The 113,024-nt window shown below is 65.3% G+C and carries 101 protein-coding genes (2 of these 101 only partly in view); 47 read left to right on the forward strand and 54 right to left on the reverse strand.

Annotated elements, in window-relative coordinates; all coding sequences use genetic code 11:
• Window positions 1-3, reverse strand: partial view of an MFS transporter gene (locus tag CCOS191_RS23640; RefSeq protein ID WP_046857230.1) — the 5' end (the start) only. Its footprint begins 1,554 nt before the window's first position; the window shows 3 of its 1,557 coding nt (coding positions 1-3); it begins with the start codon at window positions 1-3; the stop codon falls past the left edge of the window.
• A gap of 151 nt (window positions 4-154) precedes the next feature.
• On the opposite strand from CCOS191_RS23640, the gene CCOS191_RS23645 reads away from it, so the two are divergent.
• The 3 genes from CCOS191_RS23645 to cysC are packed head-to-tail and all read left to right on the forward strand — an operon-like array spanning window position 155 to window position 2,664.
• Window positions 155-1,027 carry a LysR family transcriptional regulator gene (locus CCOS191_RS23645; RefSeq protein ID WP_046857231.1) on the forward strand — a complete coding sequence of 291 codons (873 nt, stop codon included), beginning with the start codon at window positions 155-157 and terminating at the stop codon, window positions 1,025-1,027.
• Window positions 1,017-2,033 carry a hypothetical protein gene (locus tag CCOS191_RS23650; RefSeq protein WP_231867456.1) on the forward strand — a complete coding sequence of 339 codons (1,017 nt, stop codon included), beginning with the start codon at window positions 1,017-1,019 and terminating at the stop codon, window positions 2,031-2,033. Before CCOS191_RS23645 ends, CCOS191_RS23650 begins: the two co-directional genes overlap by 11 nt.
• 55 nt (window positions 2,034-2,088) lie before the next feature.
• Complete coding sequence (gene cysC / locus CCOS191_RS23655) at window positions 2,089-2,664, forward strand: adenylyl-sulfate kinase (RefSeq protein WP_046857232.1); 576 nt, start codon at window positions 2,089-2,091, stop codon at window positions 2,662-2,664.
• 32 nt (window positions 2,665-2,696) lie between these two features.
• Here cysC and CCOS191_RS23660 read toward each other — a convergent pair whose 3' ends face one another.
• The 12 genes from CCOS191_RS23660 to CCOS191_RS23715 all read right to left on the reverse strand — a co-directional run bounded on the left by CCOS191_RS23660 (window position 2,697) and on the right by CCOS191_RS23715 (window position 24,763).
• A complete protein-coding gene (locus tag CCOS191_RS23660) occupies window positions 2,697-4,193 on the reverse strand; it encodes a TolC family protein (protein ID WP_046857233.1) in 1,497 nt (498 codons plus the stop codon).
• Window positions 4,194-4,256: 63 nt separating this feature from the next.
• On the reverse strand, window positions 4,257-12,572 hold the full coding sequence (locus tag CCOS191_RS23665) for an Ig-like domain-containing protein (RefSeq protein ID WP_052752658.1): 8,316 nt from the start codon (window positions 12,570-12,572) through the stop codon (window positions 4,257-4,259).
• Between the two features lie 138 nt (window positions 12,573-12,710).
• On the reverse strand, window positions 12,711-13,301 hold the full coding sequence (locus CCOS191_RS23670) for a phage tail protein (RefSeq protein ID WP_046857235.1): 591 nt from the start codon (window positions 13,299-13,301) through the stop codon (window positions 12,711-12,713).
• A gap of 75 nt (window positions 13,302-13,376) precedes the next feature.
• Window positions 13,377-13,934 carry a GNAT family N-acetyltransferase gene (locus tag CCOS191_RS23675; RefSeq protein WP_082120484.1) on the reverse strand — a complete coding sequence of 186 codons (558 nt, stop codon included), beginning with the start codon at window positions 13,932-13,934 and terminating at the stop codon, window positions 13,377-13,379.
• 175 nt (window positions 13,935-14,109) lie between these two features.
• Window positions 14,110-15,093, reverse strand: a complete 984-nt coding sequence (locus CCOS191_RS23680; RefSeq protein ID WP_046857236.1) for an aspartyl beta-hydroxylase — start codon at window positions 15,091-15,093, stop codon at window positions 14,110-14,112.
• On the reverse strand, window positions 15,081-15,881 hold the full coding sequence (locus CCOS191_RS23685) for an aspartyl/asparaginyl beta-hydroxylase domain-containing protein (protein WP_046857237.1): 801 nt from the start codon (window positions 15,879-15,881) through the stop codon (window positions 15,081-15,083). Before CCOS191_RS23685 ends, CCOS191_RS23680 begins: the two co-directional genes overlap by 13 nt.
• An 87-nt stretch (window positions 15,882-15,968) precedes the next feature.
• Window positions 15,969-18,065 carry an HlyD family efflux transporter periplasmic adaptor subunit gene (locus tag CCOS191_RS23690; RefSeq protein WP_046857238.1) on the reverse strand — a complete coding sequence of 699 codons (2,097 nt, stop codon included), beginning with the start codon at window positions 18,063-18,065 and terminating at the stop codon, window positions 15,969-15,971.
• Window positions 18,062-19,381 (reverse strand): efflux RND transporter periplasmic adaptor subunit, encoded by a 1,320-nt coding sequence (locus tag CCOS191_RS23695; RefSeq protein ID WP_046857239.1) that lies wholly within the window; start codon window positions 19,379-19,381, stop codon window positions 18,062-18,064. Before CCOS191_RS23695 ends, CCOS191_RS23690 begins: the two co-directional genes overlap by 4 nt.
• Window positions 19,378-20,154 carry an efflux RND transporter periplasmic adaptor subunit gene (locus tag CCOS191_RS23700; protein ID WP_046857240.1) on the reverse strand — a complete coding sequence of 259 codons (777 nt, stop codon included), beginning with the start codon at window positions 20,152-20,154 and terminating at the stop codon, window positions 19,378-19,380. The genes CCOS191_RS23695 and CCOS191_RS23700 overlap by 4 nt, the downstream gene beginning before the upstream one ends.
• A 245-nt stretch (window positions 20,155-20,399) precedes the next feature.
• On the reverse strand, window positions 20,400-21,794 hold the full coding sequence (gene gabP, locus CCOS191_RS23705) for a GABA permease (protein WP_046857241.1): 1,395 nt from the start codon (window positions 21,792-21,794) through the stop codon (window positions 20,400-20,402).
• Between the two features lie 353 nt (window positions 21,795-22,147).
• A complete protein-coding gene (locus tag CCOS191_RS23710) occupies window positions 22,148-23,164 on the reverse strand; it encodes a magnesium transporter CorA family protein (RefSeq protein WP_046857242.1) in 1,017 nt (338 codons plus the stop codon).
• Between the two features lie 12 nt (window positions 23,165-23,176).
• The gene (locus CCOS191_RS23715; RefSeq protein WP_046857243.1) at window positions 23,177-24,763 is read right to left on the reverse strand and encodes a RimK family protein; all 1,587 of its coding nucleotides are present in this window, start codon (window positions 24,761-24,763) and stop codon (window positions 23,177-23,179) included.
• Between the two features lie 92 nt (window positions 24,764-24,855).
• Here CCOS191_RS23715 and CCOS191_RS23720 point away from each other — a divergent pair, with 92 nt between their 5' ends.
• From CCOS191_RS23720 to CCOS191_RS23725, 3 genes are all read left to right on the forward strand, one after another.
• Window positions 24,856-25,962: a peptidase C39 family protein gene (locus CCOS191_RS23720; RefSeq protein ID WP_046857244.1), complete on the forward strand. Its 1,107-nt coding sequence runs from the start codon at window positions 24,856-24,858 to the stop codon at window positions 25,960-25,962.
• A 175-nt stretch (window positions 25,963-26,137) separates the two neighbouring features.
• Window positions 26,138-27,025, forward strand: a complete 888-nt coding sequence (locus CCOS191_RS27700; RefSeq protein WP_082120485.1) for an RHS repeat-associated core domain-containing protein — start codon at window positions 26,138-26,140, stop codon at window positions 27,023-27,025.
• Between the two features lie 129 nt (window positions 27,026-27,154).
• Complete coding sequence (locus CCOS191_RS23725; RefSeq protein ID WP_046857245.1) at window positions 27,155-28,048, forward strand: GNAT family N-acetyltransferase; 894 nt, start codon at window positions 27,155-27,157, stop codon at window positions 28,046-28,048.
• 51 nt (window positions 28,049-28,099) lie between these two features.
• Here CCOS191_RS23725 and CCOS191_RS23730 read toward each other — a convergent pair whose 3' ends face one another.
• The 4 genes from CCOS191_RS23730 to CCOS191_RS23745 all read right to left on the reverse strand — a co-directional run bounded on the left by CCOS191_RS23730 (window position 28,100) and on the right by CCOS191_RS23745 (window position 31,294).
• Window positions 28,100-29,110 (reverse strand): zinc-dependent alcohol dehydrogenase family protein, encoded by a 1,011-nt coding sequence (locus CCOS191_RS23730; RefSeq protein ID WP_046857246.1) that lies wholly within the window; start codon window positions 29,108-29,110, stop codon window positions 28,100-28,102.
• 67 nt (window positions 29,111-29,177) lie between these two features.
• Window positions 29,178-29,768 carry an HAD family hydrolase gene (locus CCOS191_RS23735; protein ID WP_046857247.1) on the reverse strand — a complete coding sequence of 197 codons (591 nt, stop codon included), beginning with the start codon at window positions 29,766-29,768 and terminating at the stop codon, window positions 29,178-29,180.
• Window positions 29,765-30,634: an acyl-CoA thioesterase II gene (gene tesB, locus CCOS191_RS23740; protein ID WP_046857248.1), complete on the reverse strand. Its 870-nt coding sequence runs from the start codon at window positions 30,632-30,634 to the stop codon at window positions 29,765-29,767. The genes CCOS191_RS23735 and tesB overlap by 4 nt, the downstream gene beginning before the upstream one ends.
• A 90-nt stretch (window positions 30,635-30,724) precedes the next feature.
• A complete protein-coding gene (locus CCOS191_RS23745) occupies window positions 30,725-31,294 on the reverse strand; it encodes a GNAT family N-acetyltransferase (RefSeq protein WP_046857249.1) in 570 nt (189 codons plus the stop codon).
• A 150-nt stretch (window positions 31,295-31,444) separates the two neighbouring features.
• On the opposite strand from CCOS191_RS23745, the gene CCOS191_RS23750 reads away from it, so the two are divergent.
• The 3 genes from CCOS191_RS23750 (at window position 31,445) to CCOS191_RS23760 (ending at window position 34,563) form a co-directional block, all read left to right on the forward strand.
• Entirely contained in the window at window positions 31,445-32,131 is a 687-nt protein-coding gene (locus CCOS191_RS23750; RefSeq protein ID WP_046857250.1) for a histidine phosphatase family protein, read from the forward strand.
• A gap of 126 nt (window positions 32,132-32,257) precedes the next feature.
• Window positions 32,258-33,172, forward strand: a complete 915-nt coding sequence (locus CCOS191_RS23755; RefSeq protein WP_023632912.1) for a histone deacetylase family protein — start codon at window positions 32,258-32,260, stop codon at window positions 33,170-33,172.
• 149 nt (window positions 33,173-33,321) lie between these two features.
• Window positions 33,322-34,563, forward strand: a complete 1,242-nt coding sequence (locus CCOS191_RS23760) for a TIGR03862 family flavoprotein (protein WP_046857251.1) — start codon at window positions 33,322-33,324, stop codon at window positions 34,561-34,563.
• Between the two features lie 34 nt (window positions 34,564-34,597).
• Here CCOS191_RS23760 and CCOS191_RS23765 read toward each other — a convergent pair whose 3' ends face one another.
• The gene (locus CCOS191_RS23765) at window positions 34,598-35,929 is read right to left on the reverse strand and encodes a DEAD/DEAH box helicase (RefSeq protein WP_046857252.1); all 1,332 of its coding nucleotides are present in this window, start codon (window positions 35,927-35,929) and stop codon (window positions 34,598-34,600) included.
• Window positions 35,930-35,984: 55 nt separating this feature from the next.
• On the reverse strand, window positions 35,985-36,905 hold the full coding sequence (gene yedA, locus CCOS191_RS23770; protein ID WP_038707293.1) for a drug/metabolite exporter YedA: 921 nt from the start codon (window positions 36,903-36,905) through the stop codon (window positions 35,985-35,987).
• Between the two features lie 152 nt (window positions 36,906-37,057).
• Here yedA and CCOS191_RS23775 point away from each other — a divergent pair, with 152 nt between their 5' ends.
• Entirely contained in the window at window positions 37,058-37,516 is a 459-nt protein-coding gene (locus tag CCOS191_RS23775; protein ID WP_046857253.1) for an Lrp/AsnC family transcriptional regulator, read from the forward strand.
• An 8-nt stretch (window positions 37,517-37,524) separates the two neighbouring features.
• Here the strand turns inward: CCOS191_RS23775 and CCOS191_RS23780 are convergent, their stop codons facing one another.
• Entirely contained in the window at window positions 37,525-38,004 is a 480-nt protein-coding gene (locus CCOS191_RS23780; RefSeq protein ID WP_023631362.1) for an NYN domain-containing protein, read from the reverse strand.
• Between the two features lie 108 nt (window positions 38,005-38,112).
• On the reverse strand, window positions 38,113-38,847 hold the full coding sequence (locus tag CCOS191_RS23785) for a DUF2076 domain-containing protein (protein ID WP_046857254.1): 735 nt from the start codon (window positions 38,845-38,847) through the stop codon (window positions 38,113-38,115).
• A 157-nt stretch (window positions 38,848-39,004) separates the two neighbouring features.
• Between CCOS191_RS23785 and CCOS191_RS23790 the strand changes: the two genes are divergently transcribed.
• Together CCOS191_RS23790 and CCOS191_RS23795 are read left to right on the forward strand one after the other, a co-directional pair.
• Window positions 39,005-39,661 (forward strand): YciC family protein, encoded by a 657-nt coding sequence (locus tag CCOS191_RS23790; protein WP_046857255.1) that lies wholly within the window; start codon window positions 39,005-39,007, stop codon window positions 39,659-39,661.
• 107 nt (window positions 39,662-39,768) lie between these two features.
• Window positions 39,769-40,260: a hypothetical protein gene (locus CCOS191_RS23795; protein ID WP_046857256.1), complete on the forward strand. Its 492-nt coding sequence runs from the start codon at window positions 39,769-39,771 to the stop codon at window positions 40,258-40,260.
• Here the strand turns inward: CCOS191_RS23795 and hrpB are convergent.
• Window positions 40,257-42,785, reverse strand: coding sequence for an ATP-dependent helicase HrpB (gene hrpB, locus CCOS191_RS23800; protein WP_046857257.1), 2,529 nt, complete (start codon window positions 42,783-42,785; stop codon window positions 40,257-40,259). The two genes, CCOS191_RS23795 and hrpB, sit on opposite strands and share 4 nt — an antisense overlap.
• 120 nt (window positions 42,786-42,905) lie before the next feature.
• Here hrpB and CCOS191_RS23805 point away from each other — a divergent pair, with 120 nt between their 5' ends.
• A complete protein-coding gene (locus tag CCOS191_RS23805) occupies window positions 42,906-43,325 on the forward strand; it encodes a hypothetical protein (protein WP_046857258.1) in 420 nt (139 codons plus the stop codon).
• Window positions 43,326-43,350: 25 nt separating this feature from the next.
• On the forward strand, window positions 43,351-44,220 hold the full coding sequence (locus tag CCOS191_RS23810; RefSeq protein ID WP_046857259.1) for a cation diffusion facilitator family transporter: 870 nt from the start codon (window positions 43,351-43,353) through the stop codon (window positions 44,218-44,220).
• A 21-nt stretch (window positions 44,221-44,241) separates the two neighbouring features.
• Here the strand turns inward: CCOS191_RS23810 and CCOS191_RS23815 are convergent, their stop codons facing one another.
• The gene (locus CCOS191_RS23815; RefSeq protein WP_046857260.1) at window positions 44,242-45,075 is read right to left on the reverse strand and encodes a DUF6515 family protein; all 834 of its coding nucleotides are present in this window, start codon (window positions 45,073-45,075) and stop codon (window positions 44,242-44,244) included.
• A gap of 245 nt (window positions 45,076-45,320) precedes the next feature.
• Window positions 45,321-45,905, reverse strand: a complete 585-nt coding sequence (locus CCOS191_RS23820) for a TetR/AcrR family transcriptional regulator (protein ID WP_046857261.1) — start codon at window positions 45,903-45,905, stop codon at window positions 45,321-45,323.
• 133 nt (window positions 45,906-46,038) lie between these two features.
• Here CCOS191_RS23820 and CCOS191_RS23825 point away from each other — a divergent pair, with 133 nt between their 5' ends.
• From CCOS191_RS23825 to CCOS191_RS23835, 3 genes are all read left to right on the forward strand, one after another.
• Entirely contained in the window at window positions 46,039-47,244 is a 1,206-nt protein-coding gene (locus CCOS191_RS23825; RefSeq protein WP_046857262.1) for an MFS transporter, read from the forward strand.
• A 312-nt stretch (window positions 47,245-47,556) separates the two neighbouring features.
• Window positions 47,557-48,033 carry an Lrp/AsnC family transcriptional regulator gene (locus CCOS191_RS23830; protein ID WP_011535815.1) on the forward strand — a complete coding sequence of 159 codons (477 nt, stop codon included), beginning with the start codon at window positions 47,557-47,559 and terminating at the stop codon, window positions 48,031-48,033.
• 53 nt (window positions 48,034-48,086) lie between these two features.
• Window positions 48,087-48,290: a DUF2788 domain-containing protein gene (locus tag CCOS191_RS23835; protein WP_023631482.1), complete on the forward strand. Its 204-nt coding sequence runs from the start codon at window positions 48,087-48,089 to the stop codon at window positions 48,288-48,290.
• Window positions 48,291-48,311: 21 nt separating this feature from the next.
• Here CCOS191_RS23835 and CCOS191_RS23840 read toward each other — a convergent pair whose 3' ends face one another.
• From CCOS191_RS23840 to CCOS191_RS23855, 4 genes are all read right to left on the reverse strand, one after another.
• Window positions 48,312-48,941, reverse strand: coding sequence for a pseudouridine synthase (locus CCOS191_RS23840; RefSeq protein WP_046857263.1), 630 nt, complete (start codon window positions 48,939-48,941; stop codon window positions 48,312-48,314).
• Between the two features lie 6 nt (window positions 48,942-48,947).
• Window positions 48,948-50,411: an AMP nucleosidase gene (amn, locus tag CCOS191_RS23845; RefSeq protein ID WP_023632409.1), complete on the reverse strand. Its 1,464-nt coding sequence runs from the start codon at window positions 50,409-50,411 to the stop codon at window positions 48,948-48,950.
• A 77-nt stretch (window positions 50,412-50,488) separates the two neighbouring features.
• A complete protein-coding gene (locus CCOS191_RS23850) occupies window positions 50,489-52,141 on the reverse strand; it encodes an acyl-CoA dehydrogenase family protein (protein WP_046857264.1) in 1,653 nt (550 codons plus the stop codon).
• 99 nt (window positions 52,142-52,240) lie between these two features.
• On the reverse strand, window positions 52,241-54,232 hold the full coding sequence (locus CCOS191_RS23855) for a sensor histidine kinase (RefSeq protein ID WP_046857265.1): 1,992 nt from the start codon (window positions 54,230-54,232) through the stop codon (window positions 52,241-52,243).
• Between the two features lie 265 nt (window positions 54,233-54,497).
• Here CCOS191_RS23855 and CCOS191_RS23860 point away from each other — a divergent pair, with 265 nt between their 5' ends.
• The 8 genes from CCOS191_RS23860 (at window position 54,498) to lnt (ending at window position 62,015) form a co-directional block, all read left to right on the forward strand.
• Window positions 54,498-55,295 (forward strand): hydroxymethylpyrimidine/phosphomethylpyrimidine kinase, encoded by a 798-nt coding sequence (locus tag CCOS191_RS23860; protein WP_046857266.1) that lies wholly within the window; start codon window positions 54,498-54,500, stop codon window positions 55,293-55,295.
• Window positions 55,296-55,309: 14 nt separating this feature from the next.
• Window positions 55,310-55,933 carry a thiamine phosphate synthase gene (gene thiE, locus CCOS191_RS23865; protein WP_046857267.1) on the forward strand — a complete coding sequence of 208 codons (624 nt, stop codon included), beginning with the start codon at window positions 55,310-55,312 and terminating at the stop codon, window positions 55,931-55,933.
• A gap of 17 nt (window positions 55,934-55,950) precedes the next feature.
• A complete protein-coding gene (gene hemL / locus CCOS191_RS23870) occupies window positions 55,951-57,234 on the forward strand; it encodes a glutamate-1-semialdehyde 2,1-aminomutase (protein WP_038707284.1) in 1,284 nt (427 codons plus the stop codon).
• 199 nt (window positions 57,235-57,433) lie between these two features.
• Window positions 57,434-57,979: a tetratricopeptide repeat protein gene (locus tag CCOS191_RS23875; RefSeq protein ID WP_046857268.1), complete on the forward strand. Its 546-nt coding sequence runs from the start codon at window positions 57,434-57,436 to the stop codon at window positions 57,977-57,979.
• Between the two features lie 179 nt (window positions 57,980-58,158).
• Entirely contained in the window at window positions 58,159-59,157 is a 999-nt protein-coding gene (locus CCOS191_RS23880) for a PhoH family protein (protein WP_023630354.1), read from the forward strand.
• Window positions 59,150-59,623: an rRNA maturation RNase YbeY gene (ybeY, locus tag CCOS191_RS23885; RefSeq protein ID WP_023630353.1), complete on the forward strand. Its 474-nt coding sequence runs from the start codon at window positions 59,150-59,152 to the stop codon at window positions 59,621-59,623. Before CCOS191_RS23880 ends, ybeY begins: the two co-directional genes overlap by 8 nt.
• Before the next feature lie 26 nt (window positions 59,624-59,649).
• Window positions 59,650-60,489, forward strand: a complete 840-nt coding sequence (locus CCOS191_RS23890; RefSeq protein WP_023630352.1) for an HlyC/CorC family transporter — start codon at window positions 59,650-59,652, stop codon at window positions 60,487-60,489.
• Window positions 60,490-60,497: 8 nt separating this feature from the next.
• Window positions 60,498-62,015, forward strand: coding sequence for an apolipoprotein N-acyltransferase (lnt, locus tag CCOS191_RS23895; RefSeq protein ID WP_046857269.1), 1,518 nt, complete (start codon window positions 60,498-60,500; stop codon window positions 62,013-62,015).
• A 32-nt stretch (window positions 62,016-62,047) separates the two neighbouring features.
• On the opposite strand, the gene CCOS191_RS23900 is transcribed toward lnt, so the two are convergent.
• Together CCOS191_RS23900 and CCOS191_RS23905 are read right to left on the reverse strand one after the other, a co-directional pair.
• Entirely contained in the window at window positions 62,048-62,809 is a 762-nt protein-coding gene (locus CCOS191_RS23900; RefSeq protein WP_046857270.1) for a YdcF family protein, read from the reverse strand.
• A 124-nt stretch (window positions 62,810-62,933) separates the two neighbouring features.
• On the reverse strand, window positions 62,934-63,248 hold the full coding sequence (locus CCOS191_RS23905) for a hypothetical protein (RefSeq protein ID WP_046857271.1): 315 nt from the start codon (window positions 63,246-63,248) through the stop codon (window positions 62,934-62,936).
• Window positions 63,249-63,485: 237 nt separating this feature from the next.
• Here CCOS191_RS23905 and leuS point away from each other — a divergent pair, with 237 nt between their 5' ends.
• From leuS to CCOS191_RS23930, 5 genes are all read left to right on the forward strand, one after another.
• Window positions 63,486-66,092, forward strand: coding sequence for a leucine--tRNA ligase (gene leuS, locus CCOS191_RS23910; RefSeq protein WP_046857272.1), 2,607 nt, complete (start codon window positions 63,486-63,488; stop codon window positions 66,090-66,092).
• A 62-nt stretch (window positions 66,093-66,154) separates the two neighbouring features.
• The gene (locus CCOS191_RS23915; protein WP_046857273.1) at window positions 66,155-66,760 is read left to right on the forward strand and encodes an LPS-assembly lipoprotein LptE; all 606 of its coding nucleotides are present in this window, start codon (window positions 66,155-66,157) and stop codon (window positions 66,758-66,760) included.
• A gap of 37 nt (window positions 66,761-66,797) precedes the next feature.
• The gene (holA, locus tag CCOS191_RS23920) at window positions 66,798-67,835 is read left to right on the forward strand and encodes a DNA polymerase III subunit delta (protein ID WP_046857274.1); all 1,038 of its coding nucleotides are present in this window, start codon (window positions 66,798-66,800) and stop codon (window positions 67,833-67,835) included.
• A gap of 91 nt (window positions 67,836-67,926) precedes the next feature.
• Window positions 67,927-68,091, forward strand: coding sequence for an alternative ribosome rescue factor ArfA (gene arfA, locus CCOS191_RS23925; RefSeq protein ID WP_023630277.1), 165 nt, complete (start codon window positions 67,927-67,929; stop codon window positions 68,089-68,091).
• Between the two features lie 62 nt (window positions 68,092-68,153).
• Window positions 68,154-69,467, forward strand: a complete 1,314-nt coding sequence (locus CCOS191_RS23930; protein WP_046857275.1) for a lytic murein transglycosylase — start codon at window positions 68,154-68,156, stop codon at window positions 69,465-69,467.
• 34 nt (window positions 69,468-69,501) lie between these two features.
• On the opposite strand, the gene CCOS191_RS23935 is transcribed toward CCOS191_RS23930, so the two are convergent.
• The 13 genes from CCOS191_RS23935 to CCOS191_RS23995 form a co-directional block, all read right to left on the reverse strand.
• The gene (locus CCOS191_RS23935) at window positions 69,502-70,440 is read right to left on the reverse strand and encodes a S66 peptidase family protein (RefSeq protein WP_046857276.1); all 939 of its coding nucleotides are present in this window, start codon (window positions 70,438-70,440) and stop codon (window positions 69,502-69,504) included.
• A 99-nt stretch (window positions 70,441-70,539) separates the two neighbouring features.
• The gene (gene lipA, locus CCOS191_RS23940) at window positions 70,540-71,556 is read right to left on the reverse strand and encodes a lipoyl synthase (RefSeq protein WP_046857277.1); all 1,017 of its coding nucleotides are present in this window, start codon (window positions 71,554-71,556) and stop codon (window positions 70,540-70,542) included.
• Between the two features lie 2 nt (window positions 71,557-71,558).
• Window positions 71,559-72,206 carry a lipoyl(octanoyl) transferase LipB gene (gene lipB / locus CCOS191_RS23945; RefSeq protein WP_046857278.1) on the reverse strand — a complete coding sequence of 216 codons (648 nt, stop codon included), beginning with the start codon at window positions 72,204-72,206 and terminating at the stop codon, window positions 71,559-71,561.
• On the reverse strand, window positions 72,206-72,481 hold the full coding sequence (locus CCOS191_RS23950) for a DUF493 domain-containing protein (protein ID WP_023630272.1): 276 nt from the start codon (window positions 72,479-72,481) through the stop codon (window positions 72,206-72,208). The genes lipB and CCOS191_RS23950 overlap by 1 nt, the downstream gene beginning before the upstream one ends.
• Before the next feature lie 70 nt (window positions 72,482-72,551).
• Entirely contained in the window at window positions 72,552-73,712 is a 1,161-nt protein-coding gene (locus CCOS191_RS23955; RefSeq protein WP_046857279.1) for a D-alanyl-D-alanine carboxypeptidase family protein, read from the reverse strand.
• A 265-nt stretch (window positions 73,713-73,977) separates the two neighbouring features.
• Complete coding sequence (locus CCOS191_RS23960; protein ID WP_046857280.1) at window positions 73,978-74,976, reverse strand: septal ring lytic transglycosylase RlpA family protein; 999 nt, start codon at window positions 74,974-74,976, stop codon at window positions 73,978-73,980.
• The gene (mltB, locus tag CCOS191_RS23965; protein ID WP_031315361.1) at window positions 74,977-75,987 is read right to left on the reverse strand and encodes a lytic murein transglycosylase B; all 1,011 of its coding nucleotides are present in this window, start codon (window positions 75,985-75,987) and stop codon (window positions 74,977-74,979) included. It lies immediately after the preceding gene.
• A 17-nt stretch (window positions 75,988-76,004) separates the two neighbouring features.
• Window positions 76,005-77,108 carry a rod shape-determining protein RodA gene (gene rodA, locus CCOS191_RS23970; protein ID WP_046857913.1) on the reverse strand — a complete coding sequence of 368 codons (1,104 nt, stop codon included), beginning with the start codon at window positions 77,106-77,108 and terminating at the stop codon, window positions 76,005-76,007.
• A gap of 38 nt (window positions 77,109-77,146) precedes the next feature.
• The gene (gene mrdA / locus CCOS191_RS23975) at window positions 77,147-79,045 is read right to left on the reverse strand and encodes a penicillin-binding protein 2 (RefSeq protein ID WP_046857281.1); all 1,899 of its coding nucleotides are present in this window, start codon (window positions 79,043-79,045) and stop codon (window positions 77,147-77,149) included.
• Window positions 79,046-79,062: 17 nt separating this feature from the next.
• On the reverse strand, window positions 79,063-79,530 hold the full coding sequence (rlmH, locus tag CCOS191_RS23980; protein WP_023631106.1) for a 23S rRNA (pseudouridine(1915)-N(3))-methyltransferase RlmH: 468 nt from the start codon (window positions 79,528-79,530) through the stop codon (window positions 79,063-79,065).
• A 9-nt stretch (window positions 79,531-79,539) separates the two neighbouring features.
• Window positions 79,540-79,968: a ribosome silencing factor gene (gene rsfS / locus CCOS191_RS23985; protein WP_031315360.1), complete on the reverse strand. Its 429-nt coding sequence runs from the start codon at window positions 79,966-79,968 to the stop codon at window positions 79,540-79,542.
• 44 nt (window positions 79,969-80,012) lie between these two features.
• Complete coding sequence (gene nadD, locus CCOS191_RS23990) at window positions 80,013-80,705, reverse strand: nicotinate-nucleotide adenylyltransferase (protein ID WP_046857282.1); 693 nt, start codon at window positions 80,703-80,705, stop codon at window positions 80,013-80,015.
• Window positions 80,674-81,945: a glutamate-5-semialdehyde dehydrogenase gene (locus CCOS191_RS23995; protein WP_046857283.1), complete on the reverse strand. Its 1,272-nt coding sequence runs from the start codon at window positions 81,943-81,945 to the stop codon at window positions 80,674-80,676. Before CCOS191_RS23995 ends, nadD begins: the two co-directional genes overlap by 32 nt.
• A 296-nt stretch (window positions 81,946-82,241) precedes the next feature.
• On the opposite strand from CCOS191_RS23995, the gene CCOS191_RS24000 reads away from it, so the two are divergent.
• Complete coding sequence (locus CCOS191_RS24000; protein ID WP_046857284.1) at window positions 82,242-82,934, forward strand: DNA-3-methyladenine glycosylase; 693 nt, start codon at window positions 82,242-82,244, stop codon at window positions 82,932-82,934.
• 3 nt (window positions 82,935-82,937) lie between these two features.
• Window positions 82,938-84,254: a bifunctional DedA family/phosphatase PAP2 family protein gene (locus CCOS191_RS24005; RefSeq protein WP_046857285.1), complete on the forward strand. Its 1,317-nt coding sequence runs from the start codon at window positions 82,938-82,940 to the stop codon at window positions 84,252-84,254.
• 54 nt (window positions 84,255-84,308) lie between these two features.
• Here the strand turns inward: CCOS191_RS24005 and CCOS191_RS24010 are convergent, their stop codons facing one another.
• The 3 genes from CCOS191_RS24010 to CCOS191_RS24020 are packed head-to-tail and all read right to left on the reverse strand — an operon-like array spanning window position 84,309 to window position 85,984.
• A complete protein-coding gene (locus CCOS191_RS24010; protein WP_046857286.1) occupies window positions 84,309-84,899 on the reverse strand; it encodes an LON peptidase substrate-binding domain-containing protein in 591 nt (196 codons plus the stop codon).
• Window positions 84,900-84,908: 9 nt separating this feature from the next.
• Entirely contained in the window at window positions 84,909-85,625 is a 717-nt protein-coding gene (locus tag CCOS191_RS24015) for an LrgB family protein (protein ID WP_046857287.1), read from the reverse strand.
• The gene (locus CCOS191_RS24020) at window positions 85,622-85,984 is read right to left on the reverse strand and encodes a CidA/LrgA family protein (RefSeq protein WP_046857288.1); all 363 of its coding nucleotides are present in this window, start codon (window positions 85,982-85,984) and stop codon (window positions 85,622-85,624) included. Before CCOS191_RS24020 ends, CCOS191_RS24015 begins: the two co-directional genes overlap by 4 nt.
• Window positions 85,985-86,135: 151 nt before the next feature.
• On the opposite strand from CCOS191_RS24020, the gene CCOS191_RS24025 reads away from it, so the two are divergent.
• From CCOS191_RS24025 to CCOS191_RS24035, 3 genes are all read left to right on the forward strand, one after another.
• Window positions 86,136-86,591: a MaoC family dehydratase gene (locus CCOS191_RS24025; protein WP_046857289.1), complete on the forward strand. Its 456-nt coding sequence runs from the start codon at window positions 86,136-86,138 to the stop codon at window positions 86,589-86,591.
• Between the two features lie 106 nt (window positions 86,592-86,697).
• Window positions 86,698-88,431 carry a C13 family peptidase gene (locus CCOS191_RS24030; RefSeq protein ID WP_046857290.1) on the forward strand — a complete coding sequence of 578 codons (1,734 nt, stop codon included), beginning with the start codon at window positions 86,698-86,700 and terminating at the stop codon, window positions 88,429-88,431.
• Between the two features lie 27 nt (window positions 88,432-88,458).
• On the forward strand, window positions 88,459-89,103 hold the full coding sequence (locus CCOS191_RS24035; RefSeq protein WP_046857291.1) for an oxidoreductase: 645 nt from the start codon (window positions 88,459-88,461) through the stop codon (window positions 89,101-89,103).
• 108 nt (window positions 89,104-89,211) lie between these two features.
• Here the strand turns inward: CCOS191_RS24035 and CCOS191_RS24040 are convergent, their stop codons facing one another.
• The 4 genes from CCOS191_RS24040 to CCOS191_RS24055 all read right to left on the reverse strand — a co-directional run bounded on the left by CCOS191_RS24040 (window position 89,212) and on the right by CCOS191_RS24055 (window position 93,499).
• Window positions 89,212-89,499 carry a YceK/YidQ family lipoprotein gene (locus CCOS191_RS24040; RefSeq protein ID WP_046857292.1) on the reverse strand — a complete coding sequence of 96 codons (288 nt, stop codon included), beginning with the start codon at window positions 89,497-89,499 and terminating at the stop codon, window positions 89,212-89,214.
• The gene (gene ubiX, locus CCOS191_RS24045) at window positions 89,496-90,125 is read right to left on the reverse strand and encodes a flavin prenyltransferase UbiX (RefSeq protein WP_046857293.1); all 630 of its coding nucleotides are present in this window, start codon (window positions 90,123-90,125) and stop codon (window positions 89,496-89,498) included. The genes CCOS191_RS24040 and ubiX overlap by 4 nt, the downstream gene beginning before the upstream one ends.
• Complete coding sequence (gene mpl, locus CCOS191_RS24050; RefSeq protein WP_046857294.1) at window positions 90,122-91,471, reverse strand: UDP-N-acetylmuramate:L-alanyl-gamma-D-glutamyl-meso-diaminopimelate ligase; 1,350 nt, start codon at window positions 91,469-91,471, stop codon at window positions 90,122-90,124. The genes ubiX and mpl overlap by 4 nt, the downstream gene beginning before the upstream one ends.
• Window positions 91,472-91,537: 66 nt before the next feature.
• Window positions 91,538-93,499 (reverse strand): sigma-54-dependent Fis family transcriptional regulator, encoded by a 1,962-nt coding sequence (locus CCOS191_RS24055; RefSeq protein WP_046857295.1) that lies wholly within the window; start codon window positions 93,497-93,499, stop codon window positions 91,538-91,540.
• Window positions 93,500-93,766: 267 nt separating this feature from the next.
• Between CCOS191_RS24055 and exaC the strand changes: the two genes are divergently transcribed.
• The 9 genes from exaC (at window position 93,767) to CCOS191_RS24100 (ending at window position 103,072) form a co-directional block, all read left to right on the forward strand.
• Window positions 93,767-95,287: an acetaldehyde dehydrogenase ExaC gene (gene exaC, locus CCOS191_RS24060; protein ID WP_046857296.1), complete on the forward strand. Its 1,521-nt coding sequence runs from the start codon at window positions 93,767-93,769 to the stop codon at window positions 95,285-95,287.
• A 237-nt stretch (window positions 95,288-95,524) separates the two neighbouring features.
• Window positions 95,525-96,973 (forward strand): ethanolamine permease, encoded by a 1,449-nt coding sequence (gene eat / locus CCOS191_RS24065; RefSeq protein WP_046857297.1) that lies wholly within the window; start codon window positions 95,525-95,527, stop codon window positions 96,971-96,973.
• A 49-nt stretch (window positions 96,974-97,022) separates the two neighbouring features.
• Complete coding sequence (locus tag CCOS191_RS24070) at window positions 97,023-98,417, forward strand: ethanolamine ammonia-lyase subunit EutB (protein ID WP_038707272.1); 1,395 nt, start codon at window positions 97,023-97,025, stop codon at window positions 98,415-98,417.
• A gap of 8 nt (window positions 98,418-98,425) precedes the next feature.
• Window positions 98,426-99,244 (forward strand): ethanolamine ammonia-lyase subunit EutC, encoded by an 819-nt coding sequence (gene eutC, locus CCOS191_RS24075; RefSeq protein WP_046857298.1) that lies wholly within the window; start codon window positions 98,426-98,428, stop codon window positions 99,242-99,244.
• A 107-nt stretch (window positions 99,245-99,351) separates the two neighbouring features.
• Complete coding sequence (locus tag CCOS191_RS24080) at window positions 99,352-99,810, forward strand: GNAT family N-acetyltransferase (RefSeq protein ID WP_023629652.1); 459 nt, start codon at window positions 99,352-99,354, stop codon at window positions 99,808-99,810.
• Window positions 99,811-100,062: 252 nt separating this feature from the next.
• Complete coding sequence (locus tag CCOS191_RS24085) at window positions 100,063-100,710, forward strand: DedA family protein (protein ID WP_046857914.1); 648 nt, start codon at window positions 100,063-100,065, stop codon at window positions 100,708-100,710.
• A gap of 7 nt (window positions 100,711-100,717) precedes the next feature.
• Window positions 100,718-101,533 (forward strand): zinc-dependent peptidase, encoded by an 816-nt coding sequence (locus CCOS191_RS24090; RefSeq protein WP_046857299.1) that lies wholly within the window; start codon window positions 100,718-100,720, stop codon window positions 101,531-101,533.
• Window positions 101,534-101,624: 91 nt separating this feature from the next.
• Window positions 101,625-102,152 (forward strand): inorganic diphosphatase, encoded by a 528-nt coding sequence (ppa, locus tag CCOS191_RS24095; protein ID WP_003255365.1) that lies wholly within the window; start codon window positions 101,625-101,627, stop codon window positions 102,150-102,152.
• Window positions 102,153-102,373: 221 nt separating this feature from the next.
• Complete coding sequence (locus CCOS191_RS24100; protein ID WP_046857300.1) at window positions 102,374-103,072, forward strand: LexA family transcriptional regulator; 699 nt, start codon at window positions 102,374-102,376, stop codon at window positions 103,070-103,072.
• Between the two features lie 253 nt (window positions 103,073-103,325).
• Here the strand turns inward: CCOS191_RS24100 and CCOS191_RS24105 are convergent, their stop codons facing one another.
• Window positions 103,326-106,253, reverse strand: coding sequence for a TonB-dependent receptor (locus tag CCOS191_RS24105; protein WP_156177700.1), 2,928 nt, complete (start codon window positions 106,251-106,253; stop codon window positions 103,326-103,328).
• 170 nt (window positions 106,254-106,423) lie between these two features.
• Between CCOS191_RS24105 and CCOS191_RS24110 the strand changes: the two genes are divergently transcribed.
• Window positions 106,424-106,963 (forward strand): sigma-70 family RNA polymerase sigma factor, encoded by a 540-nt coding sequence (locus tag CCOS191_RS24110; RefSeq protein ID WP_046857302.1) that lies wholly within the window; start codon window positions 106,424-106,426, stop codon window positions 106,961-106,963.
• Window positions 106,956-107,885: a FecR domain-containing protein gene (locus CCOS191_RS24115; protein WP_046857303.1), complete on the forward strand. Its 930-nt coding sequence runs from the start codon at window positions 106,956-106,958 to the stop codon at window positions 107,883-107,885. The genes CCOS191_RS24110 and CCOS191_RS24115 overlap by 8 nt, the downstream gene beginning before the upstream one ends.
• A gap of 71 nt (window positions 107,886-107,956) precedes the next feature.
• On the opposite strand, the gene CCOS191_RS24120 is transcribed toward CCOS191_RS24115, so the two are convergent.
• Genes CCOS191_RS24120 through CCOS191_RS24130 form a run of 3 tightly spaced genes read right to left on the reverse strand, consistent with a single transcriptional unit; the run spans window position 107,957 to window position 111,181 of the window.
• Entirely contained in the window at window positions 107,957-108,766 is an 810-nt protein-coding gene (locus CCOS191_RS24120; protein WP_046857304.1) for a nucleotidyltransferase domain-containing protein, read from the reverse strand.
• A 39-nt stretch (window positions 108,767-108,805) separates the two neighbouring features.
• Entirely contained in the window at window positions 108,806-110,011 is a 1,206-nt protein-coding gene (locus CCOS191_RS24125) for an RtcB family protein (protein WP_046857305.1), read from the reverse strand.
• 39 nt (window positions 110,012-110,050) lie between these two features.
• Window positions 110,051-111,181, reverse strand: coding sequence for a slipin family protein (locus tag CCOS191_RS24130; protein WP_046857915.1), 1,131 nt, complete (start codon window positions 111,179-111,181; stop codon window positions 110,051-110,053).
• A 599-nt stretch (window positions 111,182-111,780) separates the two neighbouring features.
• On the opposite strand from CCOS191_RS24130, the gene rtcR reads away from it, so the two are divergent.
• Window positions 111,781-113,024 carry the 5' portion of an RNA repair transcriptional activator RtcR gene (rtcR, locus tag CCOS191_RS24135; protein WP_046857306.1) on the forward strand. Its footprint extends 340 nt past the window's final position, so the window shows 1,244 of its 1,584 coding nt (coding positions 1-1,244); it begins with the start codon at window positions 111,781-111,783; its stop codon lies beyond the right edge, outside the window.

Raw genomic sequence — 113,024 nt, forward strand, 5'->3', positions numbered from 1 at the left:
CATGGCAAGGCTCCATTATAGAGAGCAGGCAGGTCGTCGCCGCTTTACCGCCACGACGCCAGCCTTGTAGTGTTGCCTCAACCATAACGCCGCAGGGCGCCCGGCTTGTTAGCCAGCACGTCCCGCGTCATTAGCGCCTGGCTAACGAGGCCCCATGGAGATACGTCACTTCCGCTACTTCCTTGCCGTCGCCCGCCACGGCCACTTCACCCGCGCCGCCGAACAACTGGGTATCGCCCCGCCGACCCTGAGCCGGCAGATCCAGGACATGGAGCGTGAGCTGGGCGTGCGGCTGTTCGAGCGCAGCCAGCGCGAGGTAAGCCTCACCGCTGCTGGCCAGGCCTTGCTCACCGAGGCAGAACAGGCGGTGCAGCAGTTCGACGCCGCACAGTTGGGTGCGCAGCGTGCAGGTCGCGGCGACAGTGGGCGGATCGAGCTCGGCTACGTTGCCTCGGCGGCTTACTCCGGCACCCTGCAGCAACAGGTCAGTCGGTTTGCCCAGGCTTATCCCGGCATACAGATGAACATTCGCGAAGTGCCCATGCTCGAGCTCCCCTCTCTTGTCGACGAGGGCCAACTCGACCTCGCCTACTTGCGCTCGCCGATGGAGCTGCCGCAGACCCTGAATGCCATCGCCCTGCATCAGGAAGGTTTCGTCCTGGCGCTGCCGGCCAACTCGCGCCTCAACGAACTGAAGACCATCCCGGCCTCACGCCTGGCCGACGAAACCTTCATCTTGCCCGAGCAGATCTCCGGCACCCTGGCAATTGCCAGCCAGGGCAGTTTCACCCCCCGCCTGGGGCCGCAACCGGGCAGCCTGGTGGCGGTGCTCACCCTGGTGTCACTGGGCCAGGGCGTGGCCGTGGTACCGGCGTCGGTGGTCCAGCGCATCAGTTTGCCCCAGGTCAACTACCGGCCCATCGCCGACGCCCAGGCAAGTTCATGGCTGAGCCTGGTGCACCGCCGCTTCGAAAAGTCGCCCGCAGTGCTGCGCTATATAGAAGGAGTGCGCCAAGGTGCCGAATGATCACCTACGTGCCGGCTATCGGGCGCTGCTGGTGGTGCTCGCCTGCCTGGCCTGGCCCGCGTGGGCCGGCGACACCATGCAGACGATGACGCTGGGCAAGCCTGCGCCCTACCCTTTCTTCACCTATGCCAATGCCAGGCTCGACACCCGCCTGCCGGTCCAGCACGCAGTGATCGTGCTCCATGGCGTGCACCGTGATGCCGACCACTACTATCGCAGCGGCCTGACCCTGCTCGGCAATGCGGGACTCACCCAGGACGACACGCTGCTGCTGGCCCCCCGTTTCTTCAGCGAAGACGATCCCCAGGCAACGCCCACTCCGCCCTTGTGGGTGAAAAGCCAATGGCTGCAGGGCCACGAGTCCGTGGCCGGACGCTCCGGCATCTCGGCATTCGCCGTGCTCGACGACCTTCTCGCCTACCTTGCCGATCGTCATCGATTTCCACACCTTGAAGACATCACCTTAATTGGCCATTCCGCCGGCGGCCAACTGTTGCAGCGCTACACGCTGCTCGGCACGGGCGACCAGACGTTGCGCGCCCTTGGCATCCATGTGCGCTACATTGTCGCCAGCCCCTCCACCTACCTGTACCTGGATGCCAACCGCCCCCTTGGCGAAGGCTTCGCCCCTTTACCTGCCGCGCAGTGCGCCGACTACGACCGTTACCGCTATGGCCTGCCAGGCGCACCGGACTACTTCGTCACGCAGCATCTCGATGCCCGCCAGGTGCTAAGCCGCTACGCCGCGCGCGACGTGACCTACCTGGTCGGCGAGCGCGACCGCCACCCGCACAGCCGGATCATGGACCGCAGCTGTGCAGCCCAGGCCCAGGGCAGTGACCGGGTCGAGCGGCAACTCAACTACCTGCGCTACGAGGCTTTTCTGGCCCAGCGCTGGTCGATAGCGTTCTCACATCGTCAGTACGTACTGCCGGGTATCGGCCATGACCCCGCCCGCCTGCTGACCGATCCAGGCGTTGCCCAGCTGCTGTACCCCGGCCACTGACATACCACCACGCCGCGCATACACTCGAGCCCTCCCCCTTTCGGAGACGTCCAAGGTGCATCACGCAGGAAGCGATGAACATCCACCGTCACGTGCCCGAGCTGGCGCGGTCATCTGGCTTACCGGACTCTCAGGCGCGGGAAAGTCGACACTGGCCCAGGCCCTGGCCCGAGAGCTCCATGAGCTTGGACATGGCTGCTACGTGCTCGACGGTGATGTACTGCGCACAGGGCTGAATGCCGACTTGGGTTTCTCGCCCGAGGATCGCCACGAAAACATCCGCCGCACAGCCGAGGTGGCGGCGCTGTTCGCCGATGCCGGGCTGATCTGCATTGCCGCGTTGATCTCGCCCTATCGCGCCGGACGCGCCACCGCGCGCCAGGCCTGTAAGGCGGGCTTCCACGAAGTGCACGTCAAGGCTGATCTGGCCACTTGCGAGGCCCGCGACCCCAAGGGTTTGTATCGCCGCGCCCGGGCGGGAGAGTTGCCGGCCTTCACCGGTATCGATGCGCCCTACGAAGTGCCGGAGCGACCGGAGCTGGTGGTGAAGACGGCACAAGTGCCGCTGCCGATAGCAACGGCGCAACTGTTGGCGTACGTACAGCAGCGGGTACTGCACCAACCGCAGTAGGCGCGGGCTGACCCCGCGCCTGCTGGTGGCACTCAACTGCCCGGGGCGATATCGCCACGCTGCCAACGTGCCTCGTTGTTGCCCAGGGCCTGGGCAATGTCGGCGAGTTCGCCGGACGGCAGGGTCTGCGGCAACGGGTCGAGCCCGGCGCTGGCGAACACCTGGCCATAGCTGTTGCGCAGCTCGGCATAGGCCAGGTCGCGGCGCAGGTCGGCCTGCAGCGCATTCAGTTCCCCCTGGATCAGCTCCAGCTCGCCAATGCCCTGCGCCTGGTGGCGATTGCGCAGTTGCTCGACGATCTGCTGGTCGAGGGCGACCAGTTGCTGGCTGGTGGCGAACTGGCGACGAGCTTCGTTGTAATTGGCATTGGCCACGTAGAGCTGGGCCAGGATGGCCATCGACATCGCCTGGCGACGCGCCTCGACCACCTGCTCTCCAGCCTTGGCCACATCGATGGACGCCGGCCCCGACAGCACGTTGAACAGGTTCCAGGTGACCTTGACGCCGTAATCGGCCCAGTGCTGATTGGTCAGGAAGCTGTTGCTGTCGTAGTGCCCGCCCGCCGAGAACTCCAGCCCCGGCAGCATGCGCAGCATCGACTTGCGTACCTCGGCGGCGCTGATGCGGGCCTGGTAGTCCTGTTCGCGCAACTCGGGGCGCGTGGCCAGGGCCTGCTGCTCCAGCGCTTCGAGGCCTACCTTGAGCTCCGGCACGCTGTAGTCGTCGGTGGCGGCGAGGGTCAGCTCGCTACCCGGCGGCAGGTTGATCAGCGCCCCCAGTTCAGTCTTGGCCAGCGACAGCGCGCGACGCTGTTCCTCCAACTGGCGGGTGGCCTCGATCAACGAGCGCTGGTAGTTGAGCGCCTGGATCGGGTCGCCGATGCGCTGGTCACCCATGCGCTGGCTGTTGTCCCGGGCCTGCTCGACCCGCACCATCAGCGCGTCGATCTGCTTGAGCAGGCGCTCGGCGGCGACCGCCCGCCAGTAGGCCGAGCGCACGTCCTGGATGATGGTCTGCACCACCTTGCGCCGGCGTTCCTGGACGATCAGGCGCTGATCGCCCTGTTGCTTGGCGCTGACATAGCTGACACCGAAGTCGAGCACGTTCCACACCATGGTCAGGTCGGCCACGTCGCGGTCGCGGTCCTGGGAGGTCGACGGCTCCAGGGACTGGGTATTGGTCAGCACGCTCTGGCTGCTCGAAGCACTGACATTGCTGCGCCCGGCGTAACCGGCCGACAGGGCCATGCGCGGCAGCATGTCGAAGGTGGCCAGGTCGACCTGGCGCTGGGCCAGGGCTTCTTCCATGATCTTGAGGCGTGCCTCCAGGTTGTACTTGACCGCACGGGCCATGGCCTGGTGCAGGGTCAGCGGCCCTTGCAAGGCCTCCTGGCCCTTGAACATGCTGGCAAGGTCCGCCCGCGCCCGCTGCTCGCTGACGCTGCGGTCGATGGGTTGGGTCTTGACCGCGCACCCTGTTACCGCCAGTGCCAGTACGCTTACCGCAAAAATCCTCGATGCTCTGCTCATCCCTGTCCGCCCCCTTGGTACGGCACTGCTTTTCTTCTAATTGGATTGCTCGCGTGCGCCGGCTCAGGCCTGCGGCACGGGTACCTCGACCTGCCCCAACGCCTGCGCCAGTTGCCTGGCCTGGTGTTGCTCCCCCTCCCGGAAGGCCTGCAACTGCTGCCCGAGGGTCGGCGCCCCGGTCAGGCCCTTGCCCGCCCCCGCCTCTGCCCCCTGGCGGAATGGCTTGCCACCGCTCAGTTCATACTGGCCACCGTCATCCAGCAGCGTCTTGTCGAAGATGTTGGCCAGGCTGCTGGCCCCGAATACATTGGCGTCACCACCACCAAAGCCGAGGAAACCGGCTCCCGAACCATTGCCGATACCGCTGTCGGCGTGCTGGCCGGCGAATACCTGGGCCAGGTAGCTGGGCGCCAGCGCACCGTTCTGGATGAACAGATTGCCCAAGGTCGGCAGCCCGCCGCCCGTTGTCGGCACCTCGAACAGCGGCTGTGGCAGCAGCGGCGACTGGAACGGCGCCGTTACCGGCAACGGTGCGATCACCACCGGCGTGCCTGGGCTGGCCTGGCCCGGGCGCGCCGGTGGGTAGGCGCGGAATTCCGGATCACCGTCGGTCGACTGCAATGTCACGCTTTGCCCGGCGAAGCCGCCGACCAGGGCGTTGCCTGCGCCATCGCGAATGCCCGTGCCACTGGCCTTGAGCCCAAGGGCCAGGCCACCACTGCCTGCCACCCCTGCAACATTGACCTGCCAGGTATGGCCGTCGAGGCGTACCAGCGACTGCAGCGTGCCGCTGGCGTTGCCACTGGCCAGCAGTTCGAAGTCGCCCAGGCCCACACCGCTGACGTCCTCGCTGAAGGTCACGGTGAAGGACTGGCTGCCCGGCGTCGGCGACGGATTCGCCACGATCGAGACCACACTGGGTGGTGTGCCGTCGACAATGACCCCGTGGCTGTCGCCAATATTGTTCAGCCCCGGTGTCAGTTGATTGCCGGCCGCATCGTGCAGGCTCGCGCCATTGGCCGACAGGCCGAGCACCTGGATGCCATCGGCATCGTTGTCGCCGGCCTGGATCTGGTACTGGAACACCAGCGTCGGCGTGCCTGAACCGGCCACGAAATCGGCGTAAACCGTGCGCCCGCCGACATCCAGGGCAAGCCGTGGCACGCCGTCGACCAGCACCGCTTCGCTGGTGTTGACCACGAAGGTGAGCACATCGCCCGTGTTATAGGGGACGCCGACCGGCACGCCGACACTGCTCACCGTGGGGGCGTCGCGGTCGATGTTGTATGTGGCGCCGGTCAGGCCACCGACCAGTGCGTTACCGGCCACATCAGTGATACCCGTGGCACTGCCATTGAGGTTCAGGCCCAGGGTGCCGGTGCCGTGCACGCCACTGACGGTGATCACATAGACTCCACCGCCCAGCGCTTGCAGGCCGCTGAGCGTGCCGCTGGCCGAGCCGGTGCCGACCAGGCTGAAATCGCCGAGGTCGACGCCATTGACCTGCTCGTTGAAGGTCACGGTGAAGCGCACGCTCTGGGCGTTGCTCGGCGACGGGTCGAGGGTGACGATGCCGACCGCGCTCGGCGCCTGGGTATCGACCAGCACCTGGTGGGTATCGGCCACGCCATTCAGGGTCAGGTCCATGGCGTTGCCCGCGGCGTCGACAAGGGTCGCGCCATTGGCGGCAAGACCGGTCACGGTGATGCCATCAGCGTCGTTGTCACCGGCCTGGACGAGGTACTGGAACACAAGGGTCGAGGTGCCGGCGCCCGCCACCAGCTCGGCAAACACCGTGTGTCCACCGATGTCCAGGGCCAGGCGCGGCGCCCCGGTGACCTGGACCGCTTCGCTGGCGTTGACCACGAACACCAGCGCGTCACCGGCGTTGTAGGAAACCCCCGCTGGGCCACCGACGCTGGTCACGCTGGGAACGCGGGTATCGATGGCATAGTTGTTGGAATCGGTACTGCCCACGCCGGCGTTGCCGGAAGACGCCGCGACCACGCCGCTGTTGTCCAGGGTGATCAGGTTGCTGGTGTCCTCGACCCCGTTGCCGGGTGTCAGGGTCGCGGTCCAGGTGATGCCACCATCGCTGCTGCTCAACCCGCTCAAGGTGCCGTTGGCCACCATCAGGTCGGCCAGGGTGAAGCCGCTCACCGCCTCGCTGAAAGTGATGGTCACCAGGCTCGACTCGCCCGCGCGCAGGGCCGTATCGGCAACCACGACGGTGGCGGTTGGGACGACGGTGCTGACCGTATAGTTGGCCGATGAAGTGGTGCCGGTTCCGCTGTTGCCGGCCAGGTCGGTGTAGCCCGTGTTGTTCAGTACGATCAGGTTGGTGCCGTCCTGCACACCGTTGCTCGGCGTGAAGATGGCGGTCCAGGTGATACCGCCGTCGGCGCTGGAGAGCGCGCTCAAGGTGCCGTTGGCCACGCTCAGGTCGGCGTTGCTGAAGCCGGTTACCGCCTCGCTGAACGTGATGGTCACCAACGAGGTTTCACCGACACGCAGATCGCTGTCGGCCATGACGATGGTGGCGGTTGGCCGCTGGCTGTCGACAGCGTAGTTGTTCGAGTCGGTGGTGCCGGAGCCGGCATTGCCAGCCGCGTCCGTAACCCCGCTGTTGTCCAGGGTGATCAGGTTGGAGGTGTCGGTGATGCCCGCAGTCGGCGTCAGGGTCGCGGTCCAGGTGATACCGCCATCGCTGCTGCTCAGCCCGCTCAGGGTGCCGTTGGCCACGGTCAGGTCGGCGGTGGTGAAGCCGCTCACCGCCTCGCTGAAGGTGATGGTCACCAGCGACGTCTCGCCAATCGCGAGGCTGCTGTCGGCCACCACGATGGTTGCGGTCGGGCGTTGGGTGTCGATGGCGTAGTTGTTCGAGTCAGTGGTGCCGACCCCGGCATTGCCACTGCTCGCGCCGACCACGCCGCTGTTGTCGAGGGTGATCAGGTTGCTGCTGTCGGTGATGTTGCTGGTGGGGGTGAAGGTCGCGGTCCAGGTGATGCCGCCATCGCTGCTGGAGACAGCGCTCAAGGTGCCATTGCCCAAGGTCAGGTCGGCATTGCTGAAGCCAGTCACCGCCTCGCTGAAGGTGATGGTCACCAGCGACGTTTCGCCGACCCGCAAGGCGCTGTCGGCGACCACGATGGTGGCAGTGGGGACCACGGTGTCGACTGTGTAGTTGGCCGACGAGGTGGTGCCGACGCCAGCGTTGCCGGCCAGATCGCTGATACCGGTGTTGTTCAAGGTGATCAGGTTGCTGAGGTCGCGCACCCCGGCGTTCGGGGTGAAGGTCGCGGTCCAGGTGATGCCGCCGTCGCTGCTGCTCACAGCGCTCAGGGTGCCGTTGGCAATGGTCAGGTCGGCGTTGCTGAAACCGGTCACCGCCTCGCTGAAGGTGAAGGTCACCGTGGTGGTTTCACCCGCGGTCAGGGTGGGGTCGGCAATCACGATGGTGGCGGTCGGGCGCTGGCTGTCGATGGCGTAGTTGTTCGAGTCGGTGCTGCCGGAACCGGCGTTGCCGGCGGTGTCCGTCACCCCGCTGTTGTCCAGGGTGATCAGGTTGGAGGTGTCGGTGATGCCGGCGGTCGGCGTCAGGGTCGCGGTCCAGGTGATACCGCCATCGGCGCTGGACACTGCGCTCAAGGTGCCGTTGGCCACCGTCAGGTCGGCACTGCTGAAGCCAGTCACCGCCTCGCTGAAGGTAATGGTCACCAGCGACGTCTCGCCGATCGCGAGGCTGCTATCGGCCACCACGATGGTTGCGGTCGGGCGTTGGGTGTCGATGGCGTAGTTGTTCGAATCGGTGGTGCCGGAGCCGGCGTTGCCGCTGCTGGCCCCGACCACGCCACTGTTGTCCAGGGTGATCAGGTTGGTCGCATCCTGGATATTGCTGGTTGGCGTGAAGGTGGCGGTCCAGGTGATACCGCCGTCGGCGCTGGATACCGCGCTCAGGGTGCCGTTGGCCACCGTCAGGTCGGCATTGGTGAAACCGGTCACCGCCTCGCTGAAGGTGATGGTCACCAGCGAGGTTTCACCGATACGCAGCGCCGCATCGCTTACCACCACGGTGGCCGTGGGTTGCAAGGTGCTGACGCCGTAGTTGTTGGAGTTTGTGGTACCGCTGCCGGCGTTGCCGGCCAGGTCGGCCACCCCGCTGTTGCTCAGGGCGATCACGTTGGTGGCGTCCTGCACGTTCACCGAAGGGGTGAAGGTCGCCGTCCAGGTGATGCCGCCGTCACTGCTGGAAAGCCCGCTCAAGTTGCCGTTCGGCGCCGTCAGATCGGCCAGGGTGAAGCCGGTGACCGCCTCGCTGAAGGTAATGGTCACCGTGGTGGTCTCACCGACAGTGAGATTGTTGTCGGCGACCACGATGGTGGCCGTCGGCCGCTGGGTGTCGATGGTGTAGTTGTTAGAGTCGGTGGTGCCGCTACCGGCGTTGCCGGCCAGGTCGGCCACCCCGCTGTTGTCCAGGGTGATGAGGTTGCTGGTGTCGGTGATGTTGCTCGACGGGGTGAAGGTGGCCGTCCAGGTGATCCCGCCGTCGCTGCTGGACACCGCGCTCAAGTTGCCGTTGGCCACGGTCACGTCGGCATTGCTGAAGCCAATGACCGCCTCGCTGAAGGTGAACGTAACCAGCGACGTCTGCCCGATGGCCAGGGTGGGGTTGGCCACCACGATGGTCGCGGTCGGGCGCACGGTGTCGATAGCGTAGTTGTTCGAGTTGGTGGTGCCGCTGCCTGCGTTGCCAGCGGCATCGCTCACCCCGGTGTTGTCCAGGGTGATGACATTGGTCGCATCGGTGATGGAGCTGTTCGGGGTGAACGTCGCGGTCCAGGTGATCCCGCCGTCGCTGCTGGAGACAGCGCCCAGGGTGCCGTTGGCCACCGTCAGATCGGCATTGGTGAAGCCGGTCACGGCCTCGCTGAAGGTGATGGTCACCTGCGACGTTTCACCGATGCTCAGGTTGCTGTCGGCCACCACGATGGTCGCCGTCGGGCGCTGGGTGTCGATGGCATAGTTGTTCGAGTTGGTGGTGCCGCTGCCGGCGTTGCCGGCGGCATCGCTCACCCCGGTGTTGTCCAGGGTGATGAGGTTGGTCGCGTCGGTGATAGCGCTGGTCGGGGTGAACGTCGCGGTCCAGGTCATCCCGCCATCGCTGCTGGTCACGGCGCTCAAGGTGCCATTGGCCACCGTCAAGTCGGCACTGGTGAAGCCGGTCACGGCCTCGCTGAACGTGATGGTTACCTGGGACGTCTCACCGATGCTCAGGTTGCTGTCGGCCACCACGATGGTCGCCGTCGGGCGCTGTGTGTCGATACTGTAGTTGGCCGAACTGGTGGTGCCTGCGCCAGCGTTACCGGCCAGGTCGGTGACGCCGGCGTTGTTCAGGGTGATGACGTTGCTGGCGCTGGTGATGTTGCTGGTCGGAGTGAAGGTGGCGGTCCAGGTCTTGCCACCATCGCTGCTGGACACCGCGCTCAGGGTGCCGTTGGTCACCGTCAGGTCGGTATTGGTGAAGCCGCTCACCACCTCGCTGAAGGTGATGGTTACCGTCGCCGTCTCGCCCACTTTCAGGGCCGTGTCGCTGAGGCTGATGGTGGCTGTTGGCGGTACGGTCTCGTGGATGGCCACCGTGACCGACGCCGCGCTGGAAGTGGCGCCGTCGCCATCGTTGATGGTGACCGACAGGGTACGGGTGGCCTGACCGATGCTGTTGGCGGCATTGCTGTTGTCGTAGGTAAGGTTGCGCACCACCGCCTGGACCGCTGCGGCCGTGGCATTGCCGTTGAACGTCAGCACCAGGTTGGCGCCGCCCGTGCCGCCGGTGTAAGTGCCGATGGCCACTCCGCCATAGCTGACCGTATTGCCGCTGACGCCGATCTGCCCGGCGCCGGTGCCTTGGTTGCGGATACCCAGCAGATCTTCGCCGGCCACGCCGTTGCCGCTGACCGCCACGGTCAGGTTACCGCCGGCAAAGTCGGCCGAGTCGCTGTCGGTGACCGTGGCGTTGCTGCCGCTGTCGAGCAGCACGGCGCCACTGCCTTGGGTGAAGGTCTGGCTGTCGCCGTTGAGGTTGGCGATCACCGGCGCGGCATTGGGCGGCTGGACCACCACCGAGGCGGTGCGGGTGGTGCTGCCCATGTCGTCATTGATGCTGACGGTCACGCTGCGCGTGCCACTGGTGTAGGCCCCCGCAGCATTGCCATAGGTTACTGCGGCGAGCACCGCACGATACTGGGCCAGGGTGGCCACGCCGCTGAGCGATAGCACCGCAGTGCCTGAACCGCCGATGGTGATGCCGAAGCTGGCCGCCGTGGCGATCTGCCCGGCGGTGAGCGACAGCGTCTCGCTGCCGCCATCGAGCACACCGCCCAGGGTCAGGGTGGCCCCGCTGACCTGGGTGTCGCCGTCGGATTGGCTGATGCTGATGTTCGGCACGATCACCACTGGGGAGCCGGCGAAGTTGACTGTGCTGTCGTTACCCCCGGTGCCGGTGTCCAGGTCGACCAGCGGTGGCGCGGAATACAGCACCTCGTAGGCACCGATGTCGACACCGCCGCCACGGGGTCGGTCGAAGCCGCGCAGGTCGGTGGCCGGCGCACCCGCCTGGGTGCCCTGGTCGATGGCGTTGCTGGCAGTGCTGGCCAGGCGGTAATCGCCGCCGGCGGCATTGACGAAGTTGACCGTCGTGCCGATCAGGTTGGTGGTGCTGGTGTAGCCACCACCACTGCCGCTGTTGGTGGCGGCATCGAGGGCAGCGCCATTGACGGTGTTGCCACTGATGATGCTGTTCAACACCGTCACCGTGCCGGCGCCGCCGGTGGCCCAGCCCAGGCCGGCGGAGTTGATGGTGCCACTGCTGGTGTTGAGGTAGGTGTTGTTGGCGATGGTGCTGTTGACGATGGTCACCGACCCACCGCTATTGCTCAGCACGATGACCGAAGCACCAGCGACCGTGGCGGTGGCGGCGTAGGTCCCACTGTTGTTGTATATCGCCACGTTCTCCAGGACGTGGTTGTTGTTGCCGCCCAGGCGCACCAGCGACGACATGCCGGTGGCGCCGACAATGCTGGCGTTGTTGTCATGAATCGTGGTGTTGCGGATCACCACCGTGGAGCCAGTGGTGGTCGCCGAGTTGATCACGGTGCCGGCGTTGTCCTGGAAGTTGGAGTCCTCCACGGTGATCGAGCCGCCGTTGGCGCGGATGGCGCCACCGGTGATGTTGCTGGAAAAATGCCGCATGTCCAGGTTGCGCACCGTCAGCACACCGCTGCCGTTGCTTTGCAGGCCCGAGGCCTCGCCGGCATCGCGGATGTTGTTGCTGTTGACGTCGCCACTGAGGATGATGTCGCTCTTGCCGTCGCCGTCGACATCACCGTTGATGGTGATGTTGCTGGTCACCACCAGCGCCGTGGCCGACGACCAGCGGATGATCTCGCCTTTCAGGTTCTGGTGGAACACGATGATGTCGTTGCCGCTGCCCGCGGCGGAGCCATCCACCGAAGTGTCGGTGTTCGCGGCCTGGATGGCTTCGGCCAGGGATACCTGGCCATCGTTGGTGATGAGCGAAGCATTTTTGCTGGTGACGGTAATGGTCGCCAGCGAGGTGTTGAACGCCGACAGGTCACCGCGCTGCACGCCCACGCCAGTGGCCACGGCGCCAGAGATGGTCTCCAGCTCCCAGTCCTCGCCTGCGCGGTTGCCGGTCGAATCGGACGAGGCGCCCACATCGGCGCCACTGAGCCGCGCCACCTCATTGACGAACAACTGGCCATCGCTGCCGGCGCCGGTGTTGCAGGCAAAGAAGCGGATATCGCCGCCCGGGGCCAGGCTCGCGCCGATGCGCGCCAGATCGGCGCCATGGCTGGCCAGTTGGTTGGCCCAGATGGCATTGCCGGCCAGATACACATAGCCGCTGTCGCCGTGGCTGATGATATCGACCGAAGTGACGTCGCTACGGCCATTGAGGTAGTCGGCGATCTGCTTGAAGCCATCCTTGCCGTTATCCAGCACCACCACCTCGACCCCGGCAGGCAGGCCGGCGATGAGTTTCTGGTAATCACTTACCGCAGAGTCGACGAATACCACTTCATGATTGCCCGGAGCCTGGGAAATCGGCGCGGTGGCCGGTGTGGCCTGATGGGCCGGTTCGTGGGCGGTGTTGTCGCGGGTACTGGCCGCATCACTGGCGGCGCTGGTGTCCTTGCCCCCGGTGGCGGCTGCGGCGGCTTCGACCGCCTGAGCCCCCTGATCGGCGACCACGCCTACCGAGGCGTCGAACATCATGCGCGGTTCCAAGGCCTGGATGAGGCTGGGCCGGCTCGCGGAAACGTTGGGTGTGTGGGTGTCTTTACCGCGTTTCCAGAATGCCATGATGCCCTCGCTCAGCCCTGCGGCTGCTTATGCCTGCCGTCCCTGCAGATGAGGGCGGCCTGTCCTTGTCTGGTAATCCTGAACGGACGACGGGGCGCCGATGCGCGCCCCGCTGCCCTGCCTGCCGAAATCCTGGCCTCAGTTACGGGATGGGAAGATCCCTTCGGTCGCAATGATGAAGTTGATGCCCAGGTAAGGGCTCTGGTTCGAGAACGGCTGGTTGCCTGGTGCGGTCGCGCCCGTCGTGGCAGGGATGGTGAGGTTGAAGGGCTTGAGCGTGGTATTGCTGGCGGTGGAGGCGTAGATGTCGATCGACACACCCGATCCGGACGAGTCCTTCGGTTTGGCCAGTACGCCGGTGGTCGAAGGGGCCGGCAGGTCGGCGTCACCTTCTGCGGCAGGGATGGCGACCGATACGGTCTGGGCGGGAATGTTCACGGCCTGCGACGCCATGTTCAGCGATGTCAGCGTGGTAGTCGGCGTGCCGGCTGCCTCGCCCAGCACGACACTCGGCAAGCCTGGCCCCTGCCCCTGCTGGACAGGTGCGCGACCACGCAGGTCGGGCAGGGCGAATGTAGTCTGGCCATTACCACCGTAGGTCGTACCCAGAATCGAGAACAACGCGGTGTTCGTGGCGATGCTCAACAGCTGCCCTTGGCAAAACATCCAGCCCCGTGGCGCGAAGTTTCCCGCGAACAATGTGATCTGACCGATGAATGGCTCACTCATTTACTGCACTCCTTTGACAACGCGGCAAGGACGGGCCTCAAGGCCCGCAGGTAATCACGTTCGTGACAGGCACGCTCAGAGCTGCCGATCGGCGTGGAAAATGGTCTGGAGCTCCGGCCCCCTTGGGTATCGGGGCTCACCGGTTGCAATCGCGGCAATGGACGCTGGCCGACTCATCTTCAGCGACAAGCCGTTTTCGCCGACCACCTGGAACCCACAGCGCTGATAGAGCCGCAAGGCCGGGTTGTGGGAGGTCACATGCAGGCCGGCGCTGAGCCCCCGTTCATCGGCACGTGCCAGCCACTGGCCGAGCAGCCGGCTGCCGATGCCTCGGCCGCACCAGGCGGGTAGCAGGGCCATGTCGATGAATTGCACGTGGCTGTCGGCCCACAGCAGGTAGGCACGGCCAATGGGCTCGCCCGCCATTTCGATGACAAGGAAGTCGGCGTCGGCGAACTGGGCCTGATAGTGGTCGTGCTGGGCCTGGAACTGCTGGTCGAGGAAAGCATCGATGGCGGCCTGCGGCCACGGCAGCAGGGCCATTTCGGCGGCACGCGTGGTGCCATAGAGCTCGCGCAGGAACGCCCGGTCGGCGTCCACCGTGGGACGGAGGTTCACCTCGAGGATGGACATCGGGTCTGGCTTCCCTGCGTAAGGTTACCCCATGGTGAGGGGCGCACATCCAAGTGAATTGTCCTACACGATCATTCGCAGCGTAGCCGAAGAACAAGGCATATAGCCACTACCCGAGCGTGGTCTTTATGTTTATTTTCTCAAACACCCGTTCGAGGTACTTTGACGCCACTTTCTAGGCATTTCGCAACCGTATGGATTCCAAAGCGTTGTACGGCTGCAGGGCCCATCGGGCGACTGCCGCGCGCACCTCGTCGCTGGCCTCGTCACGCTTGCGCTGGCCATCGGCGCTGAAGCTCATGGCCGGCTGCTTGGCGTCGAAGGCCGCGACCGCCTGCAAATCCGCTACTGCGCCTGGCAGGATGCCGAACAGTGGCGCCAGGCGCCCCCAGACAGCATCGGGCAACTCACTGTAGTTCACCGCGATGGCGCCTTCGCGTTCGCACAACGCTAGGCCAGCCGCAAGGATTTCGCCAATCATCCGGCAGGTGTATTGCACCGCGCCCATGCCCTGGGCATCGGTCAGCACACTGTCGAGCCCAGAGCCGCCGAGCAGGCCCGGCACCCGGTGCATGCCCGGCTGGCGCAGTTGGGAAACGACGATCTCCAGCGGGTCACGGTAGAGGAACACTCGTGGCACCTGGGGATACAGCGCCGTCAGCAATGGTGCGTCGAAGATGTTCCAGGCATCGAGCTTGATCAGCAGCTGGCGCTCGTCGCCCCGACGACGCTGACCGTAGGCCGAACACAGCGCCCGCAATGCATCGGCCTGCCAGGCGGCGGCGGACGGGTCCTGGCGCGCGGCACGCAACAGGTTGTCCAACGGCGGCGGCTCGGACAGCACGATATTTCGCACTTGGCTGACCAGCAATTGGGCGATCAGCGTCGAACCACAGCGTGAAGCATGGAACACCAAGGCCGAGGGCGTCAGCCCCGGGCTACGGGCGTGCCAATCGAGCAAAGCCGAGACATCGGTGTCGCGGCGCATAGCCTGGTTGAACGGCAGGCGTAACGCCTGGTCGACGTCGTCGCGGAAAAACGGCCGGGCCAGGCGCCTCTCGCCGAACCAGCACCAGTCCACCCGCCACCCGGCGTCGCCTTGCCAGAGGCGGATGGGCAGCCAGCCGTGAAAATCCATCGGGGTATTCACACTCGCCATTGATCGCTCCATGCCTGCTTGCCCCGACGCATGGCGCCCAGGACCTCTGCCTCGGAAAACGCCAGCCCTAGCTCGGCACCAAGGCGCACCGCCTCGGCCACGAAGGCCCGGGGCTCCTCCAACGCCTGTAGTTGCGCGGCCAATGCCGGCGCCTCACTCACCTGCTGGCGAAACCGTTCGAATGCCTGCCCGGCCCTGCCGGGCTGCAATGCCGGCGTCTGTGCCAGGCCTTCGCCGATCAGCGCCAGCAGCCAAGGGTCGGCCGCGCAGTCGAGTACCAGGTGGATGCGCTCACCGGGTCCGGGGTTGTTGACCCGGTGGGGGCGCGACAGGTCGATGAACCAGCACTCGCCCGGGCGCATCGGCACTTGCAGGCCATCCACAAGGAACTCCACGCCCGGGGGGCTCAGCAGCGGTATGTGCAAGCGCAGGCAGCCGCCTGGGCGCCCGAGGTCAGGGTCTCGATGCTCGTGAATCCTCGCCCCCGCCCCCAGGCGTAACAGGCGGGCGGCGCGCAGCGATGCCTGGAAGGGAGCGAGTGCTTGCTGCCAGGCCGGCTCGCCTTGCCACCAGGCCAGGTTTGTCGGCGCGCCTGTGCCTGGGGCCAGCGGCAACGGCGCGTCCTCGGCGGCGACCAGCGCCACACCGCTCCAGTCACCCTCGTGGTAGCCCCGGTTGAAGTGCGCCTGCCAGACGTGAGTGTCCAGCCGGGTCAGGGCCTGCAGCAACGCGGGCAGGTTCGTGGGCAAGGTAAGGCGGGAACACAGTGGCAGAGCGGTCTCGGTCATGCGGGCTCCTTGCGTTGGCATTGTCTTGAACGGTGTTCCTGGCATGGACAGCCTAAAGACGACGGGTCCCTGGAGGGGAAAGGCCGCCTAAAAACCACTCTCACGAACCCCCAACGCCGCCAACCGTCGCCAGGCGGCCCCCAGCAACGACTCGCGCGCGCCCTCCAGTACCGCCACCCCACGCAGCGGCTGGGCCACATCGGGCACTTCGCCCAACGGGCTCAAACGCACGCCGTACTGGGCCTGCACCGGCTCCGCACGCTGCTGGCCATCACGCCGCACGGCTACCGGGCCATGGCGGTCGGAGGCCAGCGCTTCGAGCTCCAGCACGGCAACGCCAGTGGCATCCACCTGCTCCACGCGCACCGGCAATGCCGGGCGCGCCGGGTCATCGGCGATGAAGCGCCCTTCGCTGCCGGCCGCCACCCGCCACAGGTCGGCCTCGGCCAGGTAGCCGCGCAAACGCAGCCCCGGCTCGACCACCCGGCCCAAGGTCTGTGCCGGGCTGACCCATTGCCCCGCTGCCAGGCCGGCCGGCAGGTCACGCAGCACACCGTCGCGGGGCGCGCGCAGCTGCAGGCGCTCGCGCTGGGCGGCCAGGCCGCGGTACTCGGCCACGGCTTCGGCCAGTTGCTGCTCGAGCACGCCGGCGTCCGCCGCCGTCTCGCTGCGCCCGGCCTGGCGGCGCAACAGCAGCTGCAGGATGTCGATCTCGCGGCGCACGATGGACTGGCGCGACGTCAGGTCGGGCGATTCCAGCTCCACCAGCAGCTCGCCCTGGTGAACCGCCTGCCCTTCGCCCACTGGCAAGCTTTTCACCCGTGCCGCCACTGGCGCATGCAGTGCGCTGACGCGGGACGCCTCGAGCATCGCCGGCACGTCCACCGCGCCACGCCAGGGCAGCACCAGCACGGCCAACAGCAAACCCAGCCCGGCCGCCACCCGCAAGGTCTTGCCCGGCGCCGCCTGACCACGGTGCAGCCACCATTGCCGCAACTCCTTGTACACCGGCAAACCGATGAACCAAGCCAGCTCCACCAGCATCAGGAAGATGCCCAGCACCTTGAAGAACAGGTGATACACCGCGAGGGCAATACCGAAGAACAGCACCGCGCGCCACAGCCAGGCGCCATAGCCCCACACCAGCAAACGACGGCGCATGGTCGGCGACCAGGCTTCCGGGGCCGGCTCGCCATAGCCGAACAGCGCCTCGCGCAGTCGCCAGCGACACAGGGCAAAGGCGCGGTTCTGCAGGTTCTCGACCCGCCACAGGTCGCTGATCAGGAAGTAGCCGTCAAAACGCATGAAGGGGTTGAGGTTGACCAGCAAGGTGGTGATCCAGGTGGCGCTGGCCAGCATGAACGCCGCCGTGCGCGCCGGGCCGTCAGGCAGCAGCGACCAGGCCAGCAGCGCCAGCACCGCCAGCAGCAGCTCGGCGAACACCCCACCGGCATCGATCAGCAACCGCGCACGGCGGTCGCTGACGCGCCAGGCATCGCTGACATCGGTATAGAACATCGGCAACAGCACCATGAACGCCAGGCCCATGCTCTGCACCCGGCACCCGGCCCGCTTGGCCATGAAGGCGTGGCCGAATTCATGGCAGAGCTTGGCGAACCCCAACGCCACGCCAAAGGCGAGGATGCCGCCGAGGCTGAACAAGTGCGGGAACGTGGCGATGAAGCGCGACCAGTCGCGGATCACCAGGAACACACCCAACGCCAGCACCAACGGCAGGGCGTAGCGCAAGATCCAGCCGCCATGGCGTTCAAGCACCGGCCATGCGCGGTTGAGGAAGGCATCCGGGCGCCACAGCGGAATCCGGAAGAACAGGTACTGGTGCAGCACACGGGTCCACAGGCTCTGCCGGGTGGCGGCGGCCTTGGTCGCATAGCTTTCGCGCTGGCGAGCATCTTCGGCGCCGATCAGGTCGTGCTGGCCGAGAAACAGCAAGAGCTCTTCCAATGCCTGCTCGTCGACTGCCAGGCCAGGCTCGGCATTGGCGGCAGCCAGCACACGCTGCGGGTCACCCAGGCGCCAGTGCTGCAACAGCCGCACGGCGCCACCGCCCAGCTTGAAGTAACGCCCGCGCAGCGGGTCGGCCAGGGTCCACTGTGGCGCGCCGTCATGCCCGGCCGCCGCCGGCGACAGTTGCAGGTCGGCGCGCAGCGCCGGCAGGGTCACAGCCCCAGCCCCTGACGCAACGCAGCCAGCGGGCGACGCAGCAGGTAGTAGACCAGCGGAGCGCGCTCGCCATATACCTTGGCGGTACCACGCAAACCGATGCGCGGCGGTGCCTCGTCGAAACCGGCATCCAACCGATAGGCCAGTTGCCCGGCTGCGGTGGCCTGGGCCTCGTAGGCCGCGCGTTCCAGGCGAGCGCCATGACGGTGCAGTGGGTCGCTGTCGAGGAACAACGCTACTTCGGCGCCAGGCTGCAAGGCGATGGCATCGCCCACCGGCAGCTCCAGGCGCAGTTCGGCCTGCTGCGGATCGGCCAGTTGCATCAGGCGTTCGCCGGTCTGCACGGGCTTGCCGGTCCAGCGCTCGGCGTCGGCGAACACCGCGATTCCCGCACGCTCAGCGCGAATTTCGCTGCGGCCGAGGAGCTGGCGGGCGTAGTCGAGTTCGGCGCGTTTCTGTTCCACACGGGCGGCCAGCAGGTCGAGGCGGGCATTGGATTCGGCATCGCTGAAGGCGCGCTGGGTGCTGGCCTTGAGCTCGGCCTCGGCGACCCCGAGGGCGCGCTCGGCGACATCGACCTGGGCCTTGAGGGTGGTGGCGTCGAAGCGCACCAGCAGGTCACCGACAGCGACCGTCTGGTTGGGCTTGACCAGAAACTCGGCGATCACCCCGTCCAGCGGCGCGGCAACCACCCGCCCTGCCCGCGGCACGACTTCGGCCGGGGCCAGCACCGACTGGCGCACCGGCACCAGCAGCACCAATAGCGACAGTCCCAAGGCCACCAGCAGGCGCCGCCGTGGCCAACGCAATCGCCAGGGTTTGGCCGGGCCCAAAGCCAGCCAGGCATGGGCGTAAGTCTCCCCCAACTGAGTGAGCAGGGCTTGCTCGGCGGGGTTGAACGCCTGGTCGCGGGCCAGCCACAGCCCGCCGAACACTTTGCCCTGGCGATCAAGCAAGGGCAGCCAGAATGCGTGGGCGGCGGATAGCGAGCGCCAGTCTGCCTGGGCCTGGATGTCCAGCGTCGTCGGATCCACGGCCCCGGCCTGGGCCGCGACGCCGGCTGCCTGGAGTGTGTGAGCGGCGCGTTCGACAAACGCCACGAACGGCGCATGGGCCTCGACCACACTGATGCCGGTCAGTGCCCGAACCTTGCCGGCGATCAGCAGGGCGGCATGGCGAAAACCGAACAGGGTTTGGCCATCGTTGACCATGTTGTAGGCCAGTTGCTCGGGACCAGTCGCCTGGCGGGCCTGGCGCTGCAGGCCGAGAAACAGCGCGAAGGCGTGCTCGGCCACACCCGTGGCGGCGGCCGTCATGGTTGCGCGGCGAAGTGGGCGGTGCCGCTCATGCCGGCCAGCAGCCCCTGGCTGTCACGGGGCAGTTCGCCGATCAGCAGCAACGTCTGGCTGCCCTCGTCGATCCGGGCGCCGACGCGCTTGACCTGTGCCTGCAGCGGCTTGCCGGTCTCATCGGGAACGAACTCGAACGGCTGGCCTTGCTTGAGCTGCCCCAGCCACCGCGAGGGCACCAGCAAGTGGATTTCCAGCGAGCGGTTGTCCACCACCTCGAGCAGCGGCGAGCCACTGGCGACGCTTTCATGGGGCTGGGCCCGGCGCTGCACCACCCGGCCATCGAACGGCGCGCTGACCACGCAGCGCCGGACCTGCACCTGGTACACCTGGGCCTCGGCCTGGGCCTGGGCCTGCTTGGCCTCGGCCAGCGACACCTCGAACTGACCGACCGACTTCAGCGCGGCCAGTTGGCGGTTGTGGTTGAGTTCTTCGCGAGCAGCGCGAACGGCGGCCTGGGCGGCGTTGAGCTGGGCCTGGTAGGCGCTGCAATCGAAGCGCGCCAGGGTGCTGCCCTGCTTGAAGTCCTGGCCATCGGCATAGGGCATCTCGACGATGCGCCCGGCCAGCTCACTGGACAGCACGGCCTGGTCGCGGGCACGCAGTACGCCTCGGGGATTCTGTCCGGCGCTGGACGCTGCGGGGGTATCGAGCAAGGGGTCGGCGGGCGGATCGCCGGCCTGCGCCAGTGGCAGGTGCAACAGACCCAGGGTCAAAGCCAGACGGAAACCGCGAAGCATGTTGCGCACTCCCTTGCGAGCTGATGGCCGGAGTGTAAGACAAAAAATGATGGCACGGATATATCACGCCGATGAAGATCCGGGATGCTCACAGTGCGCAAGGAGCAGGCCTTGGAACGGCGTGGGAGCGGGCTTGCCCCGCGATGAGGCCAGCCAATGCGACCACGCCACCAGGCACGGGCGTCGCCAGTGTTCGCGGGGCAAGCCCGCTCCCACAGAAACCGCGCAGGCTTACAGAGTCCGGGTCAGCCCGGCGACCGCGCGGCCACCGCCCGACGCACATGCCCTCGGGTGGTGATGATGCCGAGGAACGAGATCACGATCGCCAGGCTCAAGGTGGCGGTGACCTCGGCGCGGTGTTCCTCGGTGAACATCATCACGGTCAATGCGCCACTGATGAACAGGATCACCGCCCAGGTCAGCCAGGGGAACAACCACATGCGGAACTTGAGGTTGGCGTTCTCGCGCTCCAACCGCCCACGCATGCGCAGTTGCGAAATGGCAATCACCAGGTACACCAGCAAGGCAATGGCACCGGAGCTGGCCAGCAGGAACTCGAACACGCCCTTGGGCGCGAAGTAGTTCAGGATGGCGATGGCCGCGCCGATCAAAGTACTGCCGAACACCGCAGCACGCGGCACGCCAACCCGTGAAGTGTTCTTCAGCAGCGCCGGCGCATCGCCGCGCTTGGCCAGCGAGTACATCATCCGCGAGGCGATGTAGATCGACGAGTTCATGCAACTGGTCACCGCGATCAGCACCACGAAGTCGACCATCAGCGCGGCATTGGGGATGTTCATGATTTCCAGCGCGCGCTGGTAGGAGCCCACCACCGCCAACTGCGGGTCGTTCCAGGGCACCACCGAGATGATCACGAAGATCGACAGGATATAGAACGTACTGATGCGCCAGATCACCGAACGGGTGGCCTTGGCGATGTTGCGCGCCGGATCGCTGGACTCGGAGGCAGCGATGGTCACCGCCTCGGTGCCGATGAAACTGAACATCACGGTGATGAAGGCTCCGACCACCGCCGACCAGCCCTTGGGAGCGAAGCCGCCATGCTCGTCGACCAGCGTGCTCAACCCGCTGACCTCGCGCTCCGGCAACCAGCCTGCCAGTGCGGCAAAACCCAGGCCGATGAAGCCGAGAATCGCGGTGACCTTGAGAATGGCGAACCAGAATTCGAACTCGCCGTACTTGGCCACGCTGAACAGGTTGGTGCAGGCCAGCAACAGCACCGAGGCCAGGGCGAAGATCCAGCTGTCTACCTGGGGGAACCAGGCGTTGAGCACATGCCCCGCGGCCAGCGCCTCGATGGGGATCACCAGCACCCAGAACCACCAGTACAGCCAGCCGATGGTGTAGCCGGCCCAACGGCCGATGGCCTGGTCGGCATAGGTGGAGAACGAGCCAGTGTCGGGGTGAGCCACGGCCATTTCGCCGAGCATGCGCATGACCAGCACCACCAGGGTGCCGGCCACGAAATAGGAAAGAATGGTGGCGGGCCCGGCAGCCGCGATGGCATGCCCGGAGCCGACGAAAAGTCCCGCGCCGATGATGCCAGCGATGGACAGCATCGTTACGTGACGTGGCTTGAAACCTTGAGCAAGGTTGCCATCAGTTCCCACGGTGTTCATTGGTCTTGTTCTCTTTTTACTGACACAAGGAAGGGACGGGCAGGCGTAGGCGAAACGGTCTCCTCGGCTAAGGGCGGAGTACGTTGCGCACGCTCTGTTACGGCCTTCTCATGCGCCCGGGGCAACGCACCATGGGGATGCGGGCTCCACTTTAAGCTGGGCGCGGCGCGAGCAAAATGCTCGAAAACGTCAGACAACTGTTCGATCACGACACCGCGTGCCCATGCACGTCAGTCAAGCCCCCGGACATGCCTGATTGCGTCAGTCGCGGTCACGCAGGTAATCCAAGTAGAAGTTCACCAACGCGAACACCACGATCACCGTGACGATCATCAGGCCGATCTGCAGGTTGCTCATGGCGTTCTCCAATTGGCGATACCAGGGAAAGAAGGGGTCGGCCGCACATCGGGACGTTTGGATTGCGCAGGCACCACCATGGGACGACGCCCCCGGGCCAGGCGCTTGAGCGCCAGCACCATGAGCACGCCCAGCAACAGCATCGCCAGCACCAGCACGGCATAGGCCAGCCACCAGGGAACACCCGCGGTCATCATGCTGAACTCGGACATGCCACCAATGCTGGCGATCAGGTTCAGTGGCAGGAACACCACGTTGATCAGGGTCAGCTTGCGCAGGGTTTCGTTCATCGCGTTGTTGGCCAGGTTGCCGCGAGCGTCCATCAAGCCGGCGAACACCGTCGAGTAGATCTCGGCCTGCTTGTGGCACTGGTTGTTCTCGATGACCAGGTCGTCGATCAGCGCCAGCACCTCAGGGTTGAAATGGCGCTTCTCGCCATGGGCGCGCAAGCGCGAGAGCACCGCGCCATTGCTGTGGATGGCGTTGATGTAGTGGATCAGGCTCTCGCTGAGGTTGAACATCTGCATCAGGTGATGGTTCTCCAGCGATTGCTCGAAGCGCTGCTGCAGTTCGCGGGCGACCATCTTGATCACCTTCAGGTGCCCCAGGTAGTGGTGCAGGTTGTCCAGCAGGATGGCCAACAGCACATCCATCGGATCGTGCAGCGCATGGCGCTGCCCAAGGCCATCGAGCAGGGAGGCGTCCGGGGCGATCAGCACCAGGTGGCCGTCGACCATCAACATGCCGAACGAGGACACCTGGAAGGCGAAACTGTCGCCCCCGGTGTAGCTCTCCGGGCGTTTCCAGATCAGGAACAGGCCATCGCGGTGCAGTTCGAGGCGCGACACCTCGTCCGGGTCGAGTGCCGAAGCCAGGGCATGGGCGTCCAGGTGGAACCACGCCTGCAACAGTTCACGCTCGGCGCTGTCCGGTTCAACGAACAGCAGCACCTCGCAATCGAGCCCCTTGCGCTTGCGCAACTGGCCATGGGTCAGGCTGTAGCTTTCGATCATGCCAGCACCTCGTTACCAGGCTTGCCCCCGACGCTTCTGCTCCAGGCGGCGGATGAATTCCTCGAGCACCAGGGTGTAGAGGTCGTCGTGCAGGTAGGCATCCTCTATGCCAGCGTCGAGGTTGGGGTTGTCGTTGACCTCGATCACCACCACCCGGTCACCGACCTGCTTGAGGTCGACGCCGTACAGGCCATCGCCGATCAGGTTGGCCGCCTTCACTGCCAGCTCCACCACCGCCCGCGGCGCCTCGTGCACGGCCAGGGTGCGGCACTCGCCGTTGACCTCGTCGCGCTGGGCCTGATGGTTGAAGATCTGCCAGTGGCCCTTGGACATGAAGTACTGGCAAGCGAAGATCGGCTTGCGGTTGAGCACTCCGATACGCCAGTCGTACTCGGTGTAGAGGTATTCCTGGGCGAGCAGCAGTACCGAATGCTCGAACAGTTCGGCGGTGGCGGCCTGGAGTTCGCCGGGGTCCTTGACCTTGATCACCCCCCGGGAGAAACAGCCGTCGGGAATCTTCAGCACCAGCGGAAAGCCCAACCGCTCGCCGATGCCTTCCAGGGCCTGAGGGTTGTCGCGGTAGAGGATCTCGCTGGCCGGCATGGCCAGGCGATGGCTGCGCAGCAGGTCGGTCAGGTAGACCTTGTTGGTGCAGCGCAGGATCGATGCCGGGTCGTCCATTACCACCAGCCCTTCGCTCTCGGCCTTCTTGGCGAAGCGGTAGGTGTGGTTATCGACGCTGGTGGTCTCGCGGATCAGCAACGCGTCGTATTCGGCCAGTCGGGCGTAGTCCTTCTTGCCGATCAGCTCGACGTCGACCCCCAGCTGCCGCCCGGCGCGGATGAAGTGTTCCAGTGCCTTGGGGTTGGAAGGCGGCAACGCTTCGTCAGGGTCGTGGAGGATCGCCAGGTCGTAGCGCGCCACCCGGCGCGAGCGTGGCTGGCGCCAGATCCTGCGGCTGAAGCCATCGAGGGCGTTGGCGAACGGGTCCTGCTGGTCTTCACGCAACTTGTGCAGCGCACCGGCCTTGACCCCGGCGATATGCCAGGTACTGGTCTTGCGGAACTCCACCAACAGAATCGGACACGGGAAACTTTCGAACAGCTGGCGGGCGATGTCCTGCAGCGGTTCCAGATCGGTACGGCCGAAATACAGGGTCAGGGTGAACCCTTCGGTTTCTCCGTAGGGGTGATTGGCCAAGGCACTCTCGAGGCTGCGCGCCATGTCGTCGAGGGCCAATCCGTATAACGACTTTCGGGTTAACTCACTGATACTTCTGACCGAGGGAATAACTTTATGCCCGCGCGCCTCGGCCAACAACGAACAATAATAACCGTGACCTAGATACTTGTAATTACGGCATAGGTTAATCACTTGTACACGCTTTCCGCTGTCAGCCTCGCGCGGTTCTTCCAGGTACTCCTGGGCCGTCACGACGTCCTCGCTGGGCAGGTAGGAAGCCCAGTCTTCACGCCGCTCAACGATGATTACCAGCTGACTTGACTTGTTATCCAAGGTCAGAGGATAAATAACACCAGTCGTACTTGAGTGTGAACTTTCCCCGGGCCAGCCAGGCAAGGGTTCCTGAAACGATGACATTGTTGAAGCCCTGTGTTGGGTAGACACGGTTTCTATTAAGCACGAAGTTTTTCGAATGTCCCGTTTCATTACGCAACTTTTACGGCGGCCCTATGCACATCGAATTTCGCCTGGCAACTGTTGACGACCTGCCGGCCCTGCTGGCGCTGGAGAACCAGTGCTTCGCCCTCGACCGGCTGACCCCGCGCAGCTTCCGCTGGATGTTGTCCCACGCCAACGCCAGCCTGCTGGTGGCGCAACGCGATGGCCAGCTGATGGGCTATGCGTTGCTGCTGTTCCACCGCGGCACCTCGCTGGCCCGGCTGTACTCCATCGCCATTGCCGAACAGGCGCGTGGCCATGGCCTTGGCGCGCGCCTGCTGGAACAGGCCGAACGCTGCGCCCTGGAACACGAGCGCGCCTACCTGCGTCTTGAGGTGCGCACCGACAACCCCAAGGCCATCGCCCTGTACGAACGCCATGGCTACCGGCGCTTCGCCCAGGTCGACGACTATTACCAAGACCACACCAGCGCCCTGCGCTACGAAAAGCGCATCCTTCAGCACCCGACGGACGAAACGCGACCGGTCCCCTACTACGCCCAGACCACCGACTTCACCTGCGGCCCGGCCTGCCTGCTGATGGCCATGGCCGCGCTGCGATCGCAGCGCCCGCCAAGCCGCCGCGAGGAACTGCGCCTGTGGCGCGAAGCAACCACCGTGTTCATGACCTCCGGCCACGGCGGCTGCAGCCCTCACGGGCTGGCACTGGCCGCATGGCGTCGGGGCTTTCGCGTGCGCCTGCTGCTCAACACCGAAGGGCCGCTGTTTCTCGATGGCGTGCGCCAGCCCGGCAAGAAGGAGGTCATGCGCCTGGTTCATGAGGACTTCTGCGCCGAGCTGCAGGACAGCGACGTGGTGATCGCCCGGCAGGCCCTCGACCTGCGCCGGGTACTGGCCGAAGGCGGCCTGGCGCTGGTGCTGATCAGCAACTACCGGCTGACCGGCAGCAAGGCGCCACATTGGGTGCTGGTCACCGCCTGCGACGACGACTTCGTCTACCTGCACGACCCCGACACCGACCACGCTCGCCACCGGCAGGCCCTGGACTGCCAGCACCTGCCGGTCAGCCACCAGGAGTTCCAGCGCATGAGCCTGTTCGGCGGGCGCAAGTTGCGGGCGGCGGTGGTGCTGTTTGAACGGGAGGTAAGTTGGGCGTAAAGCCATCCGAGCTTCGATGGCCGTCACCTCGGCCGGTCGTCATGGGGAGGTGGCTCGGGCAACTGTCATATTTACCAGTTTCACGGGCTTTTAAGCACTGATAGTTTGGCTGGCATCAGCTTGAGCACCACAGGTCGCTTTCACCCAGGCTTTCCCACTACCAGTGGTACTCGCCATGACAAACACCCTGCTGGCCACAGACCGCCTGCAAAGCCCGCTCTTGATGCGGCAAGCGAAAAAGCCCACCGGCATAAGCTATGGTCCCTACGGTGATCGCACCCCGCGAGCCAAAACGCCTGTATCGGGTTTTACTGGACAGCCCTGTGAACAGCATCTGAGTTGGTACGTGCTAGGTAATGGGCACAGAACCTACAACCCCATGATCATGCGGTTCCACTCGCCCGACGGCCTGAGCCCTTTTGGTCGTGGCGGAGTGAACGCTTATGCCTACTGTCACGGAGACCCTATCAACTTCCATGATCGAAGCGGACGCTCCAAGTGGTTCGCAGCCTGGACATTTGCAAAAGACTACCTGTTACCAGAGTGGATCTCACCCATGTTCACCAACATTGTAAATGCATTTGGCGCTTCTCAACCTCTGTTCACTATTGGTGGCACGGCTATCGCTGACTGGAAAAATGGCACTAATAATGTTGACCTGAACGATCGCAACACACAAATCGCTCTAGCGGGCTCAGCTATCGCTACCACCGGGGCAATCGGAGAAGCTGCCGGACTGCCAACGCAACTTGTTACTGCTACAGGGAATGCCATAGTGATTGGTGTGGGTTACTCTGATTTTGTAAGCACCATCGATGCATCTCACCAAGCAGGGGCTTTGCGGCAGACTCCCGAGGCAATGCCCATGACCAGCTCAGAGCATACAGTAGTTAATAATTTAGACACTGTTAATAGTAGCCATCCAAGCGCCGCTCGCTCTATTAACATTGGCGGTCGACGCTTAACCACACCACTGGGCAGGGCGGAACAAAGAGCAATATCGCTTGAAATTAAAAATAATGCTCTACAACAAGAAAATCTACGTTTGCGCCAACGATTATAAAATCAGCCTACTGACGACGCCCGTAACGTGCAAGCGGGAGCGCACAGTATCTGCCAGCACAAACAATTACAATGCTTGCTCATTGTAATGGCTAGTATCAGTTCCTTGCTCACCACTGCAGGAAAGACCATGGCGATCTCCCTGAGCGAGCCTACCTACAAACTAGTTGAACACTACCGCGACGACCCGCTTCTACGCGCCGAGCTAAACGCCCTCACCCGCCAGACTTACGGCTTCGACTTCGAAGCCTGGTACCAGGCCGGCTTCTGGCAAGCCGACAACCAGCCGTGCTCACTGGTTCGCGACGGAAAGATGCTGGCCAACGCCTCGGCCAACCTGCTCGACTTCACCTTCGGTGGCCAACATCTGCGCTGCGTTCAGATCGGCACGGTGATGACTGCGCCCGAAGCACGAGGCCGTGGCTACAGCCGTTATCTGATGGAAGTGCTGGTGGAGCGCTGGGCAGGCCAATGCGACCTGCTGTACCTGTTCGCCAACAGCACCGTACTCGATCTGTATCCCAAGTTCGGTTTTCGCCGAGTGATCGAACACGAGTACTACCAACCCTGGTCGGCGCAGCAACGGGCCACGACCTTCCACCCGGTGAATCTGGATGATGGCGAACAACGTCAACGCTTCATCGATGCGCTGGAAAAGAGTTGTCCACAGGCACGACTGAGCCTGGTGCCGAATGTGCCGCTGACGATGTTCTATTGCGATGGGCCATACCGGGAGGCCGTGTTCCATTCCTCAGTGCACGAGGCCTATGTGGTGATCGAACATGATGGCGAGCGGATGGTGCTGGTGGACGTGTTCTGCGAACGCGAACTGGTGCTGGCCGATGTGCTGGCTGAACTGGTCACGGCAACGACCCGGGAGGTGGTGCTGGGGTTTGCGCCGCTACATGGCGATGGCTTCGCGACCCGAGTTGTGGATAGCGATGATGCGCTGTTCGTCTGGGGCGCGGCACCCACCAGTGTCGATGGACAGGCGCTGATGTTTCCATTGCTGTCCCATACCTGACTGGGTCTCCCGCCAAACAGCGCACCGTCTCCTCACAGGGCCCTCAGACCTTCACCAGGTCAGGCAGATCTTGCCGAAATGCCGGTTGCTCTCCTGGTACCGGAACGCCTCGACCATCTGCTCCAGTTCGAAATGCTTGTCCACCACCGGCCGCAGGCCGTTGGCGTCGATGGCGCGGACCATCGCCTGCTGCTGGGCGCGGCTGCCCACCAACACGCCCTGCAGGCGGATCTGCCGCACCAGCGCCTGCACCAACGGCAACTGCCCGGCCACGCCGGTGAGAATGCCGATCAACGACACGTGGCCACCGATGCGCGCCGCGATCATCGACTGCTCCAGGGTGGCCGGGCCGCCGACTTCGATCACATGGTCCACGCCACGGCCGCCGGTGAGTTCACGGACCTTTTCGCCCCAGGCAGGCGTGGCCTTGTAGTTGATCAGGTGATCCGCGCCCAGTGCCTTGAGGCGCTCGAGCTTGACATCGCTGGACGAGGTGGCAATCACCGTGGCGCCGGCCAGCTTGGCGAACTGCAGGGCAAAGATCGAAACGCCACCGGTGCCCTGCACCAGCACGCTGTCACCGGGCTTGAGGTGGTCGTCGCTCATCAACGCGCGCCAGGCGGTGAGGCCGGCGGTGGTCAGCGTCGCCGACTCGGCATGGCTGTAGCCTTTGGGCGCAAGGGTGAAGGAGGTGGCCCGGGCAGTCACCTGTTCGCGGGCGTAGCCGTCGATGCCATCCCCCGGCACGCTGGCGAAGCCCTCGACCTGGGCCTGGCCGTCGAGCCAGTCGGGGAAGAACGTGCTGACCACGGCATCGCCAACCTGGAACTCACTGACCCCTGCTCCTACCGCGATCACTTCACCGGCGCCGTCGGCCATCGGGATGCGCCGCTCGCTCGGCCCCCACATGCCACTGACCACGGCAAAGTCGTGGTAGTTGAGGGAGCTGGCGTGCAGGCGCACGGTGATCTCGCCGGCTGCGGGCGCGGCGGTTTCGCAGGTGCCGACCTGGACCTTGTCGTAGCCGCCGCCGGGCAGGACATAGAGGGCCTTGGTGCTCATGGGATGGGTCTCCATCGTGGGAAAAGGTGCAGTGCAGCTTAGACAGGTCTGGATGATCGCGGGGCCGTCAGCCGAGCAACGCCCTCAACGCCCGGCAATCGGCCGCGTGCCAGTCGGCCAACTGCGGCCAGGGATTGTCCGGCAAGTTGACCAGCACGGTGCGGGTGCCTGCGGCCCGGCCGCAGTCGAGGTCGAAGCGGTAGTCACCGACCATCACCATTGCACCGGGGCTCACACCCCAGGCCCGGGCGATCTGCAACAACCCGTCCGGGCTGGGCTTGGGGGCCGCCTCGTCGCGACCGAGGATATGCTCAACCGGGAAGCAGTCAGCCAGGCCGATGGCCTCGAGGGTCACGTGGGCAAGCTCGCGGGCATTGCGCGTGAGAATGGCCAGGCGGCAGTCGCGGCGAGCCAGTTCGCGCACCAGCTCCACGGCGCCGTCGGCGGCCTTGGAGGCGATTGCCAGGTCACGCTCATGCTCCAGCAGCCAGGCATGCTTGGCCGCCGCCTCCGCTGCCGGCAAGGCTGCCAGGTGGGTGAGGATGTCGTGCTCGGACGGGATATCGAGCGCTCCGCGGATGGCCGCGAAGTCATGCACGGCGACCGTGAGGGTGCCGTCCATGTCGAACACCCAGTGGCGGATGTCGCCCAGGCTCATGCCCAGTCCTTGCGATGGCGAATCAGACCTTCCTGGGTCGACGAGGCCACCAGTTGCCCGGCGCGGTTGAAGATGCTGCCCCGGCAGAAGCCACGGGCATTGCCGGCCCAGGGGCTGTCGGTGGCGTACAGCAGCCAGTCGTCGGCGCGCAGGTCACGGTGGAACCACAGCGAGTGGTCGAGGCTGGCGATCTGCATGTCCTTCTGCCACACCGACTTGCCATGGGGCAGCAAGGCCGTGGTCAGCAGGCCGAAGTCCGAGGCGTACGCCAGCAGGTACTTGTGCAGCGCCGGAATGTCCGGGAGGTTGCCGTCGGCACGGAACCAGGCGTACTTGACCGGATCGCCGGGCTTGGGATTGAACGGGTCGCGCTCGGTGACCGGGCGGATCTCGATGGGCTTGGCGCACAGCACCTTCTCGCGGATGCGCTCGGGCAGCTTGTCAGCCATGGCGCTGGCCAGCTCGACCTCGCTGGGCAGGTTCTCCGGGCCGACCACATCGGGCATCGACGCCTGGTGCTCGAAGCCTTCCTCGTCGTACTGGAACGAGGCGCTGCAGGTGAAGATCGGCTGGCCCTTCTGGATCGCCGTGACCCGCCGGGTGCTGAAACTGCCACCGTCACGCACACGGTCCACCGAGTACACCACTGGCATGCTGGCGTCACCCGGGCGCAGGAAGTAGCCATGCAGCGAATGCACATGGCGCGCGTCCTCGACCGTCTGGCTGGCCGCCGACAACGACTGGCCGAGCACCTGGCCACCGTACAGCTGGCGGAAGCCCAGGTCCTGGCTGCGTCCGCGGAACAGGTTCTCCTCGATGGACTCGAGGCTCAGCAAGTCGACCAGATCGTCGAGTACGTGGCTCATGGGGTTCTCCTGGTAAGGCAATACGGCGCTGTTATGGCGGTAAATGATACAGGGTTTGTCTGTAGTCCCGCCGTACGAATGGCCACCTATTCAGCCGCGCAGATTCTGTTGCCAGCGGGCGCGGTCGATGCGGTAGAGCACATGAGCGCGCAGCGGATCGCCCGGTGGCAGGCGCGGGTGCTCGAAGCTGCCCTCGAGGTCCTGGACCATGCCGATGGCCTGCATCACCTTCTGCGACGGCAAATTGCCCTCGGTGGTGAACGACACCACCTCGTCCAGATGCAGCTGGGCGAAGGCACAGCGCAGGCAGGCCCAGGCCGCCTCGCTGGCGAAGCCCAGCCCCCAGTGCCGGCGGGCCAGGCGCCAGCCGATTTCCACCGCCGGGCCGAAGGGCGCGTCGAAATTGACGTTGAGCAGGCCGGTCATGCCGACGAAGGCGCCGCTGTCCTTGCGCTCCAGGGCCCAGAGGCCGAAACCGTATTCATTGAAATGACCGCGCACCCGGCCGATCAGCGCGGCCGCCTCGACCCGGGTCATCGGTGCGGGGAAGTAACGCATCACCTGGGGGTCGGCGCACAAGGCGGCGAACTCGCGCAGGTCGTCGTCCTGCCATTGGCGCAGCACCAGGCGCGGGCTTTCCAGTTCGAGGATGGGGGTCATCGGCGCGGCTCCGAAATCACGGTCTGCCAGTGTACAGCGTAGGCCGCGTGCATCGGCCAGCCGATGCTTTTTTCACATCGGCTTCACCGCCCCCCGACAGCCCCCTTCGCACAATGTCGGCACCTACCGCGCACGGCATTGGAGTGACGCATGCCCCCCAGCAACACCCTGCACAACCCGGCCCTGCTGGCCCGCCCCGAACGCCGCCGTTCACGCACCGCGCTCGGCGCCGCCCTAGGCCTGCTTCTGGCACTGGCCGGGGCCAGCATCTGGCTAGCGACGAGGACGCACATCGTGAACCTTGGCAACGAGCAACAACTGAGCGACAGCGGCCTGCTGCAGGACTGGAAGGAAGGCGCGGTGATCGTGATGATCCGCCACGCCGAACGCTGTGACAGCGCCCCAGGCCCCTGCCTGGACGATGCGACCGGCATCACCGTGGCCGGCAGCCAGGCGGCGCAGCGGGTAGGCCAGGGCCTGCGGCAACTGGGGCTGAGCGGTACCGATCTGCTCAGCAGCCCAAAGCTGCGAACCCGCCAGACCGCGCATTTCATCCTTGGCCAGGCCGTGTCCAGCGAAGACTGGCTGGAGCGTTGCGACCGTCCGTTCCCCGCCGAGGCCATGGCCCGCAAGCGGCCCGGGCACAACCTGGTACTGGTGACCCACAATGGTTGCATCGATCACTTCGCCCGCCAGCAGCATGTGCCGGGCGGCGAGCGTGAGAGCGGCTACGCCAGTGCGCTGTTCGTGTCGGTGGATGGCAATGGCAAGGCACGGATTCTTGGGCGGATGAACGAGCCGGACTGGCAAAGGGTGCTGGCATCGGCAGGCCAATGAGCGCCACAAGATAACCTCAGCTCCGTGGGAGCGGCGATGCGGCGACCCGACTTGCCCCGCGATTGCGTTGGCGCCGGCGCCACCAATACTGGCAAGATCGGTGTTCGCCCCCAACGCGCCGACACCATGCCCCTGCCGCTGATCTACCACGACGACTACAGCCCCGAATTCCCGCCGGACCATCGCTTCCCGATGGACAAGTTCCGCCTGCTGCGCGATCACCTGGTAGACAGCGGCCTGACCACCGACGCCGCCCTGCTGCGCCCTGAAATCTGCCCCAACGACATCCTCGCCCTGGCCCATGACCGCGCCTACATCGAGCGCTACATGAACGGCGAACTGTCCCGCGAGGACCAGCGCCGCCTGGGCCTGCCCTGGAGCGAAGCCCTGGCCCGACGCACGGTGCGCGCAGTGGGCGGTTCGCTGTTGGCCGCCGAGCAGGCGCTGCAGCATGGCATCGCCTGCCACCTGGCCGGCGGCACCCATCATGCCCACTACGACCACCCGGCCGGCTTCTGCATCTTCAACGACCTGGCAGTGATCAGCCGTTACCTGCTGGAAGCCGGACGCGTACACCGGGTGCTGATCTTCGACTGCGACGTGCATCAGGGCGACGGCACCGCGCGCATTCTCCACGACACGCCGGAGGCGATCACCGTATCGCTGCACTGCGAGCAGAACTTCCCGGCGCGCAAGGCCCAGAGCGACTGGGACATCCCCCTGCCCCGCGGCATGCACGACAGCGCCTACCTCAAGGTGGTCGAGGATGCGCTGAACTACCTGCTGCCGCTGTACCAGCCAGACCTGGTGCTGTATGACGCCGGCGTCGATGTGCACAAGGACGACGCCCTGGGCTACCTGCAACTGACCGACGCAGGCCTCGCTGCCCGCGACGAGCATGTGCTGCGTCAATGCCTGGGCCGCGACATCCCGGTGGTAGGGGTGATCGGTGGCGGCTACAGCAAGGACCGCCAGGCCCTGGCCCGGCGCCACGGCATCCTCCACCACAGCGCGGCGCGGGTGCTCGGTTGTGCACAATGACTGTGGAACCGCCTGTGGATAACCTGCGGGAAAGCCGCTCCAGCCCTTTAACTGCCTGAGCTGCAAAGAGTTGGTTGTTTTTTGAGCAGTGCCGCGAGCCGTCCCGCTGGGGTAGAATGCGCGCTCTTTTCCACAGCCTGCCGCCCGCCATGAACGATCCTCGCCCCGCCTCCCGCCCCCTTGTCGCCGTGATCGGTGGCGGCCCTGCTGGCCTGATGGCCGCCGAAGCCCTGGCCAGGCGCGGGATGGCGGTTGAAGTGTTCGACGCCATGCCTTCGGTGGGTCGCAAGTTCCTGCTGGCCGGTGTCGGTGGCATGAACATCACCCATTCCGAGCCCTACCCGGCCTTTGTCGGCCGCTACGGTAAACGCCACGGCGAGATCGACACGCTGCTGCGCGACTTCTACGCCGATGCCCTGCGCCAGTGGATTCACGGCCTGGGCATCGAAACCTTCGTCGGCACCTCGGGCCGCGTATTTCCCCGCGACATGAAGGCCGCGCCGCTGCTGCGTGCCTGGCTCAAGCGCCTGCGCGAGGCCGGGGTGGTTATCCACACCCGCCACCGTTGGCTGGGCTGGACCGACGCTGGCGCCTTGCGGATCAGTTATCCACAGGGCGAACGACACGTGCAGGCAGACGCCGTGGTACTGGCGCTGGGTGGCGGTAGTTGGGCGCGCCTGGGTTCGGACGGCGCCTGGGTGCCGCTGCTGGTCGAGCGGGGTGTGGATATCTCAGCGCTGCAACCGAGCAACTGCGGCTTCGAAGTCGAAGGCTGGAGCACGCTGCTCAAGGACAAGTTCGCCGGTGCCCCGCTGAAGAATATTGCCTTGAGCGTCCCCGGCGCCGCGCCGCGCAAGGGCGAGTTCATCCTCACCGCCCAGGGAGTGGAGGGCAGCCTGGTGTATGCCTGGTCGGCGGCGCTGCGCGAGGCGATCAACCGCGACGGGCAGGCGACCCTGCTGCTGGACCTGCTGCCGGACCGGCCTGTGGACAAGATTGCCCAGGCCCTGGCCAGACCGCGTGGATCGCGCTCGATGGCCAAGCATCTGCACGGTCAGCTGGGCATCGACGGGGTGAAAGCGGCGTTGCTGCGCGAACTGACCGACCAGGCGACCTTTGCCGACCCAGCGTGCCTGGCGGCGGCGATCAAGGCGCTGCCGATCGTGCTGGTGCGGACCCGGCCGCTGGACGAGGCGATCAGCAGTGCCGGCGGGGTGCGGTTCGAAGGGTTGGACGACGGACTGATGGTGCGCAACCTGCCCGGGGTGTTCTGCGCGGGGGAGATGCTGGATTGGGAAGCGCCGACGGGTGGGTACCTGCTAACGGCGTGCTTCGCTAGTGGGTTGCGGGCGGGAAATGCGGCAGCTGATTGGCTGACGCGCCTGACCTGAGGAATGCCGGGGCTGCTAGGCAGCCCCGAGGATCTCAAGGCTTGGGCTTGCGCGGCTTGCCACCGAACGCCGGTACCTTGCGCACCGCCTTGACCGACGGTGCCGCAGCCCCCGCCCCCTCGCTGTCCATCCAGCGCCCCAGGCCTCGCTTGGCGCTGTTCTCCTTCGGCTTCTTGGGCTTCTTCGGTTTCTTCAGCACCTGGCCACTGGCATCGGTCACCGGCACCCGGTGATCGGGGATGAAATCCGGCTCCTCGTGCCGTGGCAACACCTGGCGGATCAGGGTCTCGATCGTGGCCAGCAATTGCACCTCGTCGGCGCACACCAGCGAAATCGCCTCGCCCTTGTTCCCCGCGCGGCCGGTACGGCCGATGCGGTGCACGTAGTCTTCGGCGACGATTGGCAGGTCGAGGTTGACCACTAGCGGCAGATCGTCGATGTCCAGGCCGCGAGCGGCCACATCGGTGGCCACCAGTACCTGGATCTCACGGGTCTTGAAGCTGTCCAGGGCACGCTGGCGGGTGGCCTGCGGGCGGTCGCCGTGGATGCCGTCGGCATTCACGCCCTCGGCCAACAGGCGCTCGACCAGTTGATCGACACCGTTGCGAGTCTTGGCGAACACCAGCACCTGCTTCCAGCGCTGCTTGCGCATCAGGTGGATGAACAGGTCGGCCTTGCGCTTTTTATCCACAGGCACCAGCCACTGCTTGACCGTGGTCGCGGCGGCGTTGCGCGGGCTCACTTCGATGCTCAGCGGATCGTTCAGCGCCAGGCCCGCGAGCAGGCGAATCTGCTCGGAGAAGGTGGCGGAGAACAGCAGTGTCTGGCGCTTGCGCGGCAACGCCGCGTACACCGATTGCAGCTCCTCGGCAAAGCCCAGGTCGAGCATGCGATCGGCTTCGTCGAGCACCAGCGTCTGCACCTGGTTGAACTTCACTGCGTTCTGGCGGAAGAGATCGAGCAAGCGGCCTGGGGTCGCCACCAGCAGGTCGACGCCACGACGCAGGCGCATCATCTGCGGGTTGATGCTGACCCCGCCGTACACCGCGTAGGTGCTCAGCGGCAGGTTTTCGGCGTACTCGCGCACGTTGTTGTGCACCTGCTCGGCCAGCTCGCGAGTCGGCACCAGCACCAGTGCGCGGATCGAGTTGCTGGCGACCTTCTCCCCCTCCAGGGCCAGGCGCTGCAGCACCGGCAGGGCGAAGCCGGCGGTCTTGCCGGTGCCGGTCTGGGCGGCGGCCATCAGGTCACGGCCAGCAAGCACGGCGGGGATGGCCTTGGCCTGGATCGGGGTGGGCGTGGTGTAGTCCAGCGTCTGCAAGGTGCGCAGCAGCGGTTCGATCAGGCCGAGTTGGGCGAAATTCATGGCAATACCGTCAGGGGGTTCAGCGAAGGCGGCAAGTTTACCGCAACGCCCTGCCCTACTTGCACATTTCGCCTTTCAGCGGCACCGGCTGCTGCGGCGCCTTGCGCCATTGCGGCAGGCCGATCAGCACCACCGCGCCAATGATCACCGCCATGGCCACGCACTCCTCGGCGCCGATCTGCTCGCCGGCGAAAACGATCCCCAACAGCACCGCCACCGCCGGGTTGACGTAGGCGTAGCTGGTCGCTGCCGCCGGGCGCACGTGCTTGAGCAGGTACATGTAGGAACTGAACGCCAGGATCGAACCGAAGAACACCAGGTAGGCCAGCGCCCCCCAACCGGCGGCCGTGGGCATCTCGGTCAGGCGCTCGCCGCTCACGGCGCTGCCGATCAGCAAGGCGGCGCCGCCCACGAGCATTTCCGCGGCGCTGGCCATGGCGCCCTGGGGCAGCGGCAGGCTCTTGCTCCACACCGAGCCGAAGGCCCAGGCCGCCGCGGCGAACAGGATCAGCGCCGCGCCCATGGGGCTGGCCTGCAGGTTCGAGCCCAGGTTAAGCATGCCGATGCCGACCAGCCCGAGGACGATCCCCGCCCATTCCAGGCGCGAATTGCGATGGCCGAAGAACAGCCCGAACACCAGGGTGAACAGCGGCACCGTGGCCACCGCCAGCGCCGCCACGCCCGAGGCGACCCCGGCGTGTTCGGCCAGGGTCACGCCACCGTTGCCGCAACTGAGCAGGAGAAAGCCGATGGCGCCGGCGGCGCGCCACTGCGGCCAGGTCGGCGCCGGCGCGCCGCGCCAGCGCAGGAAGCCATACAGCAGGCTGCCGGCAATCACGAAACGCACCCCGGCCATCAGCATCGGCGGCCAGGACTCCACGCCTATACGAATGAACAGGTAGGTCGAGCCCCACACCAGGTACAAGGCAAGGAAGGCTCCGATGAGCAACAGCGGGAAGCGGCGGGCGGTGGACATGGCAGGGCTCGAAATCCGTTTACGGGTGGATTAGTTTAGAAAGGCCTTCGCGCAAACTTAAGTTACAAAACACGTTTAAAACACCGAAACACTTTGTAATACACGGTTATGCAGACGCTTCACCGTCGATTGCAAGGTCACCTGGAATCGCCATGGACAAGTACGATCGCATGCTTCTTGCCGCGCTGCTGGAAAACGGCCGGGCCACCTACGCGCAGCTGGCGCGCCAGGTCAATCTCTCCGCCCCGGCGGTGGCCGAGCGGGTGGCCAAGCTGGAGGCCAGCGGCGTGATCAGCGGCTACACGGCCAAGGTCGACCTGGAGAAGATCGGCCTGCCGATCCAGTGCGTGATGGAACTGCGCCTGGCCAGCCATGGCAACCAGCAGGCCTACGAGGCCTTGGAGAAGATCCCTGAACTCACCGAGTGCCACCGGGTGACCGGTGACCCGTGCGTGATCATGCAAGCGGCCGTCACGTCCATGGGCGAGCTGGAGGCGCTGATCAACCGCGTATCGCAGCTGGGCTTCACCAAGACCTCGATCATCCTGTCCAGCGCGGTGGCGCGAAGGGTGCCGCTGGGGCATCTGGGGGGCAACGGCAAAAAAGCCTGAGCCTGGGTTCAGTGACGCAGCAGCAGCCTGCCCTCGATCGGCACGTAGCGACTTGCGGCGCGGATTACCGACAATGCCGTCAACCCCGGCACGCCGTACACGACGGTTTCCACGCCATGGCGTTGCATTGCCCGCTCCAGCAGCAGGTCGAAATCACCGTCGCCGGAGGCCAGCACCACCTGGTCGACCCGTGCTGCTGCCTCGATCACATCGAGGGTGATGCCCACGTCCCAGTCACCCTTGGCCGAACCGTCGGCACGTTGGATGAACGGCTTGAGGCGCACCTCGAAACCGAGGTTGCGCAGGATCTGCTGGAACTGTTGCTGCTTGCTGTCGCCGCGGTCGATGGCATAGGCCACCGCTTCGACGATCTGGCCCTCGCGGCTGACGTCGGCCCACAGGGCGGCGTAGTTGAAATGGCAGCCATGGCCTTGGCGAACCGTGTAGTAGAGGTTCTGTACATCGGCGAACAGCGCGATTTTCTTCACCGGTAGCCTCTCTCTGGCGGTGGCAGACAAGCGCGGGGCAATCCCGCTCCCACGCTTGCGTAGGAGCGGGATTGCCCCGCGATCAGACACTGCAGTATGCCAGAGCCCTCAGACGTAGTCGTCGTCCGAGAAGAAGCCGCCATCGTCGCCGCCGCTGTAGTCGCTATCGGCGAACCCGCCCTGGTCATTGCCCCAGCCACCGTTGTCGGCCACCTGACGCTGACTGTCCTGATCGTTCCAGCCGCCAGCATCGCTGGCCGGCGCCGGCTCTTCCTTGATCACCTCGACGATTTCTTCAGGCTGCGAGTTGTGGTTGAACAGGCTGCTGATACCTTGGGCCAGCAGCACGCCACCAGCCACCCCCGCAGCAGTCTGCATTGCCCCGCCGAGGAAGCTGCTGGCACCGCTGCGCGCCGGAGCAGGCGTCGCACCGAAACCCTGTTGCGGTGGCGGCGGGGTATAAGCCTGTGGCGCCGGCTCACGCCAGCCTCCTGTGGAAGTCGAAGCCGCTGCAACCGGCCGCTGCGGCTCCGGGCTGCGCGCCCCCGCGCCGAAGATGCTGGAAAGAAAACCGCCGCCGCTGCCACTGGGGCGGCTTGCCTCCAGTTGCGCCCGCGCTTGCTTGAGCTCGGCCTCGAGCTGCTTGTTCTGTTCGTCCAGGCGCTTGATCGCCGCTTCCTGCACCAGGATCGCCTGGGCCATGTAGTACGGCGCCGCCGGCTGCTGGCGCAGGTGCTCCTCGATGCGCGCCTGGGCCTGGGCATCGCGCGGCTGGGCCGGGTCTTCGGCTTGCTTGAGACGGCCGAACAGGCCATCGATCAGGGTTTGTTCTTCAGTGTTCATCGGGGCAACCTCGTGCGCTGAACAGGGCATCGGACAGCGTCAAAGATGGGGGGCCGGGCGCGACGATTCAATTGCCCCGGCCATGAAACTTTTTTCAGCAAGCAGGCGGTCTGGGCTAAAGTTACGCCCTGCTTTTTCCGCCATGCGATGTTGACCGATGAATCCGTTGAGCGTTCTGCGCGACTCCCTGTACTTCTTCCGCCGTCACCTGACGAGCATCCTCCAGCTGTGCCTGCCGTTGGTGGTACTCGAGGCCCTCGGCACCCAGTTGCTCTACAACCAGCTGGGCGAACAGGCCTCGCCGGCCTACGGCATGCTGGTCAGCCTGCTGTTCTATCCGCTGTACAGCGCCGCGCTGATCCTCTACCTCGACACCCGCAGCAATGGCCAGGACATCGCCAAGCGCGACCTGTTTGCCCGCGCCCTGCAGCTGTGGCCGATGCTGGCCCTGCTGATCGTGATCAGCTCGCTGCTGATCATGGCGGGCCTGGCGCTGTTCATCTTCCCCGGCGTGTGGATCATGGTGAACCTGGTGTTCGCCGAGTACCTGCTGGTGCTGCGCGGCCTGCCGGTGATCGAGGCGATGCGCACCAGCGCGCGCATGACCACCGGGCACTTCCTGCGCATCATGGTGTGCATGCTCTCGGTGCTGGCGCCGCTGTGGCTGATCGACGGCCTGCTGCTGCAGCTGTTCCCCAAGCCGCAGGCCGGAGTGCAACTGGCGCTGGACAGCCTCAGCGGCTTCCTGCAGCTGTTCAGCACCGTGGTGCTGTACCGCTTGTTCATGCTGCTGGACGGTGAAACGGGCGCCTGACGCCAGCCAGGAACCCTTTCAATCTGCCCTTCTCGCCTGCGGATGCTTACCGTGAGTTGCGCCTCGTTACCGGAAGGCGCAATTCACTTTGCCTTCAGGAGAATGCCATGAGCGCAGATCAACCTGCCAAGCCGTGGGCAGACGGCCGATCATTTCTTGCAACAATCCACCTTCGGAAGAATGGAAGATGGGCACCTGTCCATATCCATGAAAACCACTACGATTTCAGCTTCGACGTGAATGTGCGAAATGACACAGGCTGGCTTCAAGTGGGTGGCGATGAACAGGCAGAAGTCTTTCTGTTCCGTTACCACTCCAAAGGCCCCAACCGCCTGCACTTCCTGATTTCATCGGCAATCAACAGCGCACGGCAGTTGGCTACCGACTCCAGTGGACATCTGGGCCTTTACACCAATACCTCTGCTGCAAACTTCTGGAAGCTGCAACCCTTGACCTGGAGCAGCGATCAAGTGCGCTGTCGGTTCCGTGACAACCTGGGCCACCAGGTCAAGACCGTGGCCAGTGACAAGTCCAGCAGTCTTTATCTGACAACTGGCGCCGGTGAAACACACGAGTACCTGATAGTGCGAGCAATCTAGGCTTTCCTGGGTTTGGCCCGCGCCGTAGCCTCGGCCACCAGCGGATCGTCCGGCCAGTAATGCTTGGGATAGCGCCCTTTCAAGTCTTTCTTCACCTCGGCGTAGGTGGTGCGCCAGAAGTTGGCCAGGTCCTGGGTCACTTGCACGGGCCGACGTGCTGGCGACAGCAGGTGCAGCTTGACCTGCTGCCGCCCATTGGCGATGCGCGGAGTATCGGCCAGGCCGAACAGCTCCTGCAGGCGCACGGCCAGGATCGGTGGTTGCTCGCTGTAGTCCAGGCGGATGCTTGAGCCCGAAGGCACGGCCAGGTGCGACGGTGCGAGCTCGTCCAGGCGCTGGGGCAGCGGCCAGGGCAGCAGGTTGCGCAGGATCGAGGACAGATCCAGGTTGGCGAAATGGCTCAGCCGCGACACCTTGCCCAGGTAGGGTTGCAGCCAGTCTTCCAGGCTGGCCAGCAAGGCGTCGTCGCCCAGGTCGGGCCACTCGCTGTGGCCGTCCTTTTCCAGATCCAGCTGACGCAGCAGCGCGACGCGGGCCTGCCACTGGCGCAGCTCCGGGGTCCAGGTCAGCAGGTTCAGGCCTTTGCGCCGAACCAGGCCGAGCAACGCCTTGGCCCGCGCCTCGTCGTCCAGCCCAGGCAACGGTTCACGGCTGAGCACCAGCTCGCCGACCTTGCGCTGGCGCTCGGCGCGCAACACCTGTTCGCGTTCGTCCCAGTCAAGCAGGTCGAGTTGCTCGACCTGCTCGGCCAGCACTCCGTCGAACAAAGCCGGGTCGAACTCTGCAGCCAGGTAGATGCGTTCCTCGCGCTGCCCCTGCCGGCTGCCCAGGTCGGCAATCACCAGCCACGGACTTTTCATCAGCACATCGGCTTCGGCGAACAGCGCCGCCCGGCCATTGGCCAGGCGGTATTCACCGCCACCTTCGCGACGTTGTTGCGCCACCCGATCGGGGTAGGCCAGCGCCAGCACCGCGCCCAGCCAGCGTGGATGATCGGGATCGGCGACCGGGCTGCGCGGTTTGCCACGCAGCTGGCCACGGTATTGCCGGGCCAGCTGCCGCGCACGCTGCACACCGACCTGCCCACCTCGCGCGCCCCGGCTTTCACCGCTGAGCAAAGCCAGCCGGCTGTGCAGATCAGCACCGCCGCCGCGCAGGATGTCGCGCTCGCCCAGCAACGCTGCGACATCGCACGCCAGGTCGGCCAACCCGAGATCCTGAGCGCGCAGCAGCAAATGGGCGATGCGTGGATGCGCAGGCAGCTCGGCCATGGCCTGGCCATGGGCACTCAGATTGTCGCGGCAACCTGGCTTGAAGGCGCCGAGCCGCGCCAACAGGTCCTGGGCTTGACCATAGGCTGCGGCAGGTGGCTGGTCGAGCCAGCCGAGCTGCTCCGGCGGCACTCCCCAACGCGCCAGCTGCAAGGCCAGTCCGGCCAGATCGGCCTGGAGGATCTCGGCACTGCCGTGGGCCGCCAACTGGTCATGCTGCGCCTCGGACCACAGCCGATAGCACACGCCAGGCTCGAGGCGCCCGGCACGACCGGCGCGCTGGGTGGCGCTGGCCCGGGAGATGCGCTGGGTGTCCAGGCGGGTCATGCCGCTGCCGGGGTCGAAGCGTGGCACCCGCGCAAGCCCCGCGTCGATCACCACGCGCACACCGTCGATGGTCAGGCTGGTTTCGGCAATGTTGGTGGCCAGCACCACCTTGCGCTGGCCCTTGGGCGCCGGCTCGATGGCGGCGCGCTGGGCACTCAGCTCTAGCTCGCCGTGCAGCGGGCAGAGCAGGATCTGCGGACGCTCGCCCACGGCCTCCTGCAGAGCCTGGTGCACGCGGCGGATTTCGGCCTGCCCGGGGAGGAACACCAACAGACTGCCGGACTCGTCGGCCAGGGCCTGGAGCACGCAGTCGACCACGCGCGGTTCGACGAACTCGCCAGGCTGGAACGGCCGGCCCCAGCGGATATCCACCGGGTGCATGCGTCCCTGACTGCTGATGATCGGTGCATCGTCGAGCAGGCGCGACAGGCGCTCACCCTCCAAGGTCGCCGACATGAGCAGAATCTTCAGCGGCGGCTCATCACGCAGCAGCGCCCGACCGTTGAGGCTCAGGGCCAGGGCCAGGTCGGCATCCAGGCTGCGCTCGTGGAACTCGTCGAAGATCACCAGGCCCACGCCTTCAAGCGCAGGATCGCCTTGCAGGCGGCGGGTGAGAATGCCTTCGGTGACCACTTCGATGCGCGTGTTCGGGCCGACCTTGCTGTCGAGACGGATGCGATAACCCACGGTTTCGCCGACTTTCTCGCCCAGCTCGCTGGCCAGGCGTTCGGCGGCGGCGCGGGCGGCCAGGCGCCTGGGCTCGAGCATGAGGATGGTCTGCCCGGCCAGCCAGGGCTGGTCGAGCAGCGCCAGCGGTGCGCGGGTGGTCTTGCCGGCGCCGGGTGGCGCCTCGAGCACCGCTTCGTCACGTTCGGCCAGGGCCTGGCGCAGGTCGGACAGTACGGCATCGATCGGTAATGAAATCATGGTGGTCCTCGGACAATCGTCCGAGTATAACGGCGAACCGAGGCAGCCCTATCATGGTCTTAACCTCAGGCGCGCGGCGATTGCCGCGCCCTTGATCGTCGTTACCTTTCGGAGATTCACATGCGCATCCCCTCCCGCGTCATCGGTGGCGCCCTCATCGCCACCTTGCTGACCCAGCTGACGGCCTGCGGCACCCTGTTCTACCCTGACCGTCGCGGCCAGATCGAAGGCAAGATCGATCCAGTGGTTGCGGCGCTGGATGCCATCGGTATCCTGTTCTATGTCATTCCCGGCCTGATCGCCTTCGGTATCGACTTTGCCACCGGCGCCATTTACTACCCCGGCGGCACCACAGCCCAGATCGACCCTGCCAAGCTCAAGCCGGCGATCAATGCCGACGGCCAGGTCGACAGGGCCAAGCTGCAGGCTATCCTGGAGAGCGAACTGGGCCAGCGCCTGCCGCTGAACGACCCACGCCTGATCCAGCACCGTGGCAGTGTCGAGCAACTGGCCAGCTACGGTCTGGTGCCCGCCGCCTGATCCGACCACGGACGATCCTCTGCGCATGACCGTCACCGCCGAACACCAACGCCTGCTGCGCCTGGCCACCCGCGCCTCGCTGAGCGTCGCCTGCATCCTGGTGCTGAGCAAGGCCGTGGCCTGGTGGCTGAGCGGCTCGGTCAGCCTGCTGGCCGGGCTGACCGACTCGGCGCTGGATGCCGCCGCCTCCTTCCTCAACCTGCTTGCCGTTCACTACGCCTTGCGCCCCGCCGACGACGATCACCGCTTCGGCCACGGCAAGGCCGAAGCCCTGGCCGGCATGGCCCAGGCGCTGTTCATCGGGGTCAGTGCGGTGCTGATCGGGGTGCAGGCGGTTGATCGGCTGAAGTCGCCGGAGCCTTTGGGCGACACCGCCGCCGGCATCGCGGTGATGCTGCTGTCGCTGGTGCTGACCCTCGCATTGCTGGCATTCCAGCGCAAGGTCATCCGCGCGACCGGCTCCACGGCCGTGCGCGCCGACTCGCTGCACTACCGCTCCGACCTGCTGCTCAACGCCAGCATCCTCCTGGCGCTGCTGCTGGCCCGCTTCGGCTGGCCGCAGCTCGATGCCCTGTTCGGCCTGGGCATCGCCCTGTACATCCTGTGGAGCGCGCTGCAGATCGCCCGCGAGAGCACGGCGATCCTGATGGACAAGGAACTGCCTGCCGATGTCGGCGAGCGCATGCTCGAAGTGGTGCTGGCGATTCCCGGGGTAAAGGGGGTGCATGACCTGCGCACGCGGGTGTCCGGCAGCCAGTGGTTCGTGCAGCTGCATCTCGAGTTGCCCGGCGAAATGCCGCTGCACGCCGCCCATGAATTATGCGTGCAGGCTTCGCAGGTCATTCGCCAGCGCTATCCGCGGGCCGATGTGATGGTTCACGCCGACCCGGTGTAGCCCGCGCTCGCAATTGCCTTGTCAATTGACGCTGTAGCCGCGCCCACTCAGGCACGCCCCCAATGCCCGCCTATAGTTGTCCGCCACATTGGCCGGAGGCGCATAGGTCGCTGTCGCCGGATCGAACCCCGACTGGCTCACCGCCCAGCGGTGGCACTGGTAGCGGTCCTGCTCCTGCTGTTCCGGCCCCTGGCCGTACATCGGGTAAGCGATCACATCATAGCCACTGCCCTGCTGCTGCGGTGCAGGCGCAACGCTGGGCGGGTTGACCACCACGTACTCGCGGCTGTCGGCGAGGTACTGGTAGTAGGTGTCGGCCACCAGGAAGAACAACGCACCGCTCAACCACACCTCGCGGGCATAGGGCGGCAGATAGCCGACCCGCACACCGTAAGGCGGCGTGACCACCACGTAGCCGCCGCCATGGGGCCGGTACCAATAACCGCCGGAGTAGAAATAGTCCTGTCCACGGTAAGGCACCTTCCAGTAGCGGTCCGGGAAGCGATCGACAGTGTGCCCGGGGTGATACTGCGGCCCTGGCCCCCAGCCATTGCCATGACCATCGGGCCGTCCCGACCAATCGCCGCCGGGGCGCTGACCCGGACCACCCGCCTCCCAGTGACGGTTGTCACCGTAACGCCGGGGAATGTCCTGGTAGTAGCCCTGGCGCGGCGGTTGCGTCTGACGCACTTCGTCACGTGAATTGAGCGGCGATCCGCGCCGTTCACCACCGCCCTGCTCCTGCTGGCCGCCATGACCGTCATGCCCGTCTCCGGGGCCCTCGGCCATAGCGCCCAGGCTGATGCCCAGGCCCAGCAAACCAACACCTGCCAACCGCCAGATGCGCGAACTCATGTTGTTCCTCTCGATGAAAACGCCTGCTTTACCGATCGCAGTCTACTGCGCAGACCGCGACCGGCAGATGAAATAGCCGACAGCCTAGTGTGGTGTTTTGCAAATACGACCAATAACTCGCGAGCGATTTTTGCGCTCAGGCAAGGCGTCGCGACGAGTCGTAGCCCAGCTACGGCGAGGAGCGACAACGCCGCATGAGCGCAAAAAGCGCCGCGAGTTATGGTCGTTATTTGTGAAACACCACACTAGTGCGCCAGCAAGCCACGCAGCATCAACTCCAGGGCGACCAGGGCCTGGCCGAGCCGGGTATCGCCGTCCTCTGCCTGGGCGATCCAGACCGCCGCCTCCGACAGGCTGCCATGTACCAGCGCCGCCAATGCCCAGGGATCGGCCTCGGCAACCACACCCTGCTGGACCAGCCCGCTCAACATCCGCTGTAGCGATGCAATGCAATGCTGCTGCGCCTCGGGGGTCACCGCCCCCAGCACGGCACGCGCGTCACGCAGGACAATGCGCTGGATCTCCGGCTCGCGGGCCATGCGCAGGTAGGCCTCGCAGCGCTGGCAGAAGCCTTGCCAGGGGTCATCGCAGGATGCGGAGATGGCCAGCAGACGTGCATCCATCTCACCATCGATCTGTGCCACCACGGCCGCCAGCAGGCCCTGTTTGTCGCCGAAATGGTGGTAGAGCGCACCACGGGTAAGCCCGGCGCGAGCGGTCAGGTCATCCATGGACGCCTGTGCGTAGCCTTGTTCGCTGAAGACCTGGCGGGCCATTGCCAGCAAGGCGGCGCGGGTTTCTTCCATCTCGACGCGGGTGCGGCGAACCATGGCCTCTCCTTTACGTACAATCCGTATGAATATTTACATTCAGCGCGTATGAATATTTAATCATACGCACTGTACGTATTATCCACGCCCTGCCTTGCCGCCAGCAAGCGGGCCGCCTCACGGAGGAAGCGACATGCCCAACCCTTATGCACACTTGTTCGTCCCGACCGGCACCCTCGGGTTCACCTTGGCCGGCCTGCTGGCCCGCCTGCCGTTGCCCATGACCGGTATCGGCATCATCACGCTGGTGGCGCAATGGCGCGGCAGCTACGCCTTGGCCGGGGCGGTGTCGGCCTGCTTCGTGCTCACCTATGCCCTGTTGTCGCCACAGGTATCACGCCTGGTGGATCGCCTGGGCCAGCGCCGAGTGCTGCCGCCGGCCAGCCTGCTGAGCGTGCTCGGGCTGCTGCTGATGGCTGCCTGCGCCTGGTGGCGTAGCGCCGACTGGCTGCTGTTCGTCGCCGCCCTGCTGGCCGGCTGCATGCCGAGCATGTCAGCGATGGTCCGGGCGCGCTGGACCCACCTCTACCGCGGCCAGCCGCAACTGCAGACTGCCTACTCGCTGGAAACCGTGCTCGATGAAGTCAGCTTCATTGCCGGCCCACCGCTGGCCGTCGGGCTCAGCGTGGCGCTGTGGCCCCAGACCGGGTTGCTGGCCGCTGCCGCGTTACTGCTGCTGGGTACCCTGGCGTTGACCCTGCAGACCGGCAGCGAACCACCGGTGGCCGCTGCCGAAACCTCGTCCAGACGTGACCTGCCGGCATGGCGATGCGCAGGGGTGCCTCAGCTGACGCTGCTGATGGTGGCAATGGGCATGATCGTCGGCACCGTGGACATCGTCAGCGTCGCCTTCGCCAGCGAACAAGGGCAACCGGCTGCCGCCAGCCTGGTGTTGTCGGCCTATGCCGTGGGCTCCTGCGTTTCCGGGCTGCTGTTCGGCACCCTGCGCTGGCGGATGTCGCTGCCCCGTCAGTTGCTGGTCGGCGCACTGGCCACCACCCTCAGCACCCTGCCGCTGCTCCTGGTCGGCAATATCGCCCTGCTCGCAGCGGCAGTGTTACTGGCCGGGGTGTTCTTCGCCCCGACCATGATCGTGGCCATGGCCCTGGTCGAGCGCAGCGTGCCAGAGCGGCAACTGACCGAGGGCCTGACCTGGCTGCTCGCCGGGCTGAATGTCGGCGTGGCCATCGGCGCGGCAGGTGCCGGCCAATGGGTGGACGCCACGACAGCGCGCAGCGGCTTCATGATTGCCGTGGTCGGTGGCTTGCTGGTGCTGCTGGCGGCGCTCGCCGTGGCGGGTCGTCGCCAGGCCAGGCCTGTGCAATCTTCAGCACAATAAAAAAGGGAGGCCTTGCGGCCTCCCTTCGGGAATTGTCGTCCGTGCTCGGCACTTGTGGCACCGGCTCACCTCGCGCCGTCTTCTGGACAGTGCGTAGCCCGGGGGCCTGGCGGATCCTGTTGGATGGCTGGCCGCGACCGCCCGCCTAGGGCGCGTCGCCGTGGACTGATGTCCGGGCAGTGATTCTGTTGATAAAGATAGGGCAGACGCTGGGGCAGAGGATTGCGAAGATTGCTCTGATAAATAGGGCTTGCGCAATTTTTCACTCAGGATCGATAATTCGCCGCAATCTGAACAGAAAAGGCCCTTTCCATGAGCAAGCTCGACCGCTACGACCTGAGCATCCTCGCTGAATTGCAGCGCGATGCGCGCATCTCCAACCAGGAACTGGCCGAGCGCATCGGCTTGTCGCCTTCCCCGTGCTCACGTCGGGTCAAGCAGCTTGAAGACGACGGTTATATCTCGCGCCAGGTAGCGCTGCTGGATCGCAAGAAACTCGGTCTGAGCCTTACGGCCTATGTGCTGATCGGCATGGACCGGCACACCCCCGAACGTTTCGAAACCTTCGAGGCGGCGATCCGCAGCCTGCCCCAGGTCCTCGAATGCAGCCTGGTCACCGGAATGGACGCCGACTACCAGCTCAAGGTGGTGGTGCCGGACATGGACCATTACCAGAAACTGCTGCTGGGCAGCCTGACCCGCATCGAAGGGGTGACCAGTGTGCGCTCCAGTTTCGTGCTCAACCAGGTACTGGCCAGCACCGAGCTGCCATTGACCCACCTGCGTTGAATCCCTGCACGCCCGGCGTATGATCGGGCTTTGTGCTTGCCTGGAGTAAACCGATGGATCCCGCCGTATTCGAAGAATGGATGATGATCATCCTCGTCACCGTGCTGATCGCCTTCATGGGCTTCATCGTCTGGGACCTGGCGAAGAAGTCCAAGGCCGGCCGCTTCGGCACGCTGATCCTGTTCTTCGTGCTGGGCCTTGGCGTGCTGGCGTTCATCATCAAGAGCGTGGTGGTGGGGTTCCTGGAAGGGGTCTGACAACCCCACCTGGGGCGGCGACTACAGCTTCGCCGCCACTTCCCGCCAACATCCCTGCTGCAACCCCTCGATCGTCCAGTCTCCGATACGCACCCGCACCAGACGCAAGGTCGGCAGCCCCACCGCCGCCGTCATCCGCCGCACCTGGCGGTTGCGCCCTTCACGGATCACCAGCTCCAGCCAGGCAGTCGGCACGCTCTTGCGAAAACGGACCGGCGGATTGCGCGGCCACAACTCGGGTTCCTCGAGCAGGCGTGCCTGCGCCGATAGCGTGGGCCCGTCGTTGAGTTCGACGCCCTCGCGCAGGCGCTGCAACTGCTCCTCGCTCGGCTCGCCCTCCACCTGCACCCAGTAGGTCTTGGCCAGCTTGTGCTTGGGGTCGGCGATCCGCGCCTGCAGGCGCCCGTCGTTGGTCAGCAACAGCAGGCCTTCGCTGTCGCGGTCCAGGCGCCCGGCCGGGTAGATGCCGGGGATGTCGATGAAATCCTTGAGCGTGGCGCGCCCCTCGCCGTCGCTGAACTGGGTGAGCACATCGAACGGTTTGTTGAACAGGATCAGGCGCGGCTCGGCCGGCGGCGCCTTGGGCTGGCGACGCGGGCCGGTGGGTCGCGCCGCAGGGCGACGCGGGGTGCTACGGGGTGGCAGGGGCATGAATCCTCAGCGGAACGGCGGCTCATCGAAGCTGCGCAGTTTACGCGAGTGCAGCGAGTTGAGCTCGGTGCGCAGCAGGTCGAGGGCGGCGATACCGATCTTCAGGTGCTGGCTGACCGCGCGGTTGTAGAAGGCGTTGGCCGACCCCGGCAGCTTGATCTCGCTGTGCAGCGGCTTGTCGGAGACGCACAGCAAGGTGCCGTAGGGGACGCGCAGGCGATAGCCCTGGGCGGCGATGGTACCGCTTTCCATGTCCACCGCCACGGCACGGGACAGGTTGATAAGCGGGCGTTCCTGGGCCCAGCGCAGCTCCCAGTTGCGATCGTCGTAGGTGAGCACGGTGCCGGTGCGCAGGCGCTTCTTCAACTGCTCGCCACGCTCGCCAGTGACCTGCGCGGCCGCCTCTTGCAACGCCAGCTGCACCTCGGCCAGGGCCGGGATCGGGATGTTCGGCGGCACTACCCGGTCGAGGATGCCGTCGCGGCGCATGTAGGCATGCGCCAGCACGTAGTCGCCGATGGTCTGCGACTGGCGCAGGCCGCCGCAGTGACCGATCATCAGCCAGCAGTGCGGACGCAGCACCGCCAGGTGGTCGGTGATGTTCTTGGCGTTGGACGGGCCGACGCCGATGTTGACCAGGGTCACGCCGTCGCCGTCGGCGGCGATCAGGTGGTAGGCCGGCATCTGGTAGCGATGCCAGACCACGCTGGCAACCAGGGCCTGGGCCTCGCCGTTGTCCATGCCCTTCTCGATGACCACGTTGCCCGGCAGGACCATGCGCACGAAGCGTGGATCCTCGCGCAGTTGCTCAAGGCCATGGGCGATGAACTGGTCGACGTAGCGGTGGTAGTTGGTCAGCAGGATCCATGGCTGCATGTGCCGCCAGTCGCTGCCGGTGTAGTGCACCAGGCGGCGCAGGGAGAAGTCCACGCGGGCGGCGTCGAACAGCGCCAGCGGCAGGGTCTCGGCACTTTCCCAGTCGTACAGGCCATCGGCGGTGTTGTCGGTGGCCGCCGACAGGTCGGTGCTGGGGAATACGCGTGCCAGCTGGGCCGCGGTGATGCCGCTGCCCGCCAGCTCATCGCCCTGGTCGACCACGTAGGGGTACGGGATGTTCTGTTCGCTGACGCCGACTTCCACGGTCACTGTGTAGTCGTGCATCAACGGGCGCAGCTGTTCGAGCAGATAGCCACGGAACGCCGCGGGCTGGGTGACGGTGACGCTGTAGGTACCATCCACCTGGACCTTGGCGTAGGCGCGGGTGGTCGCGGCGACTTCGCCCTGGCTGGAATAGATGAGGCGCAGGGCCGGGTAGCGAAACAGCGCGCGTTCTTCGTCACCGGGCTCGGTGCGGTCTTTCAGGTAGCGCTTGAGGGCCTGGCTCAGGGCACCGGTGGCCTGTTCATGCAAGGCCGCCAGACGGTCGACGGCCTGTTCGGGGGTATCAACGACTACAAACGCTTGGCTCACGCTGGGCTTCCTGTCTTATGGAATGCATGAGCACCATCTTGCCTGCGTTGCAGGGTAAAAACACCCCCGCGATGGCGTTACCCGGCCCACGCCGGCGTGGCCCTGGCCACCAGCGCCGCAGCATCCACCCCGCGCGGCAACGCACCATACACCCGCCTGCCAGCGCCCAGCCGGCTGCCAATGAACGCATCGCTCACCGTGGCGTTGCCCGCCTCCAGCAACAGCTTGGCCTGCAACGCCACGGCGATGTCCTCGGTCAGCTGCCGGGCGCGGTACTGGATATCACCGGTATCGGCGAAGGCGCCCTTGAGGTTGCCGATGAACGCCGCCAGGCGTGGGTCGCCATGACCATCCCCGAGCTCAGTGAACAGTGCCTCCAGCACATCCGGCTCCTTCGACAAGGCGCGCAGCACGTCCAGACACTGCACATTGCCCGAGCCCTCCCAGGTCGAGTTGACCGGCGCCTCGCGGTACAGCCGCGGGAGGATGCTGTCCTCGACGTAGCCGGCGCCGCCCAGGCACTCGGCGGCCTCGTTGATCATCCCGGGGGCGCGCTTGCAGATCCAGTATTTGCCCACGGCTGTTACCAAGCGGGCAAAATGTGCCTGCTGCGGGTCGTCGAGCCGATCAAGCGCCTGGCCCATGCGCAGGCTCAGGGCCAATGCGGCCTCGCTTTCCAGGGCAAGGTCGGCGAGCACGTTCTGCATCAAGGGCTGTTCTGCCAGCACGCGCCCACCGACCTTGCGGTGGGCGCAGTGATGCGCGGCCTGGGTCAGGGCCTGGCGCATCAAGGCGCTGGAGCCGACCATGCAATCGAAGCGGGTCATGGCCACCATTTCGATGATGGTCGGCACGCCGCGCCCCTCCTCGCCCACCATCCAGGCCAGGGCGCCACGAAACTCCACTTCGCTGGAAGCGTTGGAACAGTTGCCGAGCTTGTTCTTCAGGCGCTGGATATAGAACTGGTTGCGGTTGTCGTCAGGGCGGTGGCGCGGCAACAGGAAGCAGCTCAGGCCCTTGTCGGTCTGCGCCAGGGTAAGGAAGGCATCGCACATCGGTGCCGAGCAGAACCATTTGTGCCCCACCAGTTCATAGGGCTGGCCCGGCCCGGGCGCGCCGACCGGGTAAGCGCGGGTGGTGTTGGCGCGCACATCGGTACCGCCCTGCTTCTCGGTCATGGCCATGCCGATCGTGACGCCGGCCTTGTGCCGGTCGCCGACATTGCGCGGGTCGTACTCGCGAGCGAGGACCTTGGGCAGCCAGTAGCCGGCCAGCTCGGGCTGCAGGCGCAGGGCTGGCACGGCGGCGAAGGTCATGGTCAGCGGGCAGCCGGTACCGGCTTCGGCCTGGCTGTGCAGGTAGGTCATCGAGGCCCGGGCCACGTGGGCACCGTCTCGTGGCTCCGCCCACGGCAACGAGGGCAGGCCATGCTCGACGGCAGTACGCATCAACTGGTGATACGCGGGATGGAATTCCACCAGGTCGATGCGGTGACCATAGCGGTCATGGCTGCTGAACTCGGGCTTGTGGGCATTGGCCAGGAAACCCGCCGCCATCAGCGGGCCACCGGCCAGGGCGCCGTAGGCGTCGATCCGCGACTCGGCCCAGCCGGCACCGAAGCGCCGCGACCACTCCTGCAAGGGCTGGTCGAGGCGGTAGAGGTTGGCACCGTCGAGGGACGGCGGCTGGTTGGTGACTTCGTGGGTTTCCGCGAACTGGTGCAGGTTCATCGTGGGCCTCCTGGATCCGTTCATGCCTGGATAACCCAGTGAAGCACCGCGGGCCGGTCAGTCAAAGTGACAAAACGGACTACATCGGGGCACCTCTGTTCAGAAGCGGTCCAGCCTCGAGGCGGCACGCGCCGGTGGAGCCTGCACCTGTGCCACCGCCAGGGGCAGCGTCAGCTCGAACCGACTGCCCAGCCCCTGCGTGGACTCATGGGACAACGTGGCGCCGATCAACTCGCTCAACTGGCGGCAGATGGACAGGCCGATCCCCAGTCCGCCATAGCGCCGGGTCATCGAACCGTCCACTTGGAAGAAGCGCTGGTACAGCACCGCCTGGTCCAGGTCGTCGAAACCGATGCCACTGTCGCTGACCGTGAGGCTCAGGGCCAGGCTGTCAGGTCCGGTACGCCGGCCACGGGCCTGCACGGTAACGCCGCCCTGGTGGGTGAACTTCAGCCCGTTGTCCACCAGGCACGCCAGGCAGCGGGCGAGCTTCTGCGCATCGCCGATCAGGCTGTCGGGCAGGTCGGCGGGGATGTCCAGGCTCAGGTACAGGCCCTTGGCCAGCGCCTGGCTGGCATAACCGGCCCGCAGTTCCTGGAGCAGGCGCCGCAGGTTGAACGCCATGCCATGGTTGCGCAGCCGCCCGGCCTGCAGTTCGGTGAGGATGAGGATATCGTCGACCATCGCCATCATGTCCTGGGCCGAGCCGGTGGCGGTACGATGGTACTGGGCCTGCTCGGCGCTCATGGGCAGGGTGTGCAGCAGCTCCAGCGAACCGATCACGCCGTTCATCGGCGTGCGCAGTTCGTGGGTCACGGTGGCGAGGAACTCGTCCTTGAGCCGGTTGCTGCGGGCCAGTTGCAGGTTCAACTGCTCAAGGGTGCGCCCGGTGTCGCGCAGGGCCTGGGCCTGCTGCTCACGCAAACTGTTGATGCGGTCGGCCAGGGCCAGCGACAACAGCGCCACCTCCAGCGCAGCGCCCAACTGACTGGCGTACATGGTGATGAACAGGTTGGGCAGGTACCCCAGCACCATCAAGGTGTTGACCAGCCCGCCGACGAGGAAGGCCGTCCAGGCGATGATGAACCAGCGCGCCACGCGCAAGCCGCGCCACCAGGCATACAACCCCGCACTGAAGATGCTCACGGTGAACAACAACGCCAGCAGCGTGGCCATGCGCAGCGCCACGCCGTAACGCAGGGTCACCGCCAGCACCATCACCAGCGCGCCGCCAGCCATCAATCCCTTCAGGAGGCGGTCGAGGCCACGGCTGAGGTTGCCCAGTTGCAGGAAGTGACGAGCAAACTGGCAGCCGAACAGCCCGGCGGCGCCGATGAAAAATGGCGTGGCGGCGTTGGCCCACCAGGGGCTGTCGGGCCAGAAGTAGGCGATGCCGGCACCATTGACCGAGACCTGATAAAGGCCGAACGAAGCGATGTAGAGGATGTAGTACAGGTAGCTGACATCACGCACGCTGAGGTAGAGGAACAGGTTGTACACCAGCATTACCAGCAGCACGCCGTAGATCATGCCCAGCACATAAAGACGCGTGGGCTGGTCTTCCATGTAGGCCTGGGCCGACCACAATGTCAGCGGCGCCTGGATCGAACCCTGGCTGTGCAGGCGCAGGTAGGCGGTCGTCGCCTGGCCGGGGCGCAGTGGCAGTTCGAACAGGTAGTTGTTCTGGCGGATCTGCCGGCTGGCATAGGGCAGGGCATCACCCGTGCGCTGGGCCAGCCGATAAGTGCCCTGGGCGTCCGGCAGATAGAGTTCCAGATGATCCAGCGGCGGGTAGGCAAGCTCCAGCAACCACTGGCGTGGTGCTGGCGAAGGTGTGGCTGCATAGGCGAGATCGACACGGAGCCAGAAAACGGAGGTCGAATAGCCGGCGTTGAGCACCTCGTCGTGATGGGCATGAAAGCGTCCGGCGAATGCGGCGGTACTGACCTGGGCGATGCTGGCGCTGCCATCGTGGTCTTCATAGACCTGCATGTAGCGGCCCAGCGGCAAGCGCCCGGTGGCGTCGTCGAATTCGACCGCTCCGGCCAGCAGGGGCAAGCAGCCCAGAAGCACAATCAGCAAATAGCGCATACAGCCCCAGCATGGCCTGTCCGGTCGCGTCGCGGTTGCCTCCCTTCCCTTTGAGACGACGTGATCCGGCAGAACCCGTTCATCGAGTTATCCGAGCACTCTAGCATAGCCTCCAGCACTGCTCAGCAGCTACTGAGAATTTCAATGCAGAGGCTCTAGAACGCACGTTTCAGAATATCCAACAAACCCAACCTGACCACTTGATCAGCAATTCTCTCGCCGCGACCGAACCGCACAAAAAGGTTTGGTGATAAGCTCGCCGACCATGAATACCTACAGCTCCCGCCCCGTTGTCCTCTGTCTCTCCGGCCACGACCCCAGTGGTGGCGCCGGGCTGCAGGCAGATATCGAAGCCCTGATCGCCCAGGGTTGTCACGCCGCACCCGCCGTGACCGCCCTGACCGTGCAGGATACCGTCAACGTTTCCGACTTCCGCGTGCTTGACCGTGAGTGGGTGCTGGCCCAGGCCAACGCCGTGCTGGCCGACTCCACGGTGGCCGCAGTGAAGCTGGGCATGCTCGGTTCGATCGAGATGGTCGACACCGTCGCCGAACTGCTGGCCGCCCACCCGCACCTGCCACTGGTCTGCGACCCGGTGCTGCGCGCCGGTGGCGGTGGCCGCCTGGGCAAGGACGAGGTCGGCTACGCGCTGCGCGAACGCCTGCTGCCGCTGGCCACCATCGCCACGCCGAACCTGCCGGAAGCACGCATTCTCGCGGAACTGCCCGAAGGCACCGCGGACGAGTGCGCCGAGAAATTGCTGCCGTTCTGTAGACACCTGTTGATTACCGGCGGTCACGGCGACGAGGTGGAAATCCACAACCGCCTGTACAGCCGCGACGGTCAGCAGCACACCTGGACCTGCCAACGCCTGCCGGGCAGCTACCACGGCTCGGGCTGCACCCTGGCCAGCGCCCTTGCCGGCCGCCTGGCCCTGGGCGAAGCATTGAGCAGCGCCGTGCACAGCGCCCTGGACTACACCTGGCGCACCCTGCGCGACGCAGAGCAGTTGGGCAAGGGCCAGTACGTGCCGCGCCGCCTGCCCCTGGATTTCTGTTCCTGACACGAGGCCATCCGATGAAGCTCCGCGGTCTGTACGCGATCACCGACAGCCAGCTGCTGGCCGGCCGTTTCCTCTCCCACGTTGAAGCGGCACTGGAAGGTGGCGTTCGTCTGCTGCAATACCGCGACAAGAGCGACGATACCGCCCACAGACTGCGCGAGGCCGAAGCGCTGAAGACGCTCTGTGAGCGTTACGGCACCGAGCTGATCATCAATGACGACGCCGAACTGGCTGCCCGCCTGGGCGTTGGCGTGCACCTCGGCCAGACCGATGGCCCGCTCACGCCGGCCCGCGCCCTGCTCGGCCGCCAGGCGATCATCGGCTCGACCTGCCACGCCAGCCTCGAGCTCGCCCAGCAGGCCGCCAACGAGGGCGCCAGCTATGTCGCCTTCGGTCGCTTCTTCAATTCCGTCACCAAACCGGGTGCGCCCGCCGCCAGCGTCGAGCTGCTGGAGCAGGCCCGCGCCCAGGTCAAGCTGCCGATCGCGGTGATCGGCGGCATCACCCTCGACAACGCCGCCCCGCTGGTCGCCCATGGCGCCGACCTGCTGGCGGTGATCCACGGCTTGTTCGGTGCCGACAGCGCGCAGGAAGTCACCCGCCGCGCCCGCGCCTTCAATGCCCTGTTCGCTTGCTGATTTCGAGAGAAGATCCCATGTCCCGTTCCGAAGCCCTGTTCGCCCAAGCCCAGAAACACATCCCCGGTGGCGTCAACTCGCCGGTGCGCGCCTTCAAGAGCGTCGGCGGCACCCCGCTGTTCTTCAAGCACGCCGAAGGCGCCTACGTCATCGATGAAGACGACAAGCGCTACGTCGACTATGTCGGTTCCTGGGGCCCGATGATCCTCGGCCATGCCCATCCGGACGTGCTGGACTCCGTACGCAAGCAGTTGGAACACGGTTTGTCCTACGGCGCGCCGACCGCCATGGAAACCGAGATGGCCGACCTGGTCTGCTCGATCGTGCCGTCGATGGAGATGGTGCGCATGGTCAGCTCCGGCACCGAAGCGACCATGAGCGCGATCCGCCTGGCCCGTGGCTACACCGGCCGTGACGCCATCATCAAGTTCGAAGGCTGCTACCACGGTCACTCCGACAGCCTGCTGGTCAAGGCCGGCTCCGGCCTGCTGACCCAGGGCGTGCCAAGCTCGGCCGGGGTGCCGGCAGACTTCGCCAAGCACACCCTGACCCTGCCGTTCAACGACATCGCCGCCGTCGAGAAGACCCTGGCCGATGTCGGCCAGACCGTGGCCTGCATCATCGTCGAGCCGGTGGCCGGCAACATGAACTGCGTGCCGCCGGCGCCGGGCTTCCTCGAAGGCCTGCGCGCATTGTGCGACAAGCACGGCGTGGTACTGATCTTCGACGAGGTGATGACCGGCTTCCGCGTCTCCCTCGGCGGTGCCCAGGGCCACTATGGCATCACCCCCGACCTGTCGACCTTCGGCAAGATCGTCGGCGGCGGCATGCCGGTCGGCTGCTTCGGCGGCAAGCGCGAGATCATGGGCTGCATCGCCCCGCTGGGCCCGGTCTACCAGGCCGGCACCCTGTCGGGCAACCCGTTGGCCATGGCCGCCGGCCTGACCACCCTGAAGCTGATCAGCCGCCCGGGCTTCCATGACGAGCTGAGTGCCTTCACCAGCCGCATGCTCGATGGCCTGCAACAGCGTGCCGACGCTGCGGGTATCCCGTTCGTTACCACCCAGGCGGGCGCCATGTTCGGCCTGTACTTCAGCGGCGCCGACGATATCGTCACCTTCGACGACGTGATGGCCAGCGATGCCGAACGCTTCAAGCGCTTCTTCCACCTGATGCTCGAAGGCGGCGTGTACCTGGCGCCAAGCGCCTTCGAGGCGGGCTTCACCTCCATCGCCCATGGCGACAAGGAACTGCAGATCACCCTGGATGCGGCCGAGCGGGCATTTGCCAAGCTGAAGTAAGGGTGTTCCTGTCTCGGCCTGATCGCGGGCTTGCCCCACGATCAGGCCGGACCAAGCAAGCCTGTGAACCCCATCACAACCCGCCACGTCCCATCCTGCTGTAGAAATTCGCGTAAATCTTTGTAAGGTAGGCGCTGCTTATCCCATAATGTGCCACCAGAGACATTGGCCGTAGCTTTGCAGAGGTAAGTCGATCCCCATGAACCGCACCGGCCGCGCCCTTACCCTGGGCTGCCTGTTGCTTCTTCAGCCCCTGCTGGCCTTGGCGGAGGGCGGTAATTCGTTGCTGATTCCAACGACGGGCCGCTGCGCCCTCGATACCGCGCCCGAAGACCTGCCCAATGCCCTGAAGGCCTGCGAGCAGACCGCGCAGTCAGGGGACGCCGAAGCGCAGTACGAGCTGGGCGAGTTCTACTACAGCGGCACACCGCGTCAACTCGACAACGCGCTCAAATGGTTCGAGAAAGCCTCGCTGCAAGGCCAGGCGCAAGCACAGTACCGCCTCGGCTCGATGTTCTTCCACGGTGAAGGGGTCAAGGCCAACAACGTGCAAGCCTACATCCTGCTCAAGATCGCCGCAGTCAACGGTGCCGAAGACGCCCTGGACATGGCCGACGAAGTCACCGAGCAAATGCCCCGCGACGAGCTCGAACACGCCACCCAGGTACTCGGCCAGATCTTCCGCAAATACCTGCTGGAACTGCAGAACGCCGAAGGACGCACGCCCTTCTCCCCGCTTCCCTGAACCGTTGCCCGGCCCGGCGCTGGCCCCGGCATCATCGATTCGTCAACTTGCCCTGCCATGCTTGACGCACAGATCGGACGCTTCCCAGCGACCCTTGATCGTTTCAGTGCTTTCGCCACTGCCACTCAAGGGTTATTCTTGAGTTCACATTCATTGCCGTCGAGCGGCTAAAAACGACCTTGAACGCACCCATACAACCCCATCGCTTCATCCTCGAACCCTTCGAGGCCCACCGTTTCGCCAACCTGTGCGGCCAGTTCGACGAGCACCTGCGCCTGATCGAACAACGCCTGGCCATCGAGATCCGCAACCGCGGCAATCAGTTCGAACTGATCGGCGAACCCAAGACCACTTCCGCCGCCGAACAACTGCTGCGCCGCCTCTATCGCGAGACCAAGGCCACCGACCTGTCGCCGGAAACGGTCCACCTCTACCTTCAGGAATCGGCGGTAGAGAGCCTCGAGAACCCGGCCGTCAACGAAGTCAGCGTCTCGCTGCGCACGCGCAAGGGCAACATCCGCCCGCGCGGCGTCAACCAGCAGCGCTACGTAAAGGAAATCCTGGCCAACGACATCAACTTCGGCATCGGCCCGGCCGGTACCGGCAAGACGTACCTGGCCGTGGCCTGCGCGGTCGATGCGCTGGAGCGTGAACAGGTGCGCCGCATCCTGCTGGTGCGCCCGGCGGTCGAAGCCGGCGAAAAGCTCGGTTTCCTGCCCGGCGACCTGGCCCAGAAGATCGACCCGTACCTGCGCCCGCTCTACGACGCGCTCTACGAGATGCTTGGCTTCGAGCACGTGGCCAAGCTGATCGAGCGCCAGGTGATCGAGATCGCGCCGCTGGCCTACATGCGCGGCCGCACCCTGAACAACAGCTTCATCATCCTCGACGAGAGTCAGAACACCACGCTCGAACAGATGAAGATGTTCCTCACCCGCATCGGCTTCGGCTCGACCGCGGTGATCACCGGTGACATCACCCAGGTCGACCTGCCCCGCGGCACCAAGTCGGGCCTGGCCCATGTGATCGAGGTGCTCAAGGACGTGCCAGGCATCAGCTTCACCCATTTCCAGCCCAAGGACGTGGTACGCCACCCGTTGGTGCAGCGTATCGTCGAAGCCTACGACCGCTTCGAAGCCCGTCAGTCCAAGCCCGAGGCACCCGGCAAAGATGCTTGAACTCGACCTGCAACGGGCCACGGACGCCGCTGCCCCCGATGACGCCGCCTTCCGCCGTTGGTGCGAACTTGCCCTGCGCCAGCGCAGCGCCGACTCGGAAATGACCATCCGCCTGGTCGACGCCGCCGAAGGCCGCGAGCTGAACCACACCTACCGGCACAAGGACTACGCCACCAACGTGCTGTCCTTCCCCGCCGACGTCCCCGACGAGCTGCTCGACATCCCGTTGCTGGGCGACCTGGTGATCTGCGTGCCGGTGGTCGAGCGCGAGGCCGCCGAACAGGGCAAGTCCCTGGAGGCGCACTGGGCGCACCTGGTCATCCACGGCTGCCTGCACCTGCTCGGCTACGACCACATCGAAGACGATGAGGCCGAGGAAATGGAAGCGCTGGAACGGCAATTGCTGGCGGAACTGGGTCATCCGGACCCTTACGCCGACGACGAAACCGAAACAATCACACACTGATACTGCAAGGATCACGAGTAACCGCCATGAGCGAAGACCGATCGAGCAACGGGCAAAAGTCCTGGTTGGGTAAGCTGACCCAGGCTTTTGCCCATGAGCCGAAAAACCGCCAGGAGCTCCTCGAGCTGCTGCGCGAAGCCCATCAGAACAAGCTGCTCGACAGCGAAGCGCTGACCATCGTCGAAGGCGCCATCCAGGTCGCCGACCTGCAGGTGCGCGACATCATGGTGCCGCGTTCGCAGATGATCAGCATCAAGGCCAACCAGTCGCCCCGCGAGTTCCTGCCGGCAGTGATCGATGCCGCGCACTCGCGCTACCCGGTGATTGGCGAGAGCCACGACGATGTGCTCGGCATCCTGCTCGCCAAGGACCTGCTGCCGCTGATCCTCAAGGAGAACGGCGACAGCTTCAACATCAAGGACCTGCTGCGCCCGGCCACCTTCGTGCCCGAGTCCAAGCGCCTGAACGTGCTGCTGCGCGAGTTCCGCGCCAACCACAACCACATGGCCATCGTCATCGACGAATACGGCGGCGTGGCGGGGCTGGTGACCATCGAGGACGTGCTCGAGCAGATCGTCGGCGATATCGAGGACGAGCATGACGTCGAGGAAGACAGCTACATCAAGCCGCTGCCCAGCGGCGACTTCCTGGTCAAGGCACTGACCCCGATCGAGAACTTCAACGAGTTCTTCGACAGCGAGTTCTCCGATGACGAGTTCGATACGGTCGGCGGCCTGGTGATGAGTGCGTTCGGCCATTTGCCCAAACGTAACGAAACCACCGAGATCGGCGGCTACCGCTTCCGCATTCTCAATGCCGACAGCCGCCGGATACACTTGCTGCGCCTGACACCGATCAACCGTTAAGGACGAACATGCGCTGGATCACCCGCCCCGGCTGGCCCGGTAACCTGCTGGCCATGGCGGCCGGCGCCTCCACCCTGCTGGCCCTGGCCCCCTTCGACATCTGGCCGTTGGCCCTGCTGTCCCTCGCGCTGTTCTATGCAGGGCTGCGCGAACTGAGCCCGCGCCAGGCCCTGGGCCGGGGCTGGTGTTTCGGCTTCGGCCTCTACGGTGCCGGCACCTGGTGGATCTACGTCAGCATGAACACCTACGGCGGCGCCTCGCCGCTGCTGGCGATCCTGCTGCTACTGGCATTCTTCGCCTGCCTGGCCTTCTTCTTCGCCTTGCCCGCCTGGCTTTGGGCACGCTGGTTGCGCCGCGACGAAGCGCCGCTGGCCGACGCCTTGTGCTTTGCCGCCCTGTGGTTGCTGCAAGAGGCTTTCCGAGGCTGGTTCCTCACCGGTTTCCCGTGGCTCTACGCAGGTTACAGCCAGCTCGATGGCCCCCTCGCAGGCCTCGCGCCGCTGGGCGGCGTGTGGCTGATCTCGTTCGCCCTGGCGCTTACCGCCGCCCTGCTGTGCAACCTCCATCGCCTGCGCCAGCGCCGCTCGTTCCTGGCCATTGGAGTCGTGTTGCTGGTGGCACCATGGATCATCGGCCTGGCCCTGAAGGATCACGCCTGGACCAAGCCGGCAGGCGATCCGCTGAAGGTCGCGGCCCTGCAAGGCAACGTCGAGCAGGACCTGAAATGGGACCCGGCGCACGTCAATGCGCAACTGGCGCTGTACCGCGACATGAGCTTCAGCTCGAAACCCGTCGACCTGCTGGTCTGGCCGGAAACCGCCGTGCCGGTGCTCAAGGACCAGGCACAGGGCTACATCGACATGATGGGCAACTTTGCCGCCGAGAGGCACTCGGCACTCATCACCGGGGTACCGGTGCGGCAGATGGTCCACCACCAGCGCCGCTACTTCAACGGCATCACCGTGACCGGCGAGGGCGACGGCACCTACCTCAAGCAGAAGCTGGTGCCCTTTGGTGAGTACGTGCCATTGCAGGACATGCTGCGCGGCCTGATCGAGTTCTTCAACTTGCCGATGTCGGATTTCGCCCGTGGCCCCGAGGATCAGTCACTGCTGCAGGCCAAGGGATACCAGATCGCCCCGTACATTTGCTACGAAGTGGTCTATCCCGACTTCGCCGCGAGCCTGGCCGCACGCAGCGACCTGCTGCTGACCATCAGCAACGACACCTGGTTCGGCACCTCGATCGGCCCGCTGCAGCACCTGCAGATGGCCCAGATGCGCGCGCTGGAGGCCGGCCGCTGGATGATCCGCGCCACCAACAACGGTGTGACCGCGCTGATCGACCCGTTCGGCAGGATCACCGCGCAGGTCCCGCAGTTCCAGCGGGCCGTGCTGTATGGCGAGGTTGTGCCGATGCAGCAACTGACGCCGTACCTGCAATGGCGCTCGTGGCCGCTGGCGATCGTTTGCGTGCTGCTGCTGGGCTGGGCCTTGCTGGCCGGGCGCATCGCGCGAACCGTCTGAAGCATCCCTTGGGCCGCGTAGCGGCCCAAGTCTTAGTAGAACAGGCGATACCCCACTAACCCCACCGCCTCGTTGAGCAACTGCCCGCTCTGCCACATTGCCCGGTTTTCCGGCAGCAATCCCGCGAACGGCCGCGCATGATCGTGCCCCAGGAACCCCACCGGCGCCGGCACCACTTCGAACCCGGCCCGCTCGAAACTCCAGCGCGAGCGCTGCATGTGCCAGGCCTGCGTCACCACCACCACCCGCTTGATACCCAGCGGTTGCAACACCTTGGCGCTGAACTCGGCGTTTTCCCAGGTGGTGTGGCTGGCTTCCTCTTTCCAGGAAACCTTTACGCCAAAGTCCGCCTCGAGGCGGTCAGCCATCAGCTGGGCCTCACTGGGCGGCGTGCCATAGTGCAAGCCACCGCTGGTCAGCACCGGCAACCCTGAAGCCTTGGCCAGTTGAGCGGCGTAGCGCATGCGCTCGAGGGCAACGTAGGCTGGCTGATCAAGGCCACCCCAGGCCGGATCGCCGCGCTCCCGCCCGGCGCCGAGGACCACGATGGCGTCGGCCCTGGACGCCAGGCCTGCCCACCCCTCGAGCGCCAACGCAGGCTCTGTTTCAAGGGTTCGGGCAACTTGCTCGACCGTCAGTGGCAGGCTCATCAGCCACAAGCCACCCAGCCCCAGGGTGAAACAGGCCGCGGCCAGGCGCGGACGGCGACGGCGCCACCACCAGGCGGCCAGCAGCAACAGGAACAGGATGCCGGGCGGCATCAACCATTGTTTGATGAAAAAGCGCAGCGGCATCACACACCTCCATGGAAGGCGTGCAGCCTAAGAGGATCGGCACCGGGCCTCAAGGGCAACCGGCGCCGATCGATGCGTGCATTGCGAAAAACCGGCGCGTCGCCGCGCCTGCAACCCTGAACGGCTATCGGGACGGCAATGTCCTGGAGCTGGCTGGGGCGCCGGGGCGCCTGCGGTCCTTGAGCCAGACGATCCTGGCCGAGGACGGCTCCGGTTGCGGGTAGGCACCGGCACTGGCAAATCGGCCTTCCGGGAGGGATTCCAGGTAGGCTTTGATCACCTCGAACTCGGCATGGCTCAGGCCACGCAACTCCAGTTCGGCAGGCATCTCGTCGCGCAATCGCACGGAGGTTCTGGCGACTTCCAGTGCCAGGCCCAAACGGTCGATCAAGCGCTCGTAAAGCTCCGGTTTGCTTGCGGTTAGTTGCGACTCTCCCATCCGTTCACCTCATTGAAGGTAAGAATATCTCCCCCCACAGATGAGCTTAGCGTCACTCGTAAAAGCGGCCGGGCGCCGCGACCAACGGCCCGCGCGGCGGGCGATGCAATCAGGGTTTCCCACGATGCGCGGCGCTCATGTATGCTACGGCGTTCACTCTTGCAGATCCCGGAGTGCCGGACGCAGCGAGGTCGAGCTGCCTGGAACATGTCTCTTATCTCTCAATACAAAGTAGCCATGCACGAACAATACACGCCCCGTGATGTAGAAGCCGCCGCCCAGAATGCCTGGGACGAGCAACAATCGTTCGCTGTCACCGAACAGCCAGGCAAAGACACCTACTATTGCCTATCGATGTTCCCGTACCCGAGCGGCAAGCTACACATGGGCCACGTGCGCAACTACACCATCGGTGACGTGATCGCCCGCTACCAGCGCATGCTGGGCAAGAACGTCCTGCAACCGATGGGCTGGGACGCCTTCGGCATGCCGGCGGAAAACGCCGCGATGAAGAACAACGTCGCCCCGGCCAAGTGGACCTACGAGAACATCGACTACATGAAGACCCAGCTCAAGAGCCTGGGTCTGGCCATCGACTGGTCGCGTGAAGTCACCACCTGCAAGCCGGACTACTACCGCTGGGAGCAGTGGCTGTTCACCCGTCTGTTCGAAAAAGGCATCATCTACCGCAAGAACGGCACCGTGAACTGGGACCCGGCGGACCAGACCGTACTGGCCAACGAGCAGGTCATCGACGGCCGCGGCTGGCGCTCGGGCGCGCTGATCGAAAAGCGCGAAATCCCGATGTACTACTTCCGCATCACCGACTACGCCGACGAGCTGCTGGAAAGCCTCGACGAGCTGCCGGGCTGGCCCGAGCAGGTCAAGACCATGCAGCGCAACTGGATCGGCAAGTCCCGCGGCATGGAAGTGCAGTTCCCCTATGACCAGGCGAGCATCGGTCATGAGGGCACCCTGAAAGTCTTCACCACCCGTCCGGACACCCTGATGGGCGCCACCTACGTGGCCGTCGCCGCCGAACACCCGCTGGCCACCCAGGCCGCCCAGGGCAACGCGGCGCTGCAGGCGTTCATCGACGAGTGCAAGAGCGGCAGCGTCGCCGAGGCCGACATGGCCACGCAGGAGAAGAAGGGCATGGCCACTTCCCTGTTCGTCGAGCATCCGCTGACCGGCGAGAAGCTGCCGGTATGGGTCGCCAACTACGTGCTGATGCACTACGGCGATGGCGCTGTCATGGCCGTGCCGGCGCACGACGAGCGCGACTTCGAGTTCGCCCACAAGTACAACCTGCCAGTCAAGGCGGTGGTGCGTACCAGCGTTGGCGACGAAGTCGGCAGCGAATGGCTGGCCGCCTATGGCGAGCATGGCCAGCTGATCAACTCCGGCGAATTCGACGGCCTGGACTTCCAGGGCGCCTTCGACGCCATCGAAGCCGCGCTGATCCGCAAGGACCTCGGCAAGTCGCGCACCCAGTTCCGCCTGCGCGACTGGGGCATCAGCCGCCAGCGCTACTGGGGCTGCCCGATCCCGATCATCCACTGCCCGTCCTGCGGCGACGTGCCGGTGCCGGAAGACCAGCTGCCGGTGACCCTGCCGGAAAACGTGGTACCGGACGGTGCCGGTTCGCCCCTGGCGCGCATGCCCGAGTTCTACGAGTGCACCTGCCCGAAATGCGGCACCGCGGCCAAGCGCGAAACCGACACCATGGACACCTTCGTCGAGTCGTCCTGGTACTTCGCCCGCTACGCCTCGCCGAACTACGATAAGGGCCTGGTCGATCCGAAAGCCGCCAACCACTGGCTGCCGGTGGACCAATACATCGGCGGCATCGAGCACGCCATCCTGCACCTGCTGTATGCGCGCTTCTTCCACAAGCTGATGCGCGACGAAGGCCTGGTCACCTCCAACGAGCCGTTCAAGAACCTGCTGACCCAGGGCATGGTCGTCGCCGAAACCTACTACCGCGTCGCCAGCAACGGCGGCAAGGACTGGTTCAACCCGGCCGACGTCGAGATCGAGCGTGATGCCAAGGCCAAGATCATCGGCGCTCGCCTGAAGACCGACGGCCTGCCAGTGGAAATCGGCGGTACCGAGAAGATGTCGAAGTCGAAGAACAACGGCGTCGACCCGCAGTCGATGATCGAGCAGTACGGCGCCGATACCTGCCGCCTGTTCATGATGTTCGCCTCGCCACCCGACATGAGCCTGGAATGGTCCGACTCCGGCGTCGAAGGCGCCAGCCGCTTCCTGCGCCGCGTCTGGCGCCTGGCACAGGCCCACGTGGCCCAGGGCCTGCCGGGCACGCTGGACATCACCGCCCTGAGCGACGAGCAGAAGGTCATCCGTCGCGCCATACATGCCGCGATCAAGCAGGCCAGCACCGACGTGGGCCAGTACCACAAGTTCAACACCGCCATCGCCCAGGTGATGACCGTGATGAACGTACTGGAGAAGGCGCCACAGGCCACCACCCAGGACCGCGCCCTGCTGCAGGAGGGCCTCGAGGCCGTGACCCTGCTGCTGGCACCGATTACTCCACACATCTCCCATGAGCTGTGGAAAGCGCTGGGCCACGACCAGGCGGCGATTGACGCGGCTTGGCCGACGGTCGACGAGAGCGCACTGGTGCAGGACACCGTGACCCTGGTGGTTCAGGTCAACGGCAAGCTGCGTGGCCAGGTGGAGATGCCAGCCGCCGCCAGCCGCGAGGAAGTCGAGGCCGCTGCTCGCAACAACGAGAACGTCCTGCGCTTCACCGACGGCCTGACCATCCGCAAGGTCATCGTCGTTCCGGGCAAACTGGTCAACATCGTCGCCAACTGATGGCAACGCCCGCCTGCATATCCTGCAGGCGGGCGTAATCGGTCCACGAGGGAGCAACACACATGATCAAACGCAATCTGCTGGTAATGGGCCTGGCTGTGCTGCTCAGCGCCTGCGGTTTCCAGCTGCGCGGCACCGGCACCAACGAACTTAGCATCAAGGAAATTGACCTCGGCGCCCGCAACCAGTACGGCCCTACCGTCATGCAGCTGCGCCGCACCCTGGAAAGCAGCGGCGTGAAGGTCTCCGCCGGCGCACCCTACAAGCTGGTACTCACCAACGAGCAGGAAACCCAGCGCGCCGCAACCTACGACGGTGGCAGCCGCTCGGCCGAATATGAGCTGAACATCGTGCTCAACTACGCACTGGAAGGCCAGAACGACACACGCCTGCTCGAAGACAAACTGCAGGTGCGCAAGTACTACATTCACGACGGCAACAACATCAACGGCTCTGGCCAGGAAGCCAACCAGGTCCGCGAAGAAATGCGCCGCGATCTGGTACAAGGCATGATGGCCCGCCTGCAGCAGCTGACCCCGGAACACCTCGACGAGCTGCAGCGCAAGGCCAACGAGCGCGCCGAAGCCGAGGCTCGCGCCCTGAAGGAAGCCCAGCGCATCCAGGACGAGACGCCTCAGCAGTCGCCGCTGGAAGTCCCGGCTCCCTGAGCCTGAACGGGGCACCTGAGGTGCCCCGCCCTTCGCCATGAAGCTCTCCCCCGCCCAACTCAACAAGCACCTGCAAGGCCAGCTGGCGCCCGTCTACATCGTCAGCGGTGACGACCCGCTGCTGTGCCAGGAGGCCGCCGACGCCATCCGCGGCGCCGCGCGCCAGCAGGGCTACGATGAACGCCAGGTGTTCAGCGCCGATGCCAACTTCGACTGGGGCAACCTGCTGCTGGCCGGGGCCAGCCTGTCGTTGTTCGCCCAGCGTCGGCTGCTGGAGCTGCGCCTGCCCTCGGGCAAGCCCGGCGACAAAGGCGCTGCCGCACTGATGGAATACTGCGCCAACCCGGCCGAGGACACGCTGCTGCTGATCAGCCTGCCCAAGCTCGATGGCAGCGCGCAGAAAACCAAGTGGGGCAAGGCCTTGATCGAAGGCGCGCACTGCCAGTTCATCCAGATCTGGCCGGTGGACGCCCAGCAACTACCGCAATGGATCAACCAGCGCCTTTCCCAGGCCGGCCTGTCGGCCCAGCGTGACGCCATCGACCTGATCGCCGCCCGGGTCGAGGGCAACCTGCTGGCTGCCGCCCAGGAGATCGAGAAGCTCAAGTTGCTCGCCGAGGGCAACCAGATCACCGTCGAGACCGTTCAGGCCGCTGTCGCCGACAGCGCCCGCTTCGACGTGTTCGGGTTGGTCGATGCCATTCTCAATGGCGAAGCGGCCCATGCCCTGCGCATGCTCGAAGGACTGCGCGGCGAAGGTGTCGAGCCGCCGGTCATTCTCTGGGCCCTTGCCCGCGAACTGCGCCTGCTGGGCGGCCTCGCGCAGCAGTTCAGCCAGGGCGTGCCGCTGGACAAGGCCTTCAGCCAGGCGCGCCCGCCGGTGTGGGACAAGCGCCGCCCACTGGTGAGCAAGGCCTTGCAGCGCCTCTCTGCGCAGCGCTGGGCCATGCTTCTGCAGGATGCCCAGCGTATCGATGCACAGATCAAGGGCCAGGCCGAGGGCTCGCCGTGGACCAGTCTGGCGCGCCTGTCGCTGCTCATGGCCGGACAGCGCCTGGCGCTGCCCGCTGAATAAAGCGCCCCGCCGCCATAAACACAATCAATTGGCTCACATAGCGCTACAGGCCTACAGTGCGCCCGCAATCCAACTAGACCGGGAACCCGCCATGAGCAAGAAGCCGAAAAAGCACGGCCCCAACAAGGCCAAGTCGATCATCGCCCAACCACTGTTCCGCTGCCGCCAGGAACAGGCAGGAAAAGGCAAAGGCAGCTACCGCCGCGAAGCCTTCCAATCGAGAGATTGGGAGGCTTCCTGCTTTATGGCCGCCTGAAAAGGCATGAAATGCGCAGGCATGGTATGGTCGGCACCTGACCTGCAATTCTGGATCTGTGCATGCCCTCTCGTCTCACTCTCCGCTGGCAACCCCGCCAGCTGATCGCGGCCACAAGCTTCATCCTGCTCGTCGCCTGCGCCGAGAAACCCACCGCCGCCGATGCCCTGCCGCTGGCACCCGCCCAGCCCGCACCCGTCGTTACGCTGCCCGGCACCACGCCCGATAGCAGCAGCGAAATCCAGCCCCTGCAGACCTTCGCCCAATGGCAGGCCGGTTTCCGCGAGCAAGCCCTGCAAGCCGGGATCAGCGCCAGCCTGTTCGACCGTGCCTTCCTCGGCGTCACCCCGGACATGGACGTGATCAAGGCCGACCGCAGCCAACCGGAGTTCACCCGCCCGGTCTGGGAATACCTGGACGGTGCCCTGTCGCCGCTGCGCGTACGCAACGGCAAGAAACTGCTCGAACAGAATGCCGAGCTGCTGGCACGCATCGAGCAACGCTACGGCGTCGACCGCCAGGTGCTGGTCTCGGTGTGGGGCATGGAGAGCAACTTCGGCCAGTTCCAGGGCAGCAAGTCGGTGATCCGTTCGCTGGCCACCCTGGCCTATGAAGGCCGCCGCCCCCAGTTCGCCCAGGACCAACTGATCGCCGCCCTGCAGATCCTGCAAAACGGCGACATCCAGCCTGACGCGATGCGCGGTTCCTGGGCCGGCGCCATGGGCCAGACCCAGTTCATCCCGACCACCTACCTCACCCACGCGGTGGATTTCGACGGTGATGGTCGCCGTGACATCTGGAACAGCACCGCCGACGCCCTGGCCTCCACCGCGCACTACCTGCAGGCCTCCGGCTGGAAGCGTGGCCAGCCTTGGGGCTTCGAGGTACAAGTACCTGCCGGCTTCGACTGGTGGCTGGCCGATGGCAGCCAGCGCAAGAGCGTCAGCGAATGGTTGCAGCTGGGCGTGAAACTGCCCGCCGGCACCGCATTGCCCGCTGGCAGCAACCAGCTGTCCGCTGCCCTGCTGCTGCCCGCCGGTGCCCGTGGGCCGGCGTTCCTGGTGCTGGACAACTTCCGCGCGATCCTCAAGTACAACAACTCGTCCTCCTACGCGCTGGCGGTGAGCCTGCTGGGGGATCGCTTCTACGGTTGGGGGTTCATTGCCGGCAGCTGGCCGAAAGAAGACCTGCCGCTGAGCCGCAGCGAACGTATCGAGCTGCAGACCTTGCTCAACGCCAGTGGCCATGAGGCAGGCAATCCCGACGGGATCATCGGTGCCAATACCCGCAAGGCCATTCGCAATGCCCAGCAGGCGCAGGGCTGGCCGGCCGATGGCTATCCGACGCATAAGCTGCTCGACAGCCTGCGTCGTTAGAAAGTACTGGGGCCGCAAAGCGGCCCCAACTTTTTCAGGTCTTGAACAAGGCCTGTTCGAGCACCAGCCGCTTTTCTCCCGCTTCGAGCCTGACCCTCGCCCCCAACGGCAGGCACACATTCGGGTTGCAATGCCCGCTACGCCACCCCGCCAGAACCGGCACCCCGAGCGGACCGAAGGTATCCAGCAGCAAGGGCGTCATGGCCGCGACCGTGATCCCGGCAAAATCCCCCACCAGTACACCACGCACGCCCGCGAGCTTGCCGGCCAGGCGCAGTTGGGTCAGCAGGCGGTCGACACGATAGAGCGGCTCGTTGACGTCCTCAATGAACAGGATGCTGCCCTGGGTATCGACTTCGCCCAAGGTCGCCAATGTTGCCCCAAGCACCGACAGGTTGCCGCCAACCAACCTGCCACTGGCCACTCCGGGAATGATTCCGGTCAGCGCAAAAGCCGCCGGATGGGCAATCTCGTCCCCCGCCACTACCTGCCCGCCAAGCTGGTCGAACAATGAGCGCACGGTCGGCTCCAGCTTCGCTCCCAGCAAGTCGGCATTGAGCATCGCCCCATGGAAGGTCACCAACCCCACATGCCGGTTGATCGCCGTGTGCAACGCGGTGATATCGCTGTAGCCCACCAGTGGCTTGGGGTGACGGCGGATCAAGTCGAAGTCGATTCGGTCCAGCAGGCGCATGCTGCCGTAGCCCCCGCGCATGCACAGGATCGCGTCGATGTCCGGGGCGCGGAACGCGTCATGCAGGTCTCGCAGGCGCTGCTCGTCGCTGCCCGCCAGGTAGCCGTCCGCCTGCAGCACCCCGGGGTAGATCCGGCACTGGTGGCCACGCTTCTCGAACCATTGGCGAGCCTTGTCGGTATCCAGCCGCGCCGGGCCAGCCGGGGCGATGATGGCAAAACGGGCGTTGCCAGGCAGTGCCTTGGGCAACAGGGGTTCAGCGGTCTCCAGGCAATTCATCGCGCCACTCCTTGCAGCTCGTCGCTTGAAACATGCAGCTCAAAAAAAATGCCGATGCCGCCTTCTGGCGCGCATCGGCATATCCCGCTCAAGCCCGACTCAGAGCTTGATCTTGGCTTCGTGTGCCTGCTGGTCGGCGTGGTACGACGAGCGTACCAGAGGACCGGAGGCGACGTTCTTGAAGCCCATCTTGTAGCCTTCCTCGGCGAACCAGGCGAAGGTGTCCGGGTGCACGAAGCGCTGTACCGGCAAGTGGTTGCGCGACGGCTGCAGGTACTGGCCGAGGGTGAGCATGTCGATATCGTGCTCGCGCATGCGGTGCATCACCTCGATGACCTCTTCGTCGGTCTCGCCCAGGCCCAGCATCAGGCCGGACTTGGTCGGTACGTGCGGGACCATCTGCTTGAACTTCTGCAGCAGGTCCAGCGACCAGTCGTAGTCCGAGCCCGGGCGTGCGGCCTTGTACAGGCGCGGTACGGTCTCGAGGTTGTGGTTGAACACATCCGGCGGGGTCTGCGCGGTAATTTCCAGCGCCACGTCCATACGGCCGCGATAGTCCGGCACCAGGGTCTCAAGCTGCACGCCCGGCGACAGCGCGCGGATCTCGCGGATGCAGTCGGCGAAGTGCTGGGCACCGCCATCACGCAGGTCGTCGCGGTCCACCGAGGTGATCACCACGTACTTGAGGCGCAGGTCGGCGATGGCCACGGCCAGGTTCTTCGGCTCGTCGACATCCAGCGGCTTCGGCCGGCCGTGACCGACGTCGCAGAACGGGCAGCGGCGGGTGCAGATGTCGCCCATGATCATGAAGGTGGCGGTACCGCCAGAGAAGCACTCACCCAGGTTCGGGCAGGAGGCTTCTTCGCATACGCTGTGCAGCTTGTGCTTGCGCAGCAGTTGCTTGATGCGGTCGACTTCCGGGGAAACCGGAATGCGCACGCGGATCCAGTCGGGCTTTTTCGGCAGCTCTTCGGTGGGGATGATCTTCACCGGGATACGTGCCACTTTGTCGGCACCACGCAGCTTCACGCCGGCTTCCACTTTTTTAGGAGCAGGGCGCGGGGTGACGTCTTGCGTCGGGATCAGGTTCGGCACGGCTTCTTGCACAGTTGTCATAATCAGTCGATTCCGCCCGTCAGGGTCGTCTGCTCAGCATAGTCGAGGTGCTTGACCAGCTGTCCGCGCAGCCTTGTCCTGACCTCAATGAGTTCGATCGGACCTGCCAGGTCGCGCAGCTGGGTCATGGCCAGCCCCGCATACCCACAGGGGTTGATTCGGCGGAATGGCGCAAGGTCCATGTCCACGTTCAGGGCAAGGCCGTGGAATGAACGGCCATTGCGGATTCGAAGGCCAAGGGACGCGATCTTCGCGCCATCGACATAGACGCCCGGAGCGTCGGGTTTGGCCACCGCGTGCACGCCATAGCTGGCGAGCAGGTCGATGAGGGTCTGCTCGATGCGACTGACCAGCTCGCGCACGCCGATACTCAGGCGGCGCACGTCCAGCAGCAGGTAGGCCACCAGCTGGCCGGGGCCATGGTAGGTGACCTGGCCGCCGCGGTCGGTCTGCACCACCGGTATCTCGCCGGGGATCAGCAGGTGCTCGGCCTTGCCGGCCTGGCCCTGGGTGAACACCGGGGGATGCTCGACCAGCCAGACTTCGTCCAGGCTGTCCGGGCCGCGCTGCTCGGTAAAGCGACGCATGGCCTCCAGCACCGGTTCATAGGGCTGCAGGCCAAGATCGCGAAAACCGAGGCAGGCGGGCATCACAGCACCATTTTCACGATGCCGGTAGCGCGCAAGGCGCTGTTGATGTCGTGCAACTGGTCCTCACCGGTGGCAACGATATGCAGTTGCACCGTGGTGTACTTGCCTTCCTTGCTCTGGCGTTCGGCCAGCGTCGAGAGGTCGACCTTGGCGTACTTGCTGAGGATTTCGATTACCGTGTCCTTGAAACCGACAACGGTGTCACCGATCACCTTGATCGGGTAATCCTCGCAGGGGAATTCGATCTTGTGCGACTTGACGTCTTCTTCGCTCATGGCGGAAACGGCCTCGTAAGCCGTGGCAGCAGCGCCCCCGCCTGGTTCACGGGGGCGTGCAAGTCACGTATCAGTTGAACAAACCGTAGAAGAACAGGCGGATGCTGTCCCACATGCGGCCGAAGAAACCTGCTTCCTCGACGCCGTCCAGGGCGATGAGGTCGGCACTGTGAACCACTTTCTCATCCAGTTTGACTTCCACTTTGCCGATCACGTCACCTTTGGCGATGGGCGCGGTCAGTTGCGGGTTCATGGTCATCGAAGCCTGGAGGCGTTTCAATTGGCCTTTAGGCATGGTCATGGTCAGATCGTTGGCCAGGCCGGCTTTCACCTGGTTGGTCGCGCCTTTCCATACCGGAGCTTGGGTCAGCTCGGTGCCCTTCTGGTAGAAGGTCTGGGTTTCGAAGAAGCGGAAACCGTAGGTCAGCAGCTTCTGGGTCTCGGCGGCCCGCGATTGCTCGCTGTTGGTACCGAACACCACGGCGATCAGGCGCTGGCCGTCGCGCACGGCCGAAGCGACCATGCAGTAGCCGGCCTCGTCGGTGTGGCCGGTCTTCAGGCCGTCGACGGTCTTGTCGCGCCACAGCAGCAGGTTGCGGTTAGGCTGCTTGATGTTGTTCCAGAAGAACTCTTTCTGCGAATAGATGGCGTAGTGCGCCGGATCTTCGTTGATGATCGCGCGCGCCAGCAGGGCCATGTCGTGGGCCGAGGAGTAGTGCTCCGGGTTCGGCAGGCCGGTGGGGTTCATGAAGTGGCTGTTGGCCATGCCCAGGTCGGTGGCGGTCTTGTTCATCATGTCGGCGAAGGCATCTTCGCTGCCGGCGATGTGCTCGGACAGGGCGACCGATGCATCGTTGCCGGATTGGATGATGATGCCGTGCAGCAGGTCGCTGACGGTCACTTGGCTGCCGACCTTGATGAACATGCGCGAACCGCCGGTGCGCCAGGCGTTCTCGCTGACGGTCACCGGGTCGTTCTCGCCAATCTGGCCACGACGGATGTCCAGGGTGGCGATGTAGGCGGTCATCAGCTTGGTCAGGCTGGCTGGCGGCAGGCGCTCGTCACCGTTGTTCTCGACCAGCACGTTGCCGCTGGACGCGTCCATGAGTACATAGGACTTGGCGGCCAGTTGCGGTGGTGCCGGCATCATCTGCTCCGCTGCGAAGGCAGCAGGCGTGATCAGCAGCAGAACAGGCAGGCAAAGTCGTTTGGCAAGGTTGGTGATGTTCATCCGTCTCTCGTAAATCGCTAATGGTCTGATGTTCCGTGGGCAAGTTCGTTTGCCCAGCGCCCCGTCAGTCTAGTTTTATGGCCTGTGGCCTGGCCCAAAAAGTGCGGCGTAATGCCGCTGCGGGCAAAAGCGGCATTGTACATACCTGCGACCGGCAATTCATGAACAAACCGACAGGTCGGTGTGCTGATTCATTGCTGGGCATGCCCGCTCCCACGCCGTTCGGACCACCTGGCATGGGCGCGGGTTCGCTGCGCGATGCCGCTCAGTCAGTCACGACTTTCGCCTGGCCGAGATTGGCCAGGCGAATGCTGTCCTGTGCCTGCTGGATCTCGCCCTGGCTGCTGATCGGTCCCAGGCGTACACGGTGCAGGGTCTGCTGGTTACGCACGACGGAGCTGATGAATACCGGCGCGCTGACCATGGTGCTCAGCTTCGAGCGCAGCAATTCGGCGGCGTCCGGGTTGGCGAACGCGCCCACTTGCAGGATGCTGCCGCCGCTGGCGTTCGGCACATTGTTGCCGCCCACCTGCACCGGCACCACCGGCGCCGCGTGCTGCTGCGGCGGAGGGGTCCACTGCTCGACGCGCCCGGTGCTGGCGGCGATCGGCTGGGCCTGGGCCACCTGCGGCTCCTTGAGCACCATCGGCGGCTGCTGACCACGCTGGGCCCACCATTGCTGCGGGTCGATGCCCTCGACGCGCACGTGCGCGGTGCCGCTTTCGGCATAGCCGAGCTTCTTCGCAGCAGCGTAGGACAGGTCGATGATACGGTCGGAATAGAACGGGCCACGATCGTTGACCCGCAGGATCACGCTGCGCCCGTTAGCCAGGTTGGTTACCCGCACGTAGGCCGGCAGCGGCAGGGTCTTGTGCGCCGCGCTCATGCCGTAGAGGTCATAGAGCTCGCCGTTGGCAGTGTTCTGGCCATGGAACTTGGTGCCGTACCACGACGCGGTGCCCTCGGCGCGGTAGTTGCGCGAGTCCTGCATCGGGTAGTAGGTCTTGCCCAGCACCGTGTAAGGGTTGGCCTTGTAGTTGCCGGTGTGCACGGTCGGGGTGGCGTCGGGGATCTTGTTGACGTCCACGTCCCACCAGGGCGCGCCATCCTTGTGGGCACGGTTGATGTCCAGGCCCGGTTGCGCGCGCACGGTGTTGCCGCTCTGCGGGGTGGAGGGCCGGCTCGACGAGCAACTGGCCAGCACCAGGCCAACGGCGACGCAGGTCAGCAGTTTTGCGGCATTTGCAGTGAAGAGTTCGCGCATTTACTTGACGCCCCGTGCCAGAACCAGCTGTTCCGAAAGCTGATGCACCGCCATGGCATACATCACGCTGCGGTTGTAGCGAGTGATCGCGTAGAAATTCTTCAGGCCCATCCAGTACTCAGGGCCATATTCACCTTCCAGGCGGAAGGCGGTGACCGGCAGATCATCGCGCAGCGCATCATGACTCGACCAGCCCAGCGCCCGCAACTGCGCGACCGTCTTCACCGGCTCGATGCCGCTGGTCAGGCCTTCGTCGGCGCGCTCGCCACGCACGGTGGCACGGCTGACCACAGGCTCCCCGGCCACCCAGCCGTGGCGCTTGAAGTAGCTGGCGACACTGCCGATGGCATCGTCCGGGTTGTTCCAGATATTGATGTGCCCGTCGCCGTCGAAGTCCACGGCATAGGCGCGGAAGCTGCTTGGCATGAACTGCGGCAGGCCCATGGCACCGGCGTAGGAGCCCTTGAGCGTGAGCGGATCGAGCTGCTCTTCGCGGGCCAGCAAGAGGAATTCGCGCAGCTCCTTGCGGAAGAATTCGGCGCGTGGCGGGTAATCGAAGCCCAGCGTCGACAGCGCGTCGATGACGCGATAGTTGCCGGTATTGCGGCCGAAGAAGGTTTCCACCCCGATGATCGAGACAATCACCTGCGCCGGCACGCCGTATTCCTGCTCGGCGCGGGCCAGCACGGCCTCGTGCTGGCGCCAGAAGTCCACGCCACGGGCGATGCGCGCATCAGTGATGAACATCGGGCGGTATTCCTTCCACGGCTTGACCCGTTCGGCCGGCCGCGAGATCGCGTCGAGGATCGCCTGCTTGCGCTGCACCTCGCGAAACACACCCATCAGTTGCTCGCCGGCAAAGCCGTAATCGCGAGTCATCTCGCCAACGAACTCGGCCACTTGCGGCGAGCCGTCATAGTCACCGGCATTGGCCTGCTGGACTGCGCCGAGCAGACCCAACGCGCCGAACCACGGCGCCAGGCGGGCAGCCCAGCCACGCACTGCTTGCATGAAATTCTTCACCTTTTTCAAACCTGTGCGATCCATTTGCGGTGCGTATGGATCGACATCAGAACGCCAAACGCTGACAGCAGCGTCACCAACGAAGTTCCGCCATAGCTGATAAAGGGCAGCGGCACGCCCACCACGGGCAGAAGGCCGCTGACCATACCGATATTGACGAACACATAAACAAAGAAGGTCATGGTCAGGCTGCCCGCGAGCAGCTTGCCGAACAGGGTCTGGGCCTGGGCGGTGATCATCAGCCCGCGACCGATCAACAGGATGTAGATCAGCAGCAGCAGGCAGATGCCGACCAGGCCGAACTCCTCGCCGAGCACGGCGATGATGAAGTCGGTGTGACTCTCGGGCAGGAAGTCCAGGTGCGACTGGGTGCCCAGCAGCCAGCCCTTGCCGAACACGCCGCCCGAACCGATCGCCGCCTTCGACTGGATGATGTTCCAGCCGGTGCCCAGCGGGTCGCTTTCCGGATCGAGGAAGGTCAGCACGCGCTGCTTCTGGTAGTCGTGCATGACGAAGAACCACATTGCCACCGCCACCGGCACCGCCGCCGCGATCACGCTGACGATCCAGCGCCAACGCAGCCCACCCATGAACAGCACGAAAGCGCCGGAGGCGAGGATCAGCAGCGCCGTGCCCAGGTCGGGCTGACGCACGATGAGAATGAACGGCACGCCGATCAGGATCAGGCTGATCGCCACATGCTTGAGGTGCGGCGGCAAGGTGCGCTTGGACAGGTACCAGGCGATGGTCGCCGGCATGATGATCTTCATGAATTCCGAGGGCTGGAAGCGGATCACCCCGGGAATGTTGATCCACCGTGTGGCGCCCATGGCGTTGTGGCCCATGACGTCCACCACGACCAGCAGGAACACCCCTGCCAGGTACGCCAGTGGCACCCAACGCGCCATGAAGCGCGGCTCGAGCTGGGCGATGATGAACATCGACACCAGGCCGATACCGAACGAGCTGGCCTGCTTCATCAGCAGGTCCCAGTTCTTGCCGCTGGCCGAATACAGCACGAACAGGCTGCCGGCGGCGAGCGTCAGCAGAATAAGCAGCAAGGGGCCGTCGATATGGATGCGCTGCAGGAAGCTGGCGCGCCTGCGCATCACGTCCTCGCTGGAGAGCATGCGGTCGAAGTTGTTCTTCACGGGGCCGATTCCTGGGCGACTGTGGCGGGGGCGAACTCGGGCTTGAGCCGGCCATTCTCGTCAAGCAGCCAGGCATCCATGACCTGACGTACCACGGGGGCAGCGACACCGGAGCCGGACTCGCCGTTCTCGACCATCACCGAGACCACGATCCTGGGGTCGTCGGCCGGGGCGAAGGCGACAAACAGGGCGTGGTCGCGGTGGCGCTCCTGGAGTTTGTTGCGGTCGTACTTCTCGCCCTGCTTGATCGCCACCACCTGGGCGGTACCGCTCTTGCCGGCAATGCGGTACTGCGAGCCGATGGCGGCCTTGCGGGCGGTACCTCGGGCGCCGTGCATCACCTGCTCCATGCCATGGGTGACCCGGGCCCAGTCGGACTTATCGCGCAGTACGATGTTTTCCATGGGGTTCTCGTCCACCGGCGGCTGGCCTTCGATGGTCTTGGCCAAGTGCGGGCGGTTCCACACGCCCTTGTTGGCGATCAGCGCGGTGGCCTGGGCCAACTGCAGCGGCGTGGTCTGCATATAGCCCTGACCGATGCCGAGAATCAGCGTTTCGCCGGGGAACCAGGCCTGCCGGCGGGTGGCGCGCTTCCACTCGCGGGACGGCATCAAGCCGGGCGACTCCTCGAACATGTCGAGAGCGACCTTCTGCCCGATACCGAACTTGTTCATGTAGCTGGACAGCCGATCGATGCCCATCTTGTGCGCAAGATCGTAGAAATACGTATCGTTTGACCGCATGATCGCCACATCCAGATCAACCCAGCCATCGCCGGTGCGGTTCCAGTTGCGGTATTTGTGATCGTAGTTGGGCAGTTGGTAGTAACCCGGGTCGAACACCCGGCTGCCTGCCGTCACCACGCCACTGTCGAGCCCGGCGATCGCCACCGCCGGCTTGATGGTCGAGCCCGGCGGGTAGAGGCCGCGCAGCACGCGGTTGAACAGCGGCCGGTCGATCGAGTCGCGCAGTTCGGCGTAGGCCTTGAAACCGATGCCGGTAACGAACAGGTTGGGGTCGAAACTCGGCTGGCTGACCATCGCCAGCACCTCGCCGGTGCGCGGGTCGAGGGCGACGATGGCGCCACGGCGCCCGCCCAACGCCTGCTCGGCGGCTTCCTGCAGCTTGATGTCGAGGCTCAGGACAATATCCTTGCCCGGCTTCGGATCGGTGCGTTTGAGCACCCGCAGCACCCGGCCCCGAGCGTTGGTCTCGACTTCCTCGTAGCCCACCTGGCCATGCAGTTCGTCTTCATAGAAGCGCTCGATGCCGGTCTTGCCGATATGGTGGGTACCGCTGTAGTTCACCGGGTCGAGGGTCTTGAGTTCCTTCTCGTTGATGCGCCCGACATAGCCCACCGAATGGGCGAAGTGCGCGCCCTGGGGATAGTGGCGAACCAGCTGCGCCGCCACCTCTACCCCAGGCAGGCGGAACTGGTTGACCGCGATGCGGGCGATCTGTTCTTCGTTGAGCTCGAACAGGATCGGCACCGGCTCGAACGGCCTGCGCCCCTGCTTCATGCGCTTTTCGAACAGGGCACGGTCGTCAGGGGTAAGCTCGAGCACCTCGACGATCACGTCCAGCACATCCTGCCATTTGCCCGCGTTGCCAGCGCGTTCGCGGGTCATCACCAGGCTGAAGCTGGGGCGGTTGTCGGCCACCACCACGCCGTTGCGGTCGAAGATCAGCCCGCGTGTCGGCGGGATCGGCTGCACATGCACCCGGTTGTTCTCCGACAGCGTCGAGTGATAGTCGTACTGGATGACCTGCAGGTAATACAGCCGGGCGATCAATACGCAGACGAGCAGCACCACCGCCACGGCGCCCACGACGACGCGGTTGCGCACCAGGCGGGCGTCTTTCTCGTGGTCCTTGAGGCGGATCTGCTGCGGCATCGGACAGGCTTACAGGTTCATTTGTGGTAGGGATGCCCGGACAACACGGTCCAGGCGCGGTAGATCTGCTCGCCGATGAGTATCCTTACCAACGGGTGCGGCAACGTCAGCGGCGACAACGACCAGCGCTGCTCGCTGCGTGCGCAGACTTCCGGCGCCAGCCCTTCCGGGCCGCCCACCATCAGGTTGACCGTACGCGCATCCAGGCGCCAACGGTCCAGCTCGCCCGCCAGTTGCTCGGTACTCCAGGGCTTGCCATGGACCTCGAGGGTGACGATGCGTTCCCCAGGCTGCACCTTGCTCAACATCGCCTCGCCCTCCTGACGGATCAGGCGGGCGACATCGGCGTTCTTGCCGCGGGTGTTCAGCGGGATTTCCACCAGCTCCAGCGCAAGCTCCGGGGGCAGGCGCTTGGCATATTCATGCCAGCCTTCCTCGACCCACTTGGGCATGCGCGAGCCGACCGCGATCAGGCGCAGACGCACGACGCTTCCTTATTCCCGGTCCTTGAGCTTGTCGGAGTACTCGTGAGCGTGCTCCGGGCTGTGGTGCTTGCCGTCGTTGGCGCGGCTCTGCTCGGCGCCCAGCCACAGGCGTTCCAGGTCGTAGAACTGGCGGGCGGCGGCGGTCATCATGTGCACGATGACGTCGTTCAGGTCCAGCAGCACCCAGTCGCTGTCGCCCTTGCCTTCTTCGCCCAGTGGCTGTGCGCCCTTGGCCTTGACCGCTTCACGGACCTTTTCCAGCATCGCGTTGATCTGGCGGTTGGAAGTACCGGTGGCGATGATCATGTAGTCGGTCAGGCTGTGCTTTTCACGCACGTCGATGACCTGGATGTCCTGGGCCTTGACGTCTTCCAGCGCGGCCTTGGTCAGTTCGACCAGTTCTTCGCCGCTGATGCCGTTGATTTTCTGCTTGGTCATATAAAACTCGTTCAACTCATTGATTGAGGCGCCCATGGGCGCCGTCAGTTGGACGCACGATACAGGTCGTGCGCCTCGATGTAGGCCAGTACTGCGTCCGGCACCAGGAACCGCACCGACTTGCCGCTGGCCAGCAGCTGTCGGATCTGCGTGGCGGACACCGCGAGCGGGGTCTGCCAGACGAACGAAATGTGCCCCGCCGGGCCGGACATGGCGGTGGGATCGCTCTCCGAGCGCGCCGCCAGCAGGTTGCGCAGCTCGTCAGGGGGTTCGACATCGGCATCCGGGCGTTGCAGCACCAGGATGTGACAGTGTTGCAGCAGCTCTTCCCAGCGATGCCAGCTGGGCAGGCCGCAGAATGCGTCCCAGCCCAGCACCAGGAACAACTGGTCGTGCGCGTTCAGTTCGCCGCGGATCGACTCCAGCGTGTCGATGGTGTACGACGGTTTGTCGCGGGCCAGCTCGCGGGCATCCACGCTCAGGCGCTCGACGCCCTGCACGGCGCCGCGCACCATGGCCAGGCGGTCCTGCGCGGCCACCAGCGGGGTGTCGCGGTGCGGTGGCCGGGCGTTGGGCAGCAGGCGCAGTTCGTCCAGGCACATGAATTCGGCCACTTCCAGCGCACTGCGCAGGTGGCCGATATGCACCGGGTCGAAGGTGCCGCCGAGAATGCCGACGCGCCGGACTGCGACAGGGTTGCTCAACTCAGCACGGCTCCTGGCCGCGCAGCTGGCCATCGCCGATCACCACGTACTTCTCGCAGGTCAGGCCTTCCAGGCCGACCGGGCCGCGGGCATGCAGCTTGTCGGTGGAGATACCGATTTCCGCGCCCAGACCGTATTCGAAGCCATCGGCGAAGCAGGTCGGAGTGTTGAGCATGACCGACGCCGAGTCGACCTCGGCCATGAAGCGCCGGGCCTGGCCCTGGTGCTCGGTGATGATCGAATCGGTGTGGTGCGAGCCATAGTGGTTGATGTGCTCGATGGCCTGCTCCAGGCCGTCGACCACGCGAATCGACAGGATCGCGTCAAGATATTCGGTGTGCCAGTCGTCGTCGCTGGCCGGCTTGGCGTCGATGAACGCCCGGGTGCGCTCGCAACCGCGCAGTTCGACGCCCTTGTCCTGGAAACGACGGGCCATTTCCGGCAGGAAGCGCTCGGCCACCGACTGGTCCACCAACAGCGTCTCCATGGCGCCGCAGATACCGTAACGGTAGGTCTTGGCGTTGAAGGCAACGCGCCAGGCCTTGTCCAGGTCGGCGTGGGCATCGACGAAGATGTGGCAGATACCGTCCAGGTGCTTGATCACCGGTACCCGGGCATCGCGGCTGATGCGTTCGATCAGGCCGCGGCCGCCACGGGGCACGATGACATCGACGAATTCCGGCATGCTGATCAGCGCGCCCACGGCTTCGCGGTCGGTGGTCTCGACCACCTGCACCACTGCCGGCGGCAGGCCGGCTTCGGCCAGGCCACGCTGGATGCAGGTGGCGATGGCACGGTTGGAATGGATGGCTTCGGAGCCGCCGCGCAGGATGGTGGCGTTGCCCGACTTCAGGCACAGGCTGGCGGCGTCGATGGTCACGTTGGGGCGCGACTCGTAGATGATACCGATCACCCCCAGCGGCACGCGCATCTTGCCGACCTGGATCCCCGACGGGCGGTAGCTCATGTCGCGGAGGGCGCCGACCGGGTCCGGCAGGCTGGCCACCTGGCGCAGGCCGGTGATCATGCCGTCGATGCGCGCCGGGGTCAGCGCCAGGCGCTCGAGCAGCGCGGGTTCCAGGCCGTTCTTGCGGCCATTGGCCAGGTCCTGATCGTTGGCTGCGGTGAGCGCGTCACGGGCCGCGTCGAGAGCGTCGGCGGCGGCCTGCAGGGCGCGGTTCTTCTGCGCGGTGCTGGCACGGCCGATCACCCGCGAGGCCTCACGGGCGGCGCGACCCAGGCGGGTCATGTAGTCAAGAACGGACTCGGTCATGGGTTCGGTGTCTTGGCAAAGGGGAAATCGGCTGATTATAACTGGAGCGCTCGGGTACGCCCAGCGGCGGGTGGCGGATGGTAGAAAATGCTGGAAGGAATGTGTAGAAAAGATGTAACCACCCATCTCGAAACATACCTCAGCGTCATCGCGGGGCACGCCCGCTCCCACGCCCTACGGGGCATGCAGCCATTTGCGTGGGAGCGGGCTTGCCCCGCGATAGCGTCAACTTGATTCAGCCTCGATTAAGCCATTCATTGCTATCATCCCCGCCTTCACAGCCACGAACCGCCCGTATGTCCACCCCAGCCCCCTGCCCGGCCCGTGCCCTGCCCGACAGTTTCTTCGATCGCGATGCGCAGACCCTCGCCCGCGACCTGCTGGGCAAGGTCATCCGTCACCGCCAGGGCGACCTCTGGCTGGCGGCGCGCATCATCGAAACCGAGGCCTACTACCTCACCGACAAGGGCAGCCATGCGTCCCTGGGTTTCACCGAGAAGCGCAAGGCGCTGTTCCTCGATGGCGGGCATATCTACATGTACTACGCCCGCGGCGGCGACTCACTGAACTTCAGCGCCCAGGGCCCGGGCAACGCGGTGCTGATCAAGTCCGCCTACCCCTGGATCGACGCCATCTCCGACGCCAACAGCCTGGCCCGGATGCAACTGAACAACCCCGACGCCAGCGGCAACCTGCGCCCGCCCGAGCGCCTGTGCAACGGCCAGACCCTGCTGTGCCGGGCCATGGGCCTGAAGGTGCCGCACTGGGATGCCCGGCGTTTCGACCCCGAGCGCCTGTACGTCGAGGATTGCGGCATCGCGGTACCGCGGGTGATCCAGACCACCCGCCTGGGCATACCCGATGGCCGCGACGAACATTTGCCCTACCGCTTCGTCGATGCCGATTACGCCCGCCACTGCACCCGAAACCCGCAGCGACGCGGCCAGGTCGAAGGGCAAGACTTCTTCATGCTTGAACAAGGAAACTGAACCATGGGCCAATGGCTGGACAGCCTGACCACCTGGCTTGGCGCCAACCCCCAGTGGCTGGGCCTGGCAATCTTCATCGTGGCCTGCGTCGAATGCCTGGCCATCGCCGGCATCATCGTGCCCGGCACCGTGCTGTTGTTCGCGGTCGCCGTGCTGGCCGGCAGCGGCACCTTCAGCCTGGGCGAAACGCTTTTGCTGGGTTTCCTCGGCGGCATGCTCGGCGACGCGATCTCTTATGCCATCGGCAAGTACTTCCACCAGAACATCCGCCGCCTGCCGTTGCTGCGCAGCCACCCGGAGTGGATCGGCAGCGCCGAGGCGTACTTCCAGCGCTATGGTATCGCCAGCCTGCTGGTCGGCCGCTTCATCGGCCCGCTGCGGCCGATGCTGCCGATGGTCGCCGGCATGTTCGACATGCCACTGCCGCGCTTCATCGCGGTAAGCCTGGTGGCTGGCGCTGGCTGGTCGGTGGCTTACCTGCTGCCCGGCTGGGCCACCGGCGCGGCGATGCGCCTGCCACTGCCGGAGGGCTTCTGGCTGGACGCGGGGATTGTCATGGGCACCCTGGCGGTGCTGATCGGCCTGAGCCTGAGCACCAGCATCCGCGATCAACGCCACGGCACCCGCCTGATCGCCGCCCTCAGTGGCCTGGCGGTAGCCGCGCTGTTCATCGGCTGGCGCTACTTGAGCGAATTCGACCAGGGCGTGATGACCCTGGTGCAGGAGCACCGCAGCCAAGCCATCGACGGCGCCGTGGTGGTAATTACCCGCCTGGGCGACTTCCGTACCCAGTTCTTCCTCGGTGGCCTGCTCACGGGCTTGTTGCTGTTGGCCCGGCAATGGCGCCACGCGCTGTTCGCCGGCGCGACACTGATCGGCACAGCCCTGGCCAACGGCACGCTGAAATGGTTGTTCGCCCGCGCCCGCCCCGAGGTGCTGACCGACCCGCTGACCAGCTACAGCATGCCCAGCGGGCATAGCTCGGCATCGTTCGCCTTCTTCCTGGTGCTGGCGGTGCTGGCCGGGCGCGGCCAACCGCCGCGCATGCGCCTGACCTGGGTGCTGCTGGGGTGCATTCCGGCCCTGGCCATCGCGCTGTCGCGGGTATACCTGGGCGCGCACTGGCCGACCGATATCCTCGCCGGCGCGCTGCTGGCATGCTGCGTGTGCGCGCTTAGCCTGACCCTGGTGCAATATCGCCAGCCGCTCACGGCGCTGCCGCAGCGGGTATGGTGGCTGGTATTGCCAGCGTGCATCGCGTTGCTGACGTTCTTTGCCCTGCACGCGCTGCCCAAGGCGCTGCTGCGCTACCAATACTGACGGCCATCACCGGGCAGCCCGCTCCTGCCGATCATCGGAGCGGGCCTGGATGGTTCAGGCGAACAATTCGCCCTGGATTCGCTCCAACAATGCCTGGATCGCCTCCAGTCTCAACTGCGGCGAATCGATGGCCAGCAGGTCGAGCTTGTCCTCTTCCACGAACGGCAACAGGTAGGCCAACTGGTTGGCCAATGCCTGTCGCCCGTCGACATCCCGCGGCATGTCCAGCGCCTCGACCATCGGGTGTTCGCCCAGGGCCAGCAGCAGCGCCAGCAGGTCATCGTCCTGCTCCTGCAACGGTCCGTCCGCCAGCTCCGACAGCCACTGCACCTCGCCGACCATCAACTGGTCCTTCCGCACCTCGGTGCGCTCGACACGAAAACGCCGCACGCCTTCGACGCGGATGCCCAGCAGGCCGTTGTCCTGCTGCACGAAGTCGCGGATCAGTGCCTCGCAGCCGACCGACGCCACCACCGGCGCCGCCTTGCCCACCTGCTCGCCTTCCAGGATGCATACCACGCCGAAGCCTTCACCCTGCTTCATGCAACGGCCGATCATGTCCAGGTAGCGCGCCTCGAAAATCTGCAGATCGAGCAGGCAACCGGGGAACAGCACGGTATTGAGGGGAAACAGCGGTAATGTCATCTCGATTCCTCAAGCCACCAGGCTGACCGCCAACGGCAGGAAAACCGCCGTGGCCACTCCCATAAGGCTCATCGCCAGCGCGGCGAAGGCGCCGCATTCGTCACTTTCCTGCAAGGCCACCGACGTGCCCACCGCGTGAGCGGTGACGCCCAGCGCCATGCCCCGGGCCTCGGGGCTGAGCACGCCGAAGCGGCTCAGCAGCGCCGGGCCGAAGATCGCGCCGATCACCCCGGTGATCAGCACGAACACCGCAGCCAGGGCCGCCACGCCACCAATCTGCTCGGCCACCAGCATGGCGATCGGCGAGGTGACCGACTTCGGCGCCATGGTCATCAGGATCATGTGCTCGGCGCCAAACCACCAGCCCAGCGCCAGGCATGCCACGGTGGCGAACAGGCCTCCGATTACCAGCGTAGTAAATGTCGGCCAGAACAGCTGGCGGATCCGCCGCAGGTTCAGGTAGAGCGGCACCGCCAGGGCCACGGTGGCCGGGCCCAGGAGGATGTTCATGATCTCGGTGCTCTTGCGGTACTCGGCGTAGTCGATGCCGCAGACAAGCAGGATGCCGATCACCACCAGCATCGACACCAGCACCGGTTGCAGGAAGATCCAGCGGGTCTTTTCATAACCTGCCAGCACCAACTGGTAGGCGGCCAGTGTGATGCCGATACCGAACAGGGGATGGTGGATGACCGCGTCGAGCGCGCCGTGCCAATCGAGGGTCATGGCTGCTCCTCGTGCCTGCCCTGGCGCTGGATGAGCTTCTGCATCAGCACGCCGACGAACACCAGGGTCGCCAGGCAGGAGATCAACAGCGCCCCGACGATGGCCCAGAAGTCGGCGGCGATGTCCCTGGCATAGACCATCACCCCCACGGCCGGCGGCACCAGCAGCAGCGGCAGGTAGCGCAACAGGCTGCCAGCGGCTTCGTTGAGCGGCTGGCCGACTTCGCCACGAACCATCAGGAACACCAGCAGCAGCAACAGGCCGATGATGGGCCCGGGCAGGATGTGCAGGAACAAGTGGTTGATCGCCGTTCCCAGCAACTGGAACAGCACCAGCCAGGTCAGACCACGCAACAGCATAGGGACCTCCGTCAGAACATGGCGGCCATTATAAGCACGCTAAGCAATTGCCTATAAGGCGATATTCGGCGAAAAGCGGGCAACTTGACTGAAACGGTGCAGCGTGCTGATCTTGAACATTCGTACCAAATGACAATCTGGAGATGTCGCGATGCCCTATGTACCCGTTACAGAGCTTTCGCAGTACGTTGGCAAGGAGCTGGGCCGTTCCCAATGGCTGAAGATCGACCAACAACGCATCAACCTGTTCGCCGAAGCCACCGGCGATTTCCAGTTCATCCATGTCGATCCGGTGAAAGCGGCCAAGACCCCGTTCGGCAGTACTATCGCCCATGGTTTCCTTACCCTGTCGCTGATCCCCAAGTTGATGGAAGACATCCTCGTGCTGCCCGAGGGGCTGAAGATGGTGGTCAACTATGGCCTGGACAGCGTGCGCTTCATCCAGCCGGTGAAGGTCGACAGCCAGGTACGACTCAAGGTCGACCTGACCGACGCCACCGAGAAGAAGCCCGGGCAATGGCTGCTCAAGGCCACAGTCACCCTTGAAATCGAAGGCGAAGAGAAACCGGCCTACATCGCCGAACCACTGTCACTCTGCTTCGTCTGACCACCACACCGCGCCTGGAACAGACGCACGGGGCGCGCAGCGCCCCAATTCACGGCCTGGCGTATTCTGCGGCATACTCGGCGCATCGTTTTCCCCGGAAGCCGCCATGCGCCCCCTGCTCCCCCTGACCCTGATCCTGCTGCTCGCCGCCTGTGGCGAAGGCGAATCCCTGTCTCCGCCGGACGCGCGCCTGCCCGATGGCGGCCGCTACCGTGGCCAGGTGGTGAACGGCCTGCTGCAGGGCGAGGGGCGCATCGACTACCCCAACGGCAGCTGGTACGCCGGCAGCTTCAAGGATGGCCAGTGGCACGGCCAGGGTGAATGGCACGGCAGTAACGGCGAGATCTACCGTGGCCAGTTCAGTGAAGGCCTGTTCCAGGGCCTGGGCGACCTGACCACGCCCGGCAGCCACTACGCCGGCACCTTCAAGCATGGCCGCCGGGATGGCGAAGGCACCCTCAAGCAAAACGACCAGACCTACCGCGGCCAGTTCAAGGACGACCAATACGAAGGCGCGGGGCAGTTGGAGCTGGCTGACGGCAGCCGCTACCAGGGCCTGTTCGCCAAGGGCAAACCGAACGGTGCCGGGGTGCGCAGCGATGCCAGTGGCAACCAGTTCAGCGGCCACTTCATCGATGGCCAGCTACAGGGTGCCGGCACCTACGACAGCGCCGACGGCGAACAGTACATCGGCGAGTTCAAGGACAATCGCCTCGAGGGCCGTGGCCGCTACGAGAGCGCCGACGGCGACGTCTGGATCGGCGACTTCAAGGATGGATCACTGGCCGGCCAGGGCGAACTGCTGGGTAGCGATGGCAGCCGCTACAAGGGTGGTTTCCGTGACTGGCGCTTCGCTGGCACCGGCACCTTGCAACTGGCCGACGGTAGCCAGTATGTCGGCGGTTTCGCCGACGATGCCTACCACGGGCGTGGCAAGCTGACCCACCCGGACGGTCGCAGCGAAGCCGGTACCTGGGTCAACGGCGTGCGCGTGCGCGACGCCCAGGGCAAGCTTTTGCCCGACCCGCTCGACCTGGCCCTGCTCAACCAGGGCAAGCTGCTGGCCAATGCGCTGGCCAAGGTGCCGGCGTCAGTCCCGCCGGTGCAGTTGTACAGCCTGGTGGTGGCCGGCGACGGCCAGCAGAGCGTGTTCCTGCGCGAGGCCGACTATGTCAGCAACATGCTCAAGGTGCGATTCGGCGCCCATGGCCAGATCACCCTGGTCAACCATCGCGACCATCTGGCCGACCGGCCCATGGCCACCCGCGAGAATATTACCCGCGCTGCCCGCACCTTGGCCGAGCGCAGCGGCCCCGAAGACCTGATATTCATCTACCTGACCAGCCATGGCAGCCACGACCACCAACTGGTGCTCGACCAGCCACGCCTGCAACTGGCCGATCTCTCCGCCGACGAGCTGGCCAGCGCCCTCGCCCCGCTCAAGGACCGCGACAAGGTGATCGTCATCTCCGCCTGCTACTCCGGTGGCTACATCGCCCCGCTCAAGGACGACCGCACCCTGGTCATGACCGCCGCCCGCCCTGACCGGGTGTCATTCGGCTGTTCGGAAGAGGCCGACTTCACCTACTTCGGCGACGCCCTGTTCGCCCAGGCATTGAACCAGACCGACGATCTGAAACAGGCGTTTGAACTGGCGCGGCAAAACGTTGCCGAACGAGAACGAAGGGAAGGTTTCGAAGCCTCTGAGCCGCAGCTCTGGGCGCCGCCGGCGGTGATCAGCCACTGGCAGCGCCTGCGCCGCCAACAAGCCGAGCAAGCCCTGCGCAATGAAGCCCAGCCAGCTTCGGGGGATCAGGCAAAAAACCCTGGTGCCCACTAAGCTGTGTAGTAACGAGGGAGACACACCATGTACCTGACGCCTCAGCATGTCCTGCTTGCCGGTGCCACGGGTCTGACAGGTGAACACCTGCTCGACCGCCTGCTCAACGAGCCCACTATCAGCCGCGTGCTGGCGCCGACCCGCCGCCCGCTGGCCGAGCATCCGCACCTGGAAAACCCGGTGGGTGACCCAGCCATGTTTCTCCCGCAACTGGCCGGCCGTGTCGACATCGCCTTCTGCTGCCTGGGCACCACCCTCAAGCAGGCCGGCTCCGAGACGGCCTTCCGCGCCGTGGACCTGGACATGGTCGTGGCCTTCAGCAAGCGCGCCCGGGAGTTGGGCGCCCGCCACCTGCTGGTGATCAGCGCCCTGGGCGCCGATGCGAAGTCGTCGATCTTCTACAACCGGGTCAAGGGCGAGATGGAGGAAGCCCTAAAGCAGCAGGATTGGCCGCAGTTGACCATCGTGCGACCTTCACTGTTGCTGGGCGAGCGAATCGAGCCACGACTGGGTGAGCGCATGGCCGCACCGTTCGCCCGCCTGATACCGGGCAAGTACCGCGGCATCGAGGCTTGCACCCTGGCCCGGGCGCTGTGGCGCCTGGCGTTGGAGGAGGAGGATGGGATTCGCGTGGTCGAGTCGGACGAGTTGCGCAAGCTGGGGAAGAAATAGTCAATCCTGAGCCGCTCCAATCGCCGGCAAGCCGGCTCCCACAGGTGATTGCGTAACCCTGTAGGAGCCGGCTTGCCGGCGATTGGGCTGCGCAGCAGCCCTTGGTTATCAAAGACCGCCCGTGGCGTTGAACCCCACCCCCGCCGCTGTCAGCAACGACAACGGCAGCAGCAGCGTATCGAGCAACGCGCTGCCCGGCAGGTCCAGCCCCGGATAGGCCGGCGCCTCGGCCCCGAACCGGTCGTCTGGGCAGCACCCGCCATTGATCACGTAAAGGTCAAGCCGTGTCCCGGCATACACCACCGGCGCCCCGGGCTTGTTGGCATCCAGGGTGCGCACCGTGGCGCAGCCACCGAGCTGGGCCAGCACCAGCAACCCCAGCACAAACCGCCTCAATCATCGACCCCATGATGATGCTCGCCCCAGCGCGGCAGCATGTCCTGCGGGATATTCAGCAGGTTCAGGATGCGTGCCACGACGAAGTCGACCAGGTCGTCGATGGTCTGCGGCTGGTGGTAAAAGCCCGGTGCCGCCGGCAGGATCACCGCACCCATCTGCGACAGCTTGAGCATGTTCTCCAGGTGGATGGTCGAGAATGGTGCCTCGCGCGGAACCAGGATCAACTGACGACGCTCCTTGAGGGTCACGTCGGCCGCCCGCTCGATCAGGTTGTTGCAGGCACCGGTGGCAATCGCCGACAAGGTGCCGGTGGAGCATGGCACTACTACCATCGCCGATGGCGCGCCGGAGCCCGAGGCCACCGGCGACATCCAGTCCTCCTTGCCATACACGCGAATCTGCCCGTCGGCCGCGCCGGTGTACTCGGTCAGGAACGCCTGCATGGCCTGGGGCTTGGCTGGCAACACCACGTCGGTCTCTGTAGCCATTACCAGTTGCGCGGCCTTGGAGATGAGGAAATGCACCTCGCGGTCCTCGCGCACCAGGCAATCGAGCAGGCGCAGGCCATACTGCGCCCCGGAGGCGCCTGTCATGGCCAGGGTGATGCGTTCCGGTCCGCTCACTTCAGCGCCTCGGCCAGCTTGCCGTGCAGGCCGCCGAAGCCGCCGTTGCTCATGATCACCACATGGGTGCCCGGGCGGGCTTGGCCCTTGATCCGTTCGATGATCGCCTCGAGGCTGTCGGCCACCACACTCGGCACCTTGCACTGCGCGGCGGTGCCGGCCAGGTCCCAGCCCAGGTTGGGCGGTGCGTACCAGATCACCTGGTCGGCGTCGTTGACGCTTTCCGGCAGGCCGTCGCGGTGCGCCCCCAGCTTCATGGAGTTGGAGCGCGGCTCGATCACCGCAATCACCGGGGCCTCGCCTACGCGCTTGCGCAGGCCATCTAGGGTGGTGGCGATGGCGGTCGGGTGGTGGGCAAAGTCGTCATAGATGGTCACGCCCTGAACCTCGGCAACCAGTTCCATGCGGCGCTTGACGCTCTTGAACGCGCTCAGGCCTTCGATACCCATGGCCGGCGCGACGCCGACATGGCGAGCGGCAGCCAGGGTGGCCAGGGCGTTGGCGACGTTGTGTTGGCCGGTCAGCGCCCAATCGACCACGCCTTGCGCCTGGCCTTCGAACAGCACTTCGAAGCGCGAGCCATCGGCGCTGAGCAGGCGCGCCTGCCACTGACCACCCTCGCCCGTGGTCTGCACCGGGGTCCAGCAGCCCATGCCGATGACGCGCTCCAGTGCCTGCTCGGTAGTCGGATGGATAACCAGGCCTTCGCTGGGGATGGTGCGCACCAGATGGTGGAACTGCCGCTCGATGGACGCCAGGTCGGGGAAGATGTCCGCGTGATCGAACTCGAGATTGTTGAGGATCGCGGTGCGCGGATGGTAGTGCACGAACTTGGAGCGCTTGTCGAAGAAGGCGCTGTCGTACTCGTCGGCCTCGACCACGAAGAACGGCGTATCGCCCAGGCGCGCCGACACCGAGAAGTTCTGCGGCACGCCGCCGATCAGGAAGCCCGGGCTCATGCCGGCGTGTTCCAGCACCCAGGCCAGCATGCTGCTGGTAGTGGTCTTGCCATGGGTGCCGGCCACGGCCAGTACCCAGCGCCCCTGCAGCACATGGTCGGCCAGCCACTGCGGGCCCGATACGTACGGCAGGCCCTTGTTCAGCACGTACTCCACCGCCGGGTTGCCCCGCGACATGGCGTTGCCGATCACCACCAGATCCGGTGCCGGCTCCAGCTGGGCCGGATCGTAGCCTTGGGTCAGCTCGATGCCCTGGGCTTCGAGCTGGGTGCTCATCGGCGGATACACGTTGGCGTCGGAGCCGGTGACACGGTGGCCAAGGTCCTTGGCCAGCACCGCCAGCGAACCCATGAAAGTGCCGCAAATACCGAGAATATGAATGTGCATGATCGACCTCGCAAAACGTCGAGGCAGGGTAGCGTAGGCCGAGAAAATTCGCACACGCTGTTTCGTTCAGCAGACCTTTGCTATGCCATGTTTGCGCAGTTTTCGATACAAGGTATTGCGGCTGATGCCCAGATGCTCGGCGACGCGGGTCATGTGCCAGCGGTTTGCCTCCAGGGCGCCGAGCAAGGCGTGGCGTTCGGCACTTTCGAGGGCGTGGGAGCGCGCTTGCCCCGCGATGGCGTCGGCAGTGTCACCGGTGTTGTCTGGTCGTGCGCCGTCGCGGGGCAAGTCGCATCGGCGCGCCGCCGCTCCCACGTTGCGCACCACCAGCGGGAGATCCCGATACTCGACTCGCCCCTCCTCGCACAACGCCACCACGGTTCGGAGTACATTCCTCATCTGCCGCACGTTACCCGGCCAGGTGAAGGCCAGCAGTGCCTGTCGGGCGGCCGGGTCGAGGCCGATGGCCTGGCCCTCGGCCTCCTGCGCCAGCAGGAAGTCGAGCAACTGCGCCTTGTCGCTGCGCTCGCGCAGCGCCGGCAGGGCCACCTCCAGGCCATTGAGGCGGTAGTAGAGGTCTTCGCGGAACCCGCCTTGCGCCACCCGTTCCAGCAAGTCACGGTGGGTGGCGCTGATGATCCGCACATCCACCGCCTGCGGCTCACCACCGATCGGCACCACCTGGCGCTCTTCCAGTACCCGCAGCAAACGAGTCTGCAGGGCCAGCGGCATGTCGCCGATCTCGTCCAGCAACAAGGTGCCGCCGTCGGCCTGCAACAGTTTGCCGCGCATGCCTTCCTTGCGCGCACCAGTGAAGCTGCCGCCGCGATAGCCGAACAGCTCGCTCTCGATCAGGCTCTCCGGGATCGATGCGCAGTTGATCGCCACGAATGGCTTGTCACGGCGTGCGCTGGCCTGGTGCACCGCCTGGGCAAAAGCCTCCTTGCCGCAACCGGTTTCGCCGCGCAACAGCAGCGGCACGTCACGCTCGAACACTCGCACGGCGCGACGGAAGTCCTCGCGCAAGGCCGGATCGAGCAGGCAGATACCCGGCGCAGCGGCCTGGGGCAAGGCCACCGGCACTGACCACACCGGCGCCCGTGCCTGGCCGCGCAGGCTGGCGAATACCTGGCGACCGTCGCGGGTGTACAGCGGCCAGGCAGTGCTGCCCTGGAGAGTGGCGCGGCTGAACATTTCGTCGTGGCTGCAGGCGAAGAACCTGTCCAATGGCTTGCCCAGCACTCCACCGCGGATCGTTCCCAGCAGGTTCAACGCACTCTGGTTGGCGGCGCAGATCCGCCCGTCACCATCGAAGGCCAGCAGGCCCTCGCTGAACAGCCCGACCGACTCGGCCTGCAAGTGGAAGCGCAGCAGCCATTGCTGCTCGAAGTGGCGCAGGAAGTAGCAGCTCTCGATCATCTTCGCCGACAGGTTGACCAGCGCCATGGTGTGAAACTGGCTCTGGCGCGAGACATCGGGCCGCGCAGACGACACATCGAGTACCGCCAGCAACTCGCCATGTGGGTCGAACACCGGGCTGGCCGAGCAGGTCAGCCCGGTATGGCGGCCACGGAAGTGCTCGTCCTGGTGAATGGTCAGGGCCTGGCGCTCGACCAGGCAGGTACCGATACCGTTGGTGCCCTCGCGGGCCTCGCTCCAGTCGGCGCCGAGCCACAGCCCGGCACGCTCGAAGATGCGCCGCTCGCTGGGCGCGGTGACGCAGTTGAGGATCACCCCGCGAGCATCGGTCAGCAGCACCGCGTGCCCGGCGCCGGACAATTGCTGGTGCAGGCTGTTCATCTCGTTGTCGGCGATCTGCAGCACCTGGCGCAGGCGCTCGCGGCTCTCCAGCAGGCGGCCGTGTTCGAGCACCACCGGTGCCTGGACCCGCGCGGGATCGAGGTGGTAGTCCTCCAGGCAGCGCAGCCAGGAGCGGGCGATGGACGGGTCGCTGCCCGGCCCGCTGGTCTGGCCTTGGGCGACCGTGAGCACTTGCTGGGCATGGCGGCTGAACGGATTGCTCTGCATTTCTTGTTGTTCTCCGCAGATAGAGCGTGCCGTCAGCATCCTCCAGGCGTGAACGCTTTGCAACGTTGCACCGACCCTGCGGTCACGGCCTGTGTCGCAAAGGGTACAAAGTGTCACCCTGGCCGTGCCGAGGCTGGTACAGGTCATTTCGATAGCCGCGCCGTCCTTGACCCAAGTCATTGATACACAAGGGCCTCCAGGCGCTGGCCCGACCTTTGCTCTACGCTTGGTAACTCCGCAACAATCACAACGACCAGGAGACACATCATGCGTTATGCACATCCCGGCACCGAAGGCGCGAAGGTCAACTTCAAGAGCCGCTACGGCAACTACATCGGTGGTGAGTTCGTGGCGCCGGTAAAGGGGCAGTATTTCGAGAACACCTCCCCGGTCAACGGCAAGCTGATCGCCGAGTTCCCCCGCTCCAGCGCCGAAGACATCGAAAAGGCCCTCGACGCGGCCCACGCCGCCGCCGATGCCTGGGGCCGCACTTCGGTGCAGGACCGCTCCAACGTCCTGCTGCGCATCGCCGACCGCATCGAACAGAACCTCGAGCTGCTGGCCATCACCGAAACCTGGGACAACGGCAAGCCGATCCGCGAGACCCTCAACGCCGACATCCCGCTGGCGGTCGATCACTTCCGCTACTTCGCCGGCTGCATCCGGGCCCAGGAAGGCGGCGCCGCCGAGATCAACGAAACCACCGTGGCCTACCACATCCATGAGCCGCTGGGCGTGGTCGGGCAGATCATCCCGTGGAACTTCCCGCTGCTGATGGCCGCCTGGAAGCTCGCCCCGGCCCTGGCCGCCGGCAACTGCGTGGTGCTCAAGCCCGCCGAACAGACCCCGCTGGGCATCAGCGTGCTGATGGAACTGATCGGCGACCTGCTGCCCAAGGGCGTGCTCAACGTGGTGCAAGGCTACGGCCGTGAAGCGGGCGAAGCCCTGGCCACCAGCAAGCGCATCGCCAAGATCGCTTTCACCGGCTCCACTCCGGTGGGCGCGCACATCATGAAATGCGCCGCCGAGAACATCATCCCCTCCACCGTCGAACTGGGCGGCAAGTCGCCGAACGTGTACTTCGAGGACATCATGCAGGCCGAGCCGAGCTTCATCGACAAGGCGGCCGAAGGCATGGTGCTGGCGTTCTTCAACCAGGGCGAGGTGTGCACCTGCCCGTCGCGTGCCCTGGTGCAGGAATCGATCTACCCGCAGTTCATGGAAGTGGTGATGAAGAAGGTGCTGCAGATCAAGCGCGGCGACCCACTGGACACCGACACCATGGTCGGCGCCCAGGCCTCGCAGCAGCAGTTCGAGAAGATCCAGTCCTACCTCAAGATCGCCCAGGAAGAGGGCGCCGAGCTGCTTACCGGCGGCAAGGTGGAGCAACTTGAAGGCGCGCTGGCCAGCGGTTACTACATCCAGCCGACCCTGCTCAAGGGCAACAACAAGATGCGCGTGTTCCAGGAGGAGATCTTCGGCCCGGTGGTCAGCGTCACCACCTTCAAGGACGAAGCCGAGGCCCTGGCGATTGCCAACGACACCGAATTCGGCCTGGGCGCCGGCGTGTGGACCCGCGACATCAACCGCGCCTATCGCATGGGCCGCGGCATCAAGGCCGGCCGCGTGTGGACCAACTGCTACCACCTGTACCCGGCGCATGCCGCGTTCGGTGGCTACAAGAAGTCCGGCGTCGGCCGTGAAACCCACAAGATGATGCTCGACCACTACCAGCAGACCAAGAACCTGCTGGTGAGCTACGACATCAACCCGCTGGGCTTCTTCTAGAGCGTGGATTAGGGCTGCTTTGCAGCCCTTTCGCCGCGGTTCGTCGCCACGACAAGCCGGCTCCCACAGGGACTGCGCAGTGCTCTGTGGGAGCCGGCTTGCCGGCGATGAAGCCACCACCGTTATCAGGCCATTTGCGGTTGCCGTGCAGCACCTGCTCTGGCTCGCTTCCTGCAGTACCTATCACCATCGGCCCGGAACCCTTCCGGCCACCAAGAAGAAAAACAGGTGAACCCTATGCCAAGCGATCATTCCGCCGGCGCGCCGGCAAGCTCCTCCGTCGACTTCGAAAAGGTCGGCTCGGACTATTTCCAGCAACGTGAACTGAAGAAAGGCGCCGCCGGCTGGGTCCTGCTGGTGGGCCTGGGCGTGGCCTATGTGATCTCCGGCGACTACGCCGGCTGGAACTTCGGCCTGGCACAAGGCGGCTGGGGCGGCATGTTCCTCGCCACCCTGCTGATGGCCACCATGTACCTGTGCATGTGCTTCTCCCTGGCGGAACTGTCGTCGATGATCCCCACCGCCGGCGGCGGCTACGGCTTCGCCCGCAGCGCCTTCGGCCCCTGGGGCGGTTTCCTCACCGGCACGGCGATCCTCATCGAGTACGCCATCGCGCCCGCAGCCATCGCCGTGTTCATCGGTGCCTACTGCCAGTCGCTGTTCGGCATCGGCGGCTGGATGATCTACCTGGCCTTCTACATCGTGTTCATCGGCATCCACATCTTCGGCGTCGGCGAGGCGCTGAAGCTGATGTTCATCATCACCGCGGTTGCCGCCATCGCCCTGGCGGTATTCCTGATCGGCATGGTGCCGCATTTCGATGCAGCGAACCTGTTCGACATCGCCAAGACCGACGCCGTCGGCGCCAGCAGCTTCCTGCCGTTCGGCTATGTCGGTGTCTGGGCGGCGATCCCCTATGCGATCTGGTTCTTCCTCGCGGTCGAAGGCGTACCACTGGCCGCCGAAGAGACCAAGAACCCGAAGCGTGACCTGCCCCGTGGCCTGATCGGCGCGATGCTGGTGCTGCTGGCCTTCGCCTTGTTGATCCTGGTGGTCGGCCCCGGTGGCGCCGGTTCCGAAGCCCTCAAGGCCTCGGGCAACCCGCTGGTCGAGGCGCTGTCGAAGGCCTACGGCGGTTCGACCTGGATGGGCGGCTTCGTCAACCTGGTGGGCCTGGCCGGCCTGATCGCCAGCTTCTTCTCGATCATCTATGCCTATTCGCGGCAGATCTTCGCGCTTTCCCGCGCCGGCTACCTGCCACGCAAACTGTCCGAGACCAACAAGAGCAAGGCCCCGGTACTGGCCCTGGTGATCCCCGGGATCATCGGCTTCGCCCTGTCGCTGACCGGCCAGGGCGACCTGCTGATCCTGGTGGCGGTGTTCGGCGCCACGCTGTCCTACGTGCTGATGATGGCCGCGCACATCACCCTGCGTGTCCGTCGCCCGAAAATGGAGCGTCCGTACCGCACCCCCGGCGGCATCTTCACCTCGAGCGTGGCCCTGGTACTGGCCTGTATCGCCGTGGTCGCCGGGTTCCTGGTCGATCCGCGGGTGGTGATTGGCGCCGCGGTGATCTATGCAGTATTAATTGCCTACTTTGCGTTCTACAGCCGCCACCACCTGGTGGCCGGTACACCGGAAGAGGAATTCGCCGCGATCCAGAAGGCCGAAGAGGCCCTGCACTGATTGCCGACTTGCGCCGCAGGCCAGCCCTGCGGCGCCCTGGAGATTCTGTATGGCAAGTTTCACGCATACCGTGGGCCACCAGGTCTACCGCTTCGACAGCCTCAAGGAGGTGATGGCCAAGGCCAGCCCGGCACGCTCGGGCGACTACCTGGCCGGCGTCGCCGCCAGCAACGACGGCGAACGGGTGGCCGCGCAGATGGCCTTGGCCAACATCCCGCTCAAGCACTTTCTCAGTGAAGCGCTGATCCCCTACGAACAGGACGAAGTCACCCGCCTGATCATCGACACCCACGATGCCGCGGCCTTCGCCGCGGTCAGCCACCTGACCGTCGGCGGCTTGCGCGACTGGCTGCTCAGCGACCAGGCCGACGAACACAGCCTCAGGGCCCTGGCCCCCGGCTTGACGCCGGAAATGGCCGCGGCGGTGTCGAAGATCATGCGCGTGCAGGACCTGGTGCTGGTGGCGCAGAAGATCCGCGTGGTCACCGCATTCCGCGGCACCATGGGGCTGCGCGGGCGGTTGTCGACCCGCCTGCAGCCCAACCACCCCACCGACGAGCCGGCCGGTATCGCCGCGAGCATTCTCGACGGCCTGCTGTACGGTAACGGCGATGCGATGATCGGCATCAACCCGGCCACCGACAGCATCGCCTCGATCTGCGCGCTGCTGGAAATGCTCGATGCGATCATCCAGCGTTACGACATCCCCACCCAGTCCTGCGTGCTGACCCACGTCACCACCTCGATCGAGGCGATCAACCGCGGCGTGCCGCTGGACCTGGTGTTCCAGTCCATCGCCGGCACCGAAGCGGCCAACGCCGGCTTCGGCATCAACCTCAACGTGCTGCAGGAGGGCTACGAGGCCGGCCTGTCACTCAAGCGCGGCACGGTCGGGCAGAACCTGATGTACTTCGAGACCGGCCAGGGCAGCGCCTTGTCGGCCAACGCCCACCACGGCGTCGACCAGCAGACCTGCGAAACCCGCGCCTATGCGGTGGCCCGGCACTTCAAGCCGTTCCTGGTCAACACCGTGGTCGGCTTCATCGGCCCGGAGTACCTGTACAACGGCAAGCAGATCATCCGCGCCGGCCTCGAGGACCACTTCTGCGGCAAGCTGCTGGGCGTGCCGATGGGCTGCGACATCTGCTACACCAACCACGCCGAAGCCGACCAGGACGACATGGACACCCTGCTGACCCTGCTGGGCGTGGCCGGGATCAACTTCATCATGGGCATCCCCGGTTCCGACGACATCATGCTCAACTACCAGACCACCTCGTTCCACGACGCGCTCTATGCCCGCCAGACCCTGGGCCTCAAGCCCGGGCCGGAATTCGAGGCGTGGCTGGAACGTACCGGTATCTTCACCCAGGCCGATGGCCGCATCCGCTTCGGCGACAACCTGCCGGCGGCCTTCCGCCAGGCCCTGGCACAGCTGGCCTAGAGGTGAGCATGGAACGACACACCCCCACCCCCGACAACCCCTGGCTAGCCCTGCGCAACCTGACGCCGGCACGCATCGCCCTGGGTCGCACCGGCATCAGCCTGCCGACCGGCGCCCAACTGGACTTCCAGTTCGCCCATGCCCAGGCCCGCGACGCCGTGCACCTGCCCTTCGACCACGTCGGCCTGCGCCAGCAACTCAGCGACCGCGGGCGCGACAGCCTGCTGCTGCACAGCGCCGCCAGCGACCGCCACCAGTACCTGCAACGCCCGGACCTGGGCCGGCGCCTGCACGAGGACTCGGCCCAATGCCTGCGCGAGCACGCCCAGGCCAACCCAGGCGGCGTCGACCTGGCCATCGTTGTTGCCGATGGCCTGTCGGCGCTGGCCGTGCACCGCCACACCCTGCCCTTCCTGAGCCGTTTCGAGGAGCAGGCCGCCGCCGATGGCTGGAGCAGCGCCCCGGTGATCCTGGTGGAGCAAGGTCGGGTCGCGGTGGCCGACGAAGTGGGCGAACTGCTCGGCGCGCGCATGACGGTGATGCTGATCGGCGAACGCCCAGGCCTGAGTTCACCCGACAGCCTGGGTTTGTACTTTACCTACGCGCCGAAGGTCGGCCTGACCGACGCCTACCGCAACTGCATCTCCAATGTGCGCCTGGAAGGCCTGAGCTACGGCATGGCCGCTCATCGCCTGCTGTACCTGATGCGCGAGGCCTGCAGGCGCCAGCTGTCGGGGGTGAATCTAAAGGACGAAGCCGAGGTCCATAGTATCGACAGCGAAGATTCTGCCGGGAAAAGCGGAAACTTCCTGCTCGGTGAAGGGTAAAAAACATGTCACCGAAGGCGGATTGCGCTTCTAGCCTGCTTTAGGCAGCATGCCAGTGGACGCTGCTGGCAATCCGCCGTATTCCCAATGGACTCAGAGGCCCGCCCATGCGCATCATCCAGGCAACCTTGGAACACCTTGACCTGCTCACCCCACTGTTCGTGAAATACCGCGAGTTCTATGGGCAACTGCCTTACCCGGACAGTTCGCGGGCCTTCCTCGAGAAGCGCCTCAAGCGCAAGGAATCGATCATCTACCTGGCCCTGCCGGATGATGGCGATGACCGCCTGATGGGCTTCTGCCAGCTCTACCCGAGCTTCTCGTCGCTGTCGCTCAAGCGCGTGTGGATCCTCAACGATATCTATGTGGCCGAGGACTCGCGGCGCATGCTGGTAGCCGACAACCTGATGCGCGAGGCCAAGAAAATGGCCAAGAAATCCAACGCCGTGCGCATGCGCGTGTCCACCAGCAGCGACAACGAGGTGGCGCGCAAGACCTATGAATCCATGGGCTTTCGCAAAGACACCGAGTTCGAGAACTACATCCTGCCGATCAGCCAGGATTGAGCAAGCTACGTACCGTGGGAGCGGGCTTGTCCCGCGATGGCCCCAGCGCGGGGCAAGTCCGCTCCCACGCACGCGATCAGGCAGTCGTAACCCCTCGCTACAAACTCTCCGGGCACAATCCGGACTTCGCCGTATAATCCCCCTCCTGTCATGTGCGAAAAGTTACCGGCACAACCGGTAAACCCTCCCCAACCATGGCGCTGTCCGTCATCGCGTGCCCGTGGAAGCGGGTCAAGAACACAGGTGCTGTACATGGATTTCAACCCGCTGGACCTCATCCTGCATCTCGATGCCTACCTCGATCTGCTGGTCAACAACTACGGTCCCTGGATCTACGCCATCCTCTTCGCCGTGATCTTCTGCGAGACCGGCCTGGTGGTCATGCCGTTCCTGCCGGGTGACTCGCTGCTGTTCATCGCCGGCGCCGTGGCCGCCGGTGGCGGGATGGACCCGGTACTGCTGGCCGGCCTGCTGATGGCCGCGGCAATCCTCGGCGACAGCACCAACTACGTGATCGGGCGCACGGCGGGCGAGCGTCTGTTCCGCAACCCCAACTCGAAGATCTTCCGCAAGGACTACCTGCAGCGCACCCACGATTTCTACGAGCGCCATGGCGGCAAGACCGTCACCCTGGCGCGCTTCCTGCCGATCCTGCGTACCTTCGCGCCGTTCGTCGCCGGTATCGCCCACATGCACTACCCGCGCTTCCTGGCCTTCAGCGTGGCCGGCTCGCTGCTGTGGGTGGGCGGCCTGGTGACCCTGGGCTACTTCTTCGGCAACGTGCCGTTCATCAAGCAGCACCTGTCGCTGATGGTGGTGGCGATCATCCTGCTGTCGCTGATACCGATGATCCTTGGCCTGCTGCGCGGCCGCTTCGGTCGCACGGCGAAGGCCCACTGACCTGGGCATGTGGTCGTTCAGCGCCTGGCGGCGCCGGCGCACCCTGGCCCGCTATCCGGTCGATCCACAGCTGTGGCAGGTGATCCGTGATCGCCTGCCGCTGCTCGACGGCATCAGCGACGAAGAAGACCGCTGGTTGCGTGACGCCTGCGTGCTGTTCCTGCACGACAAGCACCTGACCACCCTGCCCGGCGTCGAGCTGGACGACGAGCATCGCCTGTTCCTCGCCGCCCAGGCCCAGCTGCCGCTGCTGCACCTGGGCGAACTGAACTGGTACCAGGGCTTCCACGAGATCATCCTCTACCCCGACGACTTCAAGAGCCCCCAGCGCCACCGCGATAGCAGCGGGGTCGAGCATGTCTGGGACGCCGAGCACAGCGGCGAAGCCTGGCAGCAGGGGCCGGTGATCCTCGCCTGGCCCGGTGTCCTGGGCAGCGGCGGCTGGGAGGCCTACAACCTGGTCATCCACGAACTGGCGCACAAGCTGGACATGCTCAACGGCGATGCCAACGGCCTGCCGCCCTTGCACAACGGCATGCGCGTGGAGGACTGGGCCCAGGCCATGCAGCAGGCCTACGACGAGCTGAACCGCCAGCTCGACGCCAACCCCGACGCCGAGACGGCCATCGACCCCTATGCCGCGGAAAACCCGGCCGAGTTCTTCGCCGTCACCAGCGAATACTTCTTCAGCGCTCCCGACCTGCTGCATGAGGCCTACCCGAAGGTCTACCAGCAGCTATCGCTGTTCTACCGCCAGGATCCGCTGGGCCGCTTGGCACGTCTGCAGGCCGAGCACCCGGACTACCGCGCCAGCCACGGCTGAACGCCGCGCATCAGGCCGGGCGTGGCACCCAATGTGGGAATGTGCCTATAATCGCCGCCACTTTTTTGATCAAACACGGGGGCATTGCCCAATGAGCTACAGCAAGATTCCAGCCGGCAAAGACCTGCCGAACGACATCTACGTCGCCATCGAGATCCCGGCCAACCACGCGCCGATCAAGTACGAGATCGACAAGGACAGCGACACCCTGTTCGTCGACCGCTTCATGGCCACCCCGATGTTCTACCCGGCCAACTACGGCTTCATCCCCAACACCCTGGCCGACGACGGTGATCCGCTGGACGTGCTGGTCGTGACCCCGTACCCGGTCGCCCCAGGCTCGGTGATCCGCGCCCGCCCGGTTGGCGTGCTGAACATGACCGACGACGGCGGCGGCGACGCCAAGGTCATCGCCGTTCCTCACGACAAGCTGTCGCAGCTGTATGTCGACGTGAAGGAATACACCGACCTGCCTGCCCTGCTGATCCAGCAGATCGAGCACTTCTTCGCGAACTACAAGGATCTCGAGAAGGGCAAGTGGGTCAAGATCGAAGGCTGGGAAGGCGCCGACGCCGCCCGCGCCGCGATCACCAAGTCGGTCGCAGCCTACAAGGGCTGAACCTGACACGAAGAAAACCCTGCTCCGGCAGGGTTTTTTTATGGGCGCCGTCAGCCACCCGGCAGCGGGCCTGAGGCAGCGTTTTGGCTCTGCATTTGAGGACCGTATCGAATCTTCCTACCGAATCCTAAGCAACCCCCTACAAACCGCCACGTTTCCTACAAATACCCTCGACATCGGGTTGATTTCCACACCGTTCAACGGGCGATAGACTCGCCATCATGAAAACATCCGGTGACCGTCTCAAAGCCCTCCTGCTGGAGTGCAACCTGACCCCTTCCGACTTTGCCGCGCAGCGCAGGATCACGCCGCAGCACGTCAACAACTGGTTCAAACGCGGCGTGCCCCTGGCCAGGCTCGAGGAACTGGCCGACCTGTTCTGCGTACGCAAGCGCTGGCTGCGCAGTGGCGAAGGCCCGAAGCATCCGACCCCGCTTGTCTGCGCAAGCTCCGCCTCTTCGCCCCCCCCCTTGCCGCCGCCACTGCTGGCCCTGGACACTGACATGGCGCATCTGCCCCTGCATCACGTGGAGCAAGGTCGCCTGCAAGCCCTGCCTGGGCACTACCAGCCGCTTCCCCGCCGGGCCCTGGAGGCCGTGCAGGTCTCTGCGGAGAAAGCCATCTGCCTCGGCATGCCGGGCAACAACATGGCCCCCTTGCTGCCCCAAGGCACCCTGCTGGCCATCGACCGCGGCTTTACCCGCATCGTGGAGGGCGAGTGCTATGCGCTGCTGCACAATGGCCGCCTGCGTGTTCAGCGTCTCTCCGTTGGCCAGAACGGTACGCTGTGCCTGCACAGCCATGACCGCCTCAACCACCCCAGCGAACGCTACACCGCCTATCAACGCCGCGTGCAGAAGCTGGAAATCCTCGGCTGGGTGTTCTGGTGGTCATGCCTGCACCCTGCGCGTCCGGGCTGAAACACCTCGCACCACTTTTTGCTGGGCAGGTGCCCCGCACACGGGTATGCTACGCGGCACATCATGCCCCCTGATGGTGCAAGCCGCATTCCAGAGGGCCTGGCGACGCCTCACACAGCCGTCCGCCATCTTTTTCAGGCCATGTTGCCAACCGTTTAAGGCGGTTGCGGCTTATCAAAAATGAGCCAAGACCGTCCCCGAGAAGCCGGCCACAAGCCGGCTTTTTAATGCCTGTCGACAAGCAAGGCACCCCTCAGAATCGCGCCACCATCCCCACCCGCCAGGTCCGCCCAGGTGCCGGCATGAAGCTCTGCGCCAGCGGATCCAGGTAGTAGCGGTCCGTCAGGTTCTGCACCGACACGTTCAGTTCGGTGTGCTCCAGCACTTTGTACTTGAGGAACAGGTCGAACAGCGCCACCGAGCGGTAGTCGATCTGTGGCGTGGTCGCGCCGGTCTGCCAAGGCTTGTCCATCTGCGCGGTGGGCCCCGAGGTATAGGTCATGCGCCCGCCCACGGTCAGCGCCTCGTCGAAGAAACGCAAGCCGGTCAGCAGGTTGGCCGAGAAGCGTGGCGGGTTCTGCGTGTTGGTGTACGAGCCCATGTAGCTGCCCGGCGTGCAGTCCGGGGTGTCGTGGGTACGCTGGTACTGATTGGCGCTGGCGCGCAGCTTGCTGGCAAAGGCCGCGTCGCAGGTCTCGGTCATCAGGTAGTAGGTGGCCGACAGGTCGGCGAACACCCGTCCGGCATCGTAGTGCGACTGCAACTCCAGGCCGCGGGTGTGGAAGCTGTCGGTGTTGCTGAACGTCATCTGCCCCCACAGCCCCGGGCTTGGGTCGTAGTAGCGGGTGATGTAGTTCTTGATGTCGTTGTCGAACCAAGCCAGCTTGGCCGACGCCTCGTCGCCCGCAGTCAGCAGGTCGCTGCGCAAGGCACTCACGCCCACTTCCCAGCTGCGTGAGCGCTCGGGCTTGAGGTGCTTGCCCGGGGTGACCTGCTGGGTGCCCTGGCTGGTCTCGAACAGCGAAGGCAGGCGTAGGCCCTGGGTGTAGGACGCGTACACGAAAGTGTCGGGGAGGAACTCGACATTGATGCCGAAGGCCGGCGAGAAACCACCGCCGCTGCTCTTGCCCTGCGGGGTGTAGTCGTAGCCGGTGACCACTCGGCTTACACCTTCAGGATGGACCTCCACATTGGTCGCGCCGGACTCGTTGAACGGCACGCCATTGAACGGCTCGTTGCTGTTCTCGAAGACGATGCCGTTGTTCAGGCGCGGGTCGGTGGCGTCGGTGTACTGGCCGTTCTGGTCCGGGAACCACATCATGCTGCCCCAGTGCCCCGGGCTGCTGGCGGTGATCCAGCGCATTTCGCGCTCCTCGCGGCGCGCCTCGGCCAGCACCGTGTTGTCCTTGGTTCGGTAGTGGGCATAGCGGCCGCCGCCCCACAGCGTCACCGTCTCGACGGGCTTGTACTCCAGGTTGCCGTTGAAGCTGAACTCCTGACGCGAGGCATCGCGCAACATGCGGTTGGCGTTGATGTCGTGTTGGGTGGCCACCACGCTTTTCTGCGGCTGCAGGTCCTCGAGCTGGAAGGCACCGCCCAGGTCGAGCTTGAAATCGCCATGGGCGGTGGTGAAGCGCGACACGTTGCTCAGGTCGCCGCCGATGCGGCGGTTGTCCTGGCGCGACCAGGCGCGGTCGGTGCGGAACAGCTGCGACTTGGGCGCCATCCAGGCCGCGCTCAAGGTGCTGGTCTTCGAGTCGGTCATCCACAGGTTGCTGGTGAGGTCCACCCACGGATTGCCCTCGGGCAGGTAGTGATAGCGCGCGGTGTAGGTGTCGATCTCGATTTCGCTGGTGGGGTACTGGTAGATGCCGGCGGTGCCGTAGCGGAAGATGTCCGACGGCATGATCTCGCCCATGTGCCCATCGAAGCGCCGGTAGCCGAGGTCCAGGGTGTGGTCGTCGGCCAATCGCCAGGTGGTCTTGAGCAGGTAGGAGTCGGTCTCGGCCGACGAGTTGAGCACTTCCTCGCCGGCATTGTAGGTGTTGGCGACACTGGCCTGCTCCTCGCCCCAGCGATCATAGAGGCGGTAGCGGTCCTGGCCCTTCTTGCCGGAGAAGTAGTTGCCCTGGTTGCGGTGCGCGTAGGCCGCCACCAGGTCGAAGCGCTCGTGGGAATAGGCAAAGGCGGCGCTGCCGGCTTCGGCCTTGGAGCCGAACAGGCTGCCGCGCTCATCACGCGGCGCCGCACTCAGGTCCTCATCGCGGGAATGGCGGTTGCGGTGCTCGGGTTCGACGCCGTTGTTCCACAGGTTGCCGGTCAGGCGCACGCCGACGTCCTTGCCATCGACCAGGATGTCATCCACGCCGATGGTCTTCATCTCCACCGAGCCGCCAATTGCCCCGGAGCGGGTGCTCGGGCCCTTGTTCACGGTAACGCTGCTGATCAGGTCCGGGTCGATGTAGCTGCGTTGCTGGGTTCCGCCATAGCCGCGGTACACATCCAGCGCCTGCTCCGCGCCATCGACCCTGACCGCGACCCGGCTCTGCCCCTGGATGCCGCGAATGTTGACGTCCAGCGCGCCGCCGTTGCGGCTGTCGCCCACCTGCACGCCGGCCACGCCCTTGAGCATGTCGCCCACCGACACGGTGCTGAAGCGGTCGAGGTCTTCACGCGACAGGTGCACCGTCGAACGCGGCGCGCGGTAGGTGTCACGCTGCGGATCGACCATTTCGCTGGAGGCGACCACGGTCGGTGTCAGCTCGGTTGCCATCGCCGATGCCTGGGCCTGCGGGATGAGGATATACGCCCCCCGTGAGTTGGGCAGCAGTTGCAGGCCGGTATTGGCCAGCAGGCGCCGGGCGCCCTCCTGCACGGTGTAGCGCCCCTTGAGCGCTGGCGCGGCGCGGCCGCGGGTCAGGTCGGGGTCGTAGGACAGCAACAGCCCCGATTGCTTGGCGAACACGCCCAGCGAGGTGCCCAGCGGCCCCTGGGCGATATCGTAGTCGCGGCGCGTGGCGTCGTCGGGCCGGCTGTTCTCGGTTGCCGCCGGGGCGGCCTGGGCCAGGCTTGCGCCCGAGCCCAGCAAACAGCCGAGCACCGCGCACCGTACGGCGAAGCTGATCGGGGACAAGCGTTGCGATGGGCGCGAAACAGGGGGAAGCCGATAACTGGCGGGCATGCTTTTCTCGCTCGTGAGGTCAGTGCCCGGCACTCGATGCGGGCTTGCACCCCTTCTGTCGCACGACAGCGAAAAAGGTATATGCGTGCGATTCGCATTTTCACTTGATCTTGTGATTTAGCCAAATCTAGTGATAATTGTTTGCATTTACACCCTTGACCCCGCTGCCCATGACCCTCTTCAAGAATCCGCCCCGGCACATCGAGCACTGCGCCGTGACCACGCTGTACGTCGAACACCACGCCTGGTTGCGCGGCTGGCTGGCGTACCGCTTGCGCTCCTGGGGGCGTGGCGTGGCCGATGACCTGGCCCAGGACATTTTCGTGCGCGTGCTGGCCAGCCGCGACACCACCCAGCCTGATACCCTGCGCCAGCCACGTGCCTACCTGGCCCGTATCGCCAATTGCGTGCTGGTCAGCTGGCGTCGGCGGCATTCCCTTGAGCAGGCCTGGCTCGAAGCCCTGGCGTTGGTACCCGAAGTCGAACATCCGTCGCCCGAGCAGCAGAGCGTGATTCTCGAGACCCTGCACGAGATCGACGCCGTGCTAGACAGCCTGCGGCCACGGGTCAGGCAAGCCTTCCTGATGGCAACACTGGACGGCATGAAGCAGAAAGAGATCGCCCAGGCACTGAACATCGCCTTGCCGACGGTGAAGAAATACATTCACGAGGGCTACGTCGCCTGCCTGAGCCAGATGCCCGATGAGTGAACAGCCCCCCATCGCCCAGGCCATTCTCGCCCAAGCCGCCGCCTGGCTGCTGTTGATGCAGGAAGGACCAATGACGCCGGCACAACAGCTCGAACTGGAGCACTGGCGATACCGCGACGCCGAGCACGAACGCGCCTGGAACCGGGCGCAGCGCCTGCTCACCCGCCTCGGCACCCTGCCGCCCACCCTGGCCCGACAGACGCTGGTGCGCCCGGACAGCAGCCGGCGCACCGTGCTGCGCAGCTTGCTGGTATTGCTGGGCGCGGCCCCTCTGGGTTGGTGGGCATGGCGGCGCAGCGAGGGTGGCATCGACTACTTGACCGCCCTGGGCGAACGCCGGGACGTGCTGCTGGCCGATGGCACCCAGGTTTCTCTCAACAGCGACAGCGAGCTGAGCGTGCGCTTCACGGCCGAGCAGCGCCTGCTGCACCTGCGTCGGGGCGAGATATACATCGTCACCGCAGCGGACCCTTCGCGGCCTTTGCGGGTGCGCACCGGGCAAGGCCTCATGCAGGCGTTGGGCACCCGCTTCAGCGTGCGCCAGTTCCCCCAGGAGACCCTGCTCGCGGTCTACGAAGGCGCCGTACAGGTCCAGCCCGAAGCCGCCGGCGGTGTCATCGTCCAGGCAGGCTCGCAGCTGCGCTTCAGCCGTGATCGATTCGATCCACTGGAGGATGCACGCGACGCCCAGCTGGCCTGGCGCAATGGCCTGCTGGTAATCGACGAGATGCCGTTGTTGCAATGGACCCAGGAACTGATGCGCTACAGCGACCAGCGCCTGGTCTGCGACCCGGCGTTGGCCGAGTTGCGGGTTTCGGGCAGTTTCCCGATCGACGACCTGCCCCTGGCCCTGGCCATGTTGGCCCAGAGCCATAAGCTGCGTACCCGCAGCGAGGCCGGCGGGATATTCATCAGCCGCTGAAATACCCAAATCGGATCGCAGCCACGCCGTCCCGTTAAATCACACCGTTACGCTCGAGGTCGGTGTTGGCGTCAGTGGGGCGTTGACGAGCTTCGGCGCACGATGTCCCGCAGGAAATCATCCAGCAGCCCGGTGTCACCACGCGTCACCGGCACCTCCCGCGCCTCATCCGCCCGCGCCAGCTCGGCCTCGATGAACCCATGCAGTACCTCGTCTCGCGGCCCGTGCTCAGCTTCGCCGCTGCGTCGTTTCACGGCCAGCAACGCATCGATCGCCGCCTGCAGGCGCGGGTCATCGACGGTGCGTGCCATCAACGCGGCAAACGCCGTCGGCGGCATGCCCAGGCCCTGGTCGATCCAGCGCACCGCCAGCAACGGTCGCAGCACATACAGGTACTTCTTGAAGCGCACCGTCTCGCCCATCAGGTAGCCACGCAGGTTCTTGCGTGCCATCGACAGGTAGTGATGGCGCACCGCGCGTGGCGAGTAGAACGCCTCGCCCAGCTCGCGCAAACGCCTGGTAGCTTCGGCGTCGGCGCGATACACCAGCGGCGAGCCCAGCCACTCGAGCAGGCTCGGGTTGGCGCCGCGCATCAGACGCAGGGTCTTGCGCAGCTCCCAGCCGCTGATGTCCAGTTCGTCGCTCAGCGGCCGCTCGATCACGTCGCGAGGCTCGTCCACCTGCAGGTACCAGTCGTTGCGCGGTACGTAGACGAAGCGCACGTCGTAGTCGCTATCGGGCGAGGCGAAGCCCCAGGCCCGGCTGCCGGACTCGCAGGCATAGAGCACGGTCACCTGGTGCTCGCGCTCGATACGTTGCAGTTCATCGAGCACCCGGGCGCGCATCGCCTCGGGCAGTGGGTGGGGGTCGTCCTGATACATGTCTTCGTTCCTTGTACTGGACGCCACACGGCGCCCGTCTCAACCTTTCACACACACCACCTGACGCAGGGTGTGCACCACTTCGACCAACTCACGCTGGGCCTGCATCACTGCATCGATATCCTTGTAGGCCATCGGGATCTCGTCGATCACATCCTTGTCCTTGCGGCACTCCACATGGGCAGTGGCGCGTTGCTGGTCTTCGACCGTAAAGCGGCTCTTGGCCTTGGTGCGGCTCATCACCCGGCCCGCACCATGGCTGCACGAGCAGAACGACTCCTCGTTGCCCAACCCACGCACGATGAAACTCTTAGCGCCCATGGAGCCGGGGATAATGCCCAGCTGTCCCTTCTGCGCCGACACTGCGCCCTTGCGGGTCACCAGCACCTCGCGGCCGAAGTGCTGCTCTTTCTGCACATAGTTATGGTGGCAGTTGACCGCCTCGAGGCTGGCCTCGAACGGTTTGCCCAGCACCTTGCGGGTGGCGGCGACCACCGCCTGCATCATCAGTTCGCGGTTGTGCCGGGCGAAGTCCTGCGCCCACTCCACCGCCTCGACGTAGTCGGTGAAGTGCCGGCTGCCTTCCTCGAAATACGCAAGGTCCCGGTCCGGCAGGTTGACCATGTGCTGGCGCATGTCGGCCTGGGCCAGTTCGATGAACAGGTTGCCGATGGCGTTGCCGACGCCACGCGAGCCGCTGTGCAGCATGAACCAGACGCGGTCGGCCTCGTCCAGGCAGACCTCGATGAAGTGGTTGCCGCCGCCGAGTGTCCCCAGGTGTTGGCGGTTGTTGGTCTTCTCCAGGCGCGGATGCTTGTCGGTGATTGCCTTGAAGCGCCCGGCCAGGCCGCTCCAGACCTGGTCGGCCTGGTTCGGCACGTTGTCCCAGGCACCCTGGTCGCGACGGCCGAAGGTCTTGCCATGGGGCACGGCCTTCTCGATGGCTGTACGCAGGCCGTGCAGGTTGTCCGGCAGATCGCGGGCATGCAGCGAGGTGCGCGCGGCGATCATGCCGCAGCCGATGTCCACGCCCACCGCCGCCGGGATGATCGCGCCCACGGTGGGGATCACGCTGCCGATGGTCGAGCCCTTGCCCAGGTGCACGTCCGGCATCACCGCCAGGTGCTTGAAGATGAACGGCATCTTCGCCGTGTTCATCAGTTGCTTGCGGGCGTCGTCCTCGACCGGCACACCGTCGGTCCACAGCTTGATCGGCTTGCCGCCCGCCACTTCGAGTATGTTCATTACCTTGTTCCTTGTTGCGTTACGTCGTGTCGCACAGGGTCAACCCGCCTTGAGGCTGACCATGCCATTCAATACCTGATCCAGACCACCGAACACCGAAATCCGGTCGATCCGCTCGGCCACCCGCTCCAGGGTTTCCAGCTCTTTCAGGCGCAGGGCCGTCGGGTTGCCTTCCATCACCTTGGCGGTGTTGAGCAGCGAGCGGGTCGCCTGGGTTTCCTCGCGGCGCCGGATCACGTTGGCCTGGGCGGCCTTCTCTGCCTCCACTACCTGCGCCAGCAGGGTTTTCATTTCGCCCGGCAGGATGATGTCGCGCACCCCCAGGCTGCTCACCTCCAGGCCACTGTCTTGCAGGTGCGCCAGCAGGTGCTCGGTGACGCTACCGTCGATGGACTGCTTGTCTTCCAGCAGTTCGTCGAGGGTGCGGGTGCCCACCGCGGCACGCAAACCGAACTGCAGTTCGCGGTACAGGTGCTCCACCGGTTTGCTCATCTGCCCGTGGGCGCCGAGTACATCGGTGTAGCGCCAGTTGGCCACCAGGCTCAGGCGCAGGCTGACCTTGTCGCGGGTGAGGATCTCCTGGCCGTTGACCTCCAGCGCCTGCAGGCGGGTGTCGACCATCTCCACCGCGACCTGGCTGCCGCAGCGCCAGTAGCCATGGCGGCCTGGCTCGAGCAACCCGGCCACCACGCCGTCGATCTTCAGCACACCGACATGGAATGCCGGCACCAGCGCCAGCAGCACCAGGTCCGTGCCGGCCACGCCGGGGCGGTTCAGGCGGACTACCAGTTCATCGTCCAGGCGCCGGCCCTGATTCAGGTCGATGCGCTGCAAGCCATGCTCGACCTGGCCTTTCCAGTACAGGCGGCGACTGTCCGGTGCAAGCAACTCGACCAGGCGGCCGTCCTCGAAACGCAGGCCGGCCTCGTGCTGCGCCAGGTCCATGGCTTCGAAATGCTGCTCGACCAGAGCTGGCTCCTGCCCGCGCAGGTACTGTGCCAGCGGGTGGTCGAACAGCGGGGATTGGAGGCTGAAAGTGGTCACCGTCAGCCGGTCTTGCCAGTCGAAACGCGAGTACTGGCCAGGCTCGAGAATCGACACGAAGTCGCCTTCGCTCATCAGCAGGCCACGTTCGTTTTTCTTCACCACAAAGCGTTTCAACAGTTTCATCTTGCTCATCCTTTTCCAATGTCCTTGAGTGCCGGGGTCGCCAACCCATCGGGCGTCGCGAGCGAAGCCTGGCGGAGTCCGGGGCCGGGAGCATTGCTCCAGCGGCCACCATCGTTGCGCCAGGCCCGGCCGGCGAGCCGGGTGGGCCAGCGGCGGGCCAGGCGTCCTTCGCAGTGACGGGCCGTCCTGGCCCTGCTTGCGTTGCCTGTGCCCACCCGGCGGGTGTTGCGGTTACAGCTACCTTAGGAGGGTAGTGCCGGGGCTTTGCCCGGCGAGCGTCTGCGCCGGCCTTTCCAGGGGCCCAGCGCAGCAATGACCGGTCGTTGCGGCGGCGGCATGCACGACACCGACACCTGAAGGTGGGTACGTGCACCGGCGGGGGGGTTCCCCTGTCCCGAGGGCCTGCCTGGCGATGCGGTCGAGAGGGATATAGCGAGCGGCGTGCCAGGTTTTCATTCGCCCTTGAAAAAATCTTTTAACTAGCTGATTTATAAGCATTTATTTTTTATTGCGCGTTAGCATGTACATTGCAACGCGTCATACCTATTCCATTTTTCGTATATCCTGCGATACATATTTATCTTTTTGGATAATCACGGATGACCAAGCCCCTCGTCGCCATCGGTTTTCTCGGCACCACCCTCGACCGCAACGGCAAGGGTGCGGCGCGCTGGAACAGGTGGCGGCCAACCATCGGCCTGTGCCAGCAACCCGACCTGCCCCTCGACCGCCTGGAACTGATCCACGGCCCCGGCGCACGCGACCTCGGCCTGGCCGAGCGAATCCGCGCCGACATCCAGCAGGTCTCGCCCGGCACCGAGGTGCGCCTGCACCCGCTGGCGCTGCGCAACCCGTGGGATTTCGAGGAGGTCTACGGCGCCCTGCACGACTTCGCCAGTGGCTACAGCTTCGACACCGAGCACGAGGACTACCTGGTACATATCACCACCGGCACCCACGTCGCGCAGATCTGCTGGTTCCTGCTCACCGAGGCGCGCTACCTGCCGGCGCGCCTGGTGCAGACCTCGCCCTCGCGCAAGCACGACGAAAACAGCGACCCGGCCGGCATCGCCACGCTGATCGACCTCGACCTGTCGCGCTACGACCCGATCGCCTCGCGCTTTCGCCACGAACAGGTCGAGGGGCAGTCGCTGCTCAAGTCAGGCATCGCCACGCGCAACCCGGATTTCAATCGCACCATCGAGCAGATCGAACGGGTCGCCCTGCGCTCGAAGGCGCCGATGCTGCTGGTCGGCCCAACCGGTGCCGGCAAGTCATTCCTGGCCCGCCGCGTCCATGAACTCAAGCGCGGTCGTCACCAGTTGGGCGGTCGCTTCATCGAGGTGAACTGCGCGACCCTGCGCGGCGACGGCGCCATGTCGACCCTGTTCGGCCACGCCAAAGGCGCCTTCACCGGCGCGCAGAACGCCCGCGACGGCCTTCTGCGCGCCGCCGACGGCGGCATGCTGTTCCTCGACGAAATCGGTGAGCTGGGCGCCGACGAACAGGCCATGCTGCTCAAGGCCATCGAAGAAAAGCGCTTCTTCCCGCTGGGCGCCGACCGTGAGGTGGAAAGCGACTTCCAGCTGATCGCCGGCACCCACCGCGACCTGCGCGCCAAGGTCGCCGACGGCTCGTTCCGCGAAGACCTGTTCGCCCGCATCAACCTGTGGACCTTCGCCCTGCCGGGCCTGGCCGAGCGGCGCGAGGACATCGAGCCGAACCTGGATTTCGAGCTGCAGCGCCATGCCCGCGAGCAAGGCCGCCAGGTGCGCTTCAACCTCGAAGCCAAGCGCCGTTACCTGGCCTTCGCCCACGCCAGCGAAGCACGCTGGGCCGGCAA

Source organism: Pseudomonas sp. CCOS 191, from assembly GCF_001007005.1.
Classification (GTDB): Bacteria; Pseudomonadota; Gammaproteobacteria; order Pseudomonadales; family Pseudomonadaceae; genus Aquipseudomonas; species Aquipseudomonas soli.

What these genes read in the sequence shown, in the direction of transcription:
- CCOS191_RS23645 (WP_046857231.1), top strand. Translation starts at nt 155, where the DNA reads ATGGAGATACGTCACTTCCGCTACTTCCTTGCCGTCGCCCGCCACGGC.
- CCOS191_RS23660 (WP_046857233.1), bottom strand. Translation starts at nt 4,193, where the DNA reads ATGAGCAGAGCATCGAGGATTTTTGCGGTAAGCGTACTGGCACTGGCG.
- CCOS191_RS23665 (WP_052752658.1), bottom strand. Translation starts at nt 12,572, where the DNA reads ATGGCATTCTGGAAACGCGGTAAAGACACCCACACACCCAACGTTTCC.
- CCOS191_RS23670 (WP_046857235.1), bottom strand. Translation starts at nt 13,301, where the DNA reads ATGAGTGAGCCATTCATCGGTCAGATCACATTGTTCGCGGGAAACTTC.
- CCOS191_RS23675 (WP_082120484.1), bottom strand. Translation starts at nt 13,934, where the DNA reads ATGTCCATCCTCGAGGTGAACCTCCGTCCCACGGTGGACGCCGACCGG.
- CCOS191_RS23680 (WP_046857236.1), bottom strand. Translation starts at nt 15,093, where the DNA reads ATGGCGAGTGTGAATACCCCGATGGATTTTCACGGCTGGCTGCCCATC.
- CCOS191_RS23685 (WP_046857237.1), bottom strand. Translation starts at nt 15,881, where the DNA reads ATGACCGAGACCGCTCTGCCACTGTGTTCCCGCCTTACCTTGCCCACG.
- CCOS191_RS23695 (WP_046857239.1), bottom strand. Translation starts at nt 19,381, where the DNA reads ATGACGGCCGCCGCCACGGGTGTGGCCGAGCACGCCTTCGCGCTGTTT.
- CCOS191_RS23700 (WP_046857240.1), bottom strand. Translation starts at nt 20,154, where the DNA reads ATGCTTCGCGGTTTCCGTCTGGCTTTGACCCTGGGTCTGTTGCACCTG.
- gabP (WP_046857241.1), bottom strand. Translation starts at nt 21,794, where the DNA reads ATGAACACCGTGGGAACTGATGGCAACCTTGCTCAAGGTTTCAAGCCA.
- CCOS191_RS23710 (WP_046857242.1), bottom strand. Translation starts at nt 23,164, where the DNA reads ATGATCGAAAGCTACAGCCTGACCCATGGCCAGTTGCGCAAGCGCAAG.
- CCOS191_RS23715 (WP_046857243.1), bottom strand. Translation starts at nt 24,763, where the DNA reads ATGTCATCGTTTCAGGAACCCTTGCCTGGCTGGCCCGGGGAAAGTTCA.
- CCOS191_RS23720 (WP_046857244.1), top strand. Translation starts at nt 24,856, where the DNA reads ATGCACATCGAATTTCGCCTGGCAACTGTTGACGACCTGCCGGCCCTG.
- CCOS191_RS27700 (WP_082120485.1), top strand. Translation starts at nt 26,138, where the DNA reads ATGACAAACACCCTGCTGGCCACAGACCGCCTGCAAAGCCCGCTCTTG.
- CCOS191_RS23725 (WP_046857245.1), top strand. Translation starts at nt 27,155, where the DNA reads ATGGCGATCTCCCTGAGCGAGCCTACCTACAAACTAGTTGAACACTAC.
- CCOS191_RS23730 (WP_046857246.1), bottom strand. Translation starts at nt 29,110, where the DNA reads ATGAGCACCAAGGCCCTCTATGTCCTGCCCGGCGGCGGCTACGACAAG.
- CCOS191_RS23735 (WP_046857247.1), bottom strand. Translation starts at nt 29,768, where the DNA reads ATGAGCCTGGGCGACATCCGCCACTGGGTGTTCGACATGGACGGCACC.
- tesB (WP_046857248.1), bottom strand. Translation starts at nt 30,634, where the DNA reads ATGAGCCACGTACTCGACGATCTGGTCGACTTGCTGAGCCTCGAGTCC.
- CCOS191_RS23745 (WP_046857249.1), bottom strand. Translation starts at nt 31,294, where the DNA reads ATGACCCCCATCCTCGAACTGGAAAGCCCGCGCCTGGTGCTGCGCCAA.
- CCOS191_RS23750 (WP_046857250.1), top strand. Translation starts at nt 31,445, where the DNA reads ATGCCCCCCAGCAACACCCTGCACAACCCGGCCCTGCTGGCCCGCCCC.
- CCOS191_RS23755 (WP_023632912.1), top strand. Translation starts at nt 32,258, where the DNA reads ATGCCCCTGCCGCTGATCTACCACGACGACTACAGCCCCGAATTCCCG.
- CCOS191_RS23760 (WP_046857251.1), top strand. Translation starts at nt 33,322, where the DNA reads ATGAACGATCCTCGCCCCGCCTCCCGCCCCCTTGTCGCCGTGATCGGT.
- CCOS191_RS23765 (WP_046857252.1), bottom strand. Translation starts at nt 35,929, where the DNA reads ATGAATTTCGCCCAACTCGGCCTGATCGAACCGCTGCTGCGCACCTTG.
- yedA (WP_038707293.1), bottom strand. Translation starts at nt 36,905, where the DNA reads ATGTCCACCGCCCGCCGCTTCCCGCTGTTGCTCATCGGAGCCTTCCTT.
- CCOS191_RS23775 (WP_046857253.1), top strand. Translation starts at nt 37,058, where the DNA reads ATGGACAAGTACGATCGCATGCTTCTTGCCGCGCTGCTGGAAAACGGC.
- CCOS191_RS23785 (WP_046857254.1), bottom strand. Translation starts at nt 38,847, where the DNA reads ATGAACACTGAAGAACAAACCCTGATCGATGGCCTGTTCGGCCGTCTC.
- CCOS191_RS23790 (WP_046857255.1), top strand. Translation starts at nt 39,005, where the DNA reads ATGAATCCGTTGAGCGTTCTGCGCGACTCCCTGTACTTCTTCCGCCGT.
- CCOS191_RS23795 (WP_046857256.1), top strand. Translation starts at nt 39,769, where the DNA reads ATGAGCGCAGATCAACCTGCCAAGCCGTGGGCAGACGGCCGATCATTT.
- hrpB (WP_046857257.1), bottom strand. Translation starts at nt 42,785, where the DNA reads ATGATTTCATTACCGATCGATGCCGTACTGTCCGACCTGCGCCAGGCC.
- CCOS191_RS23805 (WP_046857258.1), top strand. Translation starts at nt 42,906, where the DNA reads ATGCGCATCCCCTCCCGCGTCATCGGTGGCGCCCTCATCGCCACCTTG.
- CCOS191_RS23810 (WP_046857259.1), top strand. Translation starts at nt 43,351, where the DNA reads ATGACCGTCACCGCCGAACACCAACGCCTGCTGCGCCTGGCCACCCGC.
- CCOS191_RS23815 (WP_046857260.1), bottom strand. Translation starts at nt 45,075, where the DNA reads ATGAGTTCGCGCATCTGGCGGTTGGCAGGTGTTGGTTTGCTGGGCCTG.
- CCOS191_RS23820 (WP_046857261.1), bottom strand. Translation starts at nt 45,905, where the DNA reads ATGGTTCGCCGCACCCGCGTCGAGATGGAAGAAACCCGCGCCGCCTTG.
- CCOS191_RS23825 (WP_046857262.1), top strand. Translation starts at nt 46,039, where the DNA reads ATGCCCAACCCTTATGCACACTTGTTCGTCCCGACCGGCACCCTCGGG.
- CCOS191_RS23830 (WP_011535815.1), top strand. Translation starts at nt 47,557, where the DNA reads ATGAGCAAGCTCGACCGCTACGACCTGAGCATCCTCGCTGAATTGCAG.
- CCOS191_RS23835 (WP_023631482.1), top strand. Translation starts at nt 48,087, where the DNA reads ATGGATCCCGCCGTATTCGAAGAATGGATGATGATCATCCTCGTCACC.
- CCOS191_RS23840 (WP_046857263.1), bottom strand. Translation starts at nt 48,941, where the DNA reads ATGCCCCTGCCACCCCGTAGCACCCCGCGTCGCCCTGCGGCGCGACCC.
- CCOS191_RS23850 (WP_046857264.1), bottom strand. Translation starts at nt 52,141, where the DNA reads ATGAACCTGCACCAGTTCGCGGAAACCCACGAAGTCACCAACCAGCCG.
- CCOS191_RS23855 (WP_046857265.1), bottom strand. Translation starts at nt 54,232, where the DNA reads ATGCGCTATTTGCTGATTGTGCTTCTGGGCTGCTTGCCCCTGCTGGCC.
- CCOS191_RS23860 (WP_046857266.1), top strand. Translation starts at nt 54,498, where the DNA reads ATGAATACCTACAGCTCCCGCCCCGTTGTCCTCTGTCTCTCCGGCCAC.
- thiE (WP_046857267.1), top strand. Translation starts at nt 55,310, where the DNA reads ATGAAGCTCCGCGGTCTGTACGCGATCACCGACAGCCAGCTGCTGGCC.
- hemL (WP_038707284.1), top strand. Translation starts at nt 55,951, where the DNA reads ATGTCCCGTTCCGAAGCCCTGTTCGCCCAAGCCCAGAAACACATCCCC.
- CCOS191_RS23875 (WP_046857268.1), top strand. Translation starts at nt 57,434, where the DNA reads ATGAACCGCACCGGCCGCGCCCTTACCCTGGGCTGCCTGTTGCTTCTT.
- ybeY (WP_023630353.1), top strand. Translation starts at nt 59,150, where the DNA reads ATGCTTGAACTCGACCTGCAACGGGCCACGGACGCCGCTGCCCCCGAT.
- CCOS191_RS23890 (WP_023630352.1), top strand. Translation starts at nt 59,650, where the DNA reads ATGAGCGAAGACCGATCGAGCAACGGGCAAAAGTCCTGGTTGGGTAAG.
- lnt (WP_046857269.1), top strand. Translation starts at nt 60,498, where the DNA reads ATGCGCTGGATCACCCGCCCCGGCTGGCCCGGTAACCTGCTGGCCATG.
- CCOS191_RS23900 (WP_046857270.1), bottom strand. Translation starts at nt 62,809, where the DNA reads ATGCCGCTGCGCTTTTTCATCAAACAATGGTTGATGCCGCCCGGCATC.
- CCOS191_RS23905 (WP_046857271.1), bottom strand. Translation starts at nt 63,248, where the DNA reads ATGGGAGAGTCGCAACTAACCGCAAGCAAACCGGAGCTTTACGAGCGC.
- leuS (WP_046857272.1), top strand. Translation starts at nt 63,486, where the DNA reads ATGCACGAACAATACACGCCCCGTGATGTAGAAGCCGCCGCCCAGAAT.
- CCOS191_RS23915 (WP_046857273.1), top strand. Translation starts at nt 66,155, where the DNA reads ATGATCAAACGCAATCTGCTGGTAATGGGCCTGGCTGTGCTGCTCAGC.
- holA (WP_046857274.1), top strand. Translation starts at nt 66,798, where the DNA reads ATGAAGCTCTCCCCCGCCCAACTCAACAAGCACCTGCAAGGCCAGCTG.
- arfA (WP_023630277.1), top strand. Translation starts at nt 67,927, where the DNA reads ATGAGCAAGAAGCCGAAAAAGCACGGCCCCAACAAGGCCAAGTCGATC.
- CCOS191_RS23930 (WP_046857275.1), top strand. Translation starts at nt 68,154, where the DNA reads ATGCCCTCTCGTCTCACTCTCCGCTGGCAACCCCGCCAGCTGATCGCG.
- CCOS191_RS23935 (WP_046857276.1), bottom strand. Translation starts at nt 70,440, where the DNA reads ATGAATTGCCTGGAGACCGCTGAACCCCTGTTGCCCAAGGCACTGCCT.
- lipA (WP_046857277.1), bottom strand. Translation starts at nt 71,556, where the DNA reads ATGACAACTGTGCAAGAAGCCGTGCCGAACCTGATCCCGACGCAAGAC.
- lipB (WP_046857278.1), bottom strand. Translation starts at nt 72,206, where the DNA reads ATGCCCGCCTGCCTCGGTTTTCGCGATCTTGGCCTGCAGCCCTATGAA.
- CCOS191_RS23950 (WP_023630272.1), bottom strand. Translation starts at nt 72,481, where the DNA reads ATGAGCGAAGAAGACGTCAAGTCGCACAAGATCGAATTCCCCTGCGAG.
- CCOS191_RS23955 (WP_046857279.1), bottom strand. Translation starts at nt 73,712, where the DNA reads ATGAACATCACCAACCTTGCCAAACGACTTTGCCTGCCTGTTCTGCTG.
- CCOS191_RS23960 (WP_046857280.1), bottom strand. Translation starts at nt 74,976, where the DNA reads ATGCGCGAACTCTTCACTGCAAATGCCGCAAAACTGCTGACCTGCGTC.
- mltB (WP_031315361.1), bottom strand. Translation starts at nt 75,987, where the DNA reads ATGCAAGCAGTGCGTGGCTGGGCTGCCCGCCTGGCGCCGTGGTTCGGC.
- rodA (WP_046857913.1), bottom strand. Translation starts at nt 77,108, where the DNA reads ATGCGCAGGCGCGCCAGCTTCCTGCAGCGCATCCATATCGACGGCCCC.
- mrdA (WP_046857281.1), bottom strand. Translation starts at nt 79,045, where the DNA reads ATGCCGCAGCAGATCCGCCTCAAGGACCACGAGAAAGACGCCCGCCTG.
- rsfS (WP_031315360.1), bottom strand. Translation starts at nt 79,968, where the DNA reads ATGACCAAGCAGAAAATCAACGGCATCAGCGGCGAAGAACTGGTCGAA.
- nadD (WP_046857282.1), bottom strand. Translation starts at nt 80,705, where the DNA reads ATGGCCAGCTGCGCGGCCAGGAGCCGTGCTGAGTTGAGCAACCCTGTC.
- CCOS191_RS23995 (WP_046857283.1), bottom strand. Translation starts at nt 81,945, where the DNA reads ATGACCGAGTCCGTTCTTGACTACATGACCCGCCTGGGTCGCGCCGCC.
- CCOS191_RS24000 (WP_046857284.1), top strand. Translation starts at nt 82,242, where the DNA reads ATGTCCACCCCAGCCCCCTGCCCGGCCCGTGCCCTGCCCGACAGTTTC.
- CCOS191_RS24005 (WP_046857285.1), top strand. Translation starts at nt 82,938, where the DNA reads ATGGGCCAATGGCTGGACAGCCTGACCACCTGGCTTGGCGCCAACCCC.
- CCOS191_RS24010 (WP_046857286.1), bottom strand. Translation starts at nt 84,899, where the DNA reads ATGACATTACCGCTGTTTCCCCTCAATACCGTGCTGTTCCCCGGTTGC.
- CCOS191_RS24015 (WP_046857287.1), bottom strand. Translation starts at nt 85,625, where the DNA reads ATGACCCTCGATTGGCACGGCGCGCTCGACGCGGTCATCCACCATCCC.
- CCOS191_RS24020 (WP_046857288.1), bottom strand. Translation starts at nt 85,984, where the DNA reads ATGCTGTTGCGTGGTCTGACCTGGCTGGTGCTGTTCCAGTTGCTGGGA.
- CCOS191_RS24025 (WP_046857289.1), top strand. Translation starts at nt 86,136, where the DNA reads ATGCCCTATGTACCCGTTACAGAGCTTTCGCAGTACGTTGGCAAGGAG.
- CCOS191_RS24030 (WP_046857290.1), top strand. Translation starts at nt 86,698, where the DNA reads ATGCGCCCCCTGCTCCCCCTGACCCTGATCCTGCTGCTCGCCGCCTGT.
- CCOS191_RS24035 (WP_046857291.1), top strand. Translation starts at nt 88,459, where the DNA reads ATGTACCTGACGCCTCAGCATGTCCTGCTTGCCGGTGCCACGGGTCTG.
- mpl (WP_046857294.1), bottom strand. Translation starts at nt 91,471, where the DNA reads ATGCACATTCATATTCTCGGTATTTGCGGCACTTTCATGGGTTCGCTG.
- CCOS191_RS24055 (WP_046857295.1), bottom strand. Translation starts at nt 93,499, where the DNA reads ATGCAGAGCAATCCGTTCAGCCGCCATGCCCAGCAAGTGCTCACGGTC.
- exaC (WP_046857296.1), top strand. Translation starts at nt 93,767, where the DNA reads ATGCGTTATGCACATCCCGGCACCGAAGGCGCGAAGGTCAACTTCAAG.
- eat (WP_046857297.1), top strand. Translation starts at nt 95,525, where the DNA reads ATGCCAAGCGATCATTCCGCCGGCGCGCCGGCAAGCTCCTCCGTCGAC.
- CCOS191_RS24070 (WP_038707272.1), top strand. Translation starts at nt 97,023, where the DNA reads ATGGCAAGTTTCACGCATACCGTGGGCCACCAGGTCTACCGCTTCGAC.
- eutC (WP_046857298.1), top strand. Translation starts at nt 98,426, where the DNA reads ATGGAACGACACACCCCCACCCCCGACAACCCCTGGCTAGCCCTGCGC.
- CCOS191_RS24080 (WP_023629652.1), top strand. Translation starts at nt 99,352, where the DNA reads ATGCGCATCATCCAGGCAACCTTGGAACACCTTGACCTGCTCACCCCA.
- CCOS191_RS24085 (WP_046857914.1), top strand. Translation starts at nt 100,063, where the DNA reads ATGGATTTCAACCCGCTGGACCTCATCCTGCATCTCGATGCCTACCTC.
- CCOS191_RS24090 (WP_046857299.1), top strand. Translation starts at nt 100,718, where the DNA reads ATGTGGTCGTTCAGCGCCTGGCGGCGCCGGCGCACCCTGGCCCGCTAT.
- ppa (WP_003255365.1), top strand. Translation starts at nt 101,625, where the DNA reads ATGAGCTACAGCAAGATTCCAGCCGGCAAAGACCTGCCGAACGACATC.
- CCOS191_RS24100 (WP_046857300.1), top strand. Translation starts at nt 102,374, where the DNA reads ATGAAAACATCCGGTGACCGTCTCAAAGCCCTCCTGCTGGAGTGCAAC.
- CCOS191_RS24105 (WP_156177700.1), bottom strand. Translation starts at nt 106,253, where the DNA reads ATGCCCGCCAGTTATCGGCTTCCCCCTGTTTCGCGCCCATCGCAACGC.
- CCOS191_RS24110 (WP_046857302.1), top strand. Translation starts at nt 106,424, where the DNA reads ATGACCCTCTTCAAGAATCCGCCCCGGCACATCGAGCACTGCGCCGTG.
- CCOS191_RS24115 (WP_046857303.1), top strand. Translation starts at nt 106,956, where the DNA reads ATGAGTGAACAGCCCCCCATCGCCCAGGCCATTCTCGCCCAAGCCGCC.
- CCOS191_RS24120 (WP_046857304.1), bottom strand. Translation starts at nt 108,766, where the DNA reads ATGTATCAGGACGACCCCCACCCACTGCCCGAGGCGATGCGCGCCCGG.
- CCOS191_RS24125 (WP_046857305.1), bottom strand. Translation starts at nt 110,011, where the DNA reads ATGAACATACTCGAAGTGGCGGGCGGCAAGCCGATCAAGCTGTGGACC.
- CCOS191_RS24130 (WP_046857915.1), bottom strand. Translation starts at nt 111,181, where the DNA reads ATGAAACTGTTGAAACGCTTTGTGGTGAAGAAAAACGAACGTGGCCTG.